Genomic DNA, 115343 nt, shown 5'->3' with positions numbered 1-115343 from the left:
ACGCGAAGCGTCTCGAACCACTTGACCCCGAGGCGATTTGCGAAATATCTGCTCAAGGTGGTGTAGGCCAGCAAGGTTTTACCTTTTTGAACCATAATACAGTTCATGAACTCTGAAGCGGTTCAAAGTAGACGGGCGAAGGAGGGATCGTACGTTCGCCTTCCCGTGCCACTCGGTGATCCAGAGGCGTTCCGGCACGGGGCAACTGCCGATGTCCTGCACATCCTCGTCGACAATCCAGATCGGGATTTCACAAACCGCGAACTGCATCGGGTGACGGGAAGAGGACTGAGTGGCGTGAATGCCGCTGTCGATGCCCTCGAGGCACTTGGCGTGATCACCGTCGATCGGTCCGGTCGGGCGAACGCCGTCCGGATGGATCCAGCAATGCTCGTCAAATCCGACGATCCCGTAACGACCATTCCCCAACCGGAGTACCACGCACCCGTCAGAGCGATTCTCACCCGACTCGAAGAGGAGATTGCCGCAGACATCGGCGTCGTCCTCTTTGGGAGCGTCGCGCGAGGTACTGCCGATCGGACAAGCGACATCGACCTGTTTGTCGTTGTCGAAGAAGACCGGATGCAGGCCCAGCGGGAGGCCCACGCGATCGAACAGGAGATCGCCGACGAGCGGTTCGACGGCGAGCGGTATGAAGCACACATCGTCGTCGAGCCCCGAGAGTCCGCCGCAACTCATGACCGAATCCGCGACGTGCTCGCCGAGGGACTGACGCTCAAAGACTCGCCGGCGCTCGACGCGGTGAAACAGGAGGTGTTCGACGGTGGGTCTGCGTGATGTCGTCGGCGCACTCGAGCGTGTCGAACAGTTGTTGGAGGACGGCGAAACCGGCCCGGCACAGGACTCGCTCTCGTGGCAGCGAGCCGAGGACGACGCTGATATCCAGCTCGGGAAAGCGTGTGCTATGCTGGGAACGTGCCGCCAGCTTCGGCAGGGGACGAACAACCACGTGAGCATCGTCGAGCTCTCGTTCAATGCCATCGAGCGATCATTTCAGTTCTATCTCGTCGAGATGACGGCGGCGGAGTCAGCAGATTACAGGAAACATGAGGAAGTGTTCGACGATATCGCGGCCCGAAATATCTTTTCTGACGAGGCGGTTGCTGGTCGGATCGACGCTTTTCGCTCCGAGCACCGCTCGCGATTTTACTACGATATTGACCGACCTGGACGGGACTTCGCCGAGGCGATGCACGAGTTGGCCGAAGAAGTTCACCAGTATCTCGTTGAGTTTGCTGACGCTCAGTCACGGTGCAACTGCGACGAATCCTGCACCCACAAGTGATGTCCCCTCAGAGTGAACCGCCTCGGGGTCAAGCCCCGTGGCATTCGCCTCGACAGCCTGTAAACTACCCCACCCATTCGTCTTTAGTTAGGAGACGAACTGGTGACAGCAGTGGCTCATCGAGGCTACTTTTCGGAAGGAATGAGGTGGATCGTTCGTCTCTAGTTAGCTCTCACACCACGGCTGCGTAGCGGTAGCGGGCGTCTCCTGCAGTATCGGTCCTTGCTGGTGAATCTTCTGTGTATTCTCGATCAACCGTTATCAAACCGACCGAGCGCTTATTCTGAGCCACCGTGTAATCTAAAATGAGGTGGACGGGTCGCTCACTCGCAGTCAGTCCCCCAGTTCGCGGAGCTTCTTCTGGACCTGTGCGTAGACCGTCGGATGAAGGTTCATTCCCTCGTCTACAAGGTCATATAGGAGGTCAGTCGCTTTGTCTGCTGTCAATTGCCCGTCTTTGGTGCAACTGAGAAGCAACGTCGTCACCCACCAGCACTCGACGCCGTGACTCCGGGCAACCTCGATCAGCCCCTTGTCGTTGGCGAGGAGGATCTCCTCGTCAGCCTCTGCCAGCAAGATCACCGACGCGTCGGCCACTGCTATTCCCTCCATCGACGCTACGTCCTCGGCCGCGGCTGGCGTGTCGTGAACAGCGACGTCCGCTAGAAATTCGTCGAGCACCGCGGTACCGCGCTTGCCCTCGGTGAGGACTTCCTCCCGGACCTCTTCTGTCGTTCGAATATCGTCGAAGGTGGTCGAAATGAGATCGAGCCGGCCGACCCATGCGAGCGGAATCAACGCGGACGAGTCTACGACAACCATTAGATTCGGTCGAGGTCACGTTCGAGGTCGTTGGTCGTGTACCCAACGTCGATGCCTTCCTCAGAGGCGAGGGTCAACATCTCGACGTACGATACGTCCGCGAGTTCCGCTGCCTTCCGTAGCGTGATGCTGTGCTCCCGGAGCTGGTCGAGTGCCCGCTCTGTTCGCCAGTCGGAGAGTCCCTGTCGGATCAGGCGGCGCAGCACCTCCGACCGGTCGGCACTCATCTCCTCCTCAAGTTCGGCGAGTGCCTCCTCGTCGTCTTCCGGGATGCGCGTGGTGACCGTCTTCATCGTTACAATCTAGTACGTTACGATACAGAATATACGTAACGGTATACAATATGGCGCCGATGATCGACGCAGAGGTGAGCGAACTCACTCGGTTTGGCAGTGACAAAGAGGTGGTCAGTTACGTGGGGTTGGAAATTACCAATAAATGGCGAGGAGAATATCAACTACGTCGAATCGTCAGACGCGTCGCTCGCTGCGAGGATTTCTGCCGCTACGTCCGTTACATGTTGCTGATGAGAGGCTGACGTCTGGACGCTCTGGGCCGCATCAAGTTGCTCGTTGACGATGGTGTTTTGCTGTGGGCCCCACTTCTCTGGCGGTTCAGATTTGATATAATCGACCCAGCGCTTGATTCCCTCGATGCGCTGCTCGCGGTTGTGTTCGTGCTTCGTGTCGAGGCGTTCACGCACGTTTGAGTCGTTCATACGCGTCTTTGACGTCGAGTTGCGCTACCCACGCTTCGAGGCGAGAGACACTAAGACTTTCCTCGAACAGCGTGTGAACCGCCTCGGGGTCAAGTGGTTCGAGACGCCTTCGGCGTCTCGTCATCACGGACCTCGGAGATTTCCGTACGACCCCGAGGCACTCGGCCTGTTCCGCCTGTAGATGATGGAGAGAACGGAGACAAACCTCGTCTAGCAGCGTCTCTCCTCAATGCCTCTCGTTGCATTCACCGAGGTGAGACACTCGACCCATCGGTCCGGTGACCGTTCGTCCCAACGTCCACCGTCGTCGAGTCGTTCGAATCTGTTGGAGTCGCACTAGTCCCCTCGATCCGTTCTTCACCCGAGATAACGGCAGCTTCGAACGCACTGGCGCGAATCCGCAACGGAAACCAGCCCTCTTCGTCGATCCCGAGCAAGCCCTCTGAGTACTGGTCTTCGTCGTTACCTGCCTTCGCCGTTCGCACCCAATTCACCTCCCGCTCGCTCAACCCGAACCACTCCGCGAGTTTCTCGGCCTCCTCATCGACGCGATGAATGAGCGTCATCGAGCACAGACTCGCAATGGTCCGGGCTTCCGGCGTCAGTGCGAACTCCCCACCGGTCTGCGTGATGAAATGCAGAGAGAGGTCGTAATGGCGGCTGTGGCGCACGGCCGTCTCCAGGAATTCTAACGAGGTGGCATCGTTCATCAGATAGTGCGCCTCGTCGATGACGAAGATGACACGCTTTTCCGTCTGTTTTGCACGCTCGTAGACTGCGTTGAACAACACCGACATCATCAGGCTGGTCTCCGTTCGTCCACGGGCGCCCTCCTCTTGGTGCAAGTCGAGATACATCACGTTCGAGTCGAAATCGAACTCCGTCGCCTCGGCCAGATTCGCCAGGTCGCCGTCCTCGCGGAATGACGGTCGGAGGTCTTTCAACAGCGACTGTGCATCGTCTTTGACGCTCTCTTGCTCGCCAGCCGTGGCATACCCGAACGAGGCCGGGTCCGCGAGCATGTCTTCGAGCACCGAGATAACGTCCCGGACTGTTGGTGACTCGCGGTCGTGCGTTGCCGGGTCACGCGTGATGCCCTGATTCTCGTAGGCTTGCTGGATTGCCCGGCGAAGCGTCTGTTTCTGCTCGCTCAGCGGGTTGTTCGCAACGTGGGCGAAGAACGTATCGAAGAAGGTCATCACCCACGCAATCTGCTCGCCCCACGGGTCCAGGTCGGGAGCGGCTTTGAGGATGTCTGTCGGCGTGGGCTGTAACTCCAGGGGATTGAATCCACGCGTCCCGCCAACAGTGATACGCTCGCCGCCGAGGACGTCGTTGACACCCGCAAACCCGGCGAGTGGGTCGAGCATGATGAGCAGTGTCTCGTCGTCGTACATCGCCCGACGGACGAGCTGGAGCTTCGTCGAGAAGGACTTGCCAGCCCCGAGTTTGCCGATCACCATCGTACAGTAGCCCGTCTCGCGGTTGAAGCGATCCAGAATCAGGGGACTCTCATTCAACGCATACGTCCCGTATTCGATGCCGGGTTCGGCAACAGCACCGGCGACGAAAGGGAACATGGCGCCAACGGCACCGCCGAGCATCGGCGTGGTGGCATCGAGTGACTCGTTCAGGCGATTGACCCCCACCGGGCTCGCAGAAATGAGCGTCTCCAGTTGTGACCACCGCGGCGTCACGGGCGTTAGATTCGCCGGCGAGCGCTGGGCCGTATTCACGACGCCTTCCGAGGGAATCTCCTCGCGAGTATCCCCGCGAACGGTGAGGTACATTGACGTATCGAAGGCCTTCATCGACGTGTTGCGCAACACGTCGTACATGTCCTGGTGGTCTTCGAGGTCTTTTTTGATGCCTCGGGCACCTGCCCGGTGTTTCTCGGAGAGATACTCGAAATCCGCCTGCAGGTCTTCGATCTTGTTCTCCAGCGAGCTGAGCGTGGCCTGCGTATTCCGCGGGCGGATGTGCATCGAGATATCTGTCGAGCGGGTTTCAGCAGTCGAGTACAGGTTCTCGAAAAGGCCATCCATGGGTGCATCTGGATACTCACCAACCCAGAGCGAGCGCGTCCACTGAGAACCCGTCCGGATGGCATCGGGTTTGCGAGTGATCGTCGACGGCGTCACGACCGTCTTGTGAATATCCGGAATGGAATCCAGTGGGGCCTCCGATGGCTCGTGTGAGATGGTGAACTGGCCATCCTTCGTCGAGAAGCCAGTGCCAGTCTCAGCCTCTGCCTCGGACTCCGACTCTGACTCTGACTCTGACTCCATCTCAGTCTCTTGCGGACCAGACGCCGTAGCGCGGTCTGCATCGTCAGTCTCCTCACTGCTGTCCTGTCCCCGAGAGAGCCACTTTCGAATCATCGCGTCCCTCCAACGAGTGGCCGCGTTCGTAGAACACGCGAGAGGTCGTCGTGTGCGAAGTCATCACCGGACCAGAATTCGGCGATGAGTGCGGTCGCGTCCGTTGCCTCGACGCGGTGAGCGTTACAGCCATCGATGCCACGGAGGCCGCGCTGGACGCGACGCAGGCGTTCATCGAGTGCCTCGAACATCGCGTTGTGTTCATCCTCGCGCTCTGGCCCGAACCACACCTGAATGAACAGGCCAACGACTGGAAGCCTAGCCAGTTTCTGGGCGTGACTCTCGCGCGTGAACTGGACTTCTTCGGGGGTGACCGAGACGATGACGTAGTGATCACGAATGGTCATGCGACGGTCAGCGAGGTCGGTGCGATACCACTCGACGTAGTTCTCGATGAGTGTTGCGAGCGCTGGATTCGCCTGGACGTCAGCGTCTGTGAGTCGTGATTCATAGCGTGCGAGATACTCATCGACGGGGAACGCCTGCGTCGTGGAGTAAATCTGGATGGGAAACTCAATGACCGTGTTCAGGAAGTCGATGAACGAATCTGTCTTCTGTTCCCACTCCTCGTCTGTTGCGAGTGCCATCGTCGGTGGCTCGACCTGAACCAGCCCTACGAACGCCCCGTCGGTGCGCTCAATTGCACCCCGGTCGGGATACACGCGCTCGATGGTAGTGTACTTCTTCGCCTCCTCGTGAGCGATGCGTTCGGATTTGCGCTGATACCCGATGATCGTCACGAGCCAGTCGATACTCGACAGATATGCCGGCGTGAGATAGACGAAGATAGCGCCCACGGCAATCGCAACAGTCGCGAGCGGGATGGTGAGCGTCTGGATGCTGTAACCCATCACTGAGAGGTCGGAGGGCAGGACTGCCTGCGTGAGCAAAATGACGATCACACCCGGAAAGAGCGCAACGGCTGCATCTGAGAGGGTGTAGGTTCCGACCAGGTTCGCGTCTGTGCCAATCGATTTCGGAATCCGTTTTGCTGGGTCTCGTTCTTGCATATCTACGCACACTCAGTTGATGTACCACGGCCGCTCGTCGTCTCGCCGCCTGTCGTTCTCGGGCGGAGTGCGTTGGCGAGGCGAGGAATCAGAGCGGTGTCTCCCGCGAAGATTCTCGAAGTTCGTCGTCCGCTCGCTCGGTGTATCGGAACTCCCATTGCGAGTACTGTCACTACCGCCACCATCTGTACTCCCACCACTCCGTCCAGCACCGCTGGCGCTGTTGCCGCCGCTGTTCCCACCACCACCGTTCCCACCGCTGTTGCCGCTGTTGCCGCCGCCGCGGTCACCCGAGTTGACCACACCACGAATACCCGCTCCGGCAGAGCGCATACGCGACCCCGCAGCGTGAGCGCGGGACTGCCCGGAGTTGATGACCATCTGGCCGTCGGGTCTCACGGCCGCGTCCCCCCGAAGGCCACGGGAGAAATTCCGACCACCGTAGCGTGCCTCTTGACTGCGAGTCTGGACGCTCTGGACGCGATTGCGTGCTCTGACACTCGAAGCGTGACTCATAGCGCGGTCGGCCATGAAGAACAGCGCACCCGCTTGCCAGACGAGAATGAACGGCGAGAGCACGGCCACCAGGGGGATGATGAGCGCTAGCAGCCACGCACCGAAGCCCGAGAGCGAGAGTCCGAAATTCGACCCGAGGATGCCACCGAGACGAAAGAGCAGTGCAACCGGCACCGTCATGAACAAGAAAGGGACGAAAAAGCCTGCCAGACGCTGCATGAATCGCGAGACGAGCACAAAGGGCCCGACGCCGGGAATCCAGAAGACGATCAGCAGTGGCATCAACAGGACAAAGAGGTACAGCACCACCTGGCGCATGACGTAGATGATGCCGATGAGCAAGAAGAGAATCAGGTCAACCGAGAGCGAGACCACCAGTCCGAGCGTCCCCATGGCAGTGAACGATAGCGTCTCGAACAGCGAAATGTTCGACAGACTCGGGATGATGAGCGCTGTCAGTGCGTCCATGAATCGAAGAGAGAGGGCTGCGAGCCACCACCACGAGAGGATGCCGAGCAACCCGGAGAAGGCCCGACGTTTGAGTTTCGAGCGGTGGTAACTCCCGAAGAGGTAACTCGTCGACTCGAAGAAGATGACTACCCCGATCATCGCAGCCCAGAGAAAGAGCACGATCGGCATCCAGATATCCCAGTAGTAGTCATAGATTCCCGGCCAGGGGCCGTTGGTTGGTTCGCTGAAGACGGAGTTTGGATGGGGAGTATCTACGATGAGATGGAGGATTTCCTGTCCCTGTTCTTCTATGAGTTTCGTGATCGGACTGAAGAGAAGTTCCAATAGTTCCTGTATCGCACCGATAATCGCGTCACCAAGTGCCCCCATAATTAGAGAGCCTCCTCAGAAGAGTGAGTGTCCAGAATCTGGACACTCCCATTACTACAGGTGTAGCCACGTCCCAGTCCCAGCGGTTCTGGGGAACCATCAAGATCTACGCGAAGACGCTGGTCAACAGAGTCCCCAGACCCTGTACCGAGGATAATTGTTATATCAACTGAAACGCCACAATCAGGCTCATCTTCACCTGTGAAACGAAGTGGTTGCTCCTGCCCAACGTAGAGACGCCTGCCTCCAGGTCTAACAATTAGGTCTGCGATGTCGTCTGGTTCTATAAGACGTGGAATATTGAGATAAGTACTGATTTCATCATTCGCTTCTTGATATGGAGCGTCTCGGTAGGCGATATCGTAGATCCAGGTCGGTGCAGTCCCGGTATTCTCAACATCGACAGCCAAGCGAGCATTGTCCGTCGAATCGCTCCCGGAGTACTGTCTGATCTCCCGTATTCGAAGATCAGGCCTCAACTCCAAAGTCCGAGATTCTATGACGTCATCTTCGACAGCAGCGAGTTCGTACTTACCGGGTGGATAATGCGTCGACTGTGAGAGTTCAAGCTCGATGAGTCGAAACCGGACAGTGCGAACACCCGGCTCCACTGCTTGCTGGCCGTACAAGGTTCCATCCGGTGCGATCAGATTCACCGCAGAAAGTTGGCTGTCCTCAGCAATCTCCACGACCAGAAAGTCGCCGTCGACTGCAACGCGCTCAAAGATGGTGTCCTCTTTCGGCGAAGGTGACTGCGTGTTCTGCCCACCCGTCGTCTCACCACACCCAGCAAGACCGAGCACACCCGTGCCAAGACCGACCCGGAGGAGCTGTCGCCGCGTCAGGCGAGTTGAATCCCGACGCATCTCAGACCCGCCCCCAGGGTGGCCAGATATCCCAGCCGGTGATACGGTCGATGAGAAAGACAGCGACCAGGAACAGGCCAATCGGAATACTCGTCTGATAGAGTACCGAGAGCACCTGCAGTGTCGACCCACCCGTGTAGACGATGGTGGAATCGCCCGTGTAAGCGGGGTTCACATCCCACCACCGTTCTGGCTCGTAGCGTGCAGACACGCTGGTCCTGTCGCCGGCGAGTGTCACCAGTGCTGTCCCGTTCGCTGTCGTGTTGATGCGCTGGCCATCCACCAGGACGTACCCCTCCCGTGACTGCGTCTCGATCGGGTCGCCAGTCTCCCGATCCCGGAGTGAAACCCGGACGGTGGTCGTCTCCGCCGAGGCGTTCAGTACGTCGAGTGAGAGATTGCTGCGATGGAAGGGAATCTCACTGAATGACTCGGGGCGAAGCGAAGTTTCGACACCGCGGACGAGTCCGAGTGCGCTGAGACGAGAAAGCGAATAATTCGCGGCATGAAGCCGAGAGGCAAGCCCGTAACTCGCTGTGTAGGAATCCTCGGGAACATCTAGCTGAACATTCGGAGGCAGCGTTGGAGCCGTCGTGTTCACACCGAAGCTCTCTATCAGGGAAACGTTCGCCCGAGGTGCGGGAGTCGGGCCAGTCTCCATCGGAAACGCGGTCACCTGCAAGGGGTGCAATGGCGAGTGTCTCAGCGTGCTTCCCGACGAAGACGTCTCGGCGAGCGTATCCCAGCCGGTCTCGCGTGCGGAGTAGAACCGCCAGCTTCCCCGGACCGAGCCAGTGGGTGCTTCATAGCCCAGCCACGGTTGGTTCTTGTAGACGACCACTCCGAGATCGCCATCAGGGTAGCGGGTCTGAAAGCCCGACACCGACAGCGTATACACGGTCACCTCGACCGCATCGCGGACGGTGAGAGACTCTGCGTGCTCTGTGACCGTCACCTCCCAGTTCGTGCAAGCTCTCGAGGTAGGCCCAGACTGCGAGTTAGTAGTGGAGACAGTCGTATTCGAGGTGGAATTTACCGTCGACGCGTTTGTCCAGGCAGTACACTCACTGACCGTCTGTTCGAGTGCAACAGCAACGTCTGCTTCGAGGGCAAGCGTATGCGTCGACCCGGTGTATTCTGCAAGCTCCGTATACGACAGTCGCGGTGTGTTCGAACCTGACGAGCGTGACTCGACAGCCCCATCCACGAGCAACCGCGTCGCATTGATCGCGTGGCGCTTGAGCGTCCACTCGACGCGTCGGTCCACCGAAGATGTGTTCTCGGGGATCACAACCCGGTAGTCGATCGTCCCCAGTAGCGTGCCGTTGGGCGCAACGTACAGCGGCTGGTCGGTGGCCGAGAGTCGGCCACGAGTCGATGGCTGGACGCTGAATACGGCCGCGTAGGCGTCGCGGACGAACTGCCCGTCTGCGAGCGTGATACCTACGGGGTGTACGGACGTCATCGCGTCGGTCTGGGGAAAGTCACGATGGTCGGCCAGGTTCCACGCCTCGACGGCCTGCAGTGGGTCTGCAAAGGGGATGTCGGTCATCGCTGCGAGTTCGGCCATCGCCGTCGTCTCGTTGCCCAGACGGGCGCGGAGCGTGGTCGCATTCGAGACCTCTTCATCACCCGACCAGAGCGGCCAGTACGTCGTCTCGTTGAGGCCGTGTTCTGGCTTCTCGGGTGGATGCGCAATGGACTGTGAGACAGCAATCGTGAGCGTTGCAACTGCAAGACTGGTGAGGAGGAACCCTCGAATGAGCCCGCTTAGAACCCGCAACTCGCGCCTCCAGCGACGACGTTGTTGAGGAGGAACTGCAGGATTGCCGTCCCGAGCGGCGCAACGATGACGCCCCAGATAATCGCCTGATTGCGCATTTCTTTCATCTCCTTTTTGCGGTCAGCTCGGGGCGTCGCCGGCGTGGCGACCGTCGCCGCGAGCGCAATGACGCCCCCGATGAGCGGGCCGCCGAACTGGATGAGCGTAAAGAGGTTCTTGACGGTCTGGGCCATGTCCGTCGAGCAAAACGCCGAGCCAGTCGACTGGGCAAGCGCCGGGTCGATAGCAACCACGCTGAGGAGTGCTGCTGTGAGCAATCGCATCCAGAGCAAGCGGGACCGCCTGCGAAGAGATCGGTTCGACGATGCATCCGAATTGGGGACTGAATCTTCCATCTGTATGTCACCGGGTCCTGTCACGGCGTGTTTCAATCGCAGTGAAACGAGCCGCGTGCCTCATTTGCTGAGAGTCAACTCACCCGTTACAGCCACTGGCTTAAATTTAGCGGTTGTAGGAATGGATAAAAGCCAGATAGTAGCGATATAGCTGCGAGAAAATAAAGAAATGGCGATGGATACGACAACAGAAGTTGCGGCGTAGGGGGGAGATGCTCCCCGAGGGCTGGGGCGTTCTCGCCGGCGCGCCCCAGCGACATCTCATCACTTCCGGCGGAGAAAAACAGCTGTATTTTGACTCACTCGCGTCGCGCAGTCGTTGAGGAAATGGGCTTAGCGCCTCAATTCAGCCCAGCTGCATTCTGTTCGGTGGCGAGTTCCTCTGTAGATTTCCGCGGGCCCGGCGAAGTCTTCGCGGCCGAGGAACCAGATGAGATACTGCCTTGCCTCCTCGGAAGACATCTCATCGGGAATCTCGGACTGCTCACTTTCGGTGGTCATCCTCTCTTCGACCGGGCCTCGCGAGCTTTGTACGCATCCAACTCCTCGGCGTAGTGGGCAACGTCCCAAAGACGGTCTGGTGTGGCCTGAGGGTGTCGACGACCTCTTCCGAGAAGGTCGCCGGTCGGGGCGGCGGTTCGTAAGTCATCGGCTCTCTGTGTTAACCAACACTGACTCACTATTGATCGTTTGGTTGGTTAACGAAATCACCGCGCTCATCAGCCTCAGAAGGGTGAGAATAGCAAACTATCCAGAAACAGACCATGCTGCTATTCCTCGTCAGGACGGGAAGCATTCTCGTATACTAGATCGTTCCTTGGCCGACCTGAGTGTCCTGCACCAGTCAGACCGGGGATGGGGCTGAAATGTGAGGATGTGGTGAGGATCCGTCGCTAGCCCGAGTCGTCACGGTGGGAGATGACGATCATAGATATTCCGGCGATGGCCGACTGCTTCGACGATGAGAACGTCCTCCTCGCGGTCCCAGGTGATTATCGCCCGGTGACATCCTCCCCGGCGTGAACGCCGGGGCTTCCCGTACCGCAGGTGGGATATTTGCCGGTCTACGGCACGATCTGTTCTCGCGGGGCGAACACCCCACTTTTTGAATCGAACAAATGTACCGATGGCTGTGCCACACAGCCGTTACTCCTATCCTCACCATGAGGACTCGGAGTTATCTTCTGCCGCATATTCTCCGCCCCGTTGCAATCCGCATTTCCGACTAACTCGCACGACGAGCAGACATACAAACCACGTTCGACACGGTTCGACTTTGTGTCATCACCACATCGTGAACACGTCTTCGAGGTGTCCCACTCGTTCTCCTTCACCACCTCGACACCGCGGATCTCGCCTTTGTACGCGAGATACTGGTAGATACGGTCGAACGCCCATGAGTGCAACTTCTTGTTGCCGGTTTTACCCCAGTCGGACTCTCGCACGTTTTCAGGCCAACTAACCGCGAGCGTCCCAACATCGCGTTCGACACACTCCGTGATGATGGTGTCCGTTAGTGTGTGGTAGAAGTGCGTCTCACGCTCTGCGAGTTTTCGACGCGCCCATATCGACTTCTTTGACGGGCCGTTCTCCCCCTCGGTATCGTACTCTGCTCGGGTGAAGTAGTGCTTGTCTTTCTTGAGCGAGTTACCGGGATACAGAACGTATTCGTCGGGAAATGCGACCGTGGCGATGTTCTTGATGCCAAGATCGATACCGGCAACTTCGTCACCTGCCGAGTCGTTGGTTTCGAGTTCGACTTTGCAGACGAAGTGCAGTTCCCACTCGTCGCCGTTCCAGACGACTCGAACGTTCTGCACCCTGTTGACTTCCGAGAGGTCAACGTCGGGCCGGGTCTGGTACTCGCAGAGCAGGAAATCTGACCAATACTTCTTGAGGTTCGAGCCTTTCGAGAGTCGAACGCGATTGTTCTCAGGGTCGTGTTTGAAGCCGTCTTCTTTGAATGTGACCGTGGAACGTGGTCGGGTGTCGCCGTGTTTGCGGTAGCCGGGCGGATTCGCCTCGTCGTCCTTGTGTCGTAGGTCAAACCATGACTGGAAAGCGTCGGAAAGTTCTTCGATGACTTTCTGACTGGATTGTGCGTTCAGGTCTTTCCAGCACGCTTGGTTCTTCATGTACGATTTCAGCACGCCCTCGTCTGGGATTTCGCCAGTTGCGTCCCAGATACGGTCGGCTGTCCATCGTGCGACGTTCCAGATTTTTGAGGCGGAGTCTCCGAGCGAGTCAAGGCCATCGCAGACCTGCCGGTGGTTCTGGATGGAACCAACGTAGGTGCGAGTGACCTCTATCGCCATATATAGCCTATGTAGAAAAACCTACTTAACAACTCGGATTAGCGTGGAATATCCGGCCTTGCCATCGACAGTGGGCTGTGGAGGAGTTGTCGGATTCACTCCCGCCGTAGAGTGGTATGCACAAGAACTGAATAGTAAACGAAGACGGGCGAGCGGCTACAGAATCGGTGGCTTCGCCTTGCTCGCAACCACTGTTCTGTAACGCTCTTCACTGACTATTCAATAGTTGCAGTGACCATTCAACGGCGGGATTCTCTCCTCGAAGAAAGATAGCCGCTGAGCTTTTCGAGGCGATGGGAAGTCCAGTCTTTCGCCTCGTCGAGTTTCTTGACCAGCCGCTCTTGGGCTTCGCTGTCGAGTCCTTCCAGCAAATCGAGTGCTTTGGGTGTCCACTCGACCTCAGTCATCGATGCCCAGCCGGTCCTTCACGTCGTCCTGCGATACCGTCTCACCCCGCTCTCGCTGCTCGCGACTCTCAGCCAGATGTTCAAGTGCTTCCTCAGACAGCTGTGTCGGAGGGTTTACGGCATCCCGGAGGGCGTCACGTATGAACTCGGATTTGTTCGCATACCCACGTTCCTCCCAGACATCGTCGATCTGTGCCAGCAACGACTGCGGCACCCGGACGTTGATTTTCTCCATTTCGCCCTCACCACCGGCGTCGCTGTCGGTACTCATATGCTGTGATACGTCTGTATCACGTAAGTAGCTTCGGTTGACTAGCCGGGGTGTGGTTGATGACGGCGAGACTTCGATTATGCGCTGAACAGGTGCAATACCACGGCCTTGAGTGGTCACTGCAACTGTTGAATAGTCAGTGAAGAGCGTTACAGACCAGTGATTGCGAGCAAGGCGAAGCCACCGATTGTGTAGCCGCTCCCCCGTCTTCGTTTACTATTCAGTTCGTGTGCATACCACTCCACGCGGAGGAGGATGTCAAGCGTCGAGGCGCTGGAGCAACTGCGTGACGTAGGGACTGTTCTCCCAGCTCCGATGCGGGCTGATCGTCGTGATCAGTGTTCGAGCCTCCTCGTGGCTCAGATACCCGTTCCGAGCGTAATCCACGATGAGCCGCGGCGTCGGAACGATCCGTGGCCCCTGCAACACGGCGTGAATCAGCGGAAAGTTCTTCCCGCCGAACTCGTCGGTGAGAAACCCGTCGACGTCGCGTGTGTTCGCGAGGACGATCCCGTCAGTTTCGCCGTCGTCGAGACCGAACGTCGGCCGGGAGTCCGGCGTCTCGTCCCGTTCGTAGGGGTCCTCGACCGTGTAGTGGCCGCGGGCCGCGAGGACGTTACTCGCAGCTGCGGCGTGGATATCCTGATACTGCGTGATGTCACGGAGCTCCCCGACAACTTCTGGCGGCACGAATACGTCACACGACGTGAGGAGAGACTGAAACGGGTCCGGGGTATCGGTGTCGACGGCCGCGTCCGCACGAGGTACAGCGAGGCTGACGAGTGCGCTGGTGTCGGCGACGACCGTTCGCAGTCGCCGGCCGCTCATCGATCGTCGTCGGCTGCGGTGTCGACTGCCGTTGCGTCGCCATCGTAGACATCGACGTCATCGGGGGCAGCGAGATCGAGTGGCTCGTCCTCGAGGTCCGCTTTGAGAAGACGGAGTCGCTGGGCGGTCTCGGCACCGACCAACTGCTTGACAGTCTCGAACTCAAGCTGGTCGTCGTAGTACTTCGTCGCGACCAACTCCTGGAACGTCTCACTCTCGGCCGTATCTTCGATGTACTCGCGAATCGCCTCGACAAGCAGATCCGTCCGGTCCTTGTCAAAGAGCTCAGCAATCGCGTCCAACCGGTCGACCAGATACTCCGGCGACTGGAAATGAACCCGTCGCGGATCGTCGCTTGCGCTCATTCTATGTGCAAGTTCTGCACATAGGGTGATAACGGTTTCGGCGAATGCACAGCGCTTGCACATGAGAGGGCTATCATGGTGCATCTCTCCTCCTGAGAACAGCGGTGCAACGGCGGCTGTGAGGGTCGGAATCGGTTAGGGGCAAAAACAGAATTGATTCAATAAATTGAACTATATTTAAAAAGTTAATGCAGCTGGAGGTTTGATGAAAGTAGACACTAACGAGCTACGAGGGTATGTCGACATCGTCGGTCTCGCGCTAAGTGATGACTGTCTGTTACTGGCCGAATGCAAGTGGACCGACGCACCTGTCGGCCACGATTTCGTTATAGCACTCCGCGAGAAAGCCGACCGCGTTCGGTGGGGGCCAGACACCCGAGACGAGCAATTTGCACTGTTCTCGAAGAGTGGCTTTGTCGATGGGCTTGCCGCCGAGCTCGGAGACGAGTGGACGCTGTTCAGTCTCACAAAGCTGGACCGTCTCCTCTCCACGCAAGTATAGCGCATCGGCAGTCTCCCATTCATTCCACTAGTTCTAACGGTCGAATCCAACGCTACCAAGCGATTCACCGGGGCCGATTGATACAATTAAGTTGTGTCGTAGACCTGAATCCAGCCGTCACTTCGGACTTTCACGAGATAGTCGGTGTAGCGGAACTTGATCGTGCCCGTGCCCTGTCGAGAGTTTGCCGCTGTCTCGGAGTCGAACAACGCATCTTCGATTGCTGGCACATTGACGACATCGTACAACGAGGGGGACTTCACTTCGTCGAGTGGAACGTCCCTGGCTTCTGCAATGGCGAAGACGAGTGCGGTCGTGAGTTCACCGTCCTCGTCGGGGTCGTAGCGTCGTTGTGCGACCTGTCGCCGGTGTGCGTCGTGGTGGAGAGACGGGTCGTCGTCGCTGGCAGTATCGCTATCGTCATTCGTCGTCATCCATCTCACTCCGTGTGTGGGCTTCCTGTCGACTGTCGAGACTGGCCCCGATGCCCTGGAGTGCAACCGGGACCTGATCGGCGTGCTCGACGGGTCGAACCGTCTCGGTCACCTCGTTGAGTTGTATGACGCCTTCGTCGACTACTCTGTGAGCAACCGTCAGGGATGACCCACGTCTCCTGGGTGTAATCCTTTGCATTCGGCTCACGGTTGAGGTAAGCTGTCCGCTGCTTCGACCAATTCTTTGTACCGGTTCCTGATCGTGACCTCAGAGGTCTTGGCGACATCAGACACCTGGTATTGAGTGAGTTCGTGGTTTGTGAGCAACGCCCCAGCGTAAATGGCAGCAGCCGCCAGCCCGACCGGCGACTTGCCTGAGTGGACGCCCTTGTCTTTAGCGGTCTGAAGCAGTTGGCGGGCAGCCCGTTCGACTTCGTCAGCGAGGTCAAGTTCCGAAGCGAATCGTGGCACGTAACTCTCCGGGTCGGCTGGCTGGATTTCGAGGTTCAATTCCCGCGCCACGTACCGATACGTGCGTGCAACCTCGGGCTTATCGACGCGGGACACGGTCTGCATCTCATCGAGCGAACGAGGGGTACCTGCTTGCCGCGCGGCCCCGTAGAGCGCGGCAGATGCAACCCCTTCAATCGAGCGCCCTGGCAGGAGCCCCTCATCGAGCGCACGGCGGTAGATGACGCTGGCAGTCTCCCGAATATTCTCAGGAAGGCCAAGCGCCGAGGCCATACGGTTAATTTCACCAAGTGCCTGCTTCAGATTCCGGTCTTTGCTATCCTGTGTACGGAACCGCTCGTTCCAAGTACGCAGGCGCCGCATCTTCTCGCGTTGCCGGCTCGACAGTGAATTGCCGTAGGCGTCTTTGTCCTGCCATCCGATATTGGTCGACAGTCCCTTATCGTGCATCATATTGGTAGTTGGTGCGCCGACGCGGGACTTCTTGTCTTGTTCAGTAGCGTCGAAGGCGCGCCACTCGGGCCCGGGATCGATTTCATCTTCTTCGATGACCAACCCACACTCATTACATCTCGTTTCGCCGCGCGCCTCATCGTTGACGAGGTTGCCACCACACTCAGGACACGTAACTTCCTCGTCAGCCTCGGTCGTATCAGTCGCTTTAGTACTGCCCTCGCGGAGTGTCGATCTTGTGGATGTATCCGTCATTTCCTATTTTCTCCAATATAGTTATTATTTTGTCTAACTATATTTTACGTTTAGAGAACCTAAGTTCTTTTGTTGCTAGTTCACCTGCTTCCTGTACTAACAATTACAAGAGGACGATACCGGATGGGTTTTAAATTGTCTGCTGGTAAAATATACTTTCAGAAGATTATTACTGCTGTAGTCGGTCAAACAGTCGCTCAAAAAGTGTTTGTTGTGCCTTTCGCAAATGATAGGAGACTGTCGATTGAGTGAGCGAGAGAGCCTCGGCAATCTCAGTTGCCGTACTTTGTCGCGGTGACTGGAAGTAACCACTGTACATCGCCGCTCGCAGGACTTGTTGCTGACGATCAGTGAGTTCGGTTTCGAAGATGTCTCCAAGCGCCCGACCAACGGCGTGTGCATTCGATTTCGCAGAGGGAGTGTATTCACGTTTTGAGACCAACGTTGTTTCTGGGAACGAATCCTGCACACGTGTCACAAGCGAACTAATATCGTGGCCAAGCGGCACTTCGCAGACGACTTCGGCCCGGCCGTCAGTTACCGTATCCGTCGTGACGACTGCACCCTCTGTAAGGAGTGTCTGTGCCAAGGACCGTCGGTGCAGTCCAATTTCGACTTCTCCGCCAGGCGGATCCTCGGTGTGACTGATCTGTCGCAACTGGGCGGCCCACTCCGCGTTCTCCGCGATATCACTGAGAGCGTCCAACGAAGCATCCTGCACGGACGCATAGTGGACCAGCATCTCATCCGAGGCTGGAATCGTCTCCATGATGTCGATCGTACAACCGAGTTCTTCGGAAGCCGAGACAAAAAACGACGCCGAGTCAGTGCTCTCGAACGTGAGCTCGGCCACTCTGTCAGTATGGAGCATGCGCTCTGTCGCAAGTGAGTGAAGAACCTGGCCAATCCGATCACCGAGTGTCGCCAGGAGTGTCTGCTCACGGTCTCCGAACGCCGCTCCGCGGTCTGTATACAGAACGAGCAGACCATAGACGCGACCTCTATGCTCAAGAGGCACGATAGCTCCACCCTGGAATCCCTGGTCCAGTGTGTATGCTCGCCACCGCTCGAACCGTGAGTCGGGTTGGTTCCTCCTGACGACCTGTATCTCGCCTGTTTCAACAGCGACCTCTGCCGGCCCGATCTCTGTCCGCGATTGTATCGGGAGGGAGACTGAGTCCTTGGCAGCGACACCCTTCGAGCACTCCCTCATATTTGATTGGGTCAGAGCCGTACCTGGGGTGTGCTCACTAATCCGTGCGTACTGGTATTCCCGCGTTTCCGTCAGTAACTCGCAGATGGCCTGTTCGGTCTCCTCGCTCGCGGTTGCGCTGTTGAGAACCTCGTCGACTGGATGGAACGTCTCGATGAGTTGTTCGAGACGTTTGGGAACGGTGATATCTTCAAGCGCAATGATGATTTGCTCGAGCGATCCGTTCTGACTCTTGACCGGAGCGACGTTGCTCGATAGCCACCGTTCAGAGCCGTCTGGGAGTGTAATCCCATGGGTGAAGCCTTGGATGGTCTCGCCAGTTCTGCAGACACGCGTGACAGGATGGTCTTTTTGCGGAATCGGATTGCCCGCCTCGTCCCAGATATCCCAGTCTGGGTGGTCGTACCCCTTTCGATCCATTTTGTATCTGGACAGGCCAAGTAACGCTTCTGCACGGGAGTTTGCGCGAGTAATCTCTCCCTCAGCGTTCAGCAGGACGATTCCAATGGGGGTCGTTTCCAGAACGTGATCCAGTTCTCGTTCGGCTACCTTCGAGTCGGTGATATCGGTGAATACGATGATGACGCCCTCGTCACCCGGATGGATTCTGGCTTCGACCCACTGCTCTTTTTCAGCGTTATATTGCTCGAATGACGTCAGAGACTGCGTTTCGAGAGCGGTCTGGATTCTGTCTTCGGCGATAGTGTCTGCTACCTCGGGAAAAACGTCCCAGACGTACTCATCACGTAGTTCCTCGCTGTCTTTTCCGAGAAGCTCTTCAGCCTGTTGGTTCACGTACGTGTATCTGAGGTCGCTGTCGAGTACGGCAACGCCATCAGACAAGCGTTTCAGACTGTCAATCTCCCACCGGTCGACTTCTGATTTGATGAGTGAGACGAGTGCCTCGACCAGTTCTCGCTCGGTTCCGGTCCACGCCCGCCGGCCCGTACCGGGGTGCTGGTCCGTACAGACGACTGTCATCGAGACAGATGTTCCGATGCGTGTGCGAGTCTTCGCTGCCAGAGAGTCAGTAGTCGGATGGAAACCGTCCGTTTCGAACGCGTCGTCTCCCACCCGAATCTTGGCCTCAATTGTTTCAGACCGCCGGAACCACTGTGGGAGTTCAGAGACGTACGTCTGGATACTGTCGTCAACACCGTCAGGCAGGCCGACAAAGAGTTCACTCGCCCGTTTGAGTGCGTTGAGCGCATTCGTCCGCTCTTGGAGTTTTCTCTCAGCCGTCGCTCCTAATTCGGAGTACTCCTCTGTTATGTCAGCCCGTTCTGGCGTGCGCTCTTCAGCCTCGAAAATGTCGCGCCATGCGACAGAATCGGCTTCGACAGATTCGGCGTGATTCGACTGGTTGCCTTCCTCATCTCTCTCCCACCGATTCTGCTCGTCCATTCTACGCTAAATTCTTTCACCCATCTATAAATAACACCTTGCTGATTTCAAATTTGTAGAACATACACCTCGCTTTTATAAATGTGTGTTCGCCAGGGTTCTCTGAAGATATCCGATTTCGGTACGAAGTATTGGGTAGAAAGGTCACATGCCAGACATCGCGTCGTCGGTTGAGGAGTCGTAGGTCTGCGTAAGATGACCGAGGATGTGATCGACAAGTTCCGGATCGTACGTCCAAATCCCGTAGAATGCGTTCCCGTCACGTTCATGGGCGAGTAAGGCAGTCTTCTGAGTCTCGTTGCCACCGTCGAAGACGACGAACCACGTTTCGGCGATCTCATCAGTCGAGACGGTATGAACGTGACCAGAACCGAGATTCGGTGGGGTGACATCGGGGACGGCGTAGGCGTGCACGGAGACACCTTGACGAGCGAGGTCGGTGTAGACAGATTGCTGTTCTGCCATGATTGAAGACCGCTGGAACCCCGCATGAATCGAACCCTGGCCGACCCGACGGGCACGGTCCTCGATTTCTCGGGACGCGTACGCCAACTGTTCCGTATCGTAGGACGTGAAGGTGGTTTCCTTGAGATGACGGAGGATCTCCTCGTATTTTCCGTCGGCAATGCCGAGGTGGCCGACCCCTGTGGGAACGTTTTCGAGTAACTCCCGCAGGGTCGCGACGTTGACAACGGCGAGCACTTCGGTATCGTTGCTAAGGACTGCGACGTCTTCGGGGGCTCCCGACGCCGTTCGTCCGACAGTGATCCGTACGTTCAGTGTCTCGAAATACGCCCTGAGGTCTTCATCTATCGCGTCAGTCGGGTCGATGTTGAACAGACGAAGTTCCTTCTCGTGGTGTCTGATATACTCGATACAATCTCGCAGATCCATCGACGCACCTGAATATGAACTCATTCAGTACTCCTCCTTCGTTTCTATCTCGGGCGTCTGCTGCTGTCTGGCGTCGCTGTCTGTGCGTTCCTGTTTCCGCTGGAAGCACCCGTTACAGCAGGTCTGCTGGATCAAGGGTTCCAATAGCCCCCTCTCGAAGTTGCTCGTTCGAGAGCGTGTCGGTCACGAACTCCGGCATGTCTTCCGGAAGGTCACCTAGAATCGATACCCCGTCAGGGCCAGTCGCGGTGACACTGTCTCGCCCGCCGGCTGTTGCGGAGCGTTCGCCAGACAGACGCGTTACCGACCCCGCGACTTCGGGAATCATCACCGCCCGTTCCTCGTTCGCAGCAGTCTCGTCGCGGCTATACTGCAACGAATCGGACATGGCCAATAGCTAAATTTGAATATGAATATAACTTGCCTCGTTTTGCGTCCGGTTGAGGAGGGTTTCAGGCGCTCTCTCGGAGATATTCCGACACATTCACCCTGAAATGGACGCCGTCTGGCGATATGGCATCGCTCAGACGGCTTGCCTGGATGTGTCGAAAGCTAGCCAAACAACACGTTGACGAGCCGGACGTACCCGCCGCGCCGGACGGCGCGGCCGGGTACGCCAAGTGGGTACAGATCGCGTTGATTCTGTTCCGTGTCGAACTAGAAAAGAGTCTCCGGGAGACCGAGGACTACCTCAACGAGATGTCTGATGTCCTCGCCGTGTTCGAACTTGACGAGGCACCGCACTACAGTTCGTTCTGCCGGTGGGAGCAAGAGTACCGAATGCGTGAACTGCGCCGCCTGCTCCGCGCGTCGGCGGAGCAGGCGGGCTGGAGTGGTGAAGCCGCGATCGATGCAAGTGGCTTCCAGCGCGATCAAACCAGCTACCACTACCGCGACCGAGCGAACTACTCGTTCCAGTCGATGAAGACAACGATCTTGATTGACGTGAACTCGCTGGCGATCAAGGACGTTCATTTCACGACACAGAAGGCGTGGGACGGCTACATCGGGATGCAGGTCTTCCGCCGGAACGCGGAAGACCTGCGTGTGTTGTCCGCTGACGCGAACTACTCGTGGAGTGACCTCCGCGAGAAGTGTCGCTCCGAGTCAACGCGACCGTTGATCAAACACAGGGAGCAGACACCGTTGCAGAAGGCTCACAACGCCCGGATGAACGAGGACTACAACCAGCGCTGGATGAGTGAAACGGGCTTCTCGCAATTGAAGGAAGACGACGGCGAGAAGCTGCGCTCCCGGAGCTGGCACGGCCAGTTCCGGGAGCTGACTCGGAAGTGCATCGTGCATAATCTGACGCAGGCGGCGAGTTAGGGGCTCGCCGCCTGCTCCCCTTCTCCGGACGTATTCGGGAGAGGCATCGCCGTCGTCATCAACACGATGGCCCTAGATACCATAGTTCTGACTCTTCAGCAAACGCTGGTAGAGTCGGCTACTTGATCTTCTGAGGTCGAAAAGTCGTCTCTAACACCCTGAGATTGTAGATCAGACACACCACCCCGACGCTGTCTTGCGTTCAACAAGGCATTCTGACTCCAGAACTGAACGAGGCCGATTCTTGTCGGTTCTCACTCATGATACTCATGCTGTTATCTAGAGCTATTAATTATGGAGATGGTCCAGAGAGGGTGACCCATGCTAGAAAAGGTGACGCTCGATCGGTTCGACTTGCGGCCGAAACTGATCTTAGCGTTCGTGCTCGTGGCGTTGCTGGTCGGTGTGACAGGATTGGTCGGATACCAGGCCGTCGGCGCTGTCGATGCCGAGGCCCACGTCATCTCTGAGGACGCCGATAAGATCGACGCGTCCATGGAGATGTTGGTTGCGGTCGAAGAACAACAGGTGGCAGTCCAAGCAGCTCTGCTCGGCGAGGACGGTGCCCGAGCCGACTTTGAGGAAGCCAATTCGAACTACGAAGAGTGGGCACAGAAGATAGAGGCGGGCGACCTGAGCGAGGAAGGAAACCAGGCCTTCGCCGATCTGGACTCTAGACATCAAGAGTACACGGCTGTTGCTCAGGAGGTGTTTGACGCAGCAGAGGCCGGTGAGATGGAGCGTGCCAGGCAGAAAATGGCAGAACTTGACCCGATACTGACCGACATGCGCGAGGATGCACATACGCTCGAAGAACTCGCTGCCGAGGATAAAGAAGCAGCAGTCACGTCGGCAGACAGCACCACATCCACTGTCCAGTGGTTGCTTCTTGGACTGACCGTCGGGGCGTTCGTCCTCGCGATCGCCATCGGCCTGTTCGTCGCTGGACGGCTCATCCCACCGATCACTCAGTTGGCGGAAACCGCACAGGCTGTCAGCGACGGCGACCTCGATAACGACCTCGACGACCACGTCGAAGACGACGAACTCGGCCGAATGATCGAGGCGTTCACCGAGATGCAGGCGAACCTCAGGGGTGTGTTCTCGCAGATCGGAACCGCCAGCCGTGGATTGCGACAGGGTGATCTGGGCTGGGAGTTCGAGTCTAGCTATCCCGGCCGGTACGGTGAGACTGTCGCCGATCTCGAAGCGGGTGCCGACGAACTAGCCGGGAGTTTCGAGGAGATTCGGGCTGTGAGTGACGACCTCCAGCAGGGAGTCATCGATCAGAATATCGACACCGACCGACCTGGGCAGTACGGCGAAGTGCTAACCGACCTCGCGACTGGGACCACCCAGTTGTCAGAGAGCTTCACACAGATCTCGACAGCGAGCCAAGGTCTCAAAGAGGGACGGCTCGATCAAGACATCGACACTGACTACCCGGGATCGTTCGGAACAGCATTGACTGATCTGGAGGACGGAATCGGACAGCTGAACGCCAGCGTCGAGCGCGTCCAGGCAATCGCAGACGACGTCGCAACCTCGAGTGAGGAAGTGGCGAGTAGCTCGGAGGAAATCGAACAGGCCAGCGAACAGGTTGCGGAATCAGTCGAAGAGATCTCCCGCGGTGCGGACACACAAAGCGAGAACCTCCAGGAAGTGGCCGACGAAATGAACGATATGTCGGCGACCGTCGAGGAGATCGCCTCCTCGGCCGAAGAAGTGGCTGCAACTGCCAGCACGGCCGTCGAGCGTGGCGAGACGGGCCGGCAGTACGCCTCAGAGGCGACCGAGGAGATTCAGTCGATCGAAGCCCGAGCCGACGAGGCAGCTACACAAGTAGAAAGGCTCGACGAGAAGATGGACCAGATCGGCGAAGTGGTCGGGATGATTACCGAAATTGCCGAACAGACGAACATGCTCGCGCTGAACGCCTCGATCGAGGCTGCCCGTGCCGGCGAAGCAGGTGAAGGATTCGGCGTCGTGGCAAACGAAATCAAATCGCTGGCAGAGGAGGCTGCCGAGGCGACTGCCGACATCGAACAGCGCATCGAAGAAGTCCAGGCGACGACGGAGGATACCGTCGAGGGGATGCAACAGATGAGCGACCGCGTCAAACGCGGGTCTGACACGATCGAGGACGCCATCGAGATGTTCGACGAGATCGCCAACACCGTTCAAGAGGCGGAAAGCGGCATCCGGGAAATCAGCGACGCCACCGACGACCAGGCGGCCTCGTCAGAGGAAGTGGTTTCCATGGTCGACGAGGTCTCCAGTGTCAGTCAGCAGACTGCGGCCGAGGCGAGCAACGTCTCTGCGGCGACAGAAGAACAGACCGCCTCCCTGTCCGAGGCCTCGGAGAACGTCCAGCAACTGTCCGGTCTCGCTGAAGAACTACACGACCAGGTGTCGGATTTCGACACTGGCTCAGGTACCGATTCGGCAGTCGAGGCGACAACGGGATCGTCGGCCGCAGCCGACGGCGGGCACTACACATCTGAGACTGCGGGTCGGAAGCCGGATCGAGATAGGGAGGTGTAAGCCGATGACTACCCACCAAGTCCTTGAGTTCACACTTGAGGAGGAGCAGTACTGTATCGACATCGAATACGTCACCGAGGTTGTGAGCCGCTCGAAAAACGATGTGACTCCGATCCCGGATTCGCCTCCTCACGTCGAAGGAGAGTTCGACCTCCGGGGTGAAACCACGAGAGTTATCGATCCGAGAGCCAGGCTCTTGCCAGATGGACACGAAGAAAACGGAGTCAGCAAGGACAGAATAATCGTATTCGATACGGAAAGAACGACGGGTGGGCGTTCCGGCTGGGCGGTAACGGACGTGCTACAGATTTTGACGATTGATCCTGAATCTGTCGAAGCAGTCGATGAGGAGAAGATAAACGGTATCCTCGCCCGGGAGGACGGACGAATCGTCTGGATAGAGCCGGAACTAATCTCGACTGAAACATGAGTGAGGCAAAAGCCCTGGCTGAGACAACAGAGATGATAGAGGTTCTTCACGTTGATGACGAATCCGGTTTCGCTGATCTCACTGCGACCTTCCTCGAGCGAGAGGACGAACAGTTCACTGTCGAGATAGCGACAACCGCTGACAACGGGTTAGAGAGACTAGGGAATCGCCGGCCAGATTGTATCGTCTCGGACTACAATATGCCAGGTATGAACGGGCTCGAATTCTTGCAGGCCGTGCGAGAGCGGTATCCCGACCTGCCGTTTATTTTATTTACTGGCAAGGGCAGCGAGGCTGTCGCTAGCGACGCCATCTCTGCAGGCGTCACCGACTATCTCCAGAAGGGCTCCGGCACCGAACGGTACGAACTCCTCGCCAACCGAATCCGCAATGCCGTCCGGGCACGACGCGAGGCACAGCGGGTCGACAGACAGGAACAACTGATGCGGCTGACGGAGTTTGCCGGCGACACCGGTGGGTGGGAACTGGACAGAGAGAGCGGGACTGTCTTGCTGACGGCTGGTGCCCGGCGAATTATCGGCCACCCTGACCAGGCCGAAATATCTCTCGAGGAAGCACTAACACTATTCCACCCGGATGACCGAGAGGAGATTCAGCAAACACTCACCAGAGCCTTCGAGACGGCCGAGGAACTCCAACAAACGTGGCGACTGCAGTCAGGGGACAGCGACGAGCGTCTGATAAACATGACGATCACTCCGGTCGTGGAATCCGGTGGGCAGGTAACGAAACTCCGCGGGTCTGGTCATGATATCACCGACCGCAAGGAGCGCCAGCGGGAACTCGAAAAGTACGAGACGGTCAGCGAGGCGCTGACCGACGCGGTGTACGAACTCGACGATGAGGGACGGTTCACCTACGTCAGCGACGAGTTCGTCGAGTTGGTTGGCTACGACCGCGAAACGATTCTCGGAAGCATGCCATCACTCATCAAGGATGAGGATGGCGTCGAACGGGCGGAACACCATTTGGGACGGTTGCTGTCGAGTGACGGCCCGGAGACGGTCACGTTCGAGGTGACACTGCAACCGCGCGATGGCGATCCAATCACCTGTGAAGACCACATGGGCGTCCTTCCATATGAAGGGGACCAGTTCAACGGGTCAGTCGGGACACTCCGGGATATCACAGAGCGCAAAGAGCGTTCACAGGAGCTCAAACGGCAAAACGCCCGTCTCGAAGACTTCGCAGGCATCGTCAGCCATGACCTTCGAAATCCACTCATGACTGCCCAGGGTCGCCTCGAACTGGCACGGGCTGAGTGTGACTCCGCACACCTCGATGGTGTGGGTGACGCCGTCGACCGGTGTCAGGCACTCGTGGAGGATCTGTTGGCCCTTGCCCGGAGTGGGGACTCAGTCGGAAATCCGGAACCGGTCACGCTGTCGGACCTGGCCGAGGAATGTTGGCAGACGACGCCGAGTGCTGAGGCAACGCTCGCTGTCGACACTGACCTGACGATATCGGCGGACCGGAGCCGCCTGCAGCAGCTACTCGAGAACCTGTTCAGAAATGCAGTCAAGCACGGAGGCCGCGACGTGACAGTGACGGTCAACGGGATAGCTGATGGGTTCTACGTCGCGGACGATGGAACAGGAATCCCTGATCAAGCGCGTGAAGAGATCTTCGAGGCGGGTCACTCAACCGCTGACGATGGCAATGGATTCGGCCTTGCGATCGTCAAGGAAATCGTGGAGGCACATGGTTGGGAAATCCGTGCGGTCGACAGCGAGATGGGCGGCGCCCGCTTCGAGATTACCGGCGTCGAACCCAACACTGAGCAAAAGCATGTTCCGGACACTCTTTCCGATTGAATCCCGTTATCTAGACCTCCGGCTTATGACCCTCCGGTGCCCTATCAGCAAAGCATAATATACCATGTCTGATTCCTCTCTTGACCCGCCGATCGAGGAAATCGAATTGATAACATCTGGGATCAGTGAATTGGACGAATTGCTCAATGGAGGATACGTCCGGGGTCGGACGTATCTGGTCCAGGGAGGGTCGGGGACGGGCAAGTCGCTTCTCGGTCAGCACTTCCTGCGAGCGGGCCTCAATGCCGGCGGGACGGTCGTTTACATCCACGGCGAAGAGTCACGCCAGGACATTCTCCTCAACGCAGCGTTACTGAGTATCGACATCCAGGACGCCGAGTTTCTCGACATCGGACCTGGGACGGACTTTTTCGCGGAGGACAAGTCTTACAATTTGATCGAGGCGACTGAGGTCCAGTCCGAGCGGTTCACCGCGGACATCAAGCACGTGATTGAGGAGGTCGATCCAGCCCGGATTCTCATTGACCCGATCACACAACTCCAGTACGTGGAACGGGACGAATATCAGTACCGCAAGCGACTCCAATCGCTCGTTCGGTTTCTCCGCGACCGACAGGTCACGACGGTCGCGACGAGAACAGCCACCAGGGACCGTGAAACCTCGACGACGTACGACGACATCGAATCGCTCAGCGACGGCATTATCGACCTGTATCTCGACGGGAATGAACGTCGGGTTGCGGTACCGAAACACCGGGGACTCGGACAGAAAGACGGAACCCACGGCCTCGAAATCCGCGCGGGCGGCATCGAAGTCTACCCGCAAATCGTCCCGGAACACGACAACAGAACGTTCGACCCGAAACTTATCGCAACCGGGTACGACGCCTTCGACGATCTCCTCGGGGGCGGAATCGAACGCGGAACCGTCTCGTTTATTAGTGGCCCAACCGGAGTCGGGAAATCGACGACCGGCGCACAGATACTCACGGGCGTCGTCGAAAACGGCGGCACAGCACTCGGATACGTGTTCGAAGAGTCCATCGACCAGTTCGTCCATCGATCGGAAAGTCTCGGCTTCCCGATCAGCGACATGCAAGAACGAGGCGCAGTACGGCTGACTGAAACCGAACCGCTCGTGCGGTCTGCCGAAGAGTTCGACCAACATATTTTGAACCAGGCTGACGAGCACGAACCCGACGCCGTATTCATCGACGGGCTCTCGGGCTACAAGATTTCGCTGCAAGGTGGCGATCAACGGCTGGTTCACCGCCTCCATGGCCTGACTCGGGTCCTCAAGAACCGCGGCATTGCAGTCATAATCACCGACGAAGCTGATCGGCTCACCGGTATCCCAGAAGGCACCAGTACGAACACGAGTTACATCGCGGACAACATCGTGTTTCTATCCTACGTGGAAGTCGACGGCGAAATGGACCGCGCCATCGGCGTAATAAAAAAACGACTCGGCGATTTCGACAGTCGATTCCACCGTTTCTCGATCCTGTCCGGCGAGGGACTGGTCATCGAGGAACCATTCGATAACGTCCAAGGAATCATGCAAGGGGCGCCGACGCGTCGCATACAGCACGAACAGCGCCGTACAACCGATCAGCCATGACCGACCAGTCGGCTGGCGAAGAAAACCGCCACACGATACAACTCCTGGTTCACGGCGATAGCGACCGGATGGCCCTTGCAGATATTCTCGACAGACGGTATGAAATCGTTGAGGATGACTCACTCCAGCCCGCCGATTGTTACCTCATCGACGAGCGGATGGTGCCAACATACCGAGAAGAGTTGCGGGCACGAAAACGCGAGGCCCATCCAACCTTCACGCCAGCACTGGTGCTTCAACGCGAGGGATCGAACGGAAGGGTTCCCCTCACATCCGAGCAGAACGGCAACGGTCCGCCGTTCATCGACGAAGTGGTGTCTGCACCGACGGACCGGACGACCCTGTTTCGTCGAGTCGACAACCTCCTGGCCCGGCGCGAGCAGTCGGTGGAGCTATCACAGCGCTACGAGGATCTGCAGACTCGATTCCAGCGGCTGTTCAATTCGACGAACGATGCGATATTCGTGGTCGCTCCCTCCGGTGACGAGATTACCGAGTGCAATCCGGCGGCGTCTGAGCTGGTGGGATATCCGCGCGATGAGCTACTCTCGATATCTCCGATAGAGACCATCCACGCCGACGACCGCGAGCGGTTTCAGTCCTTTCTCCAGGACGTGCAGGAAACCGGTCGGGGATCGACCGACGACCTCACATGTCGGACGAAGCACGGTGAAAACCGGCGGCTGGAGGTGTCGGCCGCGACGCTCGAGGACTCCAGACAGTCACCAATAATCATCTCTGCCCGGGATATTACCACACGGAAAGCGTATGAACGAGAGCTGGAACTGAAGTCCCGGGCGATGGACGAAGCGCCCATCGGGATCATCATCACTGACCCCGATCGAGCGGATGACCCGATGATCTACGTCAACAATGGGTTCCAGGAGGTGACGGGTTATTCTGAGGCGGAAGCACTCGGTCGCAATTGTCGGTTTCTCCAGGGAGAGGAGACCCGAGATGAACCCGTCGCTGCAATGCGGAAAGCGGTCGATGATGCCGAAGCAGTGTCGGTGGAACTCCGGAACTACCGAAAGGACACCAGCCAGTTCTGGAACCGTGTCAGTATCGCCCCTGTCAGAGACGACGCTGGTAACGTAACGAACTACATCGGCTTTCAAGAAGACATCACCGAGCGCAAAGAGCGCGAGATGGACTTACAACTGTTCAAAAAGGCTGTCGAGAATGCGGGGCATGCGGTCTTCATTACTGACAGGGAGGGAACCATCGAATACGTGAATCCGGTATTCGAAGCCCGATCCGGCTATACTCGTAAGGAAGCCGTCGGTCGAACGCCTCGCATTCTCAAGTCGGGCAAACAGGACGAGGAGTTCTACGAACGGATGTGGCAGACGATCCTGTCAGGCGAGCAGTGGGATGCAAATCTCATCAATCAGCGCAAAAACGGGGAGTTGTATCACGTCGAGCAGACCATCTCGCCAATAGCGAACGACTCAGGAGAGATTACGCACTTCGTCACGATCGAATCCGACGTGACGAACCGTCGGCTGCGCAAACAGCAACTCGACGTTCTCAACCGCGTCTTGCGCCACAACCTCAAGAACGGAATGAACGTTATTCAGAGTCGGGCCGAACTACTCCGCGACTCACTGGGCGATGACGAATCGCAGGGAGACATACGAGCAATCGAAGAACGGGCGGACGCCCTCGCGATGCTGGGTGATAAAGCCGGAACCGTGCGCTCACTGTTCGAAAACGAAGTCTCAGCTGAGACTACCACCAACGTGACAGAGTTAGTTAACGAGGTGGGCGAGGCCTTTTCAGAAGAGTATCCGACCGCTTCACTCACTCTCACCGATCTCGAACCGCTCTACGCTCGAGCAGATCACCGGTTGAAGCTAGCTTTGAAAGAGCTACTGGATAACGCTGTCGTCCACAACGATAAACCGGTTCCCGAGGTGACAGTCACCATCAGACCATCGAGTGAACGGCGGTCCGAAGATTGGCTCGACATCGAGATTACGGATAACGGGCCGGGGATTCCAGATCAGGAACTGGAAACGATCAAACGGGGCGAGGAAACACCGCTCCAACACGGGACTGGACTCGGCCTCTGGATCGTCTACTGGGCTGTCTCACTGTTCGGCGGCGAAGTCACATTTGTGGATACGGAAGGGCCTGGAACAGGCATCGTATTGAGTTTACCCCGGATGTCCGCCGACTCAGCTGGTCAGGAAACAGCCGTCGAACAGCACTAAACCAATGGAAGACACTGATACTTCCGAGACGCCGACGCAAAGTCAGGGCGATCGATATCAGACGATCGTCGAAGAGTCGAACGACATCGCCACGATCATCGACACTGAGGGAACGATAACCTATGTGAGCCCTGCCGTCACACGAGTACTCGGCTACGATCCGGACGAGTTAGTCGGTCACACCGGATACGAATTCGTCCATCGCGACGACCGGGAGCGAAATGCTAACGCAGTTGAAGCCGTTTTGACGAACCCGGACGAATCCCAGACCGTCGAAGTCCGATTTCGACACGCCGACGGCTCGTGGTGCTGGATCGAGGCGACCATGCGGAACCGACTCGACGACGACGTAATCGGTGGCATCCTTCTCAATAGTCGAGATGTCACCCGGCGCAAAGAGCGCGAGCGCGAACTCCGTGAACTCGCTGGGGAGTACGAGGCTCTTCTGAACAATGCGGAGGACGCGGTTTTCTTAGTAGATGTCGACGCTCCAGACGACGACATCACGTTCCAGTTCGACCGTCTGAGTCCGGCATACGAGCGACAAACCGGAATCACGACCGAAGAGGTACGGGGTGAGACGCCACGCGACGTGTTTGGTGAAGAACAGGGGGCAGAATTAGAGGCGAACTATCACCGCTGCGTCAAGGCTCGTGAACCCATTTCCTATCAGGAGGAACTACGAGTTGACGAGGGGGCACGGATCTGGCAGACGAACCTTGCGCCGGTACTCACTGACGGCGAAGTAACCCGTCTCGTGGGAATCACCCGGAACGTCACCGACCGCGTCGAACGAGAGCAACAGCTTCGTCTCCAGAACGAGCGTCTTGACGAATTTGCGAGTGTCATCTCCCATGACCTGCGTAACCCTCTCAATGTCGCACAGGCTCGCACAACGCTTCTCGAAGAGACGGTAGAGAGCGAACACCTTGACCCCCTCGTGAACGCACTCGACCGGATGGAAGAGATTGTCACGGACACGCTGACGCTTGCTCGCCAGGGCGACACGATTGGCGAAGCCAAGAATATCAATCTAACAGATATCGTCGGGAAATGCTGGGCAACGGTAGATGCAGACGAGGCGACGATCGAGATAGCTGATGAGATGACCTTCGAAGGCGACCCCGAACGGTTACAGCACGTGTTCGAGAACCTCTTCCGAAATGCTGTCAAACACGGTGGTACGGACGTCACCGTCCGTGTCGGATCTATCGATGAGGACACCATCTACGTCGAAGACGATGGTGCTGGGATTCCCACAGGCCAGCGAGACGACATCTTCAAACCGGGTCATTCCTCAACACATGAGGGGACTGGTTTCGGGCTGACCATCGTAAAACGGATCGTGGAAGCCCACGGCTGGGTGGTGTCCGTGACAGACGGACGCGATGGCGGGGCACGGTTTGAGATCGTATTGTCTCAGTGAACTACCGCACCGTACTCACCGAACTTCAACGCAAGTAAGCGTGCGTATCGTTCACTCCGGCTGATACGGGTTGGTCGCGGTGTCGAGGCGATAGATATCTGGAGCGGCGTCGAAGTCGTCATCGAACGCGTAGAGATACCCGTGCCCCTCAGCCTGCATATACGCGACGAGAGCGGCGTCAACGAACGAAAAGCGCTCGTACTGGCGGAAGAGCGCTTTTGCCGTGGTGAATTCGTCGGTCGTCAGCGAATCGATGTGGAACCGGGCATTCGCTTCGATCCGCTCGAGAAAGTCGGTGGCAGCGTCGTGACCTGCGTGCGTCGTCAGCCCGTTCAGCGTCTCCGCCAGGACGTAGTCTATGAGTATTGCTCCCGGGAGGGCCGCAGTGTCGATGCCATGTAGAATTGGCAGTGCATCGTCGTGTGCACTGTCTCGGCGGTACGCCGCCGCGAAGAGAACGGTCGTATCGACGACTGCCCGAGGCATCTAGTCGACGTCGACGCCTCACGCGTCGTGGTCGGCCGTGACCGCTGTCTCTTGGTCGCCGTCGTAGCCGTCGAACTCACTGAACGTGCCGCTGCGCTGCTGAACGACTTCGACGCGTAGCGTCCCGTCGTCCTCGACGTGCCAACGGAGTTTGTCGCCGTCATCGATATCGAGCTCGCGACGGATGCGAGCGGGGATATTCGCCTGATTCCCCGACACCTTGCTCTCCGAATCGGCACCGTCACGACTCATAGACGTGGATACGAGACCGCTCCTGATAAATTGTAGTGTGGGCGCACACTACTCCGGACCATCGCGGAGTACTCCATCTTGATTGACCATTCACGGTTACTCACCACTAGTTGTCGTGAATTGCCACGGGGGCATTCTCCTCGAACTTCTGTGAACGGCGGAGATTCCCGTCCCGCAGGCGGGATTCTCTCCTCGAAGGAAGACAGAAACTAGGGGGCGCGTGGAAGTCCAGTTGCTGTATATACTCCACTCAGGTCCACTCGCCGACGATGAGTCCATTCGTTACAAGTACAGATGCTAGTTGCTCAGAAACTAGTAGTATACAAACGTATATTTGCTACTAAGTCGATTACACACATAACATTAGTACATAAGACAAGATAATGGAAATAAATTCATATAGAGTGGCTACAACGGCGGTCGTATGTATACCAGCAAAGTGAGCGAACCGGACGACGAGATTGACGGAGGCGTGAATGGGAACTGAGCGAGAGAGTGCTGGGGGAGACCAGTCCCACAGAGATGAGCGCGAACCTGGAGTGCGGCCTGCACTGCCCGTCCCACTCGAGAGAGGCGAACTCGCAGTACGTCAAGAGGCCACAACTGAGACCAAGCGACGAACCTACATCGAGATTCGGCCGACAGAGACGACCCTGTCTCCCCGAGCCGTTGGCCAGGCAATCGATCAGCTGTATGCAGCGCTCCAGCGCGAGACACAGACGCGATTGCGAGACCGCCTCACCGGGTCGACTCGGAAACCAAGTGTCGAGTGGCTGCTGGTCTCGGATGGAACGGAAGATACGAGCATTCGCTATCTCGTCGGGACGACCGAAGACTCACTCCAAGAAAACCTCGAACGGATTTTGCGAACCGGTCTGCCGAACACCTACGAACTCACGACGGTCGAGTGGCATCCAGCCAACATCGAGCGCCTGACGGAGACACCCCCCAGCACCGACCTCTACACGCGAGAGCCGGAAACACAAGCGCCAGCAGAGACACCGACGGACCAACAATCAGCAGCAGTCACACGGCCGGTCGCCGGTGTCCAGTTCAAGGGCCGGACAGAGCGGGCGAAAGACTGGCAGACGCCGCTTACGCCCTTCGAGGAGTTACGCACCCCACGGAAGGCCTACAGGGCCGAGACGGGCTCGGAGCGACTGCCGCTGACGACGCTCATCGAGACGATGAGAGACACGCGGCTGCCCATGGTCTATCAGGTCCTCGCGCGACCGCATGGAGACTGGACGCCAGCGGCCGAGCAGTCCCAGCTCGAACTGAAAGACGGCACGGAGAGTTTCTCCGGAAAACTCTATGAAGCGCTGTCACCCCGGACAGCCGAGGAGCGACGCGCATACGAACCAACGGCCGCCAATCAACAGCGCTTAGAGGAACTTACAGACCGCGAGACACGCCGAAGCTTCCAGGTGACTGCCCGGGCAGTGATACTCGGAAAGAGTGGCGACCATCCACCGAAGACTGTTGCTGATGGACTCGCCACCGCGTTGAGCCCGCTCAGTGGGACGACCCATCGCGTCGATGGTGACGTCCGTGTCGATCCAGATGGGAGTGCCGGCGAAGGGAGTGCACTCTTCGACGCGCTCTGTGCACGCCACCACGAACCGATCGAGTACGACCGCAGGTGGAATCGGCTTCGCCGACGATTTTCGAGTCCGGGCGTACTCGTCGCACCGAGTGAACTCCCCGGGTTCTGTCTCGTCGACGGCAGTGCACTCACGCCGACGGGAACGCGCGCTATCGGCGTTCGCCACGCCGAGCGGACCGGAATTCCGCTTCCCCCGCCCGGGCAACTCGCTCGCTATCGACAGCCGGGAATGGCTCTCGTGCAACCGCTATCGAGCGACCGCCAACCGATCGACCAGCCACTTGTCCTCCCGCCGCGCTACCAGCCCCGCCATCAGGTCGTCGTGGGTGATACAGGCTCGGGCAAATCCGTCCTGACTGTGACGGCGAAGCTGTCGAATCACCTCGCGACCGAGGGCCCTTCGATTCTCTTCGATACCAAAGGCAGTGGCACGGCCATCGAGTACCTCCAGGCACACTATCGGACCGAGGGTTCCTTCGAGAACGTCTATTATTTCGATCTCACGCGTGTCTTGCCAGCGTTTTCTTTCTTCGATATCAGGCCGCTGTTGGCGTCGGGACTGCCCCGTGAGGAAGCACGCTCGCGAAAGACCGGGCATTACGAGGAGATTCTCCGCGGGGTACTGCCAGCCGGAACCTACGACAGCGCCACGGAATCGACGAAGGTGATTCGCAATCACCTCCGCGCGCTCTATGACCCCGTCCACGGTGACGACATATTCACTCACGCAGACCTCTACGAGACACTGCAGCGAACCCAGGGGACAGAAACGCCACCCTCAGTCTCGGAATCGACGTTCCAGACCTACTTTACGGGGTTGCTCGAACGCGACCGCGACGTCTTTACGAAGGTGCTGGGCGGGGCCCTCTCGCGCGTCGAGACGATTGCAACAGATGGCCGTCTCGCCCCGTTGTTCGATCACGTGCCATCGAACGAAGACGACGGGACTGCTGCCAGCTTCGATTTCGCCGACATCATCAACGAGGACGCCGTCGTCATCTTCGATTTCGGCGGGATGGAAAGCCAGGTTAACCGAACGCTGACGCTCGTCTTGCTCTCGAATCTCTGGACGGCGCTCAAAGCCCGCGCGGAAGCAACGCCCGCCGATGCCGAAACCCCACAGGTGAACCTCTATCTCGAAGAGGCCAGAGACGTTGCCGATACGGAACTCGTCGATACGCTGCTCTCCCAGGGCCGGAGTTTCAATCTGTCCGTGATGCTCGGCGTGCAGTTTCTCGAACAGCTCGATTCGCCTGATCCCGACAACGACACCTATCGCGAGGCACTCAACGAAACGGCCACGTTCGTCGTCGGTAACGTCGCCGTCGACCGACACCTCTCGAGCGCACTCGCAACGGAGTCGATGCCGCCCGCGGCTGTCGAGCGGCGTCTCGCTGCACTTCGTCGTGGAGAATGGCTCGTCCGGCCGGGCGCTGGCTTTGGCGAATCTGTCGTGCGCCCGTTCCTCGGGAAGTCTCTGCCGGCGCCGCCCGGCCACCCCGCAAGCGACGAGCCACTCACAGGCATCGAGATCGAGGGCTTCGAACGAGCCTGTGAGCGACTCGCATCCCGAACCGAAGAACAGGCGGGTATTTCGCTTGGCGAGGCGAGTACGCCCGATGCGCACTCGGCAGGCCTCGACAGCGAGAGCGAGGGCACAGACGAAAGTGAAGACACTGGTGAGACACGTCTCGATAGTCTCCTTCCGTTTACCCAGCGCCTGCCCGAGTGTCTCCGCTACGATGTGGAGACGAACGCGCTCCACTGTCGAGCCTGCGAGTCGCGCCACAGCAGCACGGTCCAGGGATTGATCCAGGCCGTAGAGTGCTGTCACTCGATCGATGCCGTCGACGTCGATGACATCCCGATCTGTGAGTTGAATCTCACGCTCTCCCCAGAGGAGGTTGCAGCCTCGGCGTATTCCCCACGGCAGTTGGCCTTTCTGCAGGTGGTGTACAACGTCCAGCAACGACGCTACGACCCACCGGAGTTCGACTTGCTCCGGGACTCGATGGTCCGCGTCGAGGAGTATACGGGTATCGACCCGGACGAAATCGAGCAACTGGTCGAGGATGGCCTGGTGACGCACAATACTGACCGCCCCCATCGGCTGTATTCGGTGCGGCCCGCAGGACGCAAAGAGATCTGTGAATCACACCGCCTTGGCATTGCCTATGGCCACGGTGTGGGCGATCTCGATGAATCGACCGAGCACGTCCTGGGTATCGAGGTGGTCGTGCGCTGGCTGAAACAGACGTATGCCGAGAATCCCGATTCCGCTGTCGTCCGCGTCGTCCCGTATTATGATCTGCAGGAGGGAACGATCGACGCGGAGGCGTTCTTCGGCGACGGCTCTGATATTGACGGGGCCGCCGAGGGCTTCGAACACCACCGTCTCGATGTCGTCGGGCTCGATGCAGATGGCGAAATCGTCGTCACGGTCGAAGTCGAGCGAATCAACAACGATGCAGCCCGCGCGGTGCCCGCAGATTTCGATAAGATGGCTGCGTGCAATCCTGAGGAGGCAATCTGGGTCTCGATGTCGCACACAGAGGCACACGCGATTCTCGCTGCGCTGAACGAGCCACTGGAGGGCGAACCCCGCGTCGAAAAAACCTACGCCGAGACATCGCCCGCGAGTGCCTTCCGAATCGACGAACCCGGGTTCACCGATATCTACACCCTCGAACAACTGCGTGAAGAAGTGCTCGCAGATGAAGACTGAGACGGGGTCTGGGAGTGACACGGCCAACATCCCGCGCGCTTCTGAGCCGGGGTGGCTGTCAACGGTGGCGTTCCTGATGTCCGCTTGGAGGAGCGCCATCGCGTGTTCACGTCTCGTGGGTCGGTTTCTCTAACTGGAGTCGATATTCCCGACGGCGCTCCGCATGCGGAGAAGTCAGTCCCCGCGACGATTCACACGTCTTCGAGTGAGTTTCACCCGACGCACAGCGGAGAGTGCCACACGTTCAAGGGCCATCTCCACGCGTGTCGGGACTCTGGCCGTTCCCACAGTTGGGAGGGTCGTTGTATTTCGAGGAGGAATATATCAGCGAGCGTGGGTTAAGGAACGTATCACTTTCCGCTAGTAATGAGAGAGAAGAGGGGGCATCTCGCCTAGAGGGATGGTCTGCACTCCAGGAGAGTGAACAGAGCGAGACGGGGCGTTACAGCGACTATCACTGCCAGGGCGTCTCCGTGGGGGAATTCGTCTGCTCTGTGTCTCGCGGTGAGTGTGCGTCTATTCCTGTCAGCACTCGTCTTTCACGAACCCAGAAAACGCATAATGTTGGGGTTTGATGTGCCTTACTCCCAGCATTACATCGTTCTAAATGTATGAAATTTAGAGCGTGAAGCGCGCTTTTCAAGTGGCGAATACCCCGTCTGTGCCACCCTCAAGGAATCCAGCCAAGGCGGGGGGCGCGATGGCCCGATAAGGGTTCCTCTAGACGAACTCTGACCGTCACGAATACTATACAAGCGGAATATCGTGTCTCTCCTTGGCTGGTGAGACTGCCCGTCGTAAACGGCTTCGACGGCTGTACCGAAAGCGAATGTGGGGTCGTGCTCACGCGTAGGCGGAGAAGATACTACCCTGAATTGCCACCGTCGCGCCGGGTAGGGTTTGGCGTCCGGAGGCGTGGGTCTTCAATTGCGGATGTGAAGACGGTGAAAGCGTAGTGTGTGCGACACAGTAACAGTAAAAACGTTATTTGACTATCGAGGAGACTTAATTTATCCCCGTCACTACCACCGCAAGACGGATTCCACGGCGCGGGTTTGCACACCGTTGGCCGCCCACGGTGGAATCCGCACGCAAACGATGAAACGAAATCACATCCTCACGGCCCTCCTCGTGGTCGCCCTGGTGGCACCAGCCGCCAGTGCAGCCACGACCCAGGTACAGCCACAGGCAGACACACCAGACGCAGCTGCGACCACCGGCGAAGCGAGTAGCAGTCAGAGCGGACAGGCACCGACGAATTACACCCGCCTGTACGTCGAAGACAACTACCGGAGTCTCGAACTGAAACCCGGTGAGGAGACGTCGTTCGACGTGACCGTTGCGAACGAAGACGAGGAAGCAGTCACCATCAACCCACATCTGTACGTCCCTCCCGTCGGGCAACAGCCCGTCAAGTCGGAGTGGGTGAGCTTCAGCGAAGACGAGGTGACGCTCGAATCTGGCGGAGAGACGACCATCACGGTCGACATCTCGGTCCCCGAGGACGCTGACCTCGGCAACTACCACGGGATGATCGCGATGACCGACGAGATGATTTCTTACCCCGGGACGCCACAGCGACCCGTTCACGCTGCCACGTTCTCGGTCGACGTCTACGAGGAGCCGACCGTCTCCATCGTCGACGGCCAGCACATGCACACGCAGATTCAGGCCGACGAGAGCTACACGCACTCCATCGTCATCGAGAACACCGGCGAGCAGGCCGTGCCCGTCGACCCCACGGTGAACAGAGAGCGTGGCTACCGCGTCCCGCCGACGGAGACGGCGTCGTTCGAGCGGTCCTGGATGGAAATCGACGCCCCCAGTGAGATTCCCGCTGGCGAGACGGCGACCGTCACCGTCACGGTGACGCCCCCGGCCGACGCAGCGGTCGGCGACTACGACGTCGAACTCAACCTCGGCCTGAAGGACCCGGCCCGGACGGACCAGAGTGAGTACTGGCAGCAGGTGGGTCTCGGCTTCCAGGTCTGGGACCAGCCCGAAGAGCCGTTCACCACCTCGTTCGACGTGAGCGAGGAGACCTCGACGCTGACCCTGAAGCTCGACGCGCCGATGGGCCGCGCGGCCAGCGCTGACGGTGCGAGTTTCGACGTCTCCTTCGTCACGCCGAATGGCACGACTGTCGACGCGGAGCGCGTCAGCACGACCAACAGCGGGCACGTCGACCTCGCCGACGAGCGAGCAGCCGACGACGGCTCTGCCTACGGCACGCACGGCGGCGACCAGACGTTCACCTACCGCGTCGAAGACCCCGAAGCCGGTGAGTGGACCGCGGAGATCATGCCGGAGAACGCCATCGAGTTCGGCTACGACATCGTCCGCGACGAATCCTGACGTCCCCCCTCACAACATTGTAATTTTCTCAAGATATTTTTGACAGTAGTTTCTCTGCCGAGGACTCTTTACAGTATACGTCGATAACTGACGTACTCGACACGTACTGGTGGCTAGAAGTGACCGCCAAGACCCACAGCTGCTGGCGTTCCGAACATTCATCAACCGCCACAAGTCTCCGGCTCGCTTGGACACCCGATTCCCGCCCAACTGTCTACGACCTGTAGTCCGGTAAGGTCCCTGCCAACGTGGAGTTTGACACCGAGAACGCGAACGTATGCTTTCGTTTTAGCTGACGCTCAGGAGGTGATGTAAGAGCCGAAAATTGGTGACACTCAGTTAGCTGCTCTGTGAGGCCAGTTCACTGGATTGGTCGCCTTTCTCCCAGACGACAGAGAGTTCCCAGCTATCACTGACGTTAACCGTGATTGAGTCGCCTGAACCTATCTCGCTACCCGAGAAGCTCTTATCCCAAAATGCCCCCGGCGATCCAGTACTGTTGGACCACGGTATCTCACTGCTGCTATTAATAAGACTGCCCCGAGTGTATAGGGTACTAGCATCAATTTTATCACCTGACTGGTGTGCTATCTCAACAGCAAGATTGTTATTGCTTGAGGTGTTTTCCTCAAATTCAAATTGCGCACTCGGCGCGGCTTCACTCGGCCCTAGTCCGAGCACGAATGACGCGATGACCGCCGCCAGAATAACGGTAATGGCGACCATAAGGATTACACCAATAACCGGACTGACTGCCCTATCTTCCCCGCTGTACAACTCCCGGAGTGTATTACGTAACTGCATTGTATCAACCGTCCCTCGCCAACGGTATGAGTGACAGGGAGCGGGCGAGGCGCTCCCCGGGGGCCTTGAACTGCGTCTGAGCGTCCGTACTGGACGACGGACAGACGGCCCCAACGTGCGCGGCCACGACTCGAACGTGACTGGCAACAAACCTGTACCTATCGCGCATACATCACCCAAAAACATACCAACGTATTATAACTTTGGTCAAATTATCATGTGTTATAATAAGAACTTCTGCCGCCGTCTTGTGATTGCGTGCGAATATTCCCGAAATATAGTCAGCAGAGGCCCGGTCTGCGTGTTTCGGCCCAGGGGCGTGGAGCAGACGGTCTATGGCCGGTGCATGCTCCCGTGGCCGGATCTCGGTCCCGCGTGAATCCTCTTCAGCGCGGCATACTCGTTGGCGAGTGAGATTCGCCGATTGTAGCGCAGTCTTGATGCAGGCCTTCTGGGCCTCGGTGGTCGCAACGAAACACACCCGCCAATTGTGGCCCGAGAGCGAACCAGCGGCAAACACCTACGCGACGAGTATGTTCAGTCCCGCGAACGGCTAGGCGTGGTAATCTGCGGCGATTTCGATGGCGCGTTGGGGTCCGGCTTTTCGCCGTTATCCATCTACGGACGGATACGACTGCGCGGCAGTTCCAGTGCAGAGGCGACGGCTGCCGATCCTTTGTCTGGGTAGTTGTTCGTGTACTCAAGAACGCGCTGGTACTCCTGAACGCGAGTTCACGGTCGTCGTAGCGACCGCCCACGTAGGTTGTACCGAGGCGCTTCGCTGCGCCCGTTCGATAAATATATCAATTTCAGACCGTCAGCCGACGGATTAAGACACTATTACGTCCGTACCGTGGCTGCTGATGTTTCTGCCTTAGCTGGACGCTGTGTAGGTTCGTAGCGTAGCTGAGTCAGTTCCAGCATCGTTTTCCCACGTAATTCGAATCTCATCATTACCACTGGAACTGATCGTTGTTGACGCTCCTGCTGATATTTCTGACACGCCTCCACTCCATTTCGCTCCCTGGGCGGTTCCGTTCAGTTGCACCTTGATAGTCGAATTGGACAAGGTCGCCCCGCCTGCATGGGTAATTGTTACATTGGTACTGTTCTCCTCGAAGTCAAAACTCGCTTGCGGGGCTGTATCACTCACCTGGTCACCGAGACCGAGGACGAACGTTGCAATCACGGCCGCCAGGATGACGGTAATGGCGACCATGAGGATGACCCCGATAACCGGGCTCACTGCATCATCGTCGTTGCGAAGTTGTTGTAGCTTCATGATTTCTCACGGACACACAGCACATACGAGATGGGCCACAACTGCTAAGACAGCGGCCCGTCTTAGTTGGACGTGCACACAGGATGGGTGCCATCCCAACCTGATGTCCTTCTCGTGATACTGCGTGTTCCTAGCGACGTGTAGACCACCACCTCATATAACAGTAAGGTCTTATTACCAGGTTTGATAGTTTGAAAACGTATATTTCACACTCAGTTTCATAAATAAATCACACGTTACAGAGTGAGTTCGACTCCGCATGGCTTCCGTTGACAGACGGTAGAAACGAATGCACCGAGGCTTGACTCCGAGGCAGTTCACCTGCACCGAATCCTCGCCCTCATCGTCGAGCGGGTATTGGTGAACGATGGGTTGTTCCGGACTCAAAACGGGAATGCGCGCTCTGAAAATCAGCGAACCAAATAGCGGACGACGTGGAACAGTTGTCGGCCGTGTTTCCAGGCGATGCCGCGCGGTTTCGCGACCGAGCGGGTCTCTGTGCTCACTTCGCCGATGCGGGCACCGTTCGCTGCGGCCTCCAGGACGAAGGTCCCACAGGTGCACGCTGTATCGAGTTCCAGGTCTACGGCCAGAGAGCGACGGAGCGCGCGGAAGCCAGTCCCGGAGTCGCTGACGTCGACTCGCAACCGGGCAAGTCTGTTCAGAAGCCGCTCGGAGGGCCGGGGAATCGTTTGTCTGGCACCCAGTACCAGGTCTTTGTCGTCAGCCAGGATTGGCTCGACCAGTTTCGGAATGTCCCGCGGGCAATGTTCGCCGTCGGCGTCGAAGGTGACGACGACCTCGGAGGATGCCGCCCGAAACCCACGTTGCAGCGCGGCGATGTATCCCCGATTCTCCGGTTGCTCGATGACGGTCGCGCCTTCGGCACGGGCTTCGGCGGCCGTCCCGTCGGTCGAACCGTCGTCGACAACGACGACCGGATAGCGCTCGACGAATTCGCGAACGGTGGAACCGATACGCCCGGCCTCGTTGTACGCCGGAACGACTACCGTGACGTCGTCGCTCATCTGACTCCGCCCTCATCGAGCGACGGAAGAAGAGCTATTGCCACCATGCAGTATTGTTCTATTTTTGCACTCATAATCACTTCGTCTTCCGGTCTGTCCGCCTGAAATATCCAGGTGCGACGTGACTCGAAGGGACGGTAGAACGATAAAGGAGGTTATTTTCGCACTTATCGAGAGTTTGTGGAGGATAACGGTATAGCCCCACACCGTGAGCGGACTGTGTCGATATCGGAGTTCGACACGATAATTGTGCTCATATAGGACAATACAAACAATTATGGGTCGCAGGGCAGTTACGTCGTATATGGAGACGCATGTTGCGGTCGTCGGCGCGTACGGGAGCGCCGGCGTCGTCGTGGCCGAGCGCCTCGCTGACGAACCGGACGTGGAACTGACGCTCGTCGACGACGGCGACCCCGGTGGCGGACTCTGTATCCTCGACGGGTGCATGCCCTCGAAGGAGTTGCTCACGGTGGCCGAACGACGCTTCGCCGCCCGCGACGACGACCGGCTTCGCGGTGAGGCACACACGGTAGACTTCGAGCGGACGATAGAACAGAAAGACGAGAACATCTCGACGTACGCCAGCGGGCGCCGCTCGCACGTCGAGAGTCTCGCCGAACGCGATAACGTGACCCTCCGACGGGAGACGGCCGAGTTCCTCGATGACCGCCGGTTGGCCGTCGGCGACGACGTCATCGAACCCGACTACGTCGTCATCGCGACCGGGTCGACGCTGAACGTCCCGCCGATTCCTGGCATCGAGGACGTCCCGTTCGAGACCAGCGCAGACGTCCTCGACGCGACCGACTTCGGCGAGTCGGGACTGGTCGTCGGCCTCGGCGTCGTCGGGCTGGAACTCGTCCCGTACCTGTCCGAAGCAGCGGGGATGGACCTCACCGTCGTCGAGCAACTGCCTGCAGTCCTGCCCGATGCCGACCCGGTGTTCGGGTCCGAACTCGTCGAGTACTACCGGGAGCACTTCGACGTCGATATTCGCCTCGACACCGAGACCAAACGACTGGAACAAACCGAAGACGCCGGCGTTCGGGCTGTCCTCGACGACGGGACAGATGAGAAATCGGTCGAGGCCGACCAGTTGTTCGTCTTCACGGGACGTAAGCCAGCACTCGACCGGCTGGGGCTGGACGAAACGCGGCTGACGCCCGAACCCGGGTGGGTCGAAGACACGATGCAGGCCCGCGACGACGAGCGCGTGTTCGTCGTCGGTGACGCAAACGGTGCGGAACCGATTCTCCACGTCGCCAAAGAGGAGGGGGCAGTCGCCGCCGAGAACGTCCTCCGACACCGTAACGGAGAGGCCGTTCAACCCTACGAGAACGTCACCCACCAGGTCGTCTTCTCCGGCCTGACAGAGCTGCCCTACGCACGGCTCGGCCACACGGCCGCGTCGGCCAGCGAGGCGGGAATCGAGCACGTCGTCGCCACTCGCGAGGTTTCCGGAGAGGGTGTCTTCCGGAGTCGGGACTACTCCGAAGGGCTGGCTCGACTCGTCGTCGGCGCGGACGGCACCGTCCTCGGGTACCAGGGCCTTCACCCCGACGCAGACGTCATGGCCAAGACGATGCAACTGGCCGTCGAGATGGAACTTGACGTTCGAGAGATTCCGGACCGGGCGTATCACCCGACGACGCCGGAAATCATCGACGGGCTGCTCGTCGACGCAGCAGCGGAACTCGACGAGTGACCGGCCCAGGCTGAGGGCTTTCTCGCACACCAAGTTGGAGCTCACAGGAGTGTCATGATGATAGTCTATCAGTGACTCGAGCCCAGACGGCCGGGTGCGCTCGCGACCGGCAGAATCATTGGTCCTGGCCATCACAAACTGCGCCAATGGAAGACGACCGTGGACTAGAGTTCTTCGAACGGCTCGATCTGACCGAGTACGAACAGACCGCGCTACGTGAGTTGCTGTCACTCGGCCGGACGACGGCGCCCGATCTGGCCGAGGCCACAGGCATCCCGAAGGCACGCATCTACGGCGTACTGGACACTCTGGCCGACGCCGGCTACGTGAAGGTCATCCCAGGAAGACCGAAAATATACCAGCCGAAATCGCCAGCCGAAATCTCTAATAGGGCTGTCGAGAACCGGCGACAGCGCTACGAGCGCCAGCGCCAAGAGATCGAAAATGCCCGCGAGGAGTTCGTCGACACGTTCGAACCGCTCTACCAGCAAGCGAGCGACGAAATCACTCCGACCGAAGAACTATTTTACGTCGTCGACGTGGGTGACCCTTCCGAGACAGAGACGCGAACGCTTTACAGAGTGGCCACAGAGTCCGTCGACGTCATAACAAAGGGCTTCGACTACTTCGACGATGTCGAAGCAGCACTGGCGGATGCTCTGGATGTGGGCGTCTCGGTCCGCGTGCTGTTCATGCACCCCTCGCTCCTCGACGATGATGATCGATCCCGACAGGCGGACATCGTCGAGCGCCTCCAGACCGACTATCCCGAGGTCCGGTTCCGCTTCTCCGAGCAACAACAACCGATCCGCGGAACCATCGGTGACCCGAGCTTGGATTACGATAGCGGGAAGGCCGTCCTCCTTGTCGGGGGACACGATGTTCCCGTTGCAAGGCGTCAAGCCGCAATAACCGAGAACGGGGCGTTTGTGGCGGGACTACAGCAATACGTCGACCTCCTGTGGGACCACCAGAGCGTCGAACCTAACGATATATAGTAGTCAGCTATACCGCGAGCGAGTGTGATGGCGCTCCTCACGGAGGCCGACTGATACCTCGGCTGGTTGATCACACGAAAATTCGCTGCCGGAGTTGAGGAGCGCATGGTCGGTGTTAGACGCCGAGACTTTCGCGGAGGAACCTCAAGTATGGGCCACTGGCACTGGTCACGGTGGACACTCCGATGCTAACTCCTGTTGGTTGAGGCTCCGTTGCTTGGTATTAGTGTCGTAACCAGGTTGAGGTTATCGAGGATGACGACAGTGTAATCGCATTCAAGAGTACCCGGCGAGGTTGGGCCCTATGAACTCCGCGCCCCGGTGACGAGCACGGACATGTGCTTGCAGGTCGGTGTTTAGCCGCTTTAGATTCAACATTCTGAGAGATATTTTATCTAGCCATAACTTGTGTCCCTGGCAGTGAGTCACTCGCCACAACTACTGGAAACCGGTGCATTGATTGGCATTACAGATAGTGTCCGAGTATGATTCAAAAGGAGATTACCAATGACATTTGTTGATTGGCTCACGGACACGAGACGGCGTATCGGCAAGGGGCGCGAGGGCGTTCTTGAAAGTGCCTACGAACTCTATGTAGGCGCTCTCCGTCGATACGGGACGGTAGTAGAAAGGGGACACAATGTCTACGAGAATGACTGGGACACCCTTGTTCTTCTTGATGCTTGTCGGGTTGACGCTCTCGAACACGTCTCTCGAGAGTACTCTTGGATGGACAATGTCGGACAGAGACGCTCAATAGCTGGACGGTCAGACGACTGGATGGAGCGAACCTTCCACGAATCCTACAGTAGCGAAATGAGTCGCACTGTCTATGTGACCGGAAATCCATTTGCCAGTTCTTGCATAGACGATTCGGATTTCCTGGAGGTAGAACACGTTTACCAGGCAGAATGGGACAGGGAGATGGACGCGATGCCGGCACGGCCGGTCACTGACGCGGCCATCAGGGCTGGACGGAGATACGAAGACGAGGACGTTCGCCTCATCGTCCACTACATGCAACCCCACTTCCCATCGATACCAAGTTTGCAAGACGACCAACCGAACGATTCGTTCGGCAGCGGTGGTGTTTGGGACCGCTGGAATGCCATCAGGCAGGGAGATATTCACATCTTCGACGTAATCCAATCATACGTGGATAATCTCCAATACGTGCTTGACGACGTGGAGTTACTCCGAGAGAATCTGAATGCCGAACAGATGATAATCTCGTCTGATCACGGGACAGCACTTGGGGAGTTCGGCGTCTACGGACACAGTGGATTTCCGATGCAGTGTGTTCGCAATGTCCCCTGGGTCGTCACTGAGGCCTTCGACGAGAACACGTACTCCGCCGAGGAAACGTTCGAGAAGACAGAAGAGCCAGACGTGACAGATCAGCTGTCGGCTCTTGGATATAAGTAAGAGTTTTGCGGCCCCTTGCAACGTAGTCGGTAGTATTCGTTATCTGTCAGTCGCACTATCATCTTCGGCGGAACCGAGGGGTTCAAAAGAGACATCGTCAACATCGGCAAGGCGGACGAGATGGCGATAAAACGGACTCGCCGGGAGCGTTCTGCGTGTCGTAGATACGAAGAGCAATCGGATACGAACCACCCCAGAAGAGACACACAGCAGCGCTGTCGGGATATCACGAAAGCAAAAGAGATACTCAGCTGGGTGCCAGGAATCCTATTGCAAACAGGGCTGGAAAATCAAAGAAATACTTCGAGTCGGTGCTGGCCCACGACAGGCAAACACGTAGTCGGGCGTCCACGCCTAGCTGACTATTCATTAGAACGCCAAAGTGGCCGTGTGACAAAAATCCTGCCTGCTTTGTCCTATCTGTCGATGCTCTCCGCCGGGTTCCCCACCACCGTAGCCCCGGCGGGAACGTCGTCAAGGACCACTGCACCTGCCCCAACCGTCGCGTCTTTGCCGATGGTCACTCCCGGTCCGATGACCGCGCCAGCACCGATGGCCGCTCCGTCCTTGACAGTCATCTCCAGTAGTTCCCAGTCACCATTGACGCTGGGATACTTATCGTTTGTGAACGTGACGTTTGGACCGACGAAGACGTCCTTACCGAGCGTGACGCCGGTCGGGATGAAACTAAAGGGGCGAATTGTCGTGCCAGCACCGACGATGACGTCTTCCTCGATGTAGACAAACGCGTCTATCTTGACTCCGTCGCCTAGTTCGCACTCATAGAGGTTTACCTGGTCGTAGATGGTCACGTCATCCGCGGCCTCGACGCCCGACTGGACGGCGTACCGTGGTCCATCCGTCATTCGTCGAGTTCCTCCACGACCGACTGAATCGCGTCGACTGTCCGTGCGCCCACGATTGCGGAGTTGAACGTGTTCTCACCTGTCTCGATGGCGCGGATGAAGTTCTCCACCTCAGCGAGTATTGTGTTGTTCGCCGTGACGTCAACTGCCGACTCTCCGTTGGAATCACGGTGAGTAATAGACTGCTCTACGCACTCGATCACGGACGACCGTCGTGACCCTGCAATCTCAAGCGTGCGCCGCCGAGTCTTGTCGACCCAGCTCACCTCGACGGTGGCGGCGAAGTCACCGTAATCGAGGCCGACCTGTGCTGCCGTTCGCGTGCCGTCCGCGTCCACTGTCGACACACCAGTCACATCCCGGGGCCACTCGCCGGTGACGAAATTAAGGATGTCAAGAGGGTGAGGGAGAAGGTCCCACAGAACGTCGGCTTCGCGGTAGGTGTCGAGTTCGTGGGTCCAGCGAAGGGAGAGATGGTTCAGTTCGCCGAATTGACCCTCCTCATACTCCTGCTTGACTCGTCGCACGACATTCGCGAATCGAAAAATATGCCCCGTCTGAAGGATTCGGCCGCGTTCACTTGCCAGTTCCACCAGGTCGTACGCTGTCCGGGAATCCGTTGTCAGCGGTTTCTCGACCAGTACGTCAACGTCGGCGTTCAGTGCCGTCTCTGCTATGGAAAAGTGTGTGGCGTTTGAAGTGGCCACGTGGAGGGCGTCCACCTCAGACAGCGCCGCCTCTACCGACTCGTGGGCCGCATCAGCACACGACACCGACGCGAGTGCGTCCGGATCCGTGTCGATGGCGATCACTTGGTCGATGTCGTCTCGATCGCGGAGCGTGGCGTACTCGTCGATGACTTTGGAACCCCAGTATCCGAGACCCACGACGCCGACGTTCACGCAAAAAACCCCCGAACGGACTCCACGACGTACTCAACCTCTTGGTCCGTGAGCTGCGGGTGCATAGGGAGGCTGAGTACTTCCTCCGCCCAGCGTTCTGCTTCTGGGAATGCTCCGGGTTCGAACCCACGGTCTCGGTAAGGGGGATGAAGGTGAACAGGCGTACTGTAGTGGATACCCGTCTCGACGCCTGCTGCTTCCAGGTGTGACTGGAGTGCGTCTCGGTCAGCCGTCCGGACGACGTAGAGGTACCACGCAGACTCCCGGTCCTCGCCGGGGTCGGGTGGGAGGACAAGGTCGCCAATCCCGTCGAGGCCGTCGGTGTACGCTGTGGCGACGTCACGGCGCCGCTCGTTCCAGTCGTCAAGGTGACGTAGCTGTCCCTTACCGACTGCCGCGTTCATCGTGTCCATCCTGGCCGTGTAGCCGATTCGTGGATGTTCGTAGTTCCCCTCACCGCGTCCCACGTCACGGAGCGAGCGGACCATATCGGCGACGTTCGGGTCGTCCGTGGTGACCATGCCACCGTCACCGGCCACGGTCATGTTCTTCGAGGGATAAAACGAGAAGGTAGCGACATCCGCTATCGAACCGACGCGTTCACCACGGAGCGTGGCACCGTGGGCCTGACAGGCGTCAGAGAGAACAGGAACATCGCCCGCCACCGAACGAACTGCGTCGATGTCGACGGGATACCCGTACAAGTGGACCGGAAGGATTGCTGCCACGTCGTCGCGCCGGTCAACGACCGTTTCCAGTTGTTCGGTGTCGATTGTGTATGTGTCTAAGTCGACATCGACAAAGACCGGTTCCGCCCCCGTTGCGACGATGGCGTTCGCGGTGGAGATGAACGTCGCCGGCGTCGTCACGACGGCGTCCCCCGGCCCAACACCGAGGGCCTCCAGTGAGAGATGTAGCGCATCCGTGCCGCTGCTCACGGCGACGGCCTCGTCGGTCCCGACGTACTCGGCAAAGGATTCCTCGAATGCCGCGACCGTCTCGCCTCGAAGGAAGAACTCGTTGCGCAAAACGCGCTCAACCTCGCTGACCATCTCGTCAGAGATGGTCGGGAGTGCAAGGGGAATATCCATGTTTGTATGAATTAACCTGTATTGAAATTTGTTTCGTACTGTGGACCGGGACATTGAAATGCCGATGCTGAATACCAGTAGGCGATGATTGGACCGGACCTCGATTTTCCTCAAAAGAAGCAAACGGGAACGGGGCCGCTGGTCTCTGTCGTGCTTGCGACCTACGAACCCGACTTGGACCTCGTCGGGCAGTCGTTACAGAGCGTCGCCAATCAGACCTATGACAACGTGGAACTCGTCATCATAGACAGTTCGGGCGAGGAGTGGCTTCGAACCCTCGCGCGGGACCATGACTGGGTCGAGTACCAGTTTCAAGAGCCTTCCGGCCTCCCGGCCGCCTGGAACGCAGGTATTGAGGCGGCTAGCGGAAAGTACGTTGGATTCCTTGCCGACGATGACTATTACGCACCCGAGAAACTCGAACAACAGGTTGAACGCCTCAAAGAGGGAGTCGACATCGTCTACACGGACGAATACGTCATCGATGAGGACGGCTCGGTGACCTACCTCTCCTCATTGCCCGTCGAAAACCAGGAGTGCCACTATATCGACTTCTTCCGAGTCGGACACGGCATCCCTCACCTCACGGTCGTCGGCCGGACGACATGCTTCGAAGACGTCCCCTTCGACGAGGATCTGGAAGTGAGAGAGGACCCTCACCTCTGGGTCCGGTTGTTCAGGCGGTGTTCGGTCGCGCGAATCAATGACGCCCTTGCCTACAAGCGCCGACGCGACGACTCCACGACCAGCAATCCAGACATGATGTACGAGAATGAGCGCCGGGAGATAGACCTTCTCTGCCAAGAATTCCCCCAACTTCGTGAGTACCGGACCGAGAGAGAGCGGATGGCAAAGTACCGATACGGAAAGCAGTTGTTCCACGCGGGCCGGTTCGGTGAGGCCCGTCGTGTCCTCCTTGACGTGGTCCAACAGGATCCTTCTGATTACCGCGCTATCGCTACGCTAGGCGCGTCCCTGCTCCCGGCGAAGAACAAGGCGGCGTTCCAGCTCCTTGAGCGGTGGCAAGAGCGGCTGACGAATTGAATCAGAGCTTGTAGCCGAGCTTTCGGAGTCGTTCATCGACTGCTTCTTCGTCGGTCTCGACCTTCGCCTCTGGCGATTCGGCCACGATGTCCTTACGCTCACCCGTCTCGTGGACGAACCACGGGATCTTGACAAGTTCTTCTACATATAGCTTTCCGTGGTGAGAGTAGTCCTTGATGGGGAGCGGGAAACAGCGCTCGCCGAGCAATTCACCGTGGTCCGCAGAGATGATGGTCTTTCCCTGAAAAGTATCCAGAAGCCTCGCAACTTCATCGAGGACTGCCTCAAGTGTCTCCAAGTACGCTTGACGTATTACCTCATCCGGTATCGACACCTCACGGCGCTGGATGTCGCCGAGGAGTCCGTCGGTCTGCAGGTTGAACCCTCCGCGGTCCTCGGTCGCCGTCTTGCCGAGATACGGGTAGTGGGGGTGCATGTAGTGGATGATGAGACGCTTGTTTGGGTACTTCGCTGTCGCCTCAAGAGCTGCGTCAGTAATTGGCGTTGGGTCGATTCCGTCGTGCTGTACATTTCGTTCAGCATGGAGTTCGGCATTGATGTCATCACGAAGTTTGAAATACCAGCCGTTCCCGGTCACATAGACGGTGTCATGGTGTATGGCATTGGTGAAGTTCCCTCTCATAAACTCAGGCGAGGTGGCACCACGTGAGATACGACTCTCAAGACGGCCCTCAAGATCCACAGTCTCTGCAAACGCGTCGTACCGGCAGGCGTCGAGTAAAATCAAGTTGTCCCAATCCTCGTCGAAGATATCGACACCGCTCTTATTGTAGTCTACTTTCCGGAAGCGACTGTGGTAGAGGATATTCACCTCCCGGAGTAAAAAAATGGGATGATGAATAGCCTTCCGTAGGTCAGAAAGGGTATACATTATTATCGTCCAAGTCGAGTCTAATAAAGAATGCTTCGTATTCGGACGTGACACTTACCCCATCACGTACCCGAGATCCTGCAGTTGGTCTCGTATGATATCTGGAAACCGCCATCCTTGGCGAGATCAAACGGTTGCCGTGCTCTGCCATCCACGCGTCCAGTTTCTGTTCTATGAGCGTGTCATAAAAAGCCTCCCTTGGGAGGCCGGAGGGCTTGGAAACTGTGTCCAGCAGTACCAACGCCTCGCAAGACGTCGCTTCGGTAGACGACTTCTTGAATGCGGCGGCTACGGAGACAGTACCGCTGTTCGAACATCTTGAGTTCGAGTTTCTGATGGAATATGACGTGTTCGCCACCGCTTCGAGGGGGCGAACACGAGTGCACCAGCCACCGGATCTCTTTCGTGGCTTTCTGCAATACTACTACGAGGATGTCTACGGCACACGTCCGGTCACGCGAGAACTCCAGCACAGCCTCGTCTGGTACTACTGCGGACTCGACAAACCGCCACCCAGAGACACGGTTGACCGCTTTCTCACCGACCTCGAACACGTCATTGACGATGTCTTCGACAGGCTCGACTCCACGTACTCAATCGATTCGACCCACGTCGAAGCGATCCAGTACAACAACGCTGCCTCCTGGAACTACGACCCAACCGCTGAGGAGTACTACTACGGCTTCGGTTGTACGATCGTTTCGACCGGTTCAAAGATCCCGATCGCGGTGGAGTTCACACAAGCCAAACAAGCGGATCAGGAGACGGCGATGCGCGTCACGGGTGACGCGCTCGCCGTCGGCACACCGATCTGGATGCTTGGAGACAGCACCTACGACATCCTCGATTGGCACGACCACCTGCTGGCCGCAGGGGTCGTGCCAATCGCTCCGTACAACTCGCGAAACACTGACGACCCCAAAGACATCGAGTACAGGATCGAAGACCGGATCAAGGAACACACCGAGGAGGTGCAGCTGAAACAATCCATCTTCAGTACCTCACAAAGCATCGCCAGTTAACCTGACCTGAGTCACCTGTTCTGTTGGGATGAGTCGTCGATAGCGGTCAAAGAACGCTAATCGACGCCGGAGCTGTCGCTGTCGGCGGCGATCAGCCGCCGACGCGACAGCGTTGCCACTCACGAAGCGGCGTACTCGGTCGGTGATTACCGGTGGAACCGGTCATCAGGTGGTCGGTTCGCGGGGACGCCCCGACGCACTGCGAGGGCCGTCCACGCGGCCCGCCGAACCATATTGACGAACTCCTTGTACGGCCACCACCAGAGGCGACGCCCGCCTCGGCGGGGCGTCGCCACGTATTCGTAGTGGAGATACCGCCACGCATTCTGCAAGAGGAGACTCACCACGACGTACAGCAATCTCACTGTCGCGTCCCGCGTTGTTTTCGTCGCTATCGCTTGCTCAGACAAGCGATAGCTCGACTCGATACCGAAGCGTTTCGAGTAGTGGTATCGAGCGGCGCGTGGGGTCTCGATGAACGGCGCGTCAGCGGCGTAGCCGTGACGCGCCACACCGTTCTCGTCGTACCGTCCGTTCAGGTACGTACAGTCGATGTAGACGGGAAACTCGACGGTCCAGCTGTGACCGTCGAGTTTCCCTGTCAAATCGTGGTTAATGACGCGGCTCCATCCTTCCGAGAGTTCCTGCTGAATCGTCTCACCCCATCTGATGATCGGCATCACGTAAGCGTAGTTGTGCGCTTGAAGCAGCGTGAGACACTTGCTGTCGTAGAATCCGCGATCGAGGTAGACGGCCTTGACCTCGGCGTCAAGGCCATCGAGGACTCCAAGAAACTCGGCGAGGACACTGCTGGCGGTGTCGCCGTCTTCGAGACGGCGCACCGCCAGCGTGTGCCGTTTGTTCTTCACACGCGCGTAGAGTGTCGCATAAGCGTGGAATGCGGTGGTTCCACGCTTGGCCTCGGAGTGATAGAGACCGTCCGTGTCGTCTTCATTACCGTAGTAGGGCCGCAGGTGGAGGTCTGCGCAGACCTCCACCTGCTCAGGAAGTAGTTCGATGACATCCCGCCGAAGGAGCGTGTTAGCGACTCGTTCGAGCCGTTCCAGCTCGAACTTCGTCCGCAGATGGTAGAGAATCGTGTTTGCTGCGGGTGAGTTCTCGCTGGAACTACAGAGCGTAGAGATCGAGGTCCCGTCGGCGCACGCGCCGACGAGGACCTCGTATATGTCCTCAGTATCGATTTCAGCATTAGCACCGAGGTCAAGAGAGATTTCCTGGTCGAGAGCGTTGACGAGAAAGTTAAGGAGCTGGTCTTCGTGAATTTCATTGTCTGCTTGCTGCTGTTTGCTAGGCACATTCGCAGCAAGCAGACGTTCTAACTAACCGGCTTTGTGAGGTACTGATCTTGGACGAGACGTACAACAACCGGAAGGGGGTCGAACGAACCAACGACGCGGTCAAGGACTGCGGCCTCGGGCACGTCCGCGCCCGAGGCCACGTCCATGCGCGAACTGCCGTGTTAAATAGCGGTCCAATCGGCTGATATCACGGGTTAGAAGGGTGAAGTCGAGGAATTCGACTCTGACCATGGAGATCGACCTCCTCGACTTCGTTGAGCAGTGTCGGCACCCAGCCAAACAAGCGTTGGGAAAGCACGCGGACGAGCCCGCCAGCGGCGGGTTCGCCCGCTGGAAGCGCGTCGTCCTGCACTGTCTTCGGCTTCAAGACGGCCACAGCTACCGAGAAACGCCGAATCGGCTGAAGTATATGACCGAGATGTGTGACGCACTTGGTATAGATCCTGACGATCTCCCTGACTACAGTACGATCTACAAATCGTTCGACCGGTTGGAAATGTGGGTCTGGCGGGCGTTGCTGCGCGTTTCAGCGCAGCAACACCCGCAGTCTGGCCATGCTGCACTCGACAGCACGTTCTTCGACCGTCGATCAGCTTCGTCGTACTACCGCCAGCGGTCAGGAAGTAACGTTCAAACACTGAAAGTGACGACACTAACTGACAGAGAGTCTCTTGCCGTCCTTGACGTACATATCTCGGCGCGGTGGAAACACGATACGAAGACCGGGCCGCAGGTCGTCCGCCGGAACGCGGACGACCTGCTCTCCGTCGCCGCCGACAAAGCGTTCCACAACTGGATCACGAAATACGAGTTCTACGCACTTGGCGTCGAACCACTCATCTTACAGCGGGGGATCGAGACCGTTGACGCTAGGGCACAACGCACTCATCCGGGCAAAAGGCTACTCTCAGCGCTGGATGGCCGAGACTTCGTATTCGACAACGAAGCGCTCGCTCGGCGAGAGTGGTCTGCGTTAGTTTTGACCCGTACCTGGAGAACAGACAAACACGGCCGGTCAGTTCGCCAGTGTCTCCAACATTGGTCTCTCGAAGTTCCCGTTCAGGATCAGGGGTCAGAAGTTGCACTGGTCGCTCATGCCGTGCGAGCGCTCGGCTGGTATCGGCAGTTCCGTGAAATCGTTCTTATGTTCGCAATCTCGAACATAGAACCGCTTTGTGAACCGCTCTAACCGTGACTCAGCATCTATTCAACACGGCAGCCGAACAGAAGTGTTCCTCGCGTTGTGTCTGCGAATCGTCGTTGCAATTACCAACTTCGAACGAGGAAACGAGCCGGGCTGTGAGAAGATATGAGACGAATTCTATGACACGCTCCAATCAACAAAACAGTCCACCTACGTGAGCAGCCATCAAAAGACAATTATTGGGCCGTTTCTTCGCTAACCGTAATGCGGCTGGCGAAGACATCCGTCGTTTACTTTATCTCCGATGTCGTCACGTCTATCGTCGGCTTCCTCGCCACGGTCTACTTCGCCCGGGTGCTTGGAGCAAGCGTACTTGGTAAGTACTATGTCATCATCGCATTAGTTGCTTGGCTGTCGATACCCACCAATGGGGTCACGACAGCCATCGCAAAGCGGATGAGCGAGGAGATTGAACAGGGAGAGTTCCTCACGGCAGGATTCCTACTCAACGGATTCCTCGCCATAGCCATAACGGTGACAGTGATTACGTTTCGAGGACATCTGAACACGTACATCGGCCTTGAGATTGCCTTATTCGTGCTGCTGGTCTTCCTGGGTAATATCGGATTTCTGTCGATAACAGGGAGTCTCAAAGGACAACACCTCGTCACATACTCCGGCTTGTTGAAGACATTCGACCGAATCGTTCGCGTTACGGCACAGTTGCTGTTTGTGGCCCTTGGATACAGTGTTATAGCACTCGTTAGCGGACACGTCATAGGTCTCGTCCTCGCCGTCGCAGCTGGCTTATTACTCTCCCGAGTCGAATTTGCCTTACCTAGACTATCGCATCTCCAGGGGATTGCCTCGTATGCGAAGTATTCCTGGCTCGGCAACATGAAAGGGAAGACCTTCGCCTGGATGGACACGCTAATCCTGAGTTTGTTCGTGAGTTCCGGCTTAATCGGTATTTATGAAGTGTCATGGCGTCTCGCTTCGGTCCTTATTCTCGTGAGCAACGCTGTCCAGCAAACACTCTTTCCGGAGATGAGTCGTGTCGCTATGGAAGATAACACAGACCGAATGCTAAATCTACTAAACGAAGGCTTGTTCGCGGCTGGTTTGTTTGTTATCCCGGGGTTGATCGGAGCACTCATACTTGGACCGAAAATTCTCCGTATCTACGGTCCTGAGTTCGTAAAGGGTAACGTCGTCCTGATAGTTCTCATCACTGCACGCGGTATTGACGCATATGGAACACAATTCGAGAACCTGATCAATGCATTTGATCGACCTGACCTGATGTTTAAAGTTAACTTCCTGTTCATACTTACCAACGTCACTCTCAACCTAGTTCTCATTAACCTATACGGATGGGTTGGCGCTGCCATTGCAACGGCCGTCTCTTCACTCCTCGTTATTGTATTTGGATACTATTACGTCTCGAAGCTACTTGGCAAACCAGATATTCCAGTTCACGATATCGGAACCGAGATACTAGCTGGCGTAGTGATGGGGGGATTTGTGTGGCTATTGCGAGCGCTTCTTCCCTGGTCGAACATGTACGTAACAGTGGGGCTAGTGTTGACCGGCGCGTTCACATTCATTGTCGTTCTCTTCGCTATCTCGAGGAGGTTTCGAAAAAAAACGGTCGGAGTGCTTCCCGATCACATTGTAAGAGTGGTATGAGAGGAGCCCTGTTTCGCCGGATTTGTAGCACAGGCTTGGACAAAGGGAGTGTAGACATAATTATTGGTTTCAGAACCCATGTGAGCAGAGAATCTGGATTGAAAACACCAACCACAGTCAGACAACCGACGCAAGAATCTCTCGGTACCGCTTGACGGCCGCCTCAAAGTTGAAACCGGTCTCGGCCATTTCGCGGCACCGCTCACTCATCTCGGCGAGCGTTCCGGTCTCCACGGCCTGAGCAACGGTTCCAGCAACCACCGCGGAATCTAGCTCGTCCATTAGGAACCCAGTGTCACTGTCCCGGACCACGTCAGGAATCCCCGATACAGATGTCGCATATACGGGTGTCCCACAGGCAAAGGACTCTAGAATTGCAGTCGGTAACCCCTCCGTCGGCTCCGAAGTGAGCAGAAGTAGTCGCATCTGATTAAGTTCCGCCGGTACCTCGTCGTGGTCCACCCATCCAGTCAGCTCGACCCGTCCTGATTCGAGTTCGTCTGCGAGTTCGCGTTCGACGACCTCCCTGTAGTCGCCATCACCAACAAACCGGAACCCAATCTCTTCGGGGAGCCGTTTCACCACATCCACCAGCGTCGGGATACCCTTCTCAACATCAAGGCGCCCAAGATAGCCAACTGTGAGCGGTCGTGCCTCAAAAGGACCCTCCGGCTGGAAGTGGTCAACATCGACATAGCGGGCACCGTCCGTGTGGAGCTTATGGGCGTACCGGTTGAGACCCAATTCGTCAGCCATCGAAGGCGTGTAGGCGACGATGGCGTCCGCAACTATGTAGCCAGAATGTTCAAGCAACGAGACGAGACCAGCTAGTGCTCGGGCGAGAGGTCTCGGAATCTGTTTCTCCCATGTCAGTCGTAACGACAGGGGAACATCACCTCGAGGTTCGACGATGACGGTTTTGCCCGTAGTCTTAGCTACGAGTATCGGTAAAATGTATGCAGTCGCACCGAAAAACAGGACGACCTGCTCCTCACGGCGGCGAATGGTACTGGCCATAAGTAACTGGTGCCACAGGAACCGATACGCAGTGACAAGGAGTGAGTCGCCCGTCCCACGGGACGTGAGTTCTACTACGTCGTGGTCCTTGCGCACGGGCGCGTCACTGGCGAGATTCGCAGTCAGGAGGACGACAGACGTTGAGGCAGCTAGGATGTCGAGAAGCTGGTGGGCGTGGGTCTTTCCAGACTCACGTCGCGCCGGCTGCGTAACCACGCACAAGTCGGGTAGGTGAATTGAATTGTCACTGAGTGTAGACATCTGTCGGGTATCACTCTGTCTTGGTGTGGTTGTGGCGGATTTGACTCCGGAGTATCTTGTCGCTCTGGTTCGTGGGCATTTCCTCGACGAATCGGACTTCTTGTGGTCGGAATGGCTTGCCGAACTCGTCGCCGACTTGGCCCCGGAGCGCCTCTGTCAGTTCCTCAGACTCCTTTACGTCGTCGCGGAGAATGACGTACGCAACAATGGCCTCGCCCGTAATCTCGTCGGGAATACCAACGACCGCTGCCTCGTTGATGCCGGGATGATGGAGAAGTGCCTCTTCGACCTCACCAGGGCCAACCTTCCGACCGGCAACGTTGATGGCCTCGTCGGCGCGCCCATAAATATACCAGAACCCCTCATCGTCCCGCTGAGCCCAGTCACCGTGGTCCCAGATGTCTATGTCCGGCCACGTCGACCAGTACTCCTCGAGGTACCGGTCGACCCCCTCCCAAAGCGAGTCCGTCATCGATGGGCATGACGATCGCACGACGAGATGGCCCCGTTCGCCAGTCCCTAAGACGCTCTCCCCTTGTTCGTTCACGATGTCGGCGTCGATTCCTAATCCGGGTTTGCCAACCGTACACGGTTTGAGCGGTTGACCGGGGAGCGGCGAGAGGAAGTGCCCACCCATCTCGGTGCCACCAGACACGTTGATGATGGGGCACTCTCCTTTTCCAACGTTCTCGTAGAACCAGCGCCAAGACTCGCTGTCCCAGGGTTCGCCTGTGGATCCGAGAATTCGTAGCGAGGAGAGGTCGGAGCGCTCCAGCCACTCGTTGCCCTGCTGACGAAGGGCTCGGACGGCAGTCGGACTTGTCCCGAAAACGGTCAATGAGTGGTCCTCAACCAGCTGCCAGCTACGACCGGCATCTGGGTAGTCAGGGGCTCCCTCGTACATGAACATGGTCCCGCCGAGTGCGTGGTTCCCCACAAGTGTCCACGGCCCCATCACCCAACCCATGTCCGTCATCCAGAAGAATCGATCCGAGGGACTGTGGTCGAAGTCAAAGTGAACGTCCTTGGCCGTCTTCACGAGCTGACCAGCGTGCGTCTGTATCGTGCCTTTAGGCCGCCCGGTCGTTCCCGACGAGTAGAGAAGCATCGAGGGATGATTGGCGTCGAGTTCGACGGTAGTGAAACTGCTCGACCGCGTCTCGACAGCAACGGACCACGGCTCCTCTCGACTATCCCGGTCGTACTCAACGCCGAGACGGTCGTATGCAACGACGTGTTTGAGGGAGTCGATGTCCGCTATCGCCTCAGTAACGGTTGAGCCAATCACAATGTCCTGTCCACGTCGCAGGAACCCGTCGGCAGTAAACAGAACAGAACACTCGGCGTCGCGCAGACGGCGAGCCACGGCGCCGCTCCCGAATCCGGAAAAGAGCGGCACGACAACGGCTCCGAGTTTCAATGCGCCGTAAATCACCGCAGCCGTCTCGGGCACCATCGGCATCATTAGGCCGACTGTATCTCCAGATCTCACATCCCATGCTTGCAGCGCGTTCGCGACCCGGTTTGACTGCCGGCGCAGTTCCCGGTATGAAACTTCGCGAGAGGCTCCGTTCTCACCTTCCCAAATAAGGGCGAGATCATCGCCCTTCTGGTCCGCATGACAGTCAACGGTATTGTGAGCGATATTTAATCGGCCACCGACGTACCACTCCGAGAACTGCGGTTCGTCACCATCATCCAGAACTACGTGATAATCCTCATAGAATTCAATATCCAGCCAATCGACGACGACATCCCAGAACCACGCAACGTCCTGCCAGCTCCGTTCCAGTACATCATCAAGATCAGACGCACCGTGTTCCTCAGCGAAAGCCCACGCATTGGTCTCTTCTTTAATGATACCAGATGGGTGGTAGATATCGTCACCTCTACTGGCACAGTTAGTCTCCGGAGGCATCGTAGTCGTTGGTTCACAATTCGGAAGGACGGAAATAACTGTTTCCCTTACCGTGTCTGAACGATGACCTAAAACCACAATACGTCGTCAATGAGGTCTGTTGAGTCCTCAAGATACCGTTGAAGAGACCTGGCAAGACCCATTATATCGCCACCCACATATGTAAATCGATTGATAACCGCTGAGGAGATCGGTCCCTCCAAGTTCAGTGGACGGTGTTACAACGGCTGATTGTCGACGTGAAAGAGTCCTCTGGTCGTAGTCTGGGGACATATAGTTTCCAGATTGTCAGGCGTAACTTAGTGGAGTCGCTATATTTATATTAAGGGCGAGAAAAAAGCCGCTGGCCACATCGGTCGTGAATGTAATTATGGTCATACTTCAATCAGAACGGCTCTTCGACAACCTAAACGAGTTCCTGAGAGGACGTGCTGTTGGACCGGTGCCAGCGTGACATGTTCGGAGCACTCAATCCCAAGACTGTCGAACCGCTCAACAACCATCAGTTCTCTCGGAGGTCGTAACCAATGTACGGAATACTAGCTAGCACAGCGTCACCCCAGTGGTGGGCTGTCGGTTGGATCGTGAGTGTTTTGCTCCTGGTCCTTGGGTACGTCATCGCGATGGCGTACTACGATGGCGGACAGGAAGAGGCACCGCCAGACACGGAATCGAATCAGACAGGGGGGCGGTCCGCATGATGCCATCCTACTCGCTCCCGCTACAGGGCGCTGGTGGCATTGACTTGTCAGGCGGTCTCGTAATATTCGCAGCCTTCCTGTTCGCGGCGTACGTCGCGGTTCTCGTTTACCTCGGATACGACGGCTGGAAGAGCACCGACACCCTCCGCGATTTCATTCTAGGGAGCAAGAAGCTAAACGGGTTCATCGTCGGTCTTTCGTTCGGAGCTACGTACGCGTCGGCGAATATGTTCATGGGCGTCCCTGGCATGGCCTACACGCATGGTACGCCGGCCCTGTGGTGGTCTACCATTGGGTTCGGGATGCCCTTCATCGCTATCGTGTTGTTCGCAAAGCGGTTCTGGCTCATGAGCAGACTCGGCGTCGGAGACATGACGCTACCGGAGTGGATAGCCGAGCGGTATCAGAGCCCGTACCTCCGCGCCGGGGCCGGCGTTCTCTCGCTGTTCCTGGTGTTCTACATCGTCGGTCAGGCCGTCGGTGCGGCGACGATGTTCGGGACGCTGTTCGGCATCCCGTACACGGTCGGTCTCGCAGCGGCACTTGCCATCGTCGCGTTCTACGTGACGATCGGGGGGATGCACACGACCATCCTAACTGATTTCTTCCAGAGCGTGTTGATGATGATCTTCGCTGCCGTCACATTTGTGAGTCTCTGGATGGTATTCGATAACGGGATATTCAGCGTTGTACAGGGTCTGGCTGAAGTCGGAAAGGCAACGACATTTAACAGCACCACCTCGAACTTCATCTTCGACAGTCCATTCGGCGTGCTAGTGATGACGTGGTTCCTCACTGCGTTCATCCTGATGCCACACCTGATGAACCGCGTGCTCGTCCTAGACAATCGCACAGAACTGAAGCGGTTCTGCTTTGGGGCGGGCATCAGCCTGTTCACGATGTCCGTGTTCATGATATGGGCTGGCCTTGCGGGCCGCGTGATGTTTCCGAACCTCGAAAATGCGGACGCCGTAGTGCCAATGTATCTGATGGAAGCGCTGCCGCCAGTCCTGGCCGTGTCCATCATCGTCGGTATCCTCTCGGCCATTCTCACGACCGCTGATAGCCTGCTGCACGCGATGACTTCTATAATCCAACAGGACCTATACAAGGACACGTGGCTCAAGCGCGTCCGCGGCCTAAACGTGGACGCCGATACCGAAGAGGAAGACCGACAGAGAACAGGAGCGAAGGACAAGTATGACCGCCGGGCGACCCGTGTCGGTCAGGTCTCGGCGGTCGGTATTAGCGTCGCCGCGTTCGTCATCGGTCTCGACAGACCGGACAGCCTATTCATGTTGACCCAAATCGGTATCGCCGGCTTCCTTTCCGGAACAACCATCCCGATTATCCTCGGGTACTTCTGGAGGGGGAGTACGAAGCGCGGTGCCGAGGTCGGGTTCACAGTCGGGATGTTGACCTACATCGTGCTGTTTTTCGGCCTCGGAGTCACGTTCAGTCAGTCGAACCAGTTCCTCGCGTTCGCGGTCGCGTCGATCACCAGCCTCGTCTCGATGGGTGGCGTAAGCCTGGTGACAGAGGACAGCGTCGAAGAACAACAGGCCATCGCCTTCGGACGGCGAAACGCCGACACACCGACCGCACACGCTGACGACTAGCGTCATCAATCGATTCCGCTCTGACCGATCCCACCCGGCATCGACATTCGTAGACCGACGCCGGTGACAAAATATTCATAGCTGTCCACAGTGCAGTCTTCTTATGCCAACCTCACTCGAAATCGCGGACCTCATTGACGCCGAACACGACGGCGAGGTAGTCGAGGTGACAGGAGTCGACGATCTCGGGGCGGCCACGGAGTCAGACCTCGCATTCTGTGTCTACGAGGACCCAGAGTACGTTCGATCGTCCGACGCCGGGGCCATCGTCTGTCCGCGCTTGATGGAATCCGCCGAAGGTAGGACTCTTCTACGGGTTGACGACCCAAAACATGGGTTCTGGACTGCCGTGGACGAGTTCTTCAGGCAATGGCCGACGGAGACGGAAATCCACCCGACTGCTGTCGTCAGCGAAGGTGCGAGTATCGGAAACCAGTGCATTATTGGGCCGAACGTGCATATCGGCGAGGCGGTGACCATCGGCGACCGCTGTCGCGTGATGGCGGGGACGACAATAGGCGATACTGGGTTCGGTTGGATACGTGAGGACGACCTCTCGCACACTCGCGTGAAACATTCCGGCAGCGTGTTGATCGAGGATAACGTAGACATTGGATCGAATTGCTCCATCGACCGGGGAATATTCGAGACAAACAGCACGACTATTCGCGAAGGAGCGAAAATCTGCAATCTCGTCCACATCGGTCATCAAGTCGTTGTCGGGGAAAACGTTGAACTCATGCAACTTGTGAACATTTCCGGCAACGTGGATATCGAAGAGGGCGCACGAATCAATCCTGCTGCTGCAATAGCCAACGACACAGTCATCGGAGCAGGCGCGGATATCGGAATGAATGCAACCGTCCTCGACGACGTCAAGCCGCATACCCGCGTCGTCGGGACACCTGCTCGAACCATCCGCGAGGATGTTACGTGGTGGGACGAGTAAGTGTAACGCGCTGGGGCGCTCGCACCGACTAGGTGACCCCCCGCAAGCACTCCCCGAAGCATTGATAACTTGCCTTGGCCAACTTTCTGGATATGGCACGGAATATCGTTTTGATTATTTTGGATTGTGTCCGGAAGGACTTCTTCGATCGCTACGCTCCTAAACTCCAGAAACTCTCTGACGTCTCGTTTGAACAGGCCCGAGCCGCGAGTTCGTGGAGTCCGCCGAGCCATGGCGCCATCTTCTCTGGAGAGCTCCCGTCCGAGGGGGATCTCCACATCAACGAACGTGATTTCTCCGTCCTCAGCGAGCGAGACTCACTGTTTACCGACCTACCGGAACACACCTACCTCGGTGTCAATGCCAACCCCGCTATAGGGGGTGGGTTAGAGACCCTATTCGACCAGTATGCTGAGCCCATTGTTCTCCTCTGGGGAAACCGATTCTATGAGGGCATCGACCTCGGGGAGTTCATCGGTGATGCGGACCGGGAAGACATAGACTACCGGACATACATGTCATTCTTGAAGGCATGCCTCACCCACGAGCGACCGTTCAAAAGTCTGTACAACGGATTCTCGGCGTTTCTAAGTGAGTATTCGCGGGGTAAACCGTTCCCCAAGCCATTCGATGATGGCGCTCGCCCCGTCATCAGGGCATGCAAGAAGCAGATTCAGTCGAGTCAGGAGCCGTTCTTCATGTTCATCAACTTCCTCGACGCTCACCACTACTACCAGCACCATACCGGGCTCGACAGGGATCTTCACGACGTTGAGCATTCTTGGACATCTCAGCTGGATGTTGACCATAGCATTCTGTTCGACCGTTCGACCGAAGGCCGTGAAGAGTACGTCGACAATCGCCGTCAGCTGTATGGCGCGTCGGTCGATTACCTCGACAGAAAGGTATACGAGTTCGTGGAGTACCTCCAGGATAACACCGAGGAGGAGACAACGGTAATCATCACGGCCGATCACGGAGAGAATCTCGGATTTGAGGCTGATGAGAATATAGTCCACCACAAATCCAGCCTCTCAGAGGCGCTATTGCACGTCCCCCTCGTGATTGTCAACCCACCGGACGAAGCCTTCGGGCGCGAGGAAATCAACGACTACGTCTCCCACCTCCAGATCAGAGAACTCGTGCGCGGCCTCGCAGAGGCGGACGTCCCAGACATCACCAGGGAGAGAGTTGCCGCAGAACGGATTGGTACGTGGGACTACGATGCATTCGTAGAGCGTACAAAGAAAAGCGGATTCGATCCGGACACGTTGGACTGGCTGTGGGTGGACCGCGCTATCCGGTGTGTCTACGACGGAGAGAGAAAGTGGGAATGGGACTCACTTGATGAGCAAATTGAGTGGGAGATAGACTTCGAACGGCCATGTTGGCAGCAGAAAGTCGATAGCGGTGTAGAAATCCCAGAGTGGGCATCGGAATTTTTCACTGAGGATATCAATGAGTACAAAGAGCAGTACGTGGACGAGAATGCCGTGGACGAAACAACCGACGACTCGGTCGTCAATCGGCTGAAGACGCTAGGTTACATGTGAAGCGAGCTCGATTTCCGCCGTCGTTCACTCTGAGACAGGTGATGGGATAGCAAGGCAGCTGAGCCGACTCACATATATGGATACTCCGAGTTTCGGAAGTGGTCGGCGTCGTATTCAGTGATTTCCTCTTCGGTCATCCATTCCCGAATCTCCTCAACGCCATCGGGGATATCCCGTCGGGTCTTCCAGCCCAAGATGTGATTGATCTTGTCGAAACTGACCCTGTAGGTGCGCTCGTCCTCCTTGTGTTCGACAAACCGAACCTCGGCCTCTGGCACCTGCTCCTCAACCAGTCGGCCCACCTCCTTGATTTGGTAGTTCAGGTCATTGTCGCCGACGTTGAATATCTCGTGGTCGACATCTTCTTTGGGTGCCTCCAGCACATCGGCGAATGCGCGCGCGGCATCTTCCACGTGAACCAGCGGGCGGTATTGCTCGCCGCCATATACCGGGATGTCGTCCTCAAGGACGGCCTTGGCAGTCAGGATATTGACCACGAGGTCGAATCGCATCCGGCGTGACCACCCGAAGATAGTTCCGAGGCGGAGGATTGTCGGAGTGATATCGTCCGAACCGCCGAACTCGTCATGGGTCTCGTGGAGAATAATCTCTTCCGAGTCAATCTTGGACTCGGCATACAGCGAGAGAGGATTCAGCGACGACCCCTCGTTGAGTTCCATCAGTTCACTCGCGCCGTACACTGAACACGTTGAGGCGAAGACCAGTCGCTCGATGTCGTGGAGTTTGCAGACCTCCACGAGAGCCTTGGTCGCCTCGACGTTCGCGGACTGGGTCGCCTGTTCGTTGACCGAGCACGCAGGGTCGCCCACGATGCCAGCCATGTGGACGACGGCGTCCATCCCTTCCATCGCATATGAGAGGTCATCGATGTGACGGATGTCGCCCTCCCTGACCTCCAGTCGGTCGTGGTCTCGGAACGGTTCCAGAGCCCCGTCGCCGAACAGCATCGAATCCAGCACCCGGACGTCGTGTCCCCGTTCGAGGAGGTACTCGACAATGTAGTTGCCAATGTAACCGGCACCGCCTGTTACGAGTACTCGCATTGAGTAGTAAATCTCCAATTTGGTCGTTAAAGGCTTTCTGTTTGCTGTCCGTTCGCGGCGGTCACGGACCTCGTCGCCGAACGCACGCACTGTCTCGACGACGTATTCGATGTCCTTGTCAGTCAGGTTGGGATGGTTCGGGAGGCCGAAGGTGTCGCCGACCACTGCCTCAACGTTCGGGGGGTGGAGGTCGTACTCGTGGTCGTTGGGGTTGGCGCTCCACGGCCAACCGCTGTTGAAGCCGCGGTGCTCCGTGAAGACGGGGTGGTCGTACAGTGGTTGCGTGTACCGGTGGCGGGTCTCGACGCCGCATTATTTGAGCGCCGCCCATACCTCTCTGCCAGACATGCCTATGGCGTCCGGTCGGACCTGGAGAGGAGTCCAGAAGTAGGCGTGGTCGACATACTCGCAGACGGTCGCGGGCCGGAGCCAGTCGAGGTCGCCCAGTTCGTCGAACAAGCGCTCACTGATCTCTGTTCGTCGCTCGTTGAACTCGTCAAGGCGGTCAACCGGGGGGCACCGATGGCACCCTCCAGTCCGCCCATCCGGTAGTTGTAGCGCAGCGAAACATGATTGTCCCGTCCCTCCATCCCGTGATTGCGGAGGCCCTAGAGCCGTTCGGCCAAGTCGTCCGTGGTAACGACACCAGCCTCGCCGGATGTAATGTTCTTTGTGGTGTAAAAGGAGAAACAACCCACGTCGCCGATACTCCCGACAGCCACCCCACGGTAGCTCGCCCCATGGGCCTGCGCAGCGTCTTCGACGACGTAGAGGCCACGGTCGTCTGTGAGGACCCGAATCGCATCCATCTCAGCGGGGTGGCCGTACAGGTGGACGGCATCACGACGAACGTCTCGCCGGTCACACACCGTTCAAGATCGGTGTGCTCGAGCGGATAGGTGTCGCGATCGATGTCGGCGAATACTGGAACGTCGCCTGGTGGCCGACCGCCGTCGCGGTCAACCCGAAGGTCAGTGCGGGGACGATGACTTCCTGGCCCGGTTCCATGCCGAGGGCGTTCAACGCGAGTTGGATGGCGACGGTGCCGTTCGAGACGGCGACGGCGCGGTCGGAACCGCAGTACTCTGCCCACTTCTGCTCGAATGCTTCGACCTTAGGTCCCTGCAGGAACGGACCGAACTCCAGTACGTCAAAGACATTCTCCCGCTCGGCGTCCCTGGGTTATCGGCTCCGCGACTGTGACGTACCGTTCCAAGTCATCCTCAGTCATGGCCGTCCGTCAGGGTGCCACCTACAAAGTTACCGCGGATCAGCGCCAGCGAACGAGTCCCCAGAGGTATCCAATGGCCGTGGCGGCGGTCAAGGCAACCAGCATGAGGAGTTTGTCGGTGGCGTGCTCGGAGCGACGAGTAAGCGCTCCCCACACTCGATCAGGGAGATAGCGCAGAAAGAGGTTCTTCGTAAACTCCGATTCGTCGTCACTCTCGCCAGGGACGAGGTTTGCCATTGCGCGCTTGGAGTATCCCTGCCAGAACGCTCGCTTGAGGAGCCACTCGCGATCCGTTCGGTAGTCGTAGATTTTGTGTCGGACTCGAGCTTTCGGGGTGAATATGACTCCCTCGCCGTAGTGCTGTCGTAGTCGGGCGCAGAACTCCGTCTCGCGGCCCTGTACTTCAGAGGGATCGATACCACCAATTTTGATGCCACCGAGTTTCATGTAGGCGTCACGCCTGAACGAGAGGTTCGCACCGAATGTGTTCCGGACCTCCTGTTCTGTCTCCGGTGTTCCGCGGTGACTTGCCCCGATGAGGAAGTAAAACTCATCTGGGATGTAGCCGGGATTCGGAGCCACCCATTCGGGTTCAATAGGACCGCCGACCGCAATGGCGTCGCGGCCCTCGTAGACATCGACGAGTCGCTCCACCCAGTCCTCAGCAGGGACTGCATCGTCGTCTGTATTCGCGACTATGTCACCACTGGCGAGAACAACACCCATATTCGTCATCGAAAGCGGACCTGCGTTAGGAGCGACATTGTAGACGACGACATTATTTTGCTCGCCGTAGTCGGACTCAACGCGGTCGGCGACTGTTTCGTTTCCATCGACCACGACCACGACTTCGACGTCATCATAGGTTTGTGCGAGGAGGGCGTCGACGCACTCACAGAAGTCTGGATAGCGCTCTTCGCTGTACGTCGGAACGACGACTGAAACCCGCATGTCCGGGCAGTTCATGCCTATAGAGTATGAACCTTCCGTCTGGCAGAAGGAGACCTGCTCTCGAGCACTCAGCAGACAGCCGAGTTAGGTCCTTGTAGCGGGTTTTTAACGAAGGACGATAGACTACAGGCGAATCGTTTCGAGGTCGGACTCCAGGTCGGCAACGTCATCGTTGTAGGCGCGGACGAACTCGCGGAACCGCGGCGCGTATTCGCGGATGTCGTCGGCAGGTGGCGGCTGGTACTGCGAGAGCAGATAGACGCCGCTGGACCCGCCGACGCGGAGATACGAGACGCCGTCGCGGTCCCACTTGAGTTCCCAGCGTGTGCCCGCGACCCGTGTGGTGAACGTCCCGTAGTCGCCACCCTCGTAGCGCTGGAGTTCGCCGGCGATGCGGTCACAGACCTCACGGATACGATCCAGGACGCGGTCGCGCTCTGCGACGACGGCATCCGTGGATGCGACCTCCGGAAAGTCGGTCGAGACGTCGTCGAGGACACCATCGAGCGAGGTGACGTAGTCGTTGAACCCGGCGACGAAGGCGTCGTAGTCGGCCAGGGCGTTGGCCAGCGGCCCCGGCTCCGGTGGTTGTTTCGTCGAGACGACGTACACCTCGTTGCCGCGGCCGGGGTCGAATCGGAGATAGGAGAGGTCACCAGCCTCGTACTTGACCGTCCACTCGCCGCGGTCGGTCTCGATGGTGGCCTGGCCGTAGTCACCACCTTCCAGGCGGGCGAGCTGGTAGGCAATCTGGCCGGCGTGGTCTGTCACCGCGGCGACCAGTTCGTCACGTCGGTCCGCAACAGCAGTCGCATCAGTCGGGTCGATAGGCGGCCAGTCGGTCACACCTGAGCCAGTCGTCGGACGGCAATAATCAGTGCGGTCTATGATGGGCAGTACCGCCGGAAAGATGAGCGGTCACGGTTGGCCACTCATCTTGACCAGTACATCCCAAAGGAATTCGATTCGGCTACGACGACCGCACGAGCGGCTCGTACCAGTCACGATTCGCGCGATACCACTCGATGAAGGCCTCGACACCCTCACGAATCGTGTACGTCGGTTCGTAGTCCAGTAACTCCGCAGCCTTGGACGTATCCGCGTGCGTGTGTTCCGCGTCGGCGTCGTGACGGTCAGCGAATTCGATGTCGAGTTCGGGCGCCAACTGGTCGCGGACCTCCTCTGCGAGCGTGAGAATCTCGATGTTGTCCGTGCTGCCGACGTTGACCGCCTGCCCGTCGGCGGCGCCCTCATCGAGCAACGTCAGGTTCGCCGTAACAACGTCGTCGATGAACGTGAAATCTCGTGTCTGTTTCCCGTCGCCATAGACGATGGGCGGCTCGCCGTTCAGACACCGGGAGACGAAATTCGAGATAGCCATGTTCGGACGCATCCGCGGCCCGTAGACGGTGAAGTACCGCAGTGCAACGGCCGGCAAGTCGTAGACTTCGCTGTAGGCGCACGCGTACCGTTCGGCAGCCAGTTTCGACGCTCCGTAGGGGCTGACCGGCGTCGTCTTGTGCGACTCACTGTAGGGGAGCGACTCCGGCTTCCCATACACTGACGACGACGATGCCATCACGAACCGTTCGATGCCGTGGTCGCGGGCCGCATCCAGCAGATTCAGCGTCCCGTCGACGTTGACCTCGTCGTACTTCCGCGGGTCCTCGACACTCGGGCGGACGCCCGCCTGGGCGGCCTGGTGATAGACGTAGTCGCTGTCGGTGACCAGTTCCTCGACGAGTTCGGCATCGCGAACGTCGCCTTCGACGAGGCGGTAGCTTCCGTTGCCGTCTTCAGCACGTTCGCGACACACCTCGACGGTGTGTTCCTTGATGCCGACGTCGTAGAACGGGTCGAAGTTGTCCAGTACGACCACGTCGTGGCCCTCGCTGACGAACCGTTCGGCGAGGTGACCGCCGATGAAGCCAGCGCCACCGGTGACGAGTATTCGCATTGTGCTACTCGAAACGGAGAGCAGTGAAAAATCTCCCGCGTTGTCGCCGCCTACTTCGCGGTCGTGTCCGCTTCGGCCGCGGCCGAATCAGACTCCTCTTCGGTATCAGACTCGGTTTCATCGAGAAGTCGCTGTTCGGCCTCGTCGCGGTCCTCAGGATAGCCGATGTCGTTGCGCCACCCGTCCATGCGGATGGCGTCGATGGTCCGCCCGGAGTGAATCAGCAAGTCGACCGCGTCGCTGATTTCGTACTCGCCGCGGTTGGAGGGCTGGACGAGGTGGCAGGCGTGGAAGATGGCCGGCGTAAACGTATAGAAGCCAGTCATCACGAGATTCGACGGTGGGTCCTCGGGTTTCTCGACGACCTCCGTAATCTCGCCGTACTTGTTGGTGTCACAGACCCCGTACCGGGAGGCTTCCTCCCAGGGGACCTCTTCGACGAGGAAGGCAGCGTCGGCGCGCTCCTCTTGCTGTCGGTTCACGACGTCGTGCAGGTTGGCTCGGAAGATGTTGTCGCCGAGCATCAACATGAAGTCGTCGTCGATCTGCTCCTCGACGGTGAGGAGGGCGTGAGCCAGCCCATTCTGTTCGCGCTGGTGGGTGTACGTAATCGGTACGCCCTCGAACTCGTCGCCGTAGTGTTCGATGATCGTCTCTTTCTTGTAGCCGACGACCACAAGCAGTTCGTCGGCGTCGAGCTCGACGAGTTGCTCGAAACAGTGCGTGAGAATCGGTTTGTCGGCCACCTCGACCATTCCCTTCGGTTTGTCTTCGGTCAGTGGCCGCAAGCGGGTGCCTTCGCCGGCGGCAAGAACGACAGCTTTCATGTCCCGATACTCGTCGGGCATTCAATAAAAGCGCTTGGAGAAAAAGGCGGGCGCATCCCTGCTCGGGTCCACCCTGAGTCTACGCGGAGGGCGACTCGGCCCGCCCCCCATACCGGTCGAGGACGCGTGAGAGCAGGTCACGCTCGGCCCGGCGGAGCAGAACCGATGCGGTGCTCTCGGCACACCCCAGCGCCTCTGCGACGTCCGCGAGCGTGGCCGCACGGGGGACCTCGTAGTAGCCGAGTCGGACTGCCGTGCTGGCGGCGGCGAGTTGGCGGTCGGTGAGTGTCCCCGCCAGCGTCCCACCGCGGCGGTCGTAGGTGCCGATTTCTTTGACCGTCACGTCCACCACATCGGGCACGGTGTCGAGCGTCTCGTTGATGTCGCCCCCATCACCGACGAGCGTCATCTCCATGGCGGCCTCCTCGTCGAATCGAATCGGCGGGACGACGATGAGTTGTCGGTCGGCGAAGGCGTCGCGCCACGCCCGCGTCTCCGGACGCGTCTCCTCGCAGACCCAGACGTGCGCAGAGACGTCGTCAATGGGGGAGATGCGACAGTCGATGGTCGTCTCGATGTCCCGTGTCGCCGCACGGTACGGCTCCAGGTCCGCTTCGACGTAGTACAGGGCGTATTCGATGCCCTCGTCGGGTCGGACGCGCCAGGCGAGCATCTCCTCGTAGCGGACGGCCTCGTCCGTGCGGATGAACTCCTGCATCGGGTGGAGCATCTCGTCGGGCAGGCGAAGTCGGAAATCGAGATATTTCATGTCACTGTACGACTGTCGTCGCCTCGATATAAAAAGAAACTAGGAGCTTCGCCGTGATATCGAACACCGCGGCGGTCGAAGACGTACGCATGACCCATCACGGTGCGGCCAGCGGCGAAGCCCCCTCGCCACCGACGCCAGAGGGGGTTCCCCTCCTCGGGAACGGCCTCGCGTTCTCGCGCGACCCGGTCGGAGCGATGGAGGAGTGGGCCACACTCGGCGACGTCGTCCGGATAGAGACGCCAGGCCTGACGACGTACATGGTGACCGACCCGGCAGCAATCGAGCGAATCCTCGCCGACGACCACGAGAGATTCACGATAAGCGAGGCACAGCGCGAGACGTTCCGCGGCGTCGAGGACGACGCGGTGACGACGACGACCGGAGAGCGCTGGACGCGCCTCCGCAGCGCACTCCGGCCCGCCTTCACGCGCGACGCACTCGACCGATACAGCGACCGCATGACAGCCACGACGGCAGCGTTCGTCGACGAGTGGGACGACGGCGAGCGAATCGACCTCTATCGTGAACTGCGACTGTTGACCGTGAACGTCCTCGCCGACGCCCTCCTCGATATCGACGTGCGCGGGCGCGAAGACGTCGTCATGGACGCTGCGGACGCACTCGTCGACCGGGCGAACTTCCGCAGACCGGGGCAGTTGCTCCCCGACTGGATACCGACGCCGACACAGCGGCGCTTCGAGCGAACAGTTGGCGAACTCGACGAATTCGTCGATGGAATTATCGACGAGAGACGGGGCTCGGAGTCGGCCGACGACGTCTGTTCGGTGTTGCTCGACGCCCACGCCGACGGCAAACTCACGCTCGCCGAGGTTCGCCACAACGTGGTGGCTTTGCTGCTGGCGGGCCACGACTCGCCGTCGGTCGCGCTCACGTACGTCTGGTACCTGCTGGAGGAGCATCCCGACGTCTACGAGTCACTCCGAGAGGAGTACCGCGACGTCGTCGGCGACGGGCGTCCAGACGCCGAGTCCTACGACGACCTCGAACGAACACGGAACGTGGTCACAGAGGCGCTTCGACTGTATCCGCCCACACTCGGCGTGAGTCGCCAGTCGACGGAGCCAGTGACGCTGAGTGGGTACGAACTGCCAGCGGGCGCGCAGCTCCTGCTCCCCCAGCGGGTCGTCCACCGCGACGAACGGTTCTGGGATGACCCGACGACATTCGACCCTGCGCGGTGGGCGGAGCCGACCGACCGGCCCGAGTACGCGTACTTCCCGTTCAGCGGCGGCCCTCGCAACTGCATCGGCGCGCAGTTCGCCCGCCGGGAGCTGACGCTGGTGCTGGCGACGATGCTCGGCCGCGTCGACCTGGACGTCTCGATGGACGGCCCGCTGCGTTTCACCCCGTCGCTCCAGCTCAGACCCGAGAATGATATCGAGGCGACGGTCGCCCGGCGGTAGTCGGTGTGTCGAGCCCGGACGTGACAGAGTTCGAGAGGTCACGCTGTCGCCGGATCCAGTCGGTCGTCGTCGACGAGGTCCAGGTCGATTTCGAGTCCGTCGTACGGGAACTGCGGCTTCTTGGCAGTCCCGGGTTTCGCATCCGCCCATTCGACAACCCCCAGTTCCGCCAACTCGCCCAGCTGTCGATGAACGGTCTTGTAGTCGCGGTCGACGATGTCGGCCGTTGCCCTGATACTCTCCGGCTCGTGGGTGGTGATAGCTTCCAGGAGCTCGATGCGCTGCTCGCTCAGGAGGTCGAACAGTTCGCTGTATGACCTGAAACGCAACTCGGGTTGCACCTCGTCCAGGTTCTCGGGGTCGGTCCCCGACTCGACGGCTGCGAGGCGGTCACTCGTTCGCTCTGCTAGCCCGTCCACGCTGCCGACCGTTATTTTGAGTTTGGTCATGGATTCCTCCGTTTGATAGCACCTACACCCGTCATCGTGGCACGTCCTCCAGGTCCGACCGGACCGTTTCAAGGAACCGTTCGTACAGCGGCACCATTCCCGGAAAGTCGATCGTCTCGACATTGTTCCCGGTGTGCTTCTCGTGGCCTTTCGTTTCCTCGCGGGCATTGTCGTACCTGAGGATCGTTTCACCGTCGACAGTCCCGTAGTGGAGCGCGTAGCGCCACCCGCTGGGATATGCGTCGTCGTCGGTGGTGCCGATTGTCACTTTGACGACTTTCTCGTCTTCCGTGTACGACCAGTCGTCGACTGGGTGGTAGGGTGCCATCCCTGCCTATGGTATTGTTGCCATAGGTGAAAAGGATATGGGAACGATACCATAGCAGGGGTTGTTGATCTGCGCAGACGGTCGCGTCCTCAAGCGTGTGCGTCCTTTCTCTCTGCACCACATTCAGTGAAGGTTGGAATACCCCGCTGAAAGAGCAAGGCCATCTCGTCGATGTTCCACACAGCTGAGAAGAAGAGTTTTTTCACAGTCACGCCGTACGTAGGGTGTATGTCGGACGGCCTCGTCATCGGCCAGTCGTCGCGGACGCCGGTGACTGTACCAACAGGTGAATCCGTAAACTGTGAGCGACACTCTCGATCCGACGGTCGCCGCTGAGAGGGCGGTGCTGCGATGAGCGAACGCTCCCGTCTCGCACTCGTGGTCTGGGGTGTCCTCGTCTCACAGGTGTTTCTCTACCCGGGTCTCGACGAGACGGTGACGGCGCTGGGTGGCGGTGAGAGCATCCTCGCCGGGACGTGGTTCCTGGTCGCCGAGTTCGGTGCGTTCGTCGTCTGTGCTGTCCTGTGGGGTATCGCCAGCGACTCGCTCGGCTCTCGCACACCACTCGTCGTACTGGGGGCGACGGGCGGTGCCGCGAGTTACCTGGCGGTCGCGCTCGCTCCGAGCATCGGACTCGGGTTCGACGTCGTGTTGCTGTTGCGCGTCGTCGGCGGCGCGTTCACCATCGGTGCGTTCTCGCTGTCGATTACGATGCTGATGGACCTCTCGGGGGGCAACGGCCGGAACATGGGTGCCGCCGGCACGGCCATCGGACTCGGGGCAGCCCTCGGCTCGGTCGTCGGGGGCCAACTGACCGCGCTCCACCCGCTAGCGCCACTGTACGGCGGTGCGGCCCTGCTCGCCGGGGCGGCCCTCCTGGGTGCGACGGTTCCCGACCGCAGCTCCGGTGGCGGTCTCCCCGTCGGAACGGTCGTCGACCGCGTCCGCACCCGGCCGAAACTCGTCGTCCCGTTCGCGTTCGGGTACATCGACCGCCTGACGGCCGGCTTCTTCGCGCTGACCGGCGTCGCGTACTTCAGGGACACGTTCGAAATCGACGCCGCAACAGCAGGTATCACGCTGGCGCTGTTTTTCGTCCCGTTCGCGGTCTTTCAGTACCCCGTGGGCTCGCTGTCGGACCGTATCGGCCGGTTCATCCCGGTCGTCGTCGGGTCGCTTCTGTACGGCGTCGCGATTATCGCCGTTGCACTGGCACCGGGCTACTATCTCGCCGCGGGCCTGATGGTGGTCGTCGGTCTCTGCGGGGCGCTGGTCTCGCCGACGACGATGGCGCTGGTCACCGACATCGTACCGGCGACGGAACGCGGGGCGGCGATGGGCGGGTTCAACGTCTTCGGCAGCCTCGGCATGCTCAGCGGGTTCCTCGTCGGCGGGACCGTCACGGAACTGTACGGCTACTTCCCCGCATTTCTCGCCGCTGGTGGGTTAGAGATCGCAATCGCGATTCTCGCGTCCCGCTCGGTCCACCGGATCACGACGACTGAGAGGGAGTCGCATCTGGCGTGACACCCTCCGCACGCGATTTGATGCCCAGGAGCATCCCGCGAGTCATCCGTAGTTTTTGTGCAACAAATCTGTAATAAAATAGTGTGTTTCCCGGCAGGTGAGAAGTCAGAGAAAGCCAAAGACGCTGGAGTCGATTGGGGCCGTGTATGCAAGCCACGCGTCACGACCACACGTTCGAGAGCCAGGGCACGTCGTGTGCTGGCTGGCTCTACGAGCCGACGGCTGTCGAGCAGCCCCCGGTCGTCGTCATGGCCCACGGGTTCGGTGGCGAACGGACGTGGCGACTCCCGGCCTTCGCCGAGCGATTCGCCGAGGCAGGTATCGCGACCTTCCTCTTCGACTATCGAACCTTCGGGGACAGCGAGGGAGATCCGCAGAATCTCATCGACCCGTCCGCACACCTGGCGGACTGGCACGCCGCCGTCGATTACGTTCAGTCGCTTTCCAACGTCGACAGCGATAGTATCGCGCTGTGGGGGAGTTCCTTCAGCGGCGGCCACGTCGTCGAAGTCGCTGCCCGTCGCGACGACGTCGCCGCCGTCGTCGCCCAGGTACCGTTCGTCGACGGGCCACGAACAGTCGGAAAGCTGGTCCGAGCCGGCGGATTCGCCTACCTGGAGAACGCAGTCACGGCGGCGATACGGGACCTCGGGCGCACTGTACTCCGCCGCGAGCCCTACTACGTCCCGCTGGCCGGGCCGCCCGACGAGTTCGCCATCCTCAACACCCCGGATGCGATGGACGGCTTCGAAGCGCTGATTCCAGAGGGCGAGGAGTGGGACAATCGGTGTCCGGCGCGAATCGCGCTGACAGTCCTGGTTTACCGACCGATATCACGCGCTAGCGACGTCGAAGTGCCCGTCTTCGTCGTGCAGGCCGAGGACGACACAATCATTCCGGACGCGACGACCGACCGTCTGGTGCGAGAACTCGACGACGTCGAACGAGTCCGATACCCGGTGGGGCACTTCGACGTCTACCGTGGCGACCCGTTCGAGGACATCGTCAGCCGCCAGGGGGACTTTCTCCGGCGTCACCTGCTGGAGTGAGGGCCCGCACGCGCTGGAGCGGGTCTTTTCTCGCTGCGAAAGTGCTGTCAACGCTTTATGCTTATACAGGTGTATTTGGTGGCTATGGCCCAGGAACCGAAGCCGATCGAGCCATCGAACCTCATCGGTCGGGCCCAGATATCCCTGACCGTCAAGGAGAACTGGCTCGCCGCGCTGAGCGGAAAGCTCCCCGAAGACCAGGAGTAGCCACGGGACGCTACCCGGCGACGGACTGCACGCGAGTCGAACCAGCCACTGGCGAATACCGTTTCGCCTCGGCTAGAGCGAGAGTGTGTGCGCACAGCACGGGGAGGACAGGCCGGGGCCAGTCGCCGGGACCGATGACACCCGCGTCCATTTGCTCTATTTCCATCAGGGACAGCGGCCGAACCGGAAAGGTACCACAATATAAATCAATTCAGACAGTCTTTTTATCATAACAATGAGACTGATATGAATTAGACAGAGAGATGATAGAGTCGTAGAACTCGTCTGTTGAGCCTGCTCAGATGCTTTTGTTCTATTCTCACCATAACACTTATGTGAACTGCCAGAATTTTTCCTTAGAATTAGATGAGTAAAGAGAGTAAACATAAGCAAGGGGATAGTAGACGGAAGTTTCTGGGGGCCCTCGGCTCGCTCGGGGCGACGACGCTTGCGGGCTGTTCGTTCAGTCTGGACCTGGGGGGTGGTGGCGGGAACTCGACGCCGGAACCGACCCCCGTCGTGACCTCTCGGCCGCCGTCGTCTGCAACGCCGACGACGACCGCGACGGCGACGGCAACGGCGACACAGACGCCGACGCCCACCGCGACGCCGACCGCGACCTCGACGGCGCTCCCCGAGATAGACCCGAATCTGACGCCCGAACTCATCGACCCCGACATCGTGACGAACACGACGGTCCTCGACCCGGGGTTGATAAACGACGATACGGTCATCTTCACCCCGATATTCGACTCGGATTCGTCGAGTGGTGGGGACAGCGGGCCGGGAACGCCGACGGGAACGACCGAGGATTCGAGCGGCATCCAGGTCGCCGTGACACCGGATGGTCAAAGTGCGGGGACGCAGGCGCTGAACAGCAAACAGCGCGAGCAGCAAAACGACATGATCTGCACGACGCAGAGCCAGCGTGCGACCGCCGAGGGCGGTGGGTTGCTGACCGAGAACCTCGTCTTGAACCACCGGCTGAACGAGATCTGGCCCGGTGCGATAATCCCAGCAAAGTCGATAGCCAACGGGGGCTACGGGTCGGCACTCTCGCCGGACCGCCTGCCCAACAGGCAGGCTGTGGACGTCCGCAATCCGATTACGCTGACGCTGTACACCGACGCCAACCGGTTCAGCAATCAGAATCCCAACGTCAGCAAGGTCATCGACCCGCCGACGAGCAACGGCGTGGAGCAGGCACGGGTCGAACTGCTGAGCGACGTCCAGCAGGGGACGAGCGCCGCCCAGCTCTCCTTCGACATCGAACAGGTCCACTCGGAGAAACACCTCGACATCAATCTGGGGGTCGACTACAACAGCCTCAGCACCAGCATCGAGGGCGACTTCAGCTACTCGAACTCCTCGACGACGAACAAGCTGCTCGTGAAGTACTATCAAGTGTACTACCTGATGGGAATCACGTTCCCGAACCCCAACGGGAGTTTCATCACCGATTCGTCGGTGATAGACCGAAACGACCTGCTCGTCTCCGACGTGTCCTTCGGGCGGATACTCCTGTTCTCGGCGGAGTCCAAACACTCGGTCCGGGACATGAAAGCGTCGCTCGACGCCACCTTCCGCGGGATGGCTGGCACGGGCAGCGGCAGTCTGGATCTGAAAAACCGTCGGGTGCTCAACGAGACGCGTCTCAGGGGCCAGGCGATCGGTGGCGGCGCGGCAGACGCCGGCCGCCTCGTCAGCAACTTCGGGGAGGACGGACTCACCCAACTCAGGCGCTACATCCTGGAGGGAGCCAACTACAGCCCCGACAATCCGGGAGCCCCCATCGGGTTCACGGCGCGCTATCTCACCACGCAGGACCGCGCGAACACGTACCTCACGACGGAGTACAACGCCCGAAGCTGTTACCCCAAGACGCGGAAGTTCCGGGTCCACAACGTCAGGCTGACAGTCAAGAACGCCGGCGGGGACGGCGGCGGCAACCTCAAAATCTACGGCGACCTCGCGATAGCGGCCTCGCACCCGGATCAGACGACGATCATCATTCCGGGGAGTGACTGGAGCAGAGACCGCGACGAGCAGGTGACCATAGACGAGGGGAGCACGAAAACGCTGGTCGGCGTCGACAAGACCGTCTCGTTCGAGATTCCCGAGAACAAGACCTGGAACGAGTACATGGACGACGCCGAGATCGTCGTGAGCGCCGAGTTGCGCGAGAAAGACGCCTTCAGCGACGACGAGTACAAGGGCGACACCGTCGAGGATTCCTGGAAGGTGACCGAACCGCTCAGTCGCACCCCGACGCTCGTGTTCTCCGAGGAGAACAACGTCGTCCACCTGGACTTCGACGTCGAGCCCGTGCCGCTGAACTGAGAGTGCGGCATCGGGGCGGATTTTCTGGCTGGCGTCGTCTGCTGGACGCGTCGCAGACGCGGGTTTCCGACTGTCTCACCTCACTGTTCGCCCGAGCCACTGCCGGAGGAACCCGCACTGCCCTCGCCGGCAGACGCCGACTCCCAGGCGATACCGCCGCTGTAGAGGCCGGCGCCGTCGGCAGTCGTCACGCTAACCGATATCGGACTGCTGAGTGACGCCGTCTCGTCGGCCGCGGGGGCCTCGGTAGTGAGCGTCAGTTCTCCGTCGCTCGCCCCGAAGAACACGTACCGGGTCTCGCCGTCGTCGAGTGCGGTGTCGAGGGTCACGGTCCCACTCATGTCGTTGCTCGTGAGCGAGAACGTCGCGTTGGCCGGGACGCGGTCGCCCCCTTCGTGCGAGAGTTTCACGACGGACTCGTTTTCGACGTCGATGGACAGCTGGGGATTCAGCGTCGCTGTCTCGGGGACCTCACCGACCCACGCGGGCTTTGACGCCCGTTCGATGATTGGGTCAACCAGTTCGTAGTCGTACCGGACGGCCTGTCCGCTGGCCTGGCCGGTGACCGTGAGATTCTGAATCTGTCCAGCCTGGTTCAGGACGAGACGGCCCTCCAGCGAACTGGCGCCGGCGAGCGGGCCGTCGTCCGAGGTGGTGAAGTCGTCTGCAGTCAGGACGACCGTGGTGCCGTCGGTCGAGTCGTTTTGCACCGTGAACGTGCCGGCTGCGAGATACTCCCTGATGGAGTTGTTGAACTCGTCGAGCACGCCCAGCCCTCGCTCGAGTTGGCGGTACTGGGTCCGGTCGCCGCTCTGGCTGCGAACGAAGGCCGTCGACTCGTTGCTCCAGTAGTCGACACTGGCTGTCTGGCCACCGGTCGACCGCGTCGTCGAGAGGACGTACGTGCCGGTCGACCCGATGGTGAGGGTCGCCTCCGAGTCCATCTCGGGCGAGGACTCGTCGAGATGGAGGCGAGCACCGGTCTCGACCAGCGTCTCTCCGTTCGCTTCTGCGAGGACTGTCGCGTCCGTCAGCGTCCCATTTTCGATGCCGGGAATCTGGTTCACTTCGATACCTGAGGCGTCCCCGGACGGCGATTCAGGCGACGGTGTGCCGGTACTCTGTTGGCCGGCACACCCCGCCAGGACTACCGTCGCGAGGACGACGAGAAGGATTGATCGACGTGTCATCAGTCCGGATGACTATCGCCTCGAAGGTAATAGCTGGTTTAGCTCAAAGACTGCTTTGTGTAACGCGATACCACGCGTTCGCTGCCCCGATAGCGGAATGTGGACTACTCGACGACGACAGCGCCCTTCATCCCCGTCCCCTCGTGGGGGACACAGACGTACAGCACCGTCCCGGGCTCCTCGAACGTGTGCTCGAAGGTGGCCCCGGCCTCGCTCTTTAGCTCGCTCTCGAAATCTCCGCCTTCCACCGCCACCACGTTGTGCTGGCTCCCCTGCCCGGTCCACGTCCAGGTGACCGTCGTTCCCTGGTCGATGCGAATCGCTGCCGGGGAGAAGGCGTAGTAGGCGACGTTCCCCTGCGTGCCGACTTCGACGTCGACGGAGCTGCTGCCGGTCTCGTCCTGGATGCCGTCGAAGTTCCCGGTGTTGGAGAGGAACTCCTCGATAGACGTCCCACCCGACTCGGTGCTGGTTTCGGTCGCCGTGGCAGTCGGCGTATTCGTCGGGGTGTCCGTCGCCGTCGACTGGTCTCCCCCGTCACCCGAGGGAGAGTCACCGCCGCTACAGCCCGCCACGGTACCCGCGAGAACGACGGCACCGGTCGTTCGAAGCAGGGCACGACGCGAGAGTCGTTGACTCATGTGAACAGTTCCTATGTGTCTGAGCCCGCATGAAATAGTTTTTGGAGATGGAATTATACTATGAGATGAAATCCAGCTTTTGGATTATAAAATACGTCTATGTGGCTGTCCTGAAACGGGCAACCCCTATTTATACTGTCGCTGGTTCGAACCGGTCGGTCGCAGATCCGGGCGCAGATCGAGACGAGAGGGCGCGAGTTCGGGCCGTGGAACCACCAGTAGCCAGCAACACGCGCCAATACCTCGCCGCCCTAGCCGTCGTGACATCGGAGATGAAATTCAATAATAACCCCAATTTATAAGTGAAAGGTGATATCATAATGTGTCAAGCCATGTCAGACGAAGACGTACGTACGCAACTCAAAGAGACTACCCGCAGACAGTTCGTGGCCGCCATGAGTGCGGCAGCGGGGGCCGGACTTGCCGGCTGCGGGATGTTCGGGGGCGACTCCACCCCGACGGCCGGGGCGACCGAAACAGAGGCCGAGACGGCGACGGCCACTGCCACGGCGACCGAAACGGCGACGGAGACCCCCGAGGAGCCCTCGGACCCGCCGGAGCCGAGCGAGCGAATCACGTCCGCACGCCGAGTTGGACCGCGGGACGTCAGCGACTTCGCCTTCCAGGAACTGTGGTCCTATCGCAAGCGACAGGCCGTCGAGGCGCTGGTTGCCGACCCCGCAGTCAACGACCTCGCGAGCGACTGGGTCGCCTCCTTCGAGGCCTACGACCCGCTGACCAACCGTCTCGACGCGATAAGCATCCAGGGGACGACGGGGATGAGCGTCGAGGGCGGGCCAGAGACCGGGAACTTCGAGGTCACCGCGACGGACCGGCAGGTCGCCTACGGGCTCGTCGACCGCCAGACCGACGACCTCGTCGCGCTGAAAATTACCGAGCCGAGCGACGTCACCTGGACGCGCAGTTACGGTGACGAACCCGGCCCGTCCCGCCACGAGTTCGTCCTCGGCCACGACGAGGTCACACAGTACCTCGACGGCAACGAGTGGTATCCGATGGTCAAGGCCGCGGAAATCATCACCGCGTACGCCGACTATCCCCACGGCGACGTCTCGAACGTCATCTACTACGTGTGGGACGGCGACCAGCTCTTCGTCGTCAGCGGCTTCATCTACGTCGGCGGGGACGAACTCGAACTGCTCGACGTCAACATCGTCGAGGACTTCGTCGAGCACCCGCCACAGCAGATGGCCCGGAACACGAACCCGCCCGGCGAGTCGGTGCTCGGCGAGGTGCCCGAACCGCCGATGATGCAGCGCCCACAGATTACGGCCCCCAACGGCTACCACCGCATCGAGGAGCCGCCGAACACGATAGAGCAGTCGGGCTGGACCGTCGAGTGGTCCGGACCGCGGACCGTCGGTGCAGAGGTCAGCGCGAACTTCAACGGCAAGCCGGTGTTCTCGCTCACTGCGCCGTTCAGCACCTCCACCGGGTACGACCTGCCCGAGCGCAACGGACGCAACACGCTGGAATTCATGTTCCCCGACGACGACCCGGTGTTCAGCGGCGAACTCCTCTACTGGGACATCCACAGCCTCAGCCTCGGTGGCCCGGGCGTCCTCGGAAAGACGGAGTACCCGTCGACTGCCTCGCGCCCGGGCGGGTTCAACATCCGCACGCACTACCACACCGGCGCCGTCCAGAATGCGCGTGACTTCCACTCCGGACACCGCTTCGCGCCGTACAACTACTACATCAACTACCAGTTCTACGAGGACGGCGTCTTCATGCCCGTCTGGCAGCGCCAGGGCCCCGGTTACGTGACTGAGTTCTACTCCTACCGCGAGCGCGAGAACGACGGGCCCGCCCAGTACTACCTGGAGAACTGGATGACGAAGCCGACGCCGGGCACGACGAACGGCGTCGAGACGAAGGTGTTCGACGGCGACCAGTGGCAGACGCCCGAGTCGGAGTTCTACCTCCAGGGCGACGAGGAGAAGATGGTCCGCTTTACGAACCCGAACGGACCGGAGACCATCGACATCCCCCTCGACGACATGAAAGAGGTCGTCGTGGTCCGACCGAAGGAGGGCGAAATCGGCGAAGCGCTGCGCGTCCTCAACCCGGAGGCGGAACTGGGGTTCTACCATCCCGCCCAGTACGTCGACGGCGAACCCATCCAGGGCGAGCAGGTCATCTTCTGGCTCCTCATGGAGGGTCGCACCGACGAAGTGCCCCACTCCTCTGGCATGACGACCTACACCCAGATGGGGGAGTTCACGCTCAGCGGCTACTGACCGGTCTCCTCACTCCTCGAACGCCATCGTCACCGACTTCGTCTGGGTGTACTCGTGGAGCGTCTCCATGGCCCCCTCCCGCCCGATACCCGACTGTTTGTAGCCGCCGAAGGGCTGGCCGGGCGGCAGGCGATTGAACGTGTTGACCCAGACGTTCCCCGCCTTCAGGTCCCTGGATATCCTGTGGGCGAAGGAGAGGTCGTTCGTGACCACCCCGGCGGCCAGGCCGTAATCGACGTCGTTGGCCTCCGCGATCATCGCCTCGTAGTCGTCCCACTCGATGAGCACCTCGACGGGACCGAATATCTCCTGCTGGACGACGGGGCTGTCGACGGCGACGTCCGCGACGACCGTCGGTTCGACGAAGCAGCCCTCGGCCAGGAGGCCCTCTTCGACCGTGCCGCCGCCCGTCAGGATTCGCGCCTCGGACTCGCGGGCCAGCGTGACGTAGTGTAGCGTCTTCTCGACCTCGGCACGGCTCACCTGCGGGCCGATATCGGTCGCTTCGTCAAGGGGGTCACCCATCTGGAGGTTCCTGACGCGGTCCAGAAACGCGGGGACGAACTCCTCCGCGGTCGACTCGTGGACGAACAGCCGTGTGCCCGCGCTGCAGCACTCGCCGCCGTTGAAGAACATCGCGTCGACTGCCGTCTCGGCCGCACGCTCCGGGTCCGCGTCGGGGGCGACGACGAGCGGGCTCTTCCCGCCGAGTTCGAGCGTGATGTCGCTGATGGTGTTCGCCGCAGCCTTCATCACGCCACGGCCGACCTCCGTCGAGCCCGTGAACGCGATTTTCGGGACCCGGTCGTGCGAGACAAGCGGAGCCCCCGTCTCCGGTCCGAACCCGGTGACGACGTTGACGACGCCCTCGGGCAGGATGTCCTCTATCTCCCGGACGTACGTGAGCAACGACACCGGCGTCTGCTCGGCGGGTTTGAGGACGACCGTATTGCCCGCGGCGAGTGCCGGCGCGAGCTTCCAGACCGCGAGCAGGAGCGGGAAGTTCCAGGGGACGATCTGTCCGACGACGCCGTAGGGTTCGCGAACCGTCTGAATGTGGAGGTCGCCGTGGGGCACCGTCTTCCCCTCCAGGTTCCGGGCAGCGCCCGCGAAGTACCGGAGGTGGTCTATCGCCAGGTCGATGTCCTGCCGCGCTTCGGTAATCGGCTTCCCGTTGTCGAGGACCTCTATCTGGGCGAATTTCTCCGCCTCTCTCTCCAGCCGGTTCGCCATCTGCTGGAGGAGTCGCTGCCGGTCGGCCGGTGTCGAGTCCCACCAGTGGTCGTCGAAGGCGTCCCACGCCGCCTCGACTGCCCGGTCGACCTCCGTCTTCGTTCCCTCGTGGACGGTGACGAGCGGGTCTCCCGTGGTCGGGTTCACCGACGTGAACGTGTCGTCGGCCGTCCCGCGTATCCACTCACCGCCCACGTAGTGTTCGAGAGGCCCCCCCGGCAGCAAGCGCGAAGCGAGGTCCCTGTGGCGTGTGCGAACGCGGTCGAGGTCGGTCGGCGAGTTCGAGGTCATGTGAATCAACCAGTGGGGCGTGCCGTGACAGCGAGGACCATGCGTCTCATGTACACAGTCACTGTGGGGCGGACCAGAATAAGTATTTCACCTGTTTGGGCGAAATCACGTGCAGAAGCTGAGTCGTTCGGCTGGCGAGGCGGGACCCGGCGTCACTGATTGATGGAGACGCGGTCGGTCGCGTCCTGGCCGTCGACGCGGTGGGCCTTCTCCAGGAACTCTTCGCCGTCCATCTCGTGGAGGAGGTCGTCGAAGACCGCTGCCGCCGTCTCGAACTTGTGGACGGTCGGGAACGCCGTCTTGTCGATCTGGGCGATGAACTCGCCGTACTCCTTGACGAATTCGTGGCGCCACTCCTCGCTGTGGTCCGGCGAGGCGAACTGGGCGACGAACTGCCACTCGTGGTAGTCGTCCGCGCTACAGAACATCACGACGTGGGGGTCGTCGAGCAACTTCTTGTAACAGCGCTCCCAGTTCTCGTCGAAGTTGGAGTAGTGAAAGGCGACCTGAAAGAGATAGTACTCGAAGATGTTCCGGTTCGGAACTGCCTGCATCGAGAAGATGTCCTCGGCTTTCATCTCGTTGAGAATCTCGTTGACCCGGTTGTGAGAGAGTGAGATTCCGAACTCCGCTTCGAGGATGTCTCGAAGTTCACTGACGGGTTTCTCGGGATATTTCACCCGGGCTTTGAGAATAGCGACGTCCCTCGCCGAGAGATTGAATTCGAAATCGTTCCCGCTGAACATTGTGAGTGGTACGAGAATCTGGTTCGGCAAGTACAATAAATGTTCGCCAATAGAAACGCATCGGATTATCGACGCGTAGCAACCCTCTCGCGCCATCTCACCCGCTCAGGGAGTCTGTACCAGCCGCAAATTCGCGATTTCGGATGATATCATTGGTGGCCAGAGCGAGTTGAGATTATAGTATCCTCTATAATCGACTTAGAGGTTAATCCATAATGCAGATTCAATTAATTATTTATTGTGTCATAGAGTAGCTTGCCACTGTCTTCCACGATGAGCGCATCCAGTGACAGTTCGGCCCAGACGGAGAGTGAAATCAAAGAGCGACACCGCGGTGCAGCAGCGGAGGCGGTCCCGGACCACCTCGGCCACTACATCGGGGGCGAGTTCGTCCCCGGTGACAGCACCGAGACCATCGAAACACGGGACCCGACCACCGGCGAGGCCCTGGCTGAAGTACCGGCGGGGAACGCAACAGACGTCGACCGGGCAGTCGAGGCAGCCCAGCGCGCGTTCGAGGACTGGGGCTCTGCCTCCCCCGGAGAACGACAGCGCGTCCTCTCGGAACTCGCAGCCACCGTCGAGGAACACCAGGAGACGCTCGCCACGCTCGAAGTCCTCGATACTGGCAAGACCATCACCGAGGCGATGGGTGACATGGGCCTGGTAATCGACCATCTCACCTACTACGCCGCGGCCGCCCGCAACGTCAACGGCGAGACCCGGCAGGTGAACGACCTCTTCGAGCGGGAGAAGCAGGTCCTCACAGTCAAGGAACCCTACGGCGTCGTCGGCGCTATCGTCCCCTGGAACTTCCCGCTGCTCATCGCAGTCTGGAAGCTCGGTCCGGCCATCGCTGCCGGGAATACGGTCGTCCTCAAGCCCTCCGAGGAGACCCCGCTCTCGACACTCAAGCTGATGGAACTGGCCGACGACGTCGTCCCCGACGGCGTCATCAACGTCGTGACTGGCTACGGTGAGGACGCGGGCGAGCCACTCTCGACGCACGACGACGTCCCGAAGATCTCCTTTACCGGGTCGACCGAGGTCGGCCAGGAGATCATCCGCAACTCCGCCGAGGACATCAAGAAGACGACGCTCGAACTCGGTGGCAAGAGTCCGGTCATCATCTATCCCGACGCCGACATCGAGGAAGCGGTCGAGGCGGCGATGATGGCGATCTTCTTCAACAAGGGCGAGTGCTGTGCCGCGGGCTCGCGGTTGTTCGTCCACGAGGACATCGAAGACGAGTTGCTGGACGCGTTGACCGGTGCCACGGCCGGCATGACCGTCGGCGACCCGCTGCTCGAAGCGACGGACATGGGGCCGAAAGTCTCCTCGGAGCAGGTCCAGCGGACCAGCGAGTACGTCGAAGCGGCGAAAGACAGCGGCGCGACGATCCGTGCCGGTGGTGGCGTCCCCGACGACGACGCGCTGGAGAGCGGTGCCTTCTACGAGCCCACCGTCATCGACGACATCGACCACGACCACCCCTCCGTCCAGGAGGAAATCTTCGGGCCAGTACTCGAGACGTTCTCCTGGAGCGACGAGGACGAAGTCGTCGAGCGGGCCAACGACGTGGACTACGGCCTCGCCGCCGGCGTCATCGCCAGCGACGTCACGAAGGCGCTCCGGACCGCCCGTCGCCTCGAAGCCGGCGTGGTGTGGGTGAACCACTACAACGACGTGTCGGCGGGCCAGCCCTTCGGCGGCTACAAACAGTCCGGGACCGGCCGCGAGAACGCGAAGGAGGCCCTCGACGAATTCACGCAGACGAAGGCCATCAACATCAACCTCGGGTGAGGGCGACTCTCCACGGCGGCCGCGTCTAGCGCCCGTGGAGCGGGTGGACAGGGCCCCTCGTCGCCCCGGCATCGAAGTCGCAATCCGGTGCGAGAGAGCAGGTACGCTCGCCGGTTGATTTATCCACCGCACGTGCGCCGGCCACCGAGAGATTTCAACCCCTGAATTGTTAGGCCACCAACCGTATTGAACGTGTAGAGACTGGAATGAACGCAGATTCGCGCACGCATCCGCGCCGCGAGTGTGGCAGTCGCGTCGGGACCGACACCGAGTGGAGTGAGTATCGCTGGCCAGAGGCAGATGCCGACGGATAGGTCGAACATCTCGGTCGAAAAGATTGGATTTGTTTCGCGCTCCCAACATCGAACGATCTGTCTGCAGGAGCTGTACAAACAGGGACCGGCCGCACCATCACAGATCGTCGAGGAAACGTCGCTTTCGCTCTCTGACGTTTCGCGAGCGCTCTCCCAGCTACGGGAGGAGAATCTGGTGATGCTCCTGGTTCCGGACGACCAGTCGCAAAACCGCCTGCACGACCTGACACAGGAAGGTGTCGAAATCGTGGACCTCATTTTCACGGTGGACCAGGTCGAGAGTTACACGTCTGTCTCCGAGTCCGAATTTTCCTACCAGGGCCTTCTGACCTTCCTCCAGGATTCCATCGGAGAGTCTCTCCACGGGCTGATTTGCTTTCACGGTCGTGACCTGGAGATTTGCCATCCCAACGGAAAATTGCGGCAGCGGTTCGAGGAGGACGAGGAGTACAGGCAGTCGATACTGGTCGCGTCGTCGATGGTGTGGGAGCGTGTTCAGGAGCGAATAGACATCGTCGGAGAGAAGCGATTCCAGCTGTACGGGTTCGACGACGTATTCGTGTTGGTACTCGTTCCCGAAACCGAACAGTGTGTTGTCGTCACGATGGATGCACAGACGGACCTCGTCGTGCCATCCTTCCCGGAGCGGTGCCTTCGGTTGGTCAATCCGATGGTAGAGTACGAGTCAGAGAAGACGGTCGAATGAAAGAGAACGATTTGATTTTCACAGAAACCAAATTCCCCGACCGCGAAAAAGGTTTCCAGGCACTTGTACTGCAACTCGTATTTGTGAAAATTGCGGATGAAGCTTTAACTGTCATGTCTCAAACGAATAGACTGCATGTCGTCAGAACCCCAGCAAACCAGTACAGTTGACCAATCATCAGCCGTTGAATCTGACAAAGTCGTCATCGAGAAGGATAGACTATTGGAACTGCAAAGTTCGACGCAAGAACTGGCATCTGCGGCAGAACAGATTTCGGACAGCACCGACGAAATCAACGGTGTCGCAGCCGAGCAGGCCGACAACATGGCCGAGGTGGCCGAGGAGATTTCGGACTTGAGCGCCACGGTCGAAGAGATCGCGTCGAGTGCAGACCAGGTCCGGGCCGAAAGCCGGAAAGCGCGCGAACTCGCCGAGGAGAGCCAAAAGGCCGCGAACGACGCCATCGACTCGATGGACGCAGTCGACGACGCGGCAGGAGAGGTCGCCGCGGACATCTCCGAACTCCGGGAGCGCGTCGACAAAATCGACGACGTCGTGACCGTCATCCAGGACATCGCCGACCAGACGAACATGCTCGCGCTGAACGCGTCGATAGAGGCCGCACGCGCGGGCGACGCGGGTGAAGGGTTCGCCGTCGTCGCCGACGAAATCAAAACGCTCGCAGAGGAAACGCAGGACCAGGCCGTCGACATCGAGGAGATGGCCAACCGAATCAAGTCCAACACCGACGAGACGGTCGACAGTATCGACCGGGCGAACGAGCGCATCGACGACGGGCTGCAGAAGGTCGACACCGCCCTGGAGAGTCTCAACGAAATCGGCGAAGCCGTCAGCGAAGTCAACGACGGAATCGAGGAGGTAGCGGACGCGACGGACCAGCAAGCCGCCAGTACCGAGGAAGTAGCGGCGATGACCGACCAGGCCAACGACCGCGCCAGGACGATGGCCGACGAGATAGACGAACTGGCCGCCGCGAACCAGGAACAGACCGCGAAAGTGACGGAGATAGCGAACCTCGTCGAGACCTTCAGCGACGAGTGGGAAACCCAGGTCGAAGCCGGTGAGTGAGAATGACCGCTGATGATATGCAGGTCCTCACGTTCACGCTCGGCGACGAAGATTACTGCCTCGATATCGAATACGTGGCCGAAATCGTCGACGGCGGCGAGATGACGTCGATTCCCAACTCCGAGGCGTACGTCGAGGGCGTGATGGACCTCCGCGGGCGGACGACGACCATCGTCAATCCCTGTCGGATACTGGACACCGAAGACGTCAGGGCGGAGGACGTGTTGACCGACGGCGGCCAGTCGCAAAACCGCATCATCGTCCTCGACTCGGACACCGTCGACGCCGACAGTGCCACCGGGTGGCTCGTGTCGGACGTCGAGGCAGTGGCCGACGTATCCGAGAAGGAGGTCGAAGCCGGGAACGTCGCCGACGCCGACCTTCTCGAAGGCCTCATCAAGGAGGACGACGGGTTCACGCTCTGGCTCAACCCGGAGAAATTCACTGTCTAACATGAACCGGTGCAAGAGTACAGGCCAACAGACGAGTCACGACCAGCCAGTCTCACTGCCCTGCGTGCCATTCTACGCGGGAGAGGCCGACCCCCAGGGAGTGCAGTCCTAGCGACAGAGAGTAGGATACATCCATGTCAGAGAACATCCAACCCCAGGCATCCGTTCCACAGCAGGATTCCGAAGTAACATCAGGCGACCTGATTCGAGTATTGCACGTCGACGACGACCCCGGTTTCGTGGAGTTGACGGCCGAGTTTCTAGCCCGGGAAGACGGCCGCTTCACCGTCGAGACGGCGACGAGCGCCAGAGACGGTCTCGCCACGCTCGAAACGGCGGAGTTCGACTGTATCGTCTCGGACTACGACATGCCTGGCAAGGATGGACTCGGATTTCTCGATGCCGTCCGGGGCGACTACCCGTCCCTCCCGTTTATCCTGTTCACCGGGAAAGGCAGTGAGACGGTCGCCAGCGAGGCGATATCTGCCGGCGTCACCGATTACGTCGAAAAACAACCCGGCACTGACCAGTACACGATTCTGGCCAATCGAATCCAGAATGCCATCACGAGGCGCACCGCCCAGGAGCGCTACGAGCGGAGTACGCGTCGCTTCGAGGCAGTCTTCGAGGACCCGCAGATGCTCGTCGGTGTCCTCAACCCCGACGGAACGCTGCTGAACGTAAACCAGGCGTCGATGAGGTTTATCGACGTTCCGAAAGAGGAGGTGATAGGCGAACTCGCCTGGGAGACGCCGTGGTGGACCGAGGATATGCGCGAGGACGTCCGCCGGTGGGTTTCGCGTGCTGCAAGCGGTGAGTACGTCGAATATTCTGCCAATCTCACACACGCGGATGGACGACCGTACTCGGTCGACGGCGTCATTCGCCCCGTCGAGGATGCCAGTGGTGACATCGTCTCGTTGATCATCTCTGCCCACGACATCACAGAGCGCAAAAAGCGTGCGAGCGAGGTGGAACGTGAACGGCATCGGTACGAGACCCTCTTCGAAATGTTACCGGTGCCGGTCATGCACGGCGAAGCCGTCGATGGGGAGGCTGTCGTGCGGAACGTCAATCCGGAATTCCAGCAGGTATTCGGGGACACTGCCGACGCCGCGGGCGAATACCTCAGCGAGTTGATTGCACCAGAGGAGGTCGAAGCCGAGGTCGAACACCTGAATCAGAACGTGCTCACCGACGGCGAAGTGCAAACAGAGGTACAGCGCGACACGGCCGACGGGACTCGCAGTTTCCAGCTCAACGTCCGGGTCTCGGAGACCACGGGCGACCTGCCGCAGTGGTATGCAGTCTACACGGACGTGACAGACCGGAAACGCCGGGAGGAACGGCTTCAAATCATCGAGCACGTCGTCGAAGCATCACCGACAGCCATCGCGATTGCCAACCTCGATAGTGACCTGACGTCGGTGAATCCGGCCTTCCTCGACATGTGGGCGTACGACCGTGAGGAGGAAGTCGTCGGGAAGTCAGTGACGGAGTTCTGGGAGGACCAGACTGAGGCAGCGCGCGTCGCTGCAACTGTCGAACGCGATGGGATGTGGTCCGGGGAGTTGCAGGGGGTCCGGCGGGACGGAACGACGTTCGACGCCCACTGTATCGCGAGTCTCGTGACAGACGAGACGGGCACGCCGATCGCGTTGATGTCGTTGTTCGCAGACATCACGGAGCGCAAGAAGTACGAACAGCGTCTCAAACGCCAGCGCGACAACCTGGAGTTCCTGAACGAAGTGGTGCGACACGACATCCGCAACGACCTCCAGGTGGTCACTGCGAATGCGGAGTTGCTCGCCGACGGCATCGAGAGCGACGACCAACTCGCACAGGTCCGGCGGATGCGTGAAAGCGCCGACCACGCCGTGGAACTCACGAAGACTGCGCGGGAGATAACCGAGGCAATGCTCTCGACGGAGACGAATCTCCGCCCGGTCCAGCTCAGGGACGTCTTCGAAGCAGAATGCGAAATCGTCCGCTCTGCCTACCCGAATGCCGTCGTCGCAGTCGACGGTGACATCCCGGACGTGACGGTCAAGGCAGGAGAGAATCTCGACTCCGTATTCCGGAATCTGCTCAAGAATGGAATCCAGCACAACGATAGCGAGCAACCGGAGGTAACCGTCTCTACCCGCGAAAGCGAAGGGAGTGTGCAGATACGCATCGCGGATAACGGCCCCGGAGTTCCGGATGCCCAAAAGGACGAGATATTCGGGAAAGGAGAGAAGGGTCTAGAGAGCAGCGGCACCGGGATCGGACTCTATCTCGTCAACACGCTCGTAGAACGCTACGGAGGGGACGTCTGGGTGGAAGACGACGAGCCACGTGGTGCCGTGTTCGTCGTGGAGTTGCCGCTGACAGCCGGCGAGTAGAACGGCAGCATCGTCCGTCCCACACCCCACGCTGCCTGATTTTTCACTGACGTTTGCGAAGCCAGCCGCCGAAGTACCCACCGAGGACGCTCAACACGACCAAGTACGCCAGGCTGATGAGCACTCCGACTGCGAGAACCACCGCGACGATTCCCGCGACGTCGCCCGGGAGCCCGACGAACAGTCCCGCTCCCGCGAACACGGCGACGACCAGCACCGGCAGGGTCGCGAACAGCCCGGCGAGTGTGCCTGTCCCGACGCCGCTCGCTGTCCGGTCGGGGTCGAGATAGCCAGCCGCGGCACCGCCGATGACGGGCGAGAAGGGGACGAACCCGAGGACGACGCCGACGATAGCGCCAACGACGCCCAGAATCCAGCGGGGCGTCCCCCGGCCGTCTTGCCGGGCACGGCCATGCGCGACGACGACGGCGATGCCGATACCGACGGTGAGGACACCGGCGACGCCGAGACCGATTCCGGTCCACTGGCCGAGCGCGACCACGGCGTCGATCGCCTCCGCTTCGGTGAGGACCTCGGACTGGAACTCCGAGTTGTGTATCAGGGTGGCGATATCGGGTCGGTCGGTACCGTAGTACAGCGCGACCCCGGCAAGCGTCGCGAGCAGGCCAACGATACCCAGGAGGCCGCCGATGCCCCAGTCGAGCAAGCGGTCGAAGGCGACGAGTGAGTCTGCATCGGTCGTCACCTGGTCGGATGGAGGGTTCTGGTTCACACCGAAACGTGCGATGCCGTCGTAAAAAATCCCGGGTCGGAGTTGCTCGCTCTGCAACCCCTGTCGTACACAGAATGCTCCGTTTCGAGTCCGGACACACGCACGGTTCGGTAGCTGGTCGGACCGTAGATATTTGACGAGACCGTTCCAATCCAGCGGTACCTGTCACGGATGACGCGCAAGGCCCACCGCGACGGGCGGCTGGCCGACGCCTACACGCGGGTCGTCACGATGGAGGAGCCGCCGACGTCGCTGCTTCGCCCGCGTATCGCGTGGCGCGTCCTCAAGCCGACTGTGACGAGCTAGAGAGGGAGAGACCGGAGCGAAGAAGAGCCAGCGGCGTTCCCGAGCGCACGCGACTTCGCGAGGGACGGGAACTCCGGACCGCTGTCCTCACCAGATAGTTCCGTTGCCGTGGTCCCAGGTCACGACCCGCCGTTCGATGCCGACCACGATTCCGAACAGGAGCAACTGGGTAAGCGAGACGACCAGGACACTTGCGTACATCTCCGGCGTGGCGAGCGAGTTGTTGTACTGGAGAATCAGGTAGCCGATGCCGTCGGTCCCGACGAGGAATTCACCGACAATCACCCCCGTGAACGCGAGAATCACGGCGATTTTGATGCCCGCAAAGACGTACGGCAGCGACGAGTAGAGGTGGACGTTGCGGAACACTTCCCGCTTCGTCGCCGAGAAGCTGCGGACCATGTTCACCAGCTCCTCGTCCGTGGATTTGAACCCGGCAAGCGAGTTGACCACCATCGCGAAGAAGCTGATGAGGTAGCTTATCGCGACGATAGAGGCGAAGCCGAACCCGAGCCAGACGATGAAAAGCGGAAGCAGCGTGATGACGGGAATCGAGCGAGCGATGACGACGTAGGGAAAGAGCGTCGTCTCTAGGACCTTCGACTGGGACATGGCGAGCGCCAGGAGATAGCCGGAGACGACGGTCAACGAGAAGCCGACGGCGAAGGCTTTCAGCGTGAAGACGAGGTGGCCGACTATCGTCGGGTACTCCCCGAGCAGCGCCGCGAGAATCCTGCTCGGTGTCGGGAGAAGGTACGATTGAACGCCGAGTGCCGGGAGCGCGAACTCCCAGAGGACGAGGAGCGTAACGAAGACGAACCCCGGCAGGAGGACGCGTCTGGATACGAGCGCCTCCAGGCTATTCGACCGTGCGGTCGGGGACCAGCGAACGGAATCAGAGGCCATGTATTGGTGAGAGGGAGTTACACGTAGTTCGGTCCGACCTCGAAGTTCTCGCTCAGTTCGTCGTAGTACAGCGTCGCCGTCTCGACAGCGAGGTCTTCGTTCCGTTCGATGAATCTGTTCGTGTAGTACGTCTCCAGTGCCCGTGTCTCCGGGAGAATGCCGGTCTCGGCGAAGACCGCCTGTGTCTGTTCGAGTTCGTCCTCCGGAGTCCACCCTTTCCCGTACTCGGTTCCGATGTCTCTGGGCGGGACTCTCGATGCGTAAATCGGACCCAGCGTCTTCCTGGCCGCAGTCTCGTCGAACTCCGGCTGGTGTGCCGCCGTCGCGGCAATCACCTCGTCGAGGTTGGTCACGAACTTCTCGTGGGCTTTGAGCCACCCGCGGACGAAACTGTTCACCATCTCGGGCCTGTTTTCGAGTATCTCGTCTCTCGTAAAGAGCGCGGGACCGAGGTACTGAATCACGTCCGTCAGAATCAGGACGTTGGTGTTCGCCTTCCCCAGCCGAACCTCCAGCTGCGGGAAGTACGTGACGGCGGCGTCGACGGTGCCCTGCCGGACGAGTTTCGTCGCGGACCCGGGCTGCATGTTGCGCCAGTTCACCTTCTCCGGGTCGCCGCCCCGCTCTGCGAGGGCAGCGCGTGCGAGGTTGCCCGAGACGCCGAAGGGATACGTCCCGACGGTTTTCCCTTCCATGTCTTGCCACTCGGTAATCCCCGTCTCTGACAGTGAGACGACGCCGCTCATGGCGTCGATGACCTGCCCGAGTATCGTCAGTGACGCGCCGTTTTGAATCTGCTTGAGAATCGCCGAGATCTCGGCGTTTCCGAACTCGTCTTCGCCCGCCGTGACAGACTGGACCGCCGCCTGGGAGCCTCTGGAGGTTCCAAACGAGACGTCGATGCCCTCGCTCTCCCACGTTCCGAGTTCGACCCCGCCGTCGTTCACCGCGGGGTCCAGTCCCGAGCGACCGAAGCGGTGGCGATAGCTGACCGACGGCATCGAGTCCGACGTCGGCGTCGGTCCGGTCGTCTTCCCGCCCCCGCTTTGACAGCCGCTCAGTGCGCCAACGGCGACGGCAGCGCCTGTCGCGAGGAAGGCCCGTCTGGTCCTGCGTGGCCCGGAGACGCTGCACTGTCTCCGTCCGTCGTCTCGTCCGTGCTCGGTCCGACTCGACTCTGAACGTGTCATCGTCTGTTCCAAGACAGAAATGGTTAATTAGATTATAATATGATTGTCGACAAGTAGAGCGTGAAATAATGTATTATAACGTGAATTTTCATAAAGTCAAGAGTATTGTAACGTGATGAGGTCGTTCGAGAGACCTTGTTTCCCGAGTTTCTGGACGGAATGGGCAGACGATGGTGGAGGACCGTAGAGAGTCAGCGGGCGGAAAGTTATACCATTTTGATATTTATAAGGCCGCCTCCAATTCCGGTCATTCGACTGACAGTCCCAGTTCGTCCCTGAGTCGTGACTTGATACGGTTGAACGCCGAACTCCCCTCGATGTCGACGCGGCGCTTCCAGCGAGGGCGCTCGAAGGGGACTTCCACCTCGTCGACGATCGTCGCGGGCTTCTCCGACAGAACGAGGACGCGGTCCGCGAGGTATATCGCCTCGTCGATGTCGTGTGTGACGAAGAGGATGGTCTTCTGCTGGGCGTTCCACAGTTCGAGCAACTCGGTCTGCAGGCGGTCCTTCGTCTGCGCGTCGAGCGCGCCGAACGGCTCGTCCATCAACAGGACGTCGGGGTCGACGGCGAGCGCCCGCGCGAGCCCGACCCGCTGTTTCATCCCACCAGACAGTTCCGAGGGGTAACTGTCCGCGACGCCCTCCAGACCGACTTTCCGCAGCCACTCGCTGGCCACGGCCTCTCCGGTGTCGCCGTTGGAGGCGGACTGGAGTTCGATACCGACGCGGACGTTCTCCAGAACGGACTTCCAGGGGAGCAGGTGGAAGTCCTGGAAGACCATTGCGATGTCCGGCGAGGGGCCGGTGAGGCGCGTCTCACCGGCGTAAATCTCGCCGACGTCGGCGCTGACCGTGCCTGCCAGTATCTTCAGCAGCGTCGTCTTGCCACAGCCAGAGGGCCCGAGGAGGGCGACGAATTCGCTCCCGGCGATGTCGAAGGACACCTCGTCGAGGACTCGAAGTGACCCGCCGTCGCCTGAGTAGGATTTCGAAACGTTCTGGACCGCGATAGACCGGGACACGTCTACGAACACATCCTTGTGAACCCCGGGCGGGCGGGTTACTCAGTCACCTCGAAGGCGAAGTGGAACCCCGGAAGTGGTCGAATCGGGTGGTTGTCCAGGTAGGAGAGGTGGGGTTTGAGTTCGTAGTCCGGGTCGTCCTCTTTCGTGTTGAACAGGCCGGGATACACGTCGATGAAGTGCCAGCCTGGCTCGCCAGTCGCCCGGAGCACGGTGCGGAGTTTGTTGCGTTCGGGGCCGCTCAGGGCACAGGAGTAGCCCAGCATGTCGTTGTCGTAGACGAAAAGCGGCGTCGTCTCGTAGTTCGTCCAGCCGACGCCGGTGAGTTCGATTTCGATTTCGGTCCCGACCGGGCCGCTGGTCGGCGAGAACGTCTCGATTGCCGGCTGCATCATGAACCCCGTGACGGCAACCTCCCGGCCGCCGATTGCGGCGGCAATCGGGTGGGTCGAGCCGACGTCCTTCGGAATGGTCACCTCGGTCTGGAACTGCCCGTCACTGTCCGTGGTGAGCGTCGGCAGGACGTCCGGTTTCAGCTGTGGCGATATCGAGTGGTCCGGCGGTGCACGCTTGCCCTGGGGCTCGTGGCCGTCGTACCGATACCAGTGGAGGTTGACTTCCTCGTAGGCGGGGAAGTCCGTCCCCGTGATGATGGCAGTCGTCCCCGGCTGGCCGTACTCGGGGGTGATGTCGAGGCTGGCGTCGGTCTCCTCGTCGAGTTCGGTGTAGTGGATGTCGATGGGCCGTTCTTCGAACAGCGGGTCCATCCACGCCGTCTCCGGTGGCTCGTCCGGTTCGGTTACCTCGACCTGCCAGACGCGTTTGCGGCCGTCAGAAACCTCGCCGTAGGGCGACTGGGTGTCGTTTTGCAGGAACGGGATGCCGAGGTGACTGCGCCAGACCTGGATGACGTGCGTTCCGGGCGGACCGACGGCACGGATGTCGGCAGTCGCCGTCCCGCGATTGACCACGCCGGTCACGAAGCCGACGTAGCCGTTGTCCCAGACGACGGGGTAGTTGTTGACCATGATGTCGGGACCGATGCCGTACCCGCGCAGCGTGAACGACTCACCCAGCGCGGCCGTCGTGTTTTCGAGTTCGAAGTGCGGGATGATCTCGAACTCCGTCTGTCCGACGACCTCCTCGTCCGCGGTAACGAGTTCGATGCGATGGTCACCGCCGTAGTCCTCGAACACGGTCCACGACTCGTCGAATGCCCCCGACTCGTCCGTCTCGACCGTCGCAATCGTCTCCGTCCGGGGGGCGTACTGGGGACCGACGACTTCGTGGGCTTCGAGGATACCCCACTCCCCCTGGACGGACTTCCACCGGACGTCGAGTCGTTCGTTCGCGGGGAGGTTCCGCCCCCGAATCGTGATTGTATTCCCGACGTACCCCTTCTCGTCGCTTACGACGACGGTTGCCGGTGTGTTCGCGGCGGACTGGCCGTCCCCCGACGCGGCGGACTCGCCCGCAATCTGACCGTGTTTATCAGCCATACTGAAAATGCAATAGTACATCATATTTATATCTTAACTAGTTAAGATATATACAGGATATAAAGTTGGAAAACTACAGTACGTAGCTAAAATCACTTACTCAATAGCAATAGTTGTGATACTAATAATTACGTGAACCCGCACCACAAGCGGGCCATGACTCGCCGGGCCGCCAGCACGGACTGCCAGCGCAGTCGAGTCCCCGGGAGGGTTGGGAGGCAAAGCCCCTTTGCCGCGGACGTGGGAGGTACGGGTATGGCCGACGAGGACATCGACGACGTGGACAGGGCAATCCTCCACGCGTTGCAGGAGGACGCCCGGAACATGTCGTCGGGGGACATCGCAGAGCGAACCGGAACCTCCGACAGCACCGTGCGCAAGCGCATCCAGCGACTGGAGTCGGGAGACGTAATCAAGGGCTACAGCGCAGAGGTGGACTACCAGCAATCGGGCTACCCGCTTCGAATGTTGCTGTTCTGTACGGCCTCGATTCCCGAACGCGGCGAACTCATCCCGGATATACTTGCAATCGATGGCGTGGTGTCGGTCCAGGAGCTGGTCACGGGCGAGCAGAACCTCCTCGTGACCGTCGTCGGGGAGTCCGATAGCGACATCACGCCGGTCGCCCAGGAACTCCTGGAGATGGGACTCACCGTCGCCGACGAAGTGCTCGTCCGCAGCCACGAGACGACGCCCTTCGGCGAGTTCGACCCCGAGCGCGAGGCGACCGACACCGAGTGACCCCGTCTCGTCGTCGGCCAGTGGAACGACTGTGCTTCTCGGTCGGCACCACGAACGACCAGCAGGCCCCTTCTCGGACGCTCATTTCAAGATAAAGTCCCCCTGGACGGCACTTCCCAGGTCCAGCGTACACACTCCACAGTGAGTCGCGCGGGAAAACCATAATGTTCTATAATCCACAATTTGAAGAACGTTCTGGTAATATAGAAGTATTTAATACACAGTTCGTTCGTACTAGTGGGCGAAGGCGACCGAAAGCTGTCGTCGGGGTCGATGCGAGGGCCCGGTGACGGCGGTCGGTCGAGGACACACCGAACGATGACGGAACACGAGCAGTCGACGACGGTGGGACAGCGTCCGAACATCACGACCGGGGACTCCCGTCTGCCGGCCCTGTTCACGCGACTCGTGTGGCTCCTGTGGGTCGCGAGTCTCGGCACGCTCGCCCTGCGACTCGTGACCGGGTGGACGTGGGAACTGTCGGGCCTGGTCGTCGTCGACGGGCTGACCGTCACGATGTGGGCGACGGTCACCTTCTTCAGCGGCATCGTCCACAGTTACTCGCGGCGCTACATGGCCGGGAGCCAGAGGGTCGACCGCTTCTTCGCCCGCGTGTTCGCGTTCACGCTCGTCGTGATGGTGCTGGTCGCGGCCGACAGCCTCGCCCTGTTCGCGGCCGCGTGGCTGGCGATGGGGCTCCTCATGGCCGCCCTCATCGGCCACGTCAGGGGGTGGCCCCAGGCACGGACCGCGGCGACGCTCGCGCGCCGGTACTTCCTCGCGAGCAGCGCCTCGCTGGCCGTCGCGCTCGCGACGCTGTGGTGGGTCACCGGCGCGACGACCGTCTCCGGTATCGCCGCGGCCGTCGGGACGGTCGAATCGCTGCCGCTCATCTTCGCCGCCGGCGCGCTCCTGGTGGCGGCAATGGTGCAGTCGGCGCTCGTCCCGTTCCAGGCCTGGTTACTCTCGTCGATGACGGCCCCCACGCCGGCGTCCGCCCTGATGCACGCCGGGTTCGTCAACGCCGGCGGTATCCTGCTGTTGCGCTTCGGCCCCGTCGTCTCCGTCGAGCCCGGTGTCATGCTGCTCATAGTCGTCGTCGGCGCGACCAGCGCACTGCTGGGGAAGGTCCTGAAGTCCGTCCAGACCGATGTCAAGCGCCAGCTCGGCTGCTCGACGGTCGGGCAGATGGGCTTCATGATAATGCAGGCCGGCCTGGGCTTTTTCGGTGCCGCCATCACCCACCTCGTCCTGCACGGATTCTACAAGGCCTACCAGTTCCTCTCCTCGGGCGGCGAAATCGACCACCGGGGACCCGCTGACGCGAAGACCGGCGAGTCGACGGGAGTGGCCGGCCTCGCCGCAGTCGTCGTCACCGCGCTCGCGGGTGGCGTCGTCTTTGCCGCCCTCACCGGCAAGGGAACGGCCCTCGACAGCGGCCTCCTGCTCACGCTGCTCGTCGTCCTGACGACACTGCACGCCGCCCGCGAGACGGTCAGGCACACGTCGCTGCCGGCCACGCTGCGCTTCGGCGCCGTCCCGCTGGTCTTCCTGCCGGCCATCGCCGTCTACGCCGGCGTCTACACCGTCGTCGAGAGTCTGCTCGTCGGGCTCCCCGCGGTCGGCGACCCGGCCGAACTGATCGTCGTCCACGGCGTCGTCGCCGTGGCGTTCGTCGCGGCGTATCTCGCCATCGAGAGCGGCGTCTATCGCCGGAGCACGCGCCTGTACGCGGCGCTCGTGAATGCCACTCAGCCACCGACTGGAACCCTGCTGACGCCCACGGAGGAGTACAATGACTACTGAAACCGACATCCGCGACAGCATCGAAACCGCAGCGACCACGGTCGGGTCCGTCTGGCCGCTCCACTCGTTCGTGACCGCCAACCCGCTCGCCGGCTTCGAGGACCGGCCGTTTCACGAGGCCGTCCAGCAGGGCGAGGCGGTGTTCGACGGCGACGGCTATCCGAGCGCCGACGTCTTCCGTCGCGCCTGGGAGCGCGGGCAGATAGACACCGGGCTTCTCCGGTCAGAACTGGCAGTGCACGGGTACGACGCCGACCCGACGGCGCTGCTCGAACGGATGGAGACGAAATCGTCGTCCCCGGCCCCGAGCGAGACGACGGTCCAGGACCGCCTCGACCGGATTCTGACGAAGTGGCTGGCGGCCTTCCTCGACGAGGGGCAGGCCGAGTGGCCGATGCCCAACCGCGAGGAGGGATTCTACGCGGCGTTTCGCGCGGTCGCCCGCTACGACGACGACATCCCCGACCGGAAGACGCTCGCCGACCTGCCGGCCGACCCGGTGGCGGCCATCCGCCAGGTCGTCGACGGGTGTCCGCCCGACCGGCTCCCGGAGGTCTTCGAGTTCCACCTGACCGCGCTGCCCGGGTGGACCGGGTTCATCAAGCAACGCGTCGCCGACGGCGGGGCCTGGCAGTCCGCCTGTCCCATCACGCTGGCCGACTACCTGGCGGTCCGCCTGACGCTCGCGGACCTGCTCGACGCATCCATCGCGCCGTCGGACGCGCCCGAAAAAGCACGTGGTGACCACGTGGGACCGGCCAGCGGAGACATTCCCCTCCCCGAGGTCTGGCTCTCCGCGTGGGAGGCGACCTACCGCGAGGAACTGGTCGACACGCTCGCCGACGCGAGTGCCACGGCGTCCGGAGGCGACGAGGGGGGCCGCCCGGACGCCCAACTCGTCTTCTGTATCGACACGCGCTCGGAGGTGCTGCGCCGTCACGTCGAGGCCACCGGCGACTACGAGACCCACGGCTACGCCGGGTTCTTCGGCATCCCGATGCGCTACGAGGGCTACGACGCGGACGTGACCGTGGACGCGTGCCCGCCGATTCTCGACGCCCAGCACCGCATCGCGGACCGCCCTACCGGGGACGCACACGACAAACGGGAAGCCCACAACCGCTGGCACCGCACGGTGGACGCCGCCGACAGCGTCGTCGACGTCCTCAAGTCGAACGCGGCGACGGCGTTCAACTTCGTCGAGAGCGCCGGGGCCGGCTACGGGGCTGCACTGGCCGCCCGGACGCTGCTGCCCGCCCGCGTCTACGACGCCGTGCACGCCACCGACCGCGCGCCCGAAGCGCACGAGTTCTGTGAACCGACGGTCGACTACAACCCGGACGCCGTCACCTCCCTCCGCGAGGGACTCGTCCTGGAGGAGAAAGTCGAGTACGCCGCGACGGCCTTCGACCTGATGGGCTGGGAGGAGTTCGCGCGCGTCGTCGTCTTCACGGGCCACGCCAGCGAGACCGCGAACAACCCGTTCGCGTCGAGTCTGGACTGCGGGGCCTGCGCCGGCAATCCCGGCGGGCCGAACGCTCGCGTGCTCGCAGCACTCTGCAACGACGAGGCAGTCAGAGACGAACTCCGCGACCGTGGCTTCGACATCCCGGAGGACACCGTCTTCCTCGCGGGCGAGCACAACACGACGACCGACGAGGTGACCCTGTACGACGGTGACGTCCCGGAGAGCCACGAGGACGAGGTCGAACAGCTCCGTGCAGACCTCGCCAGCGCCCGTGCAGGCGCGGCCGCCGAGCGCGCCGAGACGATGGACGCGGGGGCGGCGACCGCCCGCCGCGAAACCGAACGCCGTGCCGCCGACTGGGCGGAGACCCGCCCCGAGTGGGGCCTTGCTGGCAACGCTTCCTTCGTCATCGGGCCGCGGGAACTCACGCAGGACGTAGACCTCGACGGGCGCGCGTTCCTGCACTCCTACGACCACGCGACCGACCCAGACGGCGACGCGCTGTCGGCCATCATGGCCGGCCCGATGGTCGTCACCCAGTGGATAAACACCCAGTACTACTTCGCGACCGTCGACAACGGCGTCTACGGGAGCGGGTCGAAGATTACCCACAACCCCGTCGGCAACCTGGGGGTCTACCAGGGCAACGGCGGTGACCTCGCGACCGGCCTCCCGCTCCAGTCGGTGATGGCGGCCGACGGGGTCCCGTATCACCAGCCGCTGCGTCTCTCGACCGTGATTCACGCGCCGGTCGACCGCGTGACCGAGATTCTGGCCGACCACGAGGACCTGGCCGGACTGCTCGACAACGGCTGGCTCTCGCTGACGGTCGTCGACCCGGAGCAGGACCACCGCGCCTTCCACTACGACGGCGACCTCGCGTGGACGGCAGTGTCGGACGAACAGACGGCGACCGCGGGACGAGCGAACCCGCCCCTCGCCGCGGACGACTAGCCGTCAGAAAAAGGCCCATTCGAGGAACCGCCGCCCGAGAGACGGGTGGCGGGACGGCTGGGGATGCACGGTGACGGTCGTGCAACCAGGATTCGGAACCGTCGGGCGGTCGGCGAAGAGCAGGTCCCTGATTCTGTGCGGATCCCCCGGGCGGACGTGGACGTCCGGGCGCTTCAGCGCGCCGCCGTCAGAGAGCAGCGAGTGCGTCTCCGCCGGGACCGAGAGCAATTGCGACAGCGTCGACCGGTACTCGCCGAGGTTGTCGGCGGGATCCTCCCCGTCGCTGCCGCCGGGCTGCCAGAGCCCCACGGTCCCGTCGTTGCCCACAGCGATTGCCTCCGCGACGTTCACTGCCAGCGGCGGGTAGGGACCGCTCCCGCCGGAGACCACGACGCGCTCCGGGCTGTCGTAGCCCAGGTTGTCCACGAGGAGGACGTCACACGGCGCGTGCCTGACGACCCAGTCGATGGGGTCGCCGACCAGCCGCGAGCGGACGCGGAGCGGTTCGTGTTCGGCCACGACCGTCTCTACCCCCCGCTCCGCTGCGACGTTGACGAGTGCGTGTTTCGTGTCGTGACTCACGATTTCGTCGGCCTCCACCTCGACGCCGAGTTCCGGTTCGAGAGACTCGATTCGGCGCTCGAAGGAGAGGTCTGCCGCCGACTGGACGGTCGCCTCGTCGGTCAGCGGGACCTGGTCGGGGACCTCCTCGAACCGGACGGCGACCACGCGGCCGTCGCGTGGCCGGACGATGTCCGCGGCGAGTGCGAGCAACGAGCGTGCACGCGAGTCGTCGACGCCTCTCGTGAGCGCGACGAGGACCTCTGGAGTCGCCTCGGACCGTGGCTGTGCGACCGCAGTCCGGTCAGTCTCCTGCCCGCCGGTCGCGGTGCCGTTGGCTGCCGAGAGCGACGTGACGTCGGCCAGCGCCTGCCGTGTGACCCGGCGGCGGAGGGCGGTCGTCGCTGCGCCTTCCCGGGAGACGCGGGGGCGGACGTACCAGAGGTACCAGACGACGCTCCCGACGATGATGACGACCGCGCCGGTGAGCGCGACGGTGCCCATCTGCGTGAGCAAGAGCAGCCCAGTAACGGCCCCGAACAACTGGAGCCAGGGATACAGCGGCGACCGGAAGTCGGGGTCGTACTCGACGCTCCCTTCGCGGAAGGCGAGGACGGCCAGGTTGACGAGGGCGAACACCAGTATCTGGAAGGCGCTGGCGAGTTTCGCGATGTCGAGAATCGGAACGAAGGCGATGAGAAGGAGGAGCATCCCACCGGTCAGCGTAATCGCGTTGGCCGGCGTCCCGAACCGTTCGCTGACTGTCGACAGCGACGGCGGCGCCAGCGCGTCCCGGCTCATCGCGAACGGGTACCGCGACGAGGAGAGGATGCCGGCGTTGGCAGTCGAGATCAGCGCGAGGACGGCCGCCACGATGACGGCGACGACGCCCGCCTGCCCGAGCGTCACCTCGGCCGCGACGGCCACCGGCGTCAGCGAGCCGGCGACCGTTCCCGGGTCGGTGATGCCGACCAGCACTGCGACGATGAAGACGTACAGCAACGTGGTAAAGACGAGCGAACCCAGGATGCCGAGCGGGATGTTCCGCCCCGGGTTCTCCACCTCCTCGGCGACGCTCGCCACCTTCGTGACGCCGGCGTAGGAGACGAAGACCAGCCCCGTGGCAGCGACGAGGCCGCCGAGGCCGGCATCGAAGAACCCGCCGAAGTTGGTCGGCTGGACCCGCGAGGTGCTCCCGGCGGCGAACCAGCCGAGCGCGGCCAGCATGACCACCACGATGGCGAGTTGCAGCCGTCCGGTCTGTTTCGCGCCGAAGAGGTTCACGAGTATCAGGACCGCCGCGAGGCCGAGCGCGACGGGTTTGAGCGGCAGGTCGAACAGCAAGAGCAGGTACGGCACGCCGCCGACCAGCGCGAGTGCGCCCTTGAACGAGAGGGAGAACCAGGTGCCGACGCCGGCGACCGTCCCGAGCAACGGTCCCATCCCGCGCTCGATGTAGATGTAGGTCCCGCCGGCCTCCGGCATGGCCGTCGCCATCTCCGATTTCGAGACCGCCGCCGGAACGACCAGCAGTCCGGCGAGGAGGTACGCGAGGACGACGGCCGGGCCCGCGATTTCCAGGGCGAGCGCCGGCAGTATGAAAATGCCGCTGCCAATCATCGCGCCGATGCTGATGGCGAGGACCGAGGGTAACCCGAGGTCGCGTTCGAGGTCCTTCGTCATCAGTGGGCGGGTTCGAACGTCGAGAGAGAGGTCTCCAGCGCCTGGCGGAGTTCTGTCGAGAGGTGACTCGACACGCAGACTGTCGCCACACCGATGTTGTCGAAGACGTCGTGTCGCTGGGGGTCGTTCACGAGGACGACGACGTCCCGGATGTCCAGTGCGTTGCGCAGCAACTGCGTGGCGAGGACGGCCCGGCGGTCGGCCCGGAGGGCGACGACCGCGGCGAGCGCGTCGCCGGCGTCGCCGAGCGTCTCGCGGTCCGTCACCTCGCCGGTAATGACGCGGACGCCGTCGGGTGCCTGGCCGGCGACGCCGTGGTGGTCTGTGACGAGCGTGACCGCAGCGGTCGACTCGAACTCCGCGGCGAGCGTCGAGCCGACGTGGGAATCGCTCACAATCAGTAGCGCTGGCGGTCCCGGAGTCCGGGCGAGCGTGCGCCGAATGGTGGTCTGGAGCGTCATGGAGTGCGTATGCAAAGGCGACGATGGCGCGACAGGCGAGTTCTGAGCTGACAGGCCGCACTGGGGGAGGCCGTCATCGGCACACCATACGCGTCAAGATGACGGAGTGCTGTCGTCGGACATCGTCACCAGGTCAACAATAGTTCCGGATATAGATAAATATCTAGGTCTGAATTCCGTATCGGAAAATTAAGTTGCCATATTCGCCGCCCTCAGAATTAGGATGGGTCGTCAGTGGCAGCCGCGTCGGGACCGAACAGGTGGAACGGGCGGGTGTACTCGTTGCGGATGAGGTCCTCGTCGACCACTTCGAGGCCGATCTCGTTGAGGTCGCGACCGATGCGGCTGAGGTCGTTGCTGTCCGTGCCCACGACCTCGACGTGGACGTTGTCCGCCCCGGTCATCACCTCCCGGATGGCGACCACCCCGGGCACGTCGAGCGCGCGCCTGGCGATCTCTTCGCGTTCGTGAATCGGGGCCGTGCAGACGATGAGCGTGTGCAACTGGTAGCCCGCCGCCTCGTAATCGACGTCCACGTCGTAGCCCCGGATGACGTCGTTCTCTTCGAGTTTGTTGATGCGGTTTCGCACCGTTCGCGCCGAGACGGCCAGCGATTCAGCAATCTCGCTGGCCGAGGTGTGTCGGGCGTCCCGCTGGAGCGCGTAGATGATTCGCCTGTCGAGGTCGTCGAGCGACGCGTTCGCCTCGGTCATGGCTACTGATTGCACCGGCCCCGGTACAAAACTTCGTGGTGCGACCGGGGACGTCACCCCGTCGGGACCGACGGAGTGTGGTGGCGCCCGAGAAGGCAAATCACGTGGCTATCGGGAGTTCGACCGTGAAGACGGCGCCGTCCGGGTCGTTGTCCTCGACGTGGACCTCGCCCCCGTAGGACTCGACGAGCGTCTGGACGAGGTACAGTCCGATACCGGTCCCCTGGCTGTCCAGTCCCGCTTCGCCCTTCCCGAAGATAGTCTCTTTCTGCTCGTCCGGGATGCCCGGTCCGTTGTCGGCGACTCTGACGGTGACTGTACGCTCCGACTCCGTGACGTCGATCGTCACTTCCGGGACGTCGCGGGTGTTGTGCTGGACGGCGTTTTTCAGGAGGTTGCGAAACACCGAATCCAGCATGTCGTTGGCCCGGACGCGGACGTTCGGGATGACCGACTCCACGGTGATAACCGCGTGCGGGTGCGACGACCGCACCTCGTCGATTTCGGTTTCGAGCGCGCTCCGGAGCGAGAGCGACTGGATTTCGTCCTCCGACCGGAGCATCAGGTCGGCCATGTTCCGGGCCGTAATCGTCAGGTCGACGGCGTGGTGTGCGTTCTGGAGAATCGTCTCGATGTACTCGTGAGTGCCCTCGTCGTCACAGGCCTCGTCGGCCAGTTCCGCGTACGCCGTCACCAGCTGGAGGTCGTTGCGGATGTCGTGGCGCAGCATCTGGTTCAGGACGTCGAGGTTGTCACGCTGCTCCTTGAGGCGGCGTTCGAACTCCTTGCGCGTGGAGATGTCCTGGCAGTACGCGACGAAGCGGTCGTCGTCGAGCGCAACGGCGTCGAAAATCACGTCCACGCCGTGGCCGTCCCGATGTCTCAGCGTCGCCTCGGTGCGCACGTTGCCCGACTCCCTGAGTTCCGCCAGGGTTTCCTCCTCCTCCGGGACCTCCTGGTCGGTCACGCCCAGGTCGGTGACGGACATCGAGAGGAGTTCGTCCTTCGAGTACCCGACCATCTCGCAGGCCGTCGAGTTCACGTCGACGTACTGGCCCTCGCTGTTCACGACGAATATCCCGACCGGAGACGCTTCGATGTACTCGCGATATACGCGCTCGTCGTCGAGTGTGTCCATCTGATGTCTCCTTGTTTGAACGTTACATTGGTAGAATACATAGCTCGTTCGGTACATTATCCAGGGAATGGTGCAGTATTCGGCAAGAAAGTGTACGCGCCGAGGTGTATCCAGGGCGTCACCGCGGCGCCATACTCCTCCGGAGGAGAGTGGTCGCAAGGTGTCGGCTTCGACCGCACGCCGGCGTCGGCAGTCGTCGCCGGGCGGTCCCGGAAGGTGACCGCGTCCCGCGAGCGGGCAGCGGAAAGTTGTCCTGTGCCAACGGCGGGATTAATCGACTGCGGCGAGGAGTATCAGGTGGCCCCGGCAGACTGCTATCCTGACCAGTCCGACGGCGGCCTGTGGCTCGGAGCGGCGTCTCGGTGCGCTGGTCAACAGGTGGAGTCCGCTCCAGCCGCATTCGCACGTGTTCACGCCCGGTGCGAGCCCCCGGTCTTGCAGTTTGGGAACAGGAGCCGAACTTTATGTCGGTCCCCGTAGTTGTCGAGGATGGGGGGAGAGACGAGTGCCTCTGACAGCGCAGGGTCTCTCCCCTCTCCGTACGTTATCTGAGTATTTCACAATATCCACAATCAAGAGTAGGTGCCAGGTGTCTCACGCCGTGTCGGGGGCGTCGCTCACACTGTCTGGAGTTCGACGACGAACACCGACCCCTCCGGGTGGTTGTCCTCGACACGGACCGCGCCGCCGTAGTTTTCGACGAGCGTCTCGACCAGATACAGGCCGATGCCCGTTCCGCTGCTGTCCAGTCCCGTTTCCGCCTTGCCGAATATCTCGTCTTTCTGTCCGTCGGGGATACCCGGTCCGTTGTCGGCGATGCGCACGACGACGGCGTCCGCGTCCGCTCGAACGGTCGTCGAGACGGTGACTTCGGGCAGTTCCTTGTCGTTGTGCTGGACGGCGTTTTTCAGGAGGTTGCGAAACACCGAGTCCAGCATGTCGCTGGCGCGGACCTGCACGGCCGGGAGGTTGTCGTCCACGGTCACGAGCGCGGCGGGGTGCGTCGAACGGATTTCGTCGAGTTCGCTCTCCAGGGTGGTCCGGAGGTTGACCGACTGGACGACGTCCTCGTCCGTGAGCATCACGTCGGCCATGTCCCGGGCCGTCGTGGTGAGTTCGATGGCGTGGTCGGCGCTTTCACGCACCGTCTGGACGTACTCCTGCTTGTCGCCCTCGACGCACTCCGCGAGCATCTCGGCGTAGGCCGTCACCAGCTGGAGGTCGTTGCGGACGTCGTGCCGGAGGACCTGGTTCAGAACGTCTAAGTTGTCGCGCTGCTCCTTGAGGCGCTGTTCGTACTCCTTGCGGTCGGTCACGTCGATGAGGCTCTCCACCAGTCTGACGACGGTGCCCTCGTCGTCGAAGACGGGTGCTGCGTGGACCTCGTGGACGCGCTCGTTGCCCTCGTCGTCGTAGTGGGTGTGTTCGACCGTCGTGGGCTCGCCCGTCTCCACGACGTCCCGGAGCGGACAGGGGAAGGTCGCACCGTCGCCCTCGTGACACGGCCGATCGCGCTGGTGGGTGACCTCGTAACAGGTCTGTCCCGCCTGTGCGGTGGCCTTCGAGTTGGCCCGGCGAATCCCGTAATCCTCGACGTCGAGTACGTACAGCGGGTGTGGAACAGCCTGGAAGATATCGTCGAAGCCGCCGCGGGTGCGCGCGAGTTCGGTCTCGCGTCGCTCGTACTCGGCGACGTCCCGGCAGATGGCGACGAACCGGACCTCACCCGCGACTGTCGTCTTTCGCAGCGACACCTCGACGGGAAACGTCGAGCCGTCCTCGCGCCGATGCGTTCCATCGACGGTCTCCCGGTCGTCGGCGTCCAGGTCCCGCCAGAGCGAGCGCAACTCGTCGTCGGTGTGGGCCGCCTCGACGTCGGTGACGCGCATCGACGTCAACTCCTCGCGGGTGTACCCCAGCGTCTGGCTGGCCCGCTCGTTGACGTGGCCGATGCGGCCGTCCGCGTCGTGAAACAGAATCGCCTCGGGCGACGTCTCGAAGACCGTCTCCAGCAGTGCGGGCCGAGGGCCATCGTGATTGTGTGTCTTGCCCATTACACGACCATTCGACCCGCAATAAAAAGGGATGCTCATCTCGCGCCCGACCCGTACCCGTCAGCGCACGACCATGACCGGGGCGGGGGCGCGGCGAACGACCGTTTCCGAGACGCCGCCCATGAGAATGCGGGCCGGGAGCGACCGGCCGTGACTCCCCAGGATAATCAGGTCGACGTCGTTGTCCTCGGCGTATTCGAGGATGCTGCTCGCATCTTCGCCGACGACAGAGTCGGTCGCGATGTCCACGTCGTACTCCGCGGCGATGGCCTCGGCGTCGGCCAGCAACTCGTGGGTGTGCTCGCGCGCCTTCGCGAGCCACTGGTCGAACTCGTCGGGTTCGTCCCCCCAGCCGCCGGGGCCGAGGTCGCTGGACCGGAAGTCGATGACGTGGAGGACGGTGATGTCTGCATCCGGATGGAGCGAGAGGGTCGTCCGTAGCGCCTTCTCGGCCAGGTCGGAGTAGTCCATCGGGACGAGGACTCGTGTTGCCATACTAACCACTACGGGAAATCGCCTGAAGAACGTACCCCAGGGAGAGGTGGACAGAGCGGCCGGTGCCAGAACCGTCTATCGGCGGGCCGCGCCGCACCCCTAACAACTGGCTGACAGGCGCTCCGACGGGTTGGTACAGGCCAACTCAACGTTTACTCGCCCCCCTCGGCTAGGCCGAGGTGAGTCGCGCAGCAAGCACTCCGCCCCAGCATCCCAAGTCATGCTCGACCCAGTCATAGCCAGTCGCTTACAGTTCGCAGTCACAACCATCGTGCACATCATCTTCCCGGTGATGAGCATGGGGCTCGCACCGTTTCTCGTCTACTTCACCTGGAAGGACATCCGGACGGGGAAACCGATCTACGAGCGGTTGCGGCGCTTCTGGACGAAGATTTTCGCCATCAGTTTCGTCGTCGGGACGGTGACGGGAATCGTCCTGGAGTTCGAGTTCGGGACGAACTTCGCGGCCTTCTCGACCGCCGCCGGCGAACTGTTCGGCGGGCCGCTGGCCGTCGAGGGGATGATGGCCTTCATGCTGGAGGCCACGTTCCTCGGCATCTTCGTCTTCGGCCGCGACCGGGTGTCGAACGCGCTCTATTTCGTCTCCAGCGTCGCCGTCGCCGTCGGGACCTGGCTGTCGGCCGTCTGGATTCTCATCGCCAACTCCTGGATGCAGACACCGCGCGGGTTCGAAGTCGTCAACGAGGGCGGCCAGGCGGTCGTCCACCTGACGGACCCCATCGCCGCCTACCTCAATCCCCGCTTTGGCTACATGTACGTCCACATGCAGAACGCGGCCGTCGAGTCGGTCGCGCTGTTCATGGCCGGCATCGCGGCCTACTACGTCTTCCGGCACCACGTCTGGGGCTACCAGAACGAACAGGTCGACTTCTGGGAGACCACCCTCAAAATCGCCCTGGTCGCGCTGCTCATCACGGCCCCGCTCCAGGTGCTCCACGGCGACATGTACGGCCGCCACGTCGCGGAGACCCAGCCACAGAAGTTCGCCGCGATGGAGGCGGTCTGGGAGACCGAATCGTACGTCCCCGAGTACCTCATCGCGGTGCCGACGGACCTGGCGGATATCACGGACCCGCGGGCGAAGGACCTGTTCGGCCTCGGCATTCCGGGCGGTGCCTCCTGGCTCGCCAGCGGGGGTGATCCGTCGGCCGAGATACAGGGGTTAGACTCCTTCGACGCCGAGGCGCCCCCTGTCGCCATCGTCTTCTGGGCGTTCCGCGCCATGGTCGGCCTCGGGTTCTGGTTCATCCTCCTGGCGTTCTGGGGCGGCTACCGGTGGTGGAAAGGGCAGTTGCTCGAAGACGACCTGTTGCACAAGGCGCTGATGGGGTCGACGCTGCTGGGCATCGTCGCCGTCGAAGTCGGGTGGATCGTCACCGAGGTGGGACGGCAACCCTGGGTCATCCAGGACGTGATGAAGACGAGCGCCGGCGTCTCGCCCGGGCTGACGGGGGCGGAAGCGACGCTGACGCTGGTCGGGTTCGTCGTCGTGTACGCGCTACTGCTGGCGCTGTATGGCTACGTCGTCGTCCGCATCATCCGCAACGGGCCGCCCGGCGACGAGGAACTCGATTCGGTCGAGGTCCCCGACGAGAACCGCGAGGTCCCGCCGGCGGGGGTGACCAACGATGACTGACCTCGGCTGGCTCGATGCCGGCCCCATCTTCGGCCTCCCCCTGCCGGAACTGTGGTTCGGGTTGCTGTTCGTGATGCTCGGGACCTTCCTGTTCCTGGACGGGTTCGACTTCGGTGCCGGGGCGGTCTTCGCGACGCGGGACTCGGAGGCGGACCGGGAGACGATTCTCGCCGCGATCGGCCCCTTCTGGGACGGCAACGAGGTCTGGCTCGTGGTCTTCGGCGGCGCCCTCTTCGCCGCGTTCCCGTCCGTGTACGCGGGGCTGTTCAGCCGCCACTACCTGTTGCTGTTCGGCGTCCTCGGGGCGCTCATCCTCCGCGGGCTCGCACCCGAGATGTACGAGCAGCGGGACGACGAGACGTGGCAGCGCTGGTGGGGCCGGGCCTTCGTCGCCGGGAGCGTCGGCGCGCCGCTGCTGCTGGGCGTGTTCGTCGGGAACTGGCTCCTCGGCGCGACGACGGCCCTCACCCTCGGCGGGGCGCTCACGGGACTGACCGTCGTCGCGCTGACCGTCGTCTCCGGCGTCGCCTTCCTCCAAGTGAAGACGCGAGCCGGGATGGACGCCGACCTCCAGCGGTACGGGGAGGGTGCCATCGCGGCCTACCTGGTCGCAGTCGTCCTGACGCTCGTCGCGCTCGGCCTCACCCGGCCGGGACTGGTGCCGACGCTGACCAGCCCGGCAGTGCTGGGGCTGGTCGTGCTGACGCTCGTCCTGGCCGGCGGCTACGTCGTCCTGCTCAGGCAGGGCCGTGACGTGGCAGCGCTGGCAGCCAGCGCCGGCCTGACCTACGGGCTCGCGACAGTCGTCGCGCTGTTGCTGTACCCGACCGTCGACCCGGCGAGCGGAACCTCCGTCGGTGAGGCGATCGTCTCCACCCTGCCGCTGAATCTCATGTCCCTGGGTGCCGCGATACTCCTGCCGCTGGTCGCGACGTACTTCGTCGTGCTCTACACGGCGTTCAGCGGACCGATAGAGCCGTCGGAGGGGTACTGACGATGGCCACCGACGACCAGCGGCGGTCCCGCGACGGCACGGAGCCCGCGGCGAACTCGCTCTCGAAGCCGCTGCTGTCCCGGATACTCGTGACGTGGGCCGAAATCATGTTCGTCGGGTTCGCCGGGGCGGCAATCGCCGGCAGCACCTCCGGGCCGCCACAGCTCGTCGTCTACCTCGCGGCGACGCTGCTCACCGTCGGTCTCCTCCTCTACAACGTCGACGTGCTCGTGCGGGCCCGTCTCTCCTGACGACGCCCGTCGCGTTCGCGGTCGGGTCGCTCCGGTCGTCAGGACGGGCGTCTCTTGTCGCGACCCTCGCGGTCGGACAGCCCCAGCGCGGCGAGCAGGACCGCCGCAGGCACCAGCAGGAGGGCACCGACGGCGGTGACGGTGTCCTGGTTGGTCAGGCCGTAGACGATAGCGACAGTCGCGAGCAACAGCATCGCGGCCGCGCCGAGACAGAAGCGGCAGTCGACGCTCCGGTCCCGGAGCGCTGCGAGCAGTTCCGATGGGGACATACACCGGTCGTAGTCGCTCGTCATCTGTAGGGCGTCCGTTGGTCTACGCCAACGACCGCAGTGCGAAACCGCTGGAGGGACCCCGGTTCTGGATTGGCCAGGACCAAGCGAACCGTCTCGAACGCGGAGCCCCGAGCGGGGGTATGGAGACCAGGCACCTGGTACTGAGTCTCGTGGTGATTCTGACGGGCATACTGGCGGTCCGCGGCGTCGTCGCGCTGAGCGCGGGGGAGTTCGGTACGGTCGCACGGCAAGCCGGCGTCGGAGCTATCGTCCTCGGGTTCGGCGTCGGCCTCTACCGGAACTGGGAGACACTCGGTGTGTAGCGCAGGCGGTAGCGAGACGACTATCCGGTGAGTGCCAGTCACTGCCCCGCGTCTGATGGGTGTGGAGGGTGGAGTTAACAGTGTTTGTAGTGGGCAATCTTCACAATATTAATGAGGGCAGCTACCCTACGTCGCGGTGTGATGCGTGGACCGAACTGTCGGAAGATGGCCGCCGTGGCGGCGGTCGTCCAGGGCGTCGTCACGGCGATTGCACCGCGGGCAGGCGCGGAGCTGACACGAAGAATGCTGTCACAGAACTTCGAGAACACGGAGATGCTGGAACCCGACCCCGGCTACATCAGGCAGATTCGCGCACTGAGTATCGGGATGGTGGCCGCCGGGATTGCCGGGGTCGCGCTGGAACGCGTCGGGACCGCCGACGGGAGTCACCAGCAGACTGACACCGCCGGGGAGGAGCGCTGACCCGGTGACGAGAGCCTCTGCGTCGACTGCTCGAAGCGACAGGGACGGCCGGCGACACCGAGCATAGATGGTGCGAGAGCGCCTACGGTGGACCGATGGACACAGCTGAGGTCGACGCGCTCGTCTCCCCCGAGTGGGTGGACGAGCGACTCGAAGCGTTCGGTCGCGACGACCCCGAGTACCGGCTGGTGGAGGTCGACGCCTACCCCGAGACGTACCGGGACGCGCACGTTCCCGGCGCTGTCACGCTCGAATGGCAGGAGCACCTCCGCGACGCGACGGTCTTCGACGTGCCGTCGGAATCACGTTTCGAGCGCCTGCTCGGGACGCGAGGAATTACCGACGAGACGACGGTCGTCTTCTACGGCGACACGCAGAACTGGTTCGCCGCGTACGCGTACTGGCTCCTGCGGTACTACGGCCATCGGGACGTCAGACTGCTCGACGGGGGCCGTGACATCTGGCTGGCGAGCGGCCGAGAGACGACGGACGTGGTCCCGTCGTACGCCGAGCGGTCGTACCGTATCGGCGGCGTCGAGGACTCGATTCGCATCGACCGCGAGGGCGTTCGCGCCGCGATGGAGGGCGACGAGCACCTCGTCGACGTCCGTGCACCCGCGGAGTTCCGGGGCGAAATCCTTTCGCCGCCGGGCTGGAACGAGAGCGTCCAGCGAGGGGGCCACATCCCCGGCGCAATCAACGTCCCGTGGAGTCGGGTCGTACAGCCGACGGGCCGGTTCAAACCGGCGGCGGAGATGCGGGCGGTCTTCGCGGAGGCCGGTCTCGACACCGACGACGACATCGTGGTGTACTGCCGCATCGGTGAACGGTCGGCACTGACGTGGGTCGCCCTTCACGAACTCCTCGACTTCGACGCCGTCCGTCACTACTACGGGTCGTGGGTCGAGTGGGGCAACACCGTCGGCGCGCCGGTCGCAAACGGTCGAGAGGCGGGGCCATGACCCCGGCCAGCACGACACCGACCGACGGGCGGCGCGAGAGGCCCGCGGCCGAGGGCGGCGATGGCCTCTGACGGCACCGCGCGGCTGCGGGAGTTCACCTTCTCGCTGCACTACGAGGAGACCGAGGACGACGTCATGCGGCTCTTTCACGACCACTCGGACCTGTCGGCGTCGGCCATCGACGTCTGCACCGGCGCTCGGTCCTATCTCCGCGTGCTCCAGATTAGCGGCCCGAGCGACGCCGTCGAACGCGCAGAGGCGGCGTTTCGAGAGCGCGCACACGGCCCCGAGAGCGTGCAGCCACGCCAGGACACGTCGCCGGGAACGGCCTTCCCGCTCGCGACCGGGTCGGGCGACCGGACGCTCTACATCCCCGTCGAACACGAGGCGACCACCGAGACGGTCCAGACAATCGTCTGCTCGCAACTCGGGGCCGGCACGCTGGCCGACGTCCACTACCACGACGGCGTCGAGTCCTGGCGACTGCTGATGCCCTCCGACGACCAGGTGGGGCTCGTCTACGACCGGATATCCGCCGCGTTGCGCGATGGCGTCCGGTTCGAACTGGGTCACATCGGCGACGCCGTCGAGTGGGACGGGTTGGGAGTCCTCGAAGCCGACGTCTCGGGCGTGCAGGAACAGGCACTCGTCGAGGCGGTGGCACGCGGGTACTACCAGCGGCCCCGCGAGGTCACCATCGACGAACTCGCCGCGGAACTCGACGTCCCACAGTCGACGCTGTCGTACCGTCTCCGGATGGGCGAGGCCACCCTGGTCAAACAGTACGTCGGCATGACGCTCGGCGACGAGTCGACTCCCGACGAGTGACCCACGGCGGGGACCTGCCGCCGTGCCCGGTTGGTAGTGACCAGCAACACGTTCACAAGTGCGTAGTTAATATTGTTAAATGTGCCCAATATAGACACGACAGATGCATCGGTCGAGCGTCCCGGACCGACGCGGCATCGAGTCGCGACCGGCCTCGGCCTCGCAGCCGTCCTCGTCTTCGTCGCAGCCCTCGGCGGG

Annotated in this window: 101 protein-coding genes and 6 pseudogenes (1 of these 107 only partly in view); 49 read left to right on the top strand and 58 right to left on the bottom strand. The window is 60.5% G+C overall.

Annotated features, from left to right (window positions below):
• The first annotated feature begins 105 nt into the window (after positions 1 to 105).
• On the top strand, positions 106 to 798 hold the full coding sequence (locus WDJ57_RS15890; RefSeq protein ID WP_338901849.1) for a nucleotidyltransferase domain-containing protein: 693 nt from the start codon (positions 106 to 108) through the stop codon (positions 796 to 798).
• Positions 785 to 1306 (top strand): hypothetical protein, encoded by a 522-nt coding sequence (locus tag WDJ57_RS15885; protein ID WP_338901848.1) that lies wholly within the window; start codon positions 785 to 787, stop codon positions 1304 to 1306. Before WDJ57_RS15890 ends, WDJ57_RS15885 begins: the two co-directional genes overlap by 14 nt.
• A 333-nt stretch (positions 1307 to 1639) precedes the next feature.
• Here the strand turns inward: WDJ57_RS15885 and WDJ57_RS15880 are convergent, their stop codons facing one another.
• From WDJ57_RS15880 to WDJ57_RS15815, 15 genes and pseudogenes are all read right to left on the bottom strand, one after another.
• Complete coding sequence (locus tag WDJ57_RS15880) at positions 1640 to 2128, bottom strand: hypothetical protein (RefSeq protein ID WP_338901846.1); 489 nt, start codon at positions 2126 to 2128, stop codon at positions 1640 to 1642.
• Positions 2128 to 2421 (bottom strand): UPF0175 family protein, encoded by a 294-nt coding sequence (locus WDJ57_RS15875; protein ID WP_338901845.1) that lies wholly within the window; start codon positions 2419 to 2421, stop codon positions 2128 to 2130. Before WDJ57_RS15875 ends, WDJ57_RS15880 begins: the two co-directional genes overlap by 1 nt.
• A gap of 164 nt (positions 2422 to 2585) precedes the next feature.
• Positions 2586 to 2846, bottom strand: coding sequence for a hypothetical protein (locus WDJ57_RS15870; RefSeq protein ID WP_338901844.1), 261 nt, complete (start codon positions 2844 to 2846; stop codon positions 2586 to 2588).
• Positions 2847 to 3091: 245 nt separating this feature from the next.
• Positions 3092 to 5134, bottom strand: a complete 2043-nt coding sequence (locus tag WDJ57_RS15865) for a VirB4 family type IV secretion system protein (RefSeq protein ID WP_380629871.1) — start codon at positions 5132 to 5134, stop codon at positions 3092 to 3094.
• Positions 5135 to 5223: 89 nt separating this feature from the next.
• The gene (locus tag WDJ57_RS15860) at positions 5224 to 6237 is read right to left on the bottom strand and encodes a hypothetical protein (protein WP_338901842.1); all 1014 of its coding nucleotides are present in this window, start codon (positions 6235 to 6237) and stop codon (positions 5224 to 5226) included.
• Between the two features lie 12 nt (positions 6238 to 6249).
• Positions 6250 to 7593 (bottom strand): hypothetical protein, encoded by a 1344-nt coding sequence (locus WDJ57_RS15855; protein WP_338901841.1) that lies wholly within the window; start codon positions 7591 to 7593, stop codon positions 6250 to 6252.
• A 2-nt stretch (positions 7594 to 7595) separates the two neighbouring features.
• Positions 7596 to 8396: a hypothetical protein gene (locus WDJ57_RS15850; protein ID WP_338901840.1), complete on the bottom strand. Its 801-nt coding sequence runs from the start codon at positions 8394 to 8396 to the stop codon at positions 7596 to 7598.
• 64 nt (positions 8397 to 8460) lie between these two features.
• Complete coding sequence (locus WDJ57_RS15845) at positions 8461 to 10029, bottom strand: hypothetical protein (protein WP_338901839.1); 1569 nt, start codon at positions 10027 to 10029, stop codon at positions 8461 to 8463.
• 200 nt (positions 10030 to 10229) lie between these two features.
• A complete protein-coding gene (locus tag WDJ57_RS15840; protein ID WP_338901838.1) occupies positions 10230 to 10565 on the bottom strand; it encodes a hypothetical protein in 336 nt (111 codons plus the stop codon).
• Between the two features lie 978 nt (positions 10566 to 11543).
• Positions 11544 to 11648: pseudogene (locus WDJ57_RS21650) on the bottom strand (type II toxin-antitoxin system RelE family toxin); the annotation flags it as partial.
• Positions 11649 to 11701: 53 nt separating this feature from the next.
• Positions 11702 to 12952 carry an RNA-guided endonuclease InsQ/TnpB family protein gene (locus WDJ57_RS15835; RefSeq protein WP_338901837.1) on the bottom strand — a complete coding sequence of 417 codons (1251 nt, stop codon included), beginning with the start codon at positions 12950 to 12952 and terminating at the stop codon, positions 11702 to 11704.
• A gap of 239 nt (positions 12953 to 13191) precedes the next feature.
• Complete coding sequence (locus WDJ57_RS15830; RefSeq protein WP_338901836.1) at positions 13192 to 13359, bottom strand: type II toxin-antitoxin system RelE family toxin; 168 nt, start codon at positions 13357 to 13359, stop codon at positions 13192 to 13194.
• On the bottom strand, positions 13352 to 13630 hold the full coding sequence (locus tag WDJ57_RS15825) for a ribbon-helix-helix domain-containing protein (protein ID WP_338901835.1): 279 nt from the start codon (positions 13628 to 13630) through the stop codon (positions 13352 to 13354). Before WDJ57_RS15825 ends, WDJ57_RS15830 begins: the two co-directional genes overlap by 8 nt.
• 258 nt (positions 13631 to 13888) lie before the next feature.
• Positions 13889 to 14458, bottom strand: coding sequence for a hypothetical protein (locus WDJ57_RS15820; protein WP_338901834.1), 570 nt, complete (start codon positions 14456 to 14458; stop codon positions 13889 to 13891).
• Positions 14455 to 14823: a hypothetical protein gene (locus tag WDJ57_RS15815; protein WP_338901833.1), complete on the bottom strand. Its 369-nt coding sequence runs from the start codon at positions 14821 to 14823 to the stop codon at positions 14455 to 14457. Before WDJ57_RS15815 ends, WDJ57_RS15820 begins: the two co-directional genes overlap by 4 nt.
• Positions 14824 to 15061: 238 nt before the next feature.
• Here WDJ57_RS15815 and WDJ57_RS15810 point away from each other — a divergent pair.
• Positions 15062 to 15325 (top strand): annotated as a pseudogene (locus WDJ57_RS15810) (ATP-binding protein); the annotation flags it as partial.
• A gap of 86 nt (positions 15326 to 15411) precedes the next feature.
• Here the strand turns inward: WDJ57_RS15810 and WDJ57_RS15805 are convergent.
• Entirely contained in the window at positions 15412 to 15759 is a 348-nt protein-coding gene (locus WDJ57_RS15805; protein WP_338901830.1) for a HalOD1 output domain-containing protein, read from the bottom strand.
• A gap of 16 nt (positions 15760 to 15775) precedes the next feature.
• Here WDJ57_RS15805 and WDJ57_RS15800 point away from each other — a divergent pair, with 16 nt between their 5' ends.
• Positions 15776 to 15928 (top strand): hypothetical protein, encoded by a 153-nt coding sequence (locus tag WDJ57_RS15800; protein WP_338901829.1) that lies wholly within the window; start codon positions 15776 to 15778, stop codon positions 15926 to 15928.
• A gap of 35 nt (positions 15929 to 15963) precedes the next feature.
• On the opposite strand, the gene WDJ57_RS15795 is transcribed toward WDJ57_RS15800, so the two are convergent.
• From WDJ57_RS15795 to WDJ57_RS15780, 4 genes are all read right to left on the bottom strand, one after another.
• Entirely contained in the window at positions 15964 to 16938 is a 975-nt protein-coding gene (locus WDJ57_RS15795) for a transcription initiation factor IIB (RefSeq protein ID WP_338901828.1), read from the bottom strand.
• Between the two features lie 169 nt (positions 16939 to 17107).
• Complete coding sequence (locus WDJ57_RS15790; protein ID WP_338901827.1) at positions 17108 to 19555, bottom strand: PAS domain-containing protein; 2448 nt, start codon at positions 19553 to 19555, stop codon at positions 17108 to 17110.
• Between the two features lie 144 nt (positions 19556 to 19699).
• The gene (locus tag WDJ57_RS15785; protein WP_338901826.1) at positions 19700 to 20473 is read right to left on the bottom strand and encodes a DICT sensory domain-containing protein; all 774 of its coding nucleotides are present in this window, start codon (positions 20471 to 20473) and stop codon (positions 19700 to 19702) included.
• Positions 20474 to 20561: 88 nt separating this feature from the next.
• Positions 20562 to 20837: a hypothetical protein gene (locus WDJ57_RS15780; RefSeq protein ID WP_338901825.1), complete on the bottom strand. Its 276-nt coding sequence runs from the start codon at positions 20835 to 20837 to the stop codon at positions 20562 to 20564.
• A 125-nt stretch (positions 20838 to 20962) separates the two neighbouring features.
• Between WDJ57_RS15780 and WDJ57_RS15775 the strand changes: the two genes are divergently transcribed.
• The 7 genes from WDJ57_RS15775 to WDJ57_RS15745 all read left to right on the top strand — a co-directional run bounded on the left by WDJ57_RS15775 (position 20963) and on the right by WDJ57_RS15745 (position 31811).
• Positions 20963 to 21778 (top strand): IS5 family transposase, encoded by an 816-nt coding sequence (locus tag WDJ57_RS15775; protein ID WP_338901824.1) that lies wholly within the window; start codon positions 20963 to 20965, stop codon positions 21776 to 21778.
• 321 nt (positions 21779 to 22099) lie between these two features.
• A complete protein-coding gene (locus WDJ57_RS15770; protein ID WP_338901822.1) occupies positions 22100 to 24322 on the top strand; it encodes a methyl-accepting chemotaxis protein in 2223 nt (740 codons plus the stop codon).
• A gap of 4 nt (positions 24323 to 24326) precedes the next feature.
• A complete protein-coding gene (locus WDJ57_RS15765) occupies positions 24327 to 24752 on the top strand; it encodes a chemotaxis protein CheW (RefSeq protein ID WP_338901821.1) in 426 nt (141 codons plus the stop codon).
• Positions 24749 to 26587, top strand: coding sequence for a PAS domain S-box protein (locus WDJ57_RS15760; RefSeq protein ID WP_338901819.1), 1839 nt, complete (start codon positions 24749 to 24751; stop codon positions 26585 to 26587). The genes WDJ57_RS15765 and WDJ57_RS15760 overlap by 4 nt, the downstream gene beginning before the upstream one ends.
• 64 nt (positions 26588 to 26651) lie before the next feature.
• On the top strand, positions 26652 to 28169 hold the full coding sequence (locus WDJ57_RS15755) for an ATPase domain-containing protein (RefSeq protein WP_338901817.1): 1518 nt from the start codon (positions 26652 to 26654) through the stop codon (positions 28167 to 28169).
• A complete protein-coding gene (locus WDJ57_RS15750) occupies positions 28166 to 30385 on the top strand; it encodes a PAS domain S-box protein (protein ID WP_338901816.1) in 2220 nt (739 codons plus the stop codon). The genes WDJ57_RS15755 and WDJ57_RS15750 overlap by 4 nt, the downstream gene beginning before the upstream one ends.
• Positions 30386 to 30389: 4 nt before the next feature.
• Positions 30390 to 31811 carry a PAS domain S-box protein gene (locus tag WDJ57_RS15745; protein WP_338901815.1) on the top strand — a complete coding sequence of 474 codons (1422 nt, stop codon included), beginning with the start codon at positions 30390 to 30392 and terminating at the stop codon, positions 31809 to 31811.
• A gap of 51 nt (positions 31812 to 31862) precedes the next feature.
• Here WDJ57_RS15745 and WDJ57_RS15740 read toward each other — a convergent pair whose 3' ends face one another.
• Complete coding sequence (locus tag WDJ57_RS15740) at positions 31863 to 32297, bottom strand: type II toxin-antitoxin system VapC family toxin (protein WP_338901814.1); 435 nt, start codon at positions 32295 to 32297, stop codon at positions 31863 to 31865.
• Positions 32298 to 32315: 18 nt separating this feature from the next.
• Positions 32316 to 32549 (bottom strand): AbrB/MazE/SpoVT family DNA-binding domain-containing protein, encoded by a 234-nt coding sequence (locus WDJ57_RS15735; RefSeq protein WP_338901813.1) that lies wholly within the window; start codon positions 32547 to 32549, stop codon positions 32316 to 32318.
• Positions 32550 to 33274: 725 nt separating this feature from the next.
• Between WDJ57_RS15735 and WDJ57_RS15730 the strand changes: the two genes are divergently transcribed.
• Together WDJ57_RS15730 and WDJ57_RS15725 are read left to right on the top strand one after the other, a co-directional pair.
• Positions 33275 to 36880: an ATP-binding protein gene (locus WDJ57_RS15730; RefSeq protein WP_338901812.1), complete on the top strand. Its 3606-nt coding sequence runs from the start codon at positions 33275 to 33277 to the stop codon at positions 36878 to 36880.
• A 1098-nt stretch (positions 36881 to 37978) separates the two neighbouring features.
• Entirely contained in the window at positions 37979 to 39235 is a 1257-nt protein-coding gene (locus WDJ57_RS15725) for an NEW3 domain-containing protein (protein WP_338901811.1), read from the top strand.
• Between the two features lie 339 nt (positions 39236 to 39574).
• Here the strand turns inward: WDJ57_RS15725 and WDJ57_RS15720 are convergent, their stop codons facing one another.
• The 3 genes from WDJ57_RS15720 to WDJ57_RS15710 all read right to left on the bottom strand — a co-directional run bounded on the left by WDJ57_RS15720 (position 39575) and on the right by WDJ57_RS15710 (position 42349).
• Positions 39575 to 40039 (bottom strand): type IV pilin N-terminal domain-containing protein, encoded by a 465-nt coding sequence (locus WDJ57_RS15720; protein ID WP_338901810.1) that lies wholly within the window; start codon positions 40037 to 40039, stop codon positions 39575 to 39577.
• A gap of 874 nt (positions 40040 to 40913) precedes the next feature.
• On the bottom strand, positions 40914 to 41321 hold the full coding sequence (locus tag WDJ57_RS15715; RefSeq protein ID WP_338901809.1) for a type IV pilin N-terminal domain-containing protein: 408 nt from the start codon (positions 41319 to 41321) through the stop codon (positions 40914 to 40916).
• Positions 41322 to 41731: 410 nt separating this feature from the next.
• Positions 41732 to 42349, bottom strand: coding sequence for a glycosyltransferase family 2 protein (locus tag WDJ57_RS15710; protein ID WP_338901807.1), 618 nt, complete (start codon positions 42347 to 42349; stop codon positions 41732 to 41734).
• A gap of 304 nt (positions 42350 to 42653) precedes the next feature.
• On the opposite strand from WDJ57_RS15710, the gene WDJ57_RS15705 reads away from it, so the two are divergent.
• The 3 genes from WDJ57_RS15705 to WDJ57_RS15695 all read left to right on the top strand — a co-directional run bounded on the left by WDJ57_RS15705 (position 42654) and on the right by WDJ57_RS15695 (position 46480).
• The gene (locus tag WDJ57_RS15705) at positions 42654 to 44057 is read left to right on the top strand and encodes an NAD(P)/FAD-dependent oxidoreductase (protein ID WP_338901806.1); all 1404 of its coding nucleotides are present in this window, start codon (positions 42654 to 42656) and stop codon (positions 44055 to 44057) included.
• A gap of 146 nt (positions 44058 to 44203) precedes the next feature.
• Positions 44204 to 45055, top strand: a complete 852-nt coding sequence (locus tag WDJ57_RS15700) for a TrmB family transcriptional regulator (protein ID WP_338901804.1) — start codon at positions 44204 to 44206, stop codon at positions 45053 to 45055.
• 507 nt (positions 45056 to 45562) lie between these two features.
• Positions 45563 to 46480 carry a hypothetical protein gene (locus tag WDJ57_RS15695; protein WP_338901803.1) on the top strand — a complete coding sequence of 306 codons (918 nt, stop codon included), beginning with the start codon at positions 45563 to 45565 and terminating at the stop codon, positions 46478 to 46480.
• 416 nt (positions 46481 to 46896) lie between these two features.
• On the opposite strand, the gene WDJ57_RS15690 is transcribed toward WDJ57_RS15695, so the two are convergent.
• The 3 genes from WDJ57_RS15690 to WDJ57_RS15680 are packed head-to-tail and all read right to left on the bottom strand — an operon-like array spanning position 46897 to position 49339.
• Positions 46897 to 47346: an acyltransferase gene (locus tag WDJ57_RS15690; protein ID WP_338901802.1), complete on the bottom strand. Its 450-nt coding sequence runs from the start codon at positions 47344 to 47346 to the stop codon at positions 46897 to 46899.
• Positions 47343 to 48248 carry a Gfo/Idh/MocA family protein gene (locus WDJ57_RS15685; protein ID WP_338901800.1) on the bottom strand — a complete coding sequence of 302 codons (906 nt, stop codon included), beginning with the start codon at positions 48246 to 48248 and terminating at the stop codon, positions 47343 to 47345. Before WDJ57_RS15685 ends, WDJ57_RS15690 begins: the two co-directional genes overlap by 4 nt.
• Complete coding sequence (locus WDJ57_RS15680) at positions 48245 to 49339, bottom strand: DegT/DnrJ/EryC1/StrS family aminotransferase (RefSeq protein WP_338901799.1); 1095 nt, start codon at positions 49337 to 49339, stop codon at positions 48245 to 48247. The genes WDJ57_RS15685 and WDJ57_RS15680 overlap by 4 nt, the downstream gene beginning before the upstream one ends.
• 84 nt (positions 49340 to 49423) lie before the next feature.
• On the opposite strand from WDJ57_RS15680, the gene WDJ57_RS15675 reads away from it, so the two are divergent.
• Positions 49424 to 50383, top strand: coding sequence for a glycosyltransferase (locus tag WDJ57_RS15675; RefSeq protein WP_338901797.1), 960 nt, complete (start codon positions 49424 to 49426; stop codon positions 50381 to 50383).
• Between the two features lies 1 nt (position 50384).
• Here the strand turns inward: WDJ57_RS15675 and WDJ57_RS15670 are convergent, their stop codons facing one another.
• Positions 50385 to 51215, bottom strand: coding sequence for a hypothetical protein (locus WDJ57_RS15670; protein ID WP_338901796.1), 831 nt, complete (start codon positions 51213 to 51215; stop codon positions 50385 to 50387).
• Positions 51216 to 51499: 284 nt separating this feature from the next.
• Between WDJ57_RS15670 and WDJ57_RS15665 the strand changes: the two are divergent.
• Positions 51500 to 52267: pseudogene (locus WDJ57_RS15665) on the top strand (transposase); the annotation flags it as partial.
• A 176-nt stretch (positions 52268 to 52443) separates the two neighbouring features.
• On the opposite strand, the gene WDJ57_RS15660 reads toward WDJ57_RS15665, so the two are convergent.
• Positions 52444 to 53613 carry an ISH3 family transposase gene (locus WDJ57_RS15660; RefSeq protein WP_338901794.1) on the bottom strand — a complete coding sequence of 390 codons (1170 nt, stop codon included), beginning with the start codon at positions 53611 to 53613 and terminating at the stop codon, positions 52444 to 52446.
• Positions 53614 to 53660: 47 nt separating this feature from the next.
• Between WDJ57_RS15660 and WDJ57_RS15655 the strand changes: the two are divergent.
• From WDJ57_RS15655 to WDJ57_RS15640, 4 genes and pseudogenes are all read left to right on the top strand, one after another.
• Positions 53661 to 53801, top strand: a pseudogene (locus WDJ57_RS15655) (transposase); the annotation flags it as partial.
• A gap of 44 nt (positions 53802 to 53845) precedes the next feature.
• Positions 53846 to 54580, top strand: a pseudogene (locus WDJ57_RS15650) (transposase); the annotation flags it as partial.
• Positions 54581 to 54712: 132 nt separating this feature from the next.
• Positions 54713 to 54805, top strand: a pseudogene (locus WDJ57_RS15645) (IS5/IS1182 family transposase); the annotation flags it as partial.
• A gap of 219 nt (positions 54806 to 55024) precedes the next feature.
• Positions 55025 to 56449, top strand: a complete 1425-nt coding sequence (locus tag WDJ57_RS15640) for a polysaccharide biosynthesis C-terminal domain-containing protein (RefSeq protein ID WP_338901793.1) — start codon at positions 55025 to 55027, stop codon at positions 56447 to 56449.
• Between the two features lie 117 nt (positions 56450 to 56566).
• Here the strand turns inward: WDJ57_RS15640 and WDJ57_RS15635 are convergent, their stop codons facing one another.
• A complete protein-coding gene (locus tag WDJ57_RS15635) occupies positions 56567 to 57682 on the bottom strand; it encodes a glycosyltransferase (RefSeq protein WP_338901791.1) in 1116 nt (371 codons plus the stop codon).
• A 55-nt stretch (positions 57683 to 57737) separates the two neighbouring features.
• Positions 57738 to 59645, bottom strand: a complete 1908-nt coding sequence (locus WDJ57_RS15630; protein ID WP_338901790.1) for an AMP-binding protein — start codon at positions 59643 to 59645, stop codon at positions 57738 to 57740.
• Between the two features lie 697 nt (positions 59646 to 60342).
• Between WDJ57_RS15630 and WDJ57_RS15625 the strand changes: the two genes are divergently transcribed.
• From WDJ57_RS15625 to WDJ57_RS15615, 3 genes are all read left to right on the top strand, one after another.
• Entirely contained in the window at positions 60343 to 61965 is a 1623-nt protein-coding gene (locus WDJ57_RS15625; RefSeq protein WP_338901789.1) for a sodium:solute symporter family protein, read from the top strand.
• 103 nt (positions 61966 to 62068) lie between these two features.
• Positions 62069 to 62914 carry a UDP-3-O-(3-hydroxymyristoyl)glucosamine N-acyltransferase gene (locus WDJ57_RS15620; protein ID WP_338901787.1) on the top strand — a complete coding sequence of 282 codons (846 nt, stop codon included), beginning with the start codon at positions 62069 to 62071 and terminating at the stop codon, positions 62912 to 62914.
• A 92-nt stretch (positions 62915 to 63006) separates the two neighbouring features.
• Complete coding sequence (locus WDJ57_RS15615; protein ID WP_338901786.1) at positions 63007 to 64467, top strand: sulfatase-like hydrolase/transferase; 1461 nt, start codon at positions 63007 to 63009, stop codon at positions 64465 to 64467.
• A gap of 68 nt (positions 64468 to 64535) precedes the next feature.
• Here WDJ57_RS15615 and WDJ57_RS15610 read toward each other — a convergent pair whose 3' ends face one another.
• A complete protein-coding gene (locus tag WDJ57_RS15610) occupies positions 64536 to 65696 on the bottom strand; it encodes an NAD-dependent epimerase/dehydratase family protein (protein ID WP_338901785.1) in 1161 nt (386 codons plus the stop codon).
• 228 nt (positions 65697 to 65924) lie between these two features.
• On the opposite strand from WDJ57_RS15610, the gene WDJ57_RS15605 reads away from it, so the two are divergent.
• A complete protein-coding gene (locus WDJ57_RS15605) occupies positions 65925 to 66083 on the top strand; it encodes a hypothetical protein (protein ID WP_338901783.1) in 159 nt (52 codons plus the stop codon).
• A 56-nt stretch (positions 66084 to 66139) separates the two neighbouring features.
• Here WDJ57_RS15605 and WDJ57_RS15600 read toward each other — a convergent pair whose 3' ends face one another.
• From WDJ57_RS15600 to WDJ57_RS15575, 7 genes are all read right to left on the bottom strand, one after another.
• The gene (locus WDJ57_RS15600; RefSeq protein ID WP_338901782.1) at positions 66140 to 66400 is read right to left on the bottom strand and encodes a DegT/DnrJ/EryC1/StrS family aminotransferase; all 261 of its coding nucleotides are present in this window, start codon (positions 66398 to 66400) and stop codon (positions 66140 to 66142) included.
• Positions 66393 to 66659, bottom strand: a complete 267-nt coding sequence (locus tag WDJ57_RS21645; RefSeq protein ID WP_417750487.1) for an aminotransferase class I/II-fold pyridoxal phosphate-dependent enzyme — start codon at positions 66657 to 66659, stop codon at positions 66393 to 66395. The genes WDJ57_RS15600 and WDJ57_RS21645 overlap by 8 nt, the downstream gene beginning before the upstream one ends.
• Before the next feature lie 142 nt (positions 66660 to 66801).
• On the bottom strand, positions 66802 to 67713 hold the full coding sequence (locus tag WDJ57_RS15595) for a glycosyltransferase (protein WP_338901781.1): 912 nt from the start codon (positions 67711 to 67713) through the stop codon (positions 66802 to 66804).
• Between the two features lie 123 nt (positions 67714 to 67836).
• Positions 67837 to 68541: a hypothetical protein gene (locus WDJ57_RS15590; RefSeq protein ID WP_338906308.1), complete on the bottom strand. Its 705-nt coding sequence runs from the start codon at positions 68539 to 68541 to the stop codon at positions 67837 to 67839.
• A gap of 142 nt (positions 68542 to 68683) precedes the next feature.
• Positions 68684 to 69670 carry an SDR family oxidoreductase gene (locus tag WDJ57_RS15585; RefSeq protein WP_338901779.1) on the bottom strand — a complete coding sequence of 329 codons (987 nt, stop codon included), beginning with the start codon at positions 69668 to 69670 and terminating at the stop codon, positions 68684 to 68686.
• Positions 69671 to 69720: 50 nt separating this feature from the next.
• A complete protein-coding gene (aglF, locus tag WDJ57_RS15580) occupies positions 69721 to 70497 on the bottom strand; it encodes a UTP--glucose-1-phosphate uridylyltransferase AglF (protein ID WP_338901778.1) in 777 nt (258 codons plus the stop codon).
• A gap of 79 nt (positions 70498 to 70576) precedes the next feature.
• The gene (locus tag WDJ57_RS15575) at positions 70577 to 71266 is read right to left on the bottom strand and encodes a helix-turn-helix domain-containing protein (RefSeq protein ID WP_338901777.1); all 690 of its coding nucleotides are present in this window, start codon (positions 71264 to 71266) and stop codon (positions 70577 to 70579) included.
• A gap of 53 nt (positions 71267 to 71319) precedes the next feature.
• On the opposite strand from WDJ57_RS15575, the gene WDJ57_RS15570 reads away from it, so the two are divergent.
• Complete coding sequence (locus WDJ57_RS15570; protein WP_338901775.1) at positions 71320 to 72693, top strand: cytochrome P450; 1374 nt, start codon at positions 71320 to 71322, stop codon at positions 72691 to 72693.
• A gap of 38 nt (positions 72694 to 72731) precedes the next feature.
• On the opposite strand, the gene WDJ57_RS15565 is transcribed toward WDJ57_RS15570, so the two are convergent.
• On the bottom strand, positions 72732 to 73142 hold the full coding sequence (locus WDJ57_RS15565) for a transcriptional regulator (RefSeq protein WP_338901774.1): 411 nt from the start codon (positions 73140 to 73142) through the stop codon (positions 72732 to 72734).
• Positions 73143 to 73173: 31 nt separating this feature from the next.
• Positions 73174 to 73470 carry a toxin-antitoxin system TumE family protein gene (locus WDJ57_RS15560; protein WP_338901772.1) on the bottom strand — a complete coding sequence of 99 codons (297 nt, stop codon included), beginning with the start codon at positions 73468 to 73470 and terminating at the stop codon, positions 73174 to 73176.
• Positions 73471 to 73821: 351 nt separating this feature from the next.
• Here WDJ57_RS15560 and WDJ57_RS15555 point away from each other — a divergent pair, with 351 nt between their 5' ends.
• From WDJ57_RS15555 to WDJ57_RS15540, 4 genes are all read left to right on the top strand, one after another.
• Positions 73822 to 74997: an MFS transporter gene (locus WDJ57_RS15555; RefSeq protein ID WP_338901770.1), complete on the top strand. Its 1176-nt coding sequence runs from the start codon at positions 73822 to 73824 to the stop codon at positions 74995 to 74997.
• Between the two features lie 146 nt (positions 74998 to 75143).
• Positions 75144 to 76046: an alpha/beta hydrolase gene (locus tag WDJ57_RS15550; RefSeq protein ID WP_338901769.1), complete on the top strand. Its 903-nt coding sequence runs from the start codon at positions 75144 to 75146 to the stop codon at positions 76044 to 76046.
• Positions 76047 to 76130: 84 nt separating this feature from the next.
• Entirely contained in the window at positions 76131 to 76253 is a 123-nt protein-coding gene (locus tag WDJ57_RS15545) for a hypothetical protein (protein ID WP_338901768.1), read from the top strand.
• Positions 76254 to 76619: 366 nt separating this feature from the next.
• Complete coding sequence (locus WDJ57_RS15540) at positions 76620 to 78593, top strand: thiol-activated cytolysin family protein (protein WP_338901767.1); 1974 nt, start codon at positions 76620 to 76622, stop codon at positions 78591 to 78593.
• A gap of 80 nt (positions 78594 to 78673) precedes the next feature.
• Here WDJ57_RS15540 and WDJ57_RS15535 read toward each other — a convergent pair whose 3' ends face one another.
• Together WDJ57_RS15535 and WDJ57_RS15530 are read right to left on the bottom strand one after the other, a co-directional pair.
• Complete coding sequence (locus WDJ57_RS15535; RefSeq protein WP_338901766.1) at positions 78674 to 79783, bottom strand: hypothetical protein; 1110 nt, start codon at positions 79781 to 79783, stop codon at positions 78674 to 78676.
• Positions 79784 to 79887: 104 nt separating this feature from the next.
• Positions 79888 to 80424 (bottom strand): halocyanin domain-containing protein, encoded by a 537-nt coding sequence (locus WDJ57_RS15530; protein ID WP_338901765.1) that lies wholly within the window; start codon positions 80422 to 80424, stop codon positions 79888 to 79890.
• A gap of 332 nt (positions 80425 to 80756) precedes the next feature.
• Between WDJ57_RS15530 and WDJ57_RS15525 the strand changes: the two genes are divergently transcribed.
• The gene (locus WDJ57_RS15525) at positions 80757 to 82685 is read left to right on the top strand and encodes a hypothetical protein (protein WP_338901764.1); all 1929 of its coding nucleotides are present in this window, start codon (positions 80757 to 80759) and stop codon (positions 82683 to 82685) included.
• A gap of 9 nt (positions 82686 to 82694) precedes the next feature.
• On the opposite strand, the gene WDJ57_RS15520 is transcribed toward WDJ57_RS15525, so the two are convergent.
• The gene (locus WDJ57_RS15520; RefSeq protein ID WP_338901763.1) at positions 82695 to 84209 is read right to left on the bottom strand and encodes an aldehyde dehydrogenase family protein; all 1515 of its coding nucleotides are present in this window, start codon (positions 84207 to 84209) and stop codon (positions 82695 to 82697) included.
• A gap of 152 nt (positions 84210 to 84361) precedes the next feature.
• Complete coding sequence (locus tag WDJ57_RS15515) at positions 84362 to 84955, bottom strand: helix-turn-helix domain-containing protein (RefSeq protein ID WP_338901762.1); 594 nt, start codon at positions 84953 to 84955, stop codon at positions 84362 to 84364.
• 273 nt (positions 84956 to 85228) lie between these two features.
• Here WDJ57_RS15515 and WDJ57_RS15510 point away from each other — a divergent pair, with 273 nt between their 5' ends.
• The 5 genes from WDJ57_RS15510 to WDJ57_RS15490 all read left to right on the top strand — a co-directional run bounded on the left by WDJ57_RS15510 (position 85229) and on the right by WDJ57_RS15490 (position 91703).
• Positions 85229 to 86758 carry an aldehyde dehydrogenase family protein gene (locus WDJ57_RS15510; protein WP_338901761.1) on the top strand — a complete coding sequence of 510 codons (1530 nt, stop codon included), beginning with the start codon at positions 85229 to 85231 and terminating at the stop codon, positions 86756 to 86758.
• A gap of 492 nt (positions 86759 to 87250) precedes the next feature.
• The gene (locus tag WDJ57_RS15505) at positions 87251 to 87778 is read left to right on the top strand and encodes a hypothetical protein (protein WP_338901759.1); all 528 of its coding nucleotides are present in this window, start codon (positions 87251 to 87253) and stop codon (positions 87776 to 87778) included.
• Positions 87779 to 87913: 135 nt separating this feature from the next.
• Entirely contained in the window at positions 87914 to 88867 is a 954-nt protein-coding gene (locus WDJ57_RS15500) for a methyl-accepting chemotaxis protein (protein ID WP_338901758.1), read from the top strand.
• A 2-nt stretch (positions 88868 to 88869) separates the two neighbouring features.
• The gene (locus WDJ57_RS15495; RefSeq protein ID WP_338901757.1) at positions 88870 to 89319 is read left to right on the top strand and encodes a chemotaxis protein CheW; all 450 of its coding nucleotides are present in this window, start codon (positions 88870 to 88872) and stop codon (positions 89317 to 89319) included.
• Positions 89320 to 89453: 134 nt separating this feature from the next.
• The gene (locus tag WDJ57_RS15490) at positions 89454 to 91703 is read left to right on the top strand and encodes a PAS domain S-box protein (protein ID WP_338901755.1); all 2250 of its coding nucleotides are present in this window, start codon (positions 89454 to 89456) and stop codon (positions 91701 to 91703) included.
• 43 nt (positions 91704 to 91746) lie between these two features.
• Here the strand turns inward: WDJ57_RS15490 and WDJ57_RS15485 are convergent, their stop codons facing one another.
• Complete coding sequence (locus WDJ57_RS15485; protein WP_338901754.1) at positions 91747 to 92436, bottom strand: DUF5518 domain-containing protein; 690 nt, start codon at positions 92434 to 92436, stop codon at positions 91747 to 91749.
• A 171-nt stretch (positions 92437 to 92607) separates the two neighbouring features.
• Here WDJ57_RS15485 and WDJ57_RS15480 point away from each other — a divergent pair, with 171 nt between their 5' ends.
• Positions 92608 to 92742, top strand: coding sequence for a hypothetical protein (locus WDJ57_RS15480; RefSeq protein WP_338901753.1), 135 nt, complete (start codon positions 92608 to 92610; stop codon positions 92740 to 92742).
• A gap of 87 nt (positions 92743 to 92829) precedes the next feature.
• Here WDJ57_RS15480 and WDJ57_RS15475 read toward each other — a convergent pair whose 3' ends face one another.
• From WDJ57_RS15475 to WDJ57_RS15460, 4 genes are all read right to left on the bottom strand, one after another.
• Positions 92830 to 93648: an ABC transporter permease gene (locus WDJ57_RS15475; RefSeq protein ID WP_338901752.1), complete on the bottom strand. Its 819-nt coding sequence runs from the start codon at positions 93646 to 93648 to the stop codon at positions 92830 to 92832.
• Between the two features lie 17 nt (positions 93649 to 93665).
• Entirely contained in the window at positions 93666 to 94838 is a 1173-nt protein-coding gene (locus tag WDJ57_RS15470) for an ABC transporter substrate-binding protein (protein ID WP_338901751.1), read from the bottom strand.
• Between the two features lie 247 nt (positions 94839 to 95085).
• Positions 95086 to 95874 (bottom strand): ABC transporter ATP-binding protein, encoded by a 789-nt coding sequence (locus WDJ57_RS15465; RefSeq protein ID WP_338901750.1) that lies wholly within the window; start codon positions 95872 to 95874, stop codon positions 95086 to 95088.
• A gap of 26 nt (positions 95875 to 95900) precedes the next feature.
• Positions 95901 to 97361, bottom strand: a complete 1461-nt coding sequence (locus tag WDJ57_RS15460; protein ID WP_338901749.1) for a hypothetical protein — start codon at positions 97359 to 97361, stop codon at positions 95901 to 95903.
• 255 nt (positions 97362 to 97616) lie between these two features.
• Between WDJ57_RS15460 and WDJ57_RS15455 the strand changes: the two genes are divergently transcribed.
• From WDJ57_RS15455 to WDJ57_RS15445, 3 genes are all read left to right on the top strand, one after another.
• Complete coding sequence (locus WDJ57_RS15455; RefSeq protein WP_338901748.1) at positions 97617 to 98102, top strand: Lrp/AsnC family transcriptional regulator; 486 nt, start codon at positions 97617 to 97619, stop codon at positions 98100 to 98102.
• A gap of 318 nt (positions 98103 to 98420) precedes the next feature.
• Entirely contained in the window at positions 98421 to 99908 is a 1488-nt protein-coding gene (locus WDJ57_RS15450; RefSeq protein WP_338901747.1) for a proton-conducting transporter membrane subunit, read from the top strand.
• Complete coding sequence (locus tag WDJ57_RS15445) at positions 99898 to 102330, top strand: DUF2309 domain-containing protein (RefSeq protein ID WP_338901746.1); 2433 nt, start codon at positions 99898 to 99900, stop codon at positions 102328 to 102330. Before WDJ57_RS15450 ends, WDJ57_RS15445 begins: the two co-directional genes overlap by 11 nt.
• A 3-nt stretch (positions 102331 to 102333) precedes the next feature.
• Here WDJ57_RS15445 and WDJ57_RS15440 read toward each other — a convergent pair whose 3' ends face one another.
• The 6 genes from WDJ57_RS15440 to WDJ57_RS15415 all read right to left on the bottom strand — a co-directional run bounded on the left by WDJ57_RS15440 (position 102334) and on the right by WDJ57_RS15415 (position 109435).
• The gene (locus WDJ57_RS15440; protein ID WP_338901745.1) at positions 102334 to 104574 is read right to left on the bottom strand and encodes an amino acid permease; all 2241 of its coding nucleotides are present in this window, start codon (positions 104572 to 104574) and stop codon (positions 102334 to 102336) included.
• The gene (locus WDJ57_RS15435) at positions 104574 to 104969 is read right to left on the bottom strand and encodes an NAD-binding protein (protein WP_338901744.1); all 396 of its coding nucleotides are present in this window, start codon (positions 104967 to 104969) and stop codon (positions 104574 to 104576) included. The genes WDJ57_RS15440 and WDJ57_RS15435 overlap by 1 nt, the downstream gene beginning before the upstream one ends.
• 284 nt (positions 104970 to 105253) lie before the next feature.
• Positions 105254 to 105748, bottom strand: a complete 495-nt coding sequence (locus tag WDJ57_RS15430) for an Lrp/AsnC family transcriptional regulator (protein WP_338901742.1) — start codon at positions 105746 to 105748, stop codon at positions 105254 to 105256.
• A gap of 100 nt (positions 105749 to 105848) precedes the next feature.
• Complete coding sequence (locus WDJ57_RS15425; protein WP_338901741.1) at positions 105849 to 106886, bottom strand: two-component system sensor histidine kinase NtrB; 1038 nt, start codon at positions 106884 to 106886, stop codon at positions 105849 to 105851.
• A 617-nt stretch (positions 106887 to 107503) separates the two neighbouring features.
• Entirely contained in the window at positions 107504 to 108940 is a 1437-nt protein-coding gene (locus WDJ57_RS15420) for a PAS domain S-box protein (protein WP_338901740.1), read from the bottom strand.
• Positions 108941 to 109000: 60 nt separating this feature from the next.
• Positions 109001 to 109435, bottom strand: a complete 435-nt coding sequence (locus tag WDJ57_RS15415) for a universal stress protein (RefSeq protein ID WP_338901739.1) — start codon at positions 109433 to 109435, stop codon at positions 109001 to 109003.
• Between the two features lie 220 nt (positions 109436 to 109655).
• Here WDJ57_RS15415 and WDJ57_RS15410 point away from each other — a divergent pair, with 220 nt between their 5' ends.
• From WDJ57_RS15410 to WDJ57_RS15400, 3 genes are read left to right on the top strand one after another with little or no spacing between them, the layout of a single operon-like run.
• Positions 109656 to 111092: a cytochrome ubiquinol oxidase subunit I gene (locus WDJ57_RS15410; protein ID WP_338901738.1), complete on the top strand. Its 1437-nt coding sequence runs from the start codon at positions 109656 to 109658 to the stop codon at positions 111090 to 111092.
• On the top strand, positions 111085 to 112086 hold the full coding sequence (locus WDJ57_RS15405; RefSeq protein ID WP_338901737.1) for a cytochrome d ubiquinol oxidase subunit II: 1002 nt from the start codon (positions 111085 to 111087) through the stop codon (positions 112084 to 112086). The genes WDJ57_RS15410 and WDJ57_RS15405 overlap by 8 nt, the downstream gene beginning before the upstream one ends.
• A 2-nt stretch (positions 112087 to 112088) precedes the next feature.
• Positions 112089 to 112337, top strand: a complete 249-nt coding sequence (locus WDJ57_RS15400; protein WP_338901735.1) for a hypothetical protein — start codon at positions 112089 to 112091, stop codon at positions 112335 to 112337.
• A gap of 38 nt (positions 112338 to 112375) precedes the next feature.
• Here WDJ57_RS15400 and WDJ57_RS15395 read toward each other — a convergent pair whose 3' ends face one another.
• Positions 112376 to 112630, bottom strand: a complete 255-nt coding sequence (locus tag WDJ57_RS15395; RefSeq protein ID WP_338901734.1) for a hypothetical protein — start codon at positions 112628 to 112630, stop codon at positions 112376 to 112378.
• Positions 112631 to 112749: 119 nt separating this feature from the next.
• Between WDJ57_RS15395 and WDJ57_RS15390 the strand changes: the two genes are divergently transcribed.
• From WDJ57_RS15390 to WDJ57_RS15370, 5 genes are all read left to right on the top strand, one after another.
• The gene (locus tag WDJ57_RS15390) at positions 112750 to 112932 is read left to right on the top strand and encodes a hypothetical protein (protein ID WP_338901733.1); all 183 of its coding nucleotides are present in this window, start codon (positions 112750 to 112752) and stop codon (positions 112930 to 112932) included.
• 141 nt (positions 112933 to 113073) lie between these two features.
• The gene (locus WDJ57_RS15385; protein ID WP_338901732.1) at positions 113074 to 113355 is read left to right on the top strand and encodes a hypothetical protein; all 282 of its coding nucleotides are present in this window, start codon (positions 113074 to 113076) and stop codon (positions 113353 to 113355) included.
• Between the two features lie 95 nt (positions 113356 to 113450).
• Positions 113451 to 114317, top strand: a complete 867-nt coding sequence (locus tag WDJ57_RS15380) for a sulfurtransferase (RefSeq protein ID WP_338901731.1) — start codon at positions 113451 to 113453, stop codon at positions 114315 to 114317.
• A 60-nt stretch (positions 114318 to 114377) separates the two neighbouring features.
• Positions 114378 to 115145, top strand: a complete 768-nt coding sequence (locus WDJ57_RS15375) for a helix-turn-helix domain-containing protein (protein ID WP_338901730.1) — start codon at positions 114378 to 114380, stop codon at positions 115143 to 115145.
• Between the two features lie 81 nt (positions 115146 to 115226).
• Positions 115227 to 115343 carry the start of a ZIP family metal transporter gene (locus WDJ57_RS15370; RefSeq protein ID WP_338901729.1) on the top strand. The gene runs 759 nt beyond the window's last position, so 117 of the gene's 876 nt are visible here — the first part of the coding sequence; the start codon lies at positions 115227 to 115229; the stop codon falls past the right edge of the window.

The organism is Salinibaculum sp. SYNS191 (assembly GCF_037338445.1).
Classification (GTDB): domain Archaea; phylum Halobacteriota; class Halobacteria; order Halobacteriales; family Haloarculaceae; genus Salinibaculum; species Salinibaculum marinum.
This window is presented reverse-complemented; position numbering and strand designations above follow the sequence as displayed.

Excerpts from the sequence above, each read along its gene's own strand:
- WDJ57_RS15890 (WP_338901849.1), top strand. The coding sequence starts at position 106 with ATGAACTCTGAAGCGGTTCAAAGTAGACGGGCGAAGGAGGGATCGTAC.
- WDJ57_RS15880 (WP_338901846.1), bottom strand. The coding sequence starts at position 2,128 with ATGGTTGTCGTAGACTCGTCCGCGTTGATTCCGCTCGCATGGGTCGGC.
- WDJ57_RS15875 (WP_338901845.1), bottom strand. The coding sequence starts at position 2,421 with ATGAAGACGGTCACCACGCGCATCCCGGAAGACGACGAGGAGGCACTC.
- WDJ57_RS15870 (WP_338901844.1), bottom strand. The coding sequence starts at position 2,846 with ATGAACGACTCAAACGTGCGTGAACGCCTCGACACGAAGCACGAACAC.
- WDJ57_RS15865 (WP_380629871.1), bottom strand. The coding sequence starts at position 5,134 with ATGGAGTCAGAGTCAGAGTCAGAGTCGGAGTCCGAGGCAGAGGCTGAG.
- WDJ57_RS15860 (WP_338901842.1), bottom strand. The coding sequence starts at position 6,237 with ATGCAAGAACGAGACCCAGCAAAACGGATTCCGAAATCGATTGGCACA.
- WDJ57_RS15855 (WP_338901841.1), bottom strand. The coding sequence starts at position 7,593 with ATGGGGGCACTTGGTGACGCGATTATCGGTGCGATACAGGAACTATTG.
- WDJ57_RS15845 (WP_338901839.1), bottom strand. The coding sequence starts at position 10,029 with ATGGCCGAACTCGCAGCGATGACCGACATCCCCTTTGCAGACCCACTG.
- WDJ57_RS15840 (WP_338901838.1), bottom strand. The coding sequence starts at position 10,565 with ATGCGATTGCTCACAGCAGCACTCCTCAGCGTGGTTGCTATCGACCCG.
- WDJ57_RS15835 (WP_338901837.1), bottom strand. The coding sequence starts at position 12,952 with ATGGCGATAGAGGTCACTCGCACCTACGTTGGTTCCATCCAGAACCAC.
- WDJ57_RS15830 (WP_338901836.1), bottom strand. The coding sequence starts at position 13,359 with ATGACTGAGGTCGAGTGGACACCCAAAGCACTCGATTTGCTGGAAGGA.
- WDJ57_RS15825 (WP_338901835.1), bottom strand. The coding sequence starts at position 13,630 with ATGAGTACCGACAGCGACGCCGGTGGTGAGGGCGAAATGGAGAAAATC.
- WDJ57_RS15820 (WP_338901834.1), bottom strand. The coding sequence starts at position 14,458 with ATGAGCGGCCGGCGACTGCGAACGGTCGTCGCCGACACCAGCGCACTC.
- WDJ57_RS15815 (WP_338901833.1), bottom strand. The coding sequence starts at position 14,823 with ATGAGCGCAAGCGACGATCCGCGACGGGTTCATTTCCAGTCGCCGGAG.
- WDJ57_RS15805 (WP_338901830.1), bottom strand. The coding sequence starts at position 15,759 with ATGACGACGAATGACGATAGCGATACTGCCAGCGACGACGACCCGTCT.
- WDJ57_RS15795 (WP_338901828.1), bottom strand. The coding sequence starts at position 16,938 with ATGACGGATACATCCACAAGATCGACACTCCGCGAGGGCAGTACTAAA.
- WDJ57_RS15790 (WP_338901827.1), bottom strand. The coding sequence starts at position 19,555 with ATGGACGAGCAGAATCGGTGGGAGAGAGATGAGGAAGGCAACCAGTCG.
- WDJ57_RS15785 (WP_338901826.1), bottom strand. The coding sequence starts at position 20,473 with ATGAGTTCATATTCAGGTGCGTCGATGGATCTGCGAGATTGTATCGAG.
- WDJ57_RS15780 (WP_338901825.1), bottom strand. The coding sequence starts at position 20,837 with ATGTCCGATTCGTTGCAGTATAGCCGCGACGAGACTGCTGCGAACGAG.
- WDJ57_RS15775 (WP_338901824.1), top strand. The coding sequence starts at position 20,963 with ATGGCATCGCTCAGACGGCTTGCCTGGATGTGTCGAAAGCTAGCCAAA.
- WDJ57_RS15770 (WP_338901822.1), top strand. The coding sequence starts at position 22,100 with ATGCTAGAAAAGGTGACGCTCGATCGGTTCGACTTGCGGCCGAAACTG.
- WDJ57_RS15765 (WP_338901821.1), top strand. The coding sequence starts at position 24,327 with ATGACTACCCACCAAGTCCTTGAGTTCACACTTGAGGAGGAGCAGTAC.
- WDJ57_RS15760 (WP_338901819.1), top strand. The coding sequence starts at position 24,749 with ATGAGTGAGGCAAAAGCCCTGGCTGAGACAACAGAGATGATAGAGGTT.
- WDJ57_RS15755 (WP_338901817.1), top strand. The coding sequence starts at position 26,652 with ATGTCTGATTCCTCTCTTGACCCGCCGATCGAGGAAATCGAATTGATA.
- WDJ57_RS15750 (WP_338901816.1), top strand. The coding sequence starts at position 28,166 with ATGACCGACCAGTCGGCTGGCGAAGAAAACCGCCACACGATACAACTC.
- WDJ57_RS15745 (WP_338901815.1), top strand. The coding sequence starts at position 30,390 with ATGGAAGACACTGATACTTCCGAGACGCCGACGCAAAGTCAGGGCGAT.
- WDJ57_RS15740 (WP_338901814.1), bottom strand. The coding sequence starts at position 32,297 with ATGCCTCGGGCAGTCGTCGATACGACCGTTCTCTTCGCGGCGGCGTAC.
- WDJ57_RS15735 (WP_338901813.1), bottom strand. The coding sequence starts at position 32,549 with ATGAGTCGTGACGGTGCCGATTCGGAGAGCAAGGTGTCGGGGAATCAG.
- WDJ57_RS15725 (WP_338901811.1), top strand. The coding sequence starts at position 37,979 with ATGAAACGAAATCACATCCTCACGGCCCTCCTCGTGGTCGCCCTGGTG.
- WDJ57_RS15720 (WP_338901810.1), bottom strand. The coding sequence starts at position 40,039 with ATGCAGTTACGTAATACACTCCGGGAGTTGTACAGCGGGGAAGATAGG.
- WDJ57_RS15715 (WP_338901809.1), bottom strand. The coding sequence starts at position 41,321 with ATGAAGCTACAACAACTTCGCAACGACGATGATGCAGTGAGCCCGGTT.
- WDJ57_RS15710 (WP_338901807.1), bottom strand. The coding sequence starts at position 42,349 with ATGAGCGACGACGTCACGGTAGTCGTTCCGGCGTACAACGAGGCCGGG.
- WDJ57_RS15705 (WP_338901806.1), top strand. The coding sequence starts at position 42,654 with ATGGAGACGCATGTTGCGGTCGTCGGCGCGTACGGGAGCGCCGGCGTC.
- WDJ57_RS15700 (WP_338901804.1), top strand. The coding sequence starts at position 44,204 with ATGGAAGACGACCGTGGACTAGAGTTCTTCGAACGGCTCGATCTGACC.
- WDJ57_RS15695 (WP_338901803.1), top strand. The coding sequence starts at position 45,563 with ATGACATTTGTTGATTGGCTCACGGACACGAGACGGCGTATCGGCAAG.
- WDJ57_RS15690 (WP_338901802.1), bottom strand. The coding sequence starts at position 47,346 with ATGACGGATGGACCACGGTACGCCGTCCAGTCGGGCGTCGAGGCCGCG.
- WDJ57_RS15680 (WP_338901799.1), bottom strand. The coding sequence starts at position 49,339 with ATGGATATTCCCCTTGCACTCCCGACCATCTCTGACGAGATGGTCAGC.
- WDJ57_RS15675 (WP_338901797.1), top strand. The coding sequence starts at position 49,424 with ATGATTGGACCGGACCTCGATTTTCCTCAAAAGAAGCAAACGGGAACG.
- WDJ57_RS15640 (WP_338901793.1), top strand. The coding sequence starts at position 55,025 with ATGCGGCTGGCGAAGACATCCGTCGTTTACTTTATCTCCGATGTCGTC.
- WDJ57_RS15630 (WP_338901790.1), bottom strand. The coding sequence starts at position 59,645 with ATGCCTCCGGAGACTAACTGTGCCAGTAGAGGTGACGATATCTACCAC.
- WDJ57_RS15625 (WP_338901789.1), top strand. The coding sequence starts at position 60,343 with ATGATGCCATCCTACTCGCTCCCGCTACAGGGCGCTGGTGGCATTGAC.
- WDJ57_RS15620 (WP_338901787.1), top strand. The coding sequence starts at position 62,069 with ATGCCAACCTCACTCGAAATCGCGGACCTCATTGACGCCGAACACGAC.
- WDJ57_RS15615 (WP_338901786.1), top strand. The coding sequence starts at position 63,007 with ATGGCACGGAATATCGTTTTGATTATTTTGGATTGTGTCCGGAAGGAC.
- WDJ57_RS15595 (WP_338901781.1), bottom strand. The coding sequence starts at position 67,713 with ATGCGGGTTTCAGTCGTCGTTCCGACGTACAGCGAAGAGCGCTATCCA.
- WDJ57_RS15585 (WP_338901779.1), bottom strand. The coding sequence starts at position 69,670 with ATGCGAATACTCGTCACCGGTGGCGCTGGCTTCATCGGCGGTCACCTC.
- aglF (WP_338901778.1), bottom strand. The coding sequence starts at position 70,497 with ATGAAAGCTGTCGTTCTTGCCGCCGGCGAAGGCACCCGCTTGCGGCCA.
- WDJ57_RS15575 (WP_338901777.1), bottom strand. The coding sequence starts at position 71,266 with ATGAAATATCTCGATTTCCGACTTCGCCTGCCCGACGAGATGCTCCAC.
- WDJ57_RS15565 (WP_338901774.1), bottom strand. The coding sequence starts at position 73,142 with ATGACCAAACTCAAAATAACGGTCGGCAGCGTGGACGGGCTAGCAGAG.
- WDJ57_RS15560 (WP_338901772.1), bottom strand. The coding sequence starts at position 73,470 with ATGGCACCCTACCACCCAGTCGACGACTGGTCGTACACGGAAGACGAG.
- WDJ57_RS15555 (WP_338901770.1), top strand. The coding sequence starts at position 73,822 with ATGAGCGAACGCTCCCGTCTCGCACTCGTGGTCTGGGGTGTCCTCGTC.
- WDJ57_RS15550 (WP_338901769.1), top strand. The coding sequence starts at position 75,144 with ATGCAAGCCACGCGTCACGACCACACGTTCGAGAGCCAGGGCACGTCG.
- WDJ57_RS15545 (WP_338901768.1), top strand. The coding sequence starts at position 76,131 with ATGGCCCAGGAACCGAAGCCGATCGAGCCATCGAACCTCATCGGTCGG.
- WDJ57_RS15540 (WP_338901767.1), top strand. The coding sequence starts at position 76,620 with ATGAGTAAAGAGAGTAAACATAAGCAAGGGGATAGTAGACGGAAGTTT.
- WDJ57_RS15535 (WP_338901766.1), bottom strand. The coding sequence starts at position 79,783 with ATGACACGTCGATCAATCCTTCTCGTCGTCCTCGCGACGGTAGTCCTG.
- WDJ57_RS15530 (WP_338901765.1), bottom strand. The coding sequence starts at position 80,424 with ATGAGTCAACGACTCTCGCGTCGTGCCCTGCTTCGAACGACCGGTGCC.
- WDJ57_RS15525 (WP_338901764.1), top strand. The coding sequence starts at position 80,757 with ATGTCAGACGAAGACGTACGTACGCAACTCAAAGAGACTACCCGCAGA.
- WDJ57_RS15520 (WP_338901763.1), bottom strand. The coding sequence starts at position 84,209 with ATGACCTCGAACTCGCCGACCGACCTCGACCGCGTTCGCACACGCCAC.
- WDJ57_RS15515 (WP_338901762.1), bottom strand. The coding sequence starts at position 84,955 with ATGTTCAGCGGGAACGATTTCGAATTCAATCTCTCGGCGAGGGACGTC.
- WDJ57_RS15510 (WP_338901761.1), top strand. The coding sequence starts at position 85,229 with ATGAGCGCATCCAGTGACAGTTCGGCCCAGACGGAGAGTGAAATCAAA.
- WDJ57_RS15505 (WP_338901759.1), top strand. The coding sequence starts at position 87,251 with ATGCTCCTGGTTCCGGACGACCAGTCGCAAAACCGCCTGCACGACCTG.
- WDJ57_RS15500 (WP_338901758.1), top strand. The coding sequence starts at position 87,914 with ATGTCGTCAGAACCCCAGCAAACCAGTACAGTTGACCAATCATCAGCC.
- WDJ57_RS15495 (WP_338901757.1), top strand. The coding sequence starts at position 88,870 with ATGACCGCTGATGATATGCAGGTCCTCACGTTCACGCTCGGCGACGAA.
- WDJ57_RS15490 (WP_338901755.1), top strand. The coding sequence starts at position 89,454 with ATGTCAGAGAACATCCAACCCCAGGCATCCGTTCCACAGCAGGATTCC.
- WDJ57_RS15480 (WP_338901753.1), top strand. The coding sequence starts at position 92,608 with ATGACGCGCAAGGCCCACCGCGACGGGCGGCTGGCCGACGCCTACACG.
- WDJ57_RS15475 (WP_338901752.1), bottom strand. The coding sequence starts at position 93,648 with ATGGCCTCTGATTCCGTTCGCTGGTCCCCGACCGCACGGTCGAATAGC.
- WDJ57_RS15470 (WP_338901751.1), bottom strand. The coding sequence starts at position 94,838 with ATGACACGTTCAGAGTCGAGTCGGACCGAGCACGGACGAGACGACGGA.
- WDJ57_RS15460 (WP_338901749.1), bottom strand. The coding sequence starts at position 97,361 with ATGGCTGATAAACACGGTCAGATTGCGGGCGAGTCCGCCGCGTCGGGG.
- WDJ57_RS15455 (WP_338901748.1), top strand. The coding sequence starts at position 97,617 with ATGGCCGACGAGGACATCGACGACGTGGACAGGGCAATCCTCCACGCG.
- WDJ57_RS15450 (WP_338901747.1), top strand. The coding sequence starts at position 98,421 with ATGACGGAACACGAGCAGTCGACGACGGTGGGACAGCGTCCGAACATC.
- WDJ57_RS15445 (WP_338901746.1), top strand. The coding sequence starts at position 99,898 with ATGACTACTGAAACCGACATCCGCGACAGCATCGAAACCGCAGCGACC.
- WDJ57_RS15440 (WP_338901745.1), bottom strand. The coding sequence starts at position 104,574 with ATGACGAAGGACCTCGAACGCGACCTCGGGTTACCCTCGGTCCTCGCC.
- WDJ57_RS15430 (WP_338901742.1), bottom strand. The coding sequence starts at position 105,748 with ATGACCGAGGCGAACGCGTCGCTCGACGACCTCGACAGGCGAATCATC.
- WDJ57_RS15425 (WP_338901741.1), bottom strand. The coding sequence starts at position 106,886 with ATGGACACACTCGACGACGAGCGCGTATATCGCGAGTACATCGAAGCG.
- WDJ57_RS15420 (WP_338901740.1), bottom strand. The coding sequence starts at position 108,940 with ATGGGCAAGACACACAATCACGATGGCCCTCGGCCCGCACTGCTGGAG.
- WDJ57_RS15415 (WP_338901739.1), bottom strand. The coding sequence starts at position 109,435 with ATGGCAACACGAGTCCTCGTCCCGATGGACTACTCCGACCTGGCCGAG.
- WDJ57_RS15410 (WP_338901738.1), top strand. The coding sequence starts at position 109,656 with ATGCTCGACCCAGTCATAGCCAGTCGCTTACAGTTCGCAGTCACAACC.
- WDJ57_RS15405 (WP_338901737.1), top strand. The coding sequence starts at position 111,085 with ATGACTGACCTCGGCTGGCTCGATGCCGGCCCCATCTTCGGCCTCCCC.
- WDJ57_RS15400 (WP_338901735.1), top strand. The coding sequence starts at position 112,089 with ATGGCCACCGACGACCAGCGGCGGTCCCGCGACGGCACGGAGCCCGCG.
- WDJ57_RS15395 (WP_338901734.1), bottom strand. The coding sequence starts at position 112,630 with ATGACGAGCGACTACGACCGGTGTATGTCCCCATCGGAACTGCTCGCA.
- WDJ57_RS15390 (WP_338901733.1), top strand. The coding sequence starts at position 112,750 with ATGGAGACCAGGCACCTGGTACTGAGTCTCGTGGTGATTCTGACGGGC.
- WDJ57_RS15385 (WP_338901732.1), top strand. The coding sequence starts at position 113,074 with ATGCGTGGACCGAACTGTCGGAAGATGGCCGCCGTGGCGGCGGTCGTC.
- WDJ57_RS15380 (WP_338901731.1), top strand. The coding sequence starts at position 113,451 with ATGGACACAGCTGAGGTCGACGCGCTCGTCTCCCCCGAGTGGGTGGAC.
- WDJ57_RS15375 (WP_338901730.1), top strand. The coding sequence starts at position 114,378 with ATGGCCTCTGACGGCACCGCGCGGCTGCGGGAGTTCACCTTCTCGCTG.